General features: G+C 52.1%; 103 protein-coding genes and 1 pseudogene (1 of these 104 cut by a window edge). 58 read left to right on the plus strand and 46 right to left on the minus strand.

Annotated features, from left to right (window positions below):
- Window positions 1-10, plus strand: the end of a protein-coding gene (ampD, locus tag EVX52_RS11710) for a 1,6-anhydro-N-acetylmuramyl-L-alanine amidase AmpD (protein ID WP_129991320.1). The gene continues 563 nt to the left of window position 1, outside the view; only the last 10 of its 573 coding nucleotides appear in the window; its start codon lies beyond the left edge, outside the window; the stop codon is at window positions 8-10.
- A gap of 59 nt (window positions 11-69) precedes the next feature.
- Window positions 70-924, plus strand: a complete 855-nt coding sequence (gene ampE, locus EVX52_RS11715) for a beta-lactamase regulator AmpE (RefSeq protein ID WP_129953182.1) — start codon at window positions 70-72, stop codon at window positions 922-924.
- Between the two features lie 85 nt (window positions 925-1,009).
- On the opposite strand, the gene EVX52_RS11720 is transcribed toward ampE, so the two are convergent.
- From EVX52_RS11720 to aroP, 3 genes are all read right to left on the minus strand, one after another.
- A complete protein-coding gene (locus tag EVX52_RS11720) occupies window positions 1,010-1,984 on the minus strand; it encodes a family 43 glycosylhydrolase (protein ID WP_129953181.1) in 975 nt (324 codons plus the stop codon).
- Window positions 1,977-3,419, minus strand: a complete 1,443-nt coding sequence (locus EVX52_RS11725; protein ID WP_129991321.1) for an MFS transporter — start codon at window positions 3,417-3,419, stop codon at window positions 1,977-1,979. Before EVX52_RS11725 ends, EVX52_RS11720 begins: the two co-directional genes overlap by 8 nt.
- A 294-nt stretch (window positions 3,420-3,713) precedes the next feature.
- Window positions 3,714-5,084, minus strand: coding sequence for an aromatic amino acid transporter AroP (gene aroP / locus EVX52_RS11730; protein ID WP_129953179.1), 1,371 nt, complete (start codon window positions 5,082-5,084; stop codon window positions 3,714-3,716).
- A gap of 428 nt (window positions 5,085-5,512) precedes the next feature.
- Between aroP and pdhR the strand changes: the two genes are divergently transcribed.
- The 11 genes from pdhR (at window position 5,513) to yacL (ending at window position 22,365) form a co-directional block, all read left to right on the plus strand.
- Window positions 5,513-6,283 carry a pyruvate dehydrogenase complex transcriptional repressor PdhR gene (gene pdhR / locus EVX52_RS11735; RefSeq protein ID WP_013576986.1) on the plus strand — a complete coding sequence of 257 codons (771 nt, stop codon included), beginning with the start codon at window positions 5,513-5,515 and terminating at the stop codon, window positions 6,281-6,283.
- A gap of 163 nt (window positions 6,284-6,446) precedes the next feature.
- Window positions 6,447-9,110 (plus strand): pyruvate dehydrogenase (acetyl-transferring), homodimeric type, encoded by a 2,664-nt coding sequence (aceE, locus tag EVX52_RS11740; protein WP_129953178.1) that lies wholly within the window; start codon window positions 6,447-6,449, stop codon window positions 9,108-9,110.
- 13 nt (window positions 9,111-9,123) lie between these two features.
- On the plus strand, window positions 9,124-11,019 hold the full coding sequence (gene aceF / locus EVX52_RS11745) for a pyruvate dehydrogenase complex dihydrolipoyllysine-residue acetyltransferase (RefSeq protein WP_129991322.1): 1,896 nt from the start codon (window positions 9,124-9,126) through the stop codon (window positions 11,017-11,019).
- 213 nt (window positions 11,020-11,232) lie between these two features.
- A complete protein-coding gene (gene lpdA / locus EVX52_RS11755) occupies window positions 11,233-12,657 on the plus strand; it encodes a dihydrolipoyl dehydrogenase (protein WP_013576983.1) in 1,425 nt (474 codons plus the stop codon).
- Between the two features lie 573 nt (window positions 12,658-13,230).
- Window positions 13,231-13,827, plus strand: a complete 597-nt coding sequence (locus EVX52_RS11760) for a fimbrial protein (RefSeq protein WP_165385179.1) — start codon at window positions 13,231-13,233, stop codon at window positions 13,825-13,827.
- Between the two features lie 68 nt (window positions 13,828-13,895).
- Window positions 13,896-14,594: a molecular chaperone gene (locus EVX52_RS11765; RefSeq protein WP_129991324.1), complete on the plus strand. Its 699-nt coding sequence runs from the start codon at window positions 13,896-13,898 to the stop codon at window positions 14,592-14,594.
- 49 nt (window positions 14,595-14,643) lie between these two features.
- Window positions 14,644-17,100 carry a fimbria/pilus outer membrane usher protein gene (locus tag EVX52_RS11770; protein ID WP_129991325.1) on the plus strand — a complete coding sequence of 819 codons (2,457 nt, stop codon included), beginning with the start codon at window positions 14,644-14,646 and terminating at the stop codon, window positions 17,098-17,100.
- Window positions 17,091-18,053: a fimbrial protein gene (locus EVX52_RS11775; RefSeq protein WP_129991326.1), complete on the plus strand. Its 963-nt coding sequence runs from the start codon at window positions 17,091-17,093 to the stop codon at window positions 18,051-18,053. Before EVX52_RS11770 ends, EVX52_RS11775 begins: the two co-directional genes overlap by 10 nt.
- Window positions 18,053-18,268 (plus strand): hypothetical protein, encoded by a 216-nt coding sequence (locus EVX52_RS11780; protein WP_129991327.1) that lies wholly within the window; start codon window positions 18,053-18,055, stop codon window positions 18,266-18,268. Before EVX52_RS11775 ends, EVX52_RS11780 begins: the two co-directional genes overlap by 1 nt.
- Window positions 18,269-19,325: 1,057 nt before the next feature.
- Window positions 19,326-21,923 carry a bifunctional aconitate hydratase 2/2-methylisocitrate dehydratase gene (gene acnB, locus EVX52_RS11785; RefSeq protein ID WP_129953173.1) on the plus strand — a complete coding sequence of 866 codons (2,598 nt, stop codon included), beginning with the start codon at window positions 19,326-19,328 and terminating at the stop codon, window positions 21,921-21,923.
- 76 nt (window positions 21,924-21,999) lie between these two features.
- Complete coding sequence (gene yacL, locus EVX52_RS11790) at window positions 22,000-22,365, plus strand: protein YacL (protein WP_129953172.1); 366 nt, start codon at window positions 22,000-22,002, stop codon at window positions 22,363-22,365.
- A 1-nt stretch (window position 22,366) separates the two neighbouring features.
- On the opposite strand, the gene yddG is transcribed toward yacL, so the two are convergent.
- The 7 genes from yddG to EVX52_RS11825 form a co-directional block, all read right to left on the minus strand.
- Window positions 22,367-23,245, minus strand: coding sequence for an aromatic amino acid DMT transporter YddG (gene yddG / locus EVX52_RS11795; protein ID WP_129991328.1), 879 nt, complete (start codon window positions 23,243-23,245; stop codon window positions 22,367-22,369).
- A gap of 103 nt (window positions 23,246-23,348) precedes the next feature.
- Complete coding sequence (locus EVX52_RS11800) at window positions 23,349-24,224, minus strand: hypothetical protein (RefSeq protein ID WP_129991329.1); 876 nt, start codon at window positions 24,222-24,224, stop codon at window positions 23,349-23,351.
- Between the two features lie 333 nt (window positions 24,225-24,557).
- Window positions 24,558-25,247: an SDR family NAD(P)-dependent oxidoreductase gene (locus tag EVX52_RS11805; RefSeq protein WP_129991330.1), complete on the minus strand. Its 690-nt coding sequence runs from the start codon at window positions 25,245-25,247 to the stop codon at window positions 24,558-24,560.
- A gap of 32 nt (window positions 25,248-25,279) precedes the next feature.
- On the minus strand, window positions 25,280-26,458 hold the full coding sequence (locus tag EVX52_RS11810; RefSeq protein WP_129991331.1) for an exo-alpha-sialidase: 1,179 nt from the start codon (window positions 26,456-26,458) through the stop codon (window positions 25,280-25,282).
- The gene (locus EVX52_RS11815) at window positions 26,455-27,876 is read right to left on the minus strand and encodes a sodium:solute symporter family protein (protein ID WP_129991332.1); all 1,422 of its coding nucleotides are present in this window, start codon (window positions 27,874-27,876) and stop codon (window positions 26,455-26,457) included. The genes EVX52_RS11810 and EVX52_RS11815 overlap by 4 nt, the downstream gene beginning before the upstream one ends.
- Window positions 27,877-27,960: 84 nt before the next feature.
- A complete protein-coding gene (locus EVX52_RS11820) occupies window positions 27,961-28,848 on the minus strand; it encodes a dihydrodipicolinate synthase family protein (protein ID WP_129953166.1) in 888 nt (295 codons plus the stop codon).
- Window positions 28,849-28,891: 43 nt separating this feature from the next.
- Window positions 28,892-30,028 (minus strand): iron-containing alcohol dehydrogenase, encoded by a 1,137-nt coding sequence (locus tag EVX52_RS11825; RefSeq protein WP_129991333.1) that lies wholly within the window; start codon window positions 30,026-30,028, stop codon window positions 28,892-28,894.
- A gap of 191 nt (window positions 30,029-30,219) precedes the next feature.
- Here EVX52_RS11825 and EVX52_RS11830 point away from each other — a divergent pair, with 191 nt between their 5' ends.
- The 3 genes from EVX52_RS11830 to EVX52_RS11840 are packed head-to-tail and all read left to right on the plus strand — an operon-like array spanning window position 30,220 to window position 33,328.
- The gene (locus EVX52_RS11830) at window positions 30,220-31,560 is read left to right on the plus strand and encodes a four-carbon acid sugar kinase family protein (protein ID WP_240783464.1); all 1,341 of its coding nucleotides are present in this window, start codon (window positions 30,220-30,222) and stop codon (window positions 31,558-31,560) included.
- A complete protein-coding gene (locus tag EVX52_RS11835) occupies window positions 31,553-32,533 on the plus strand; it encodes a D-threonate 4-phosphate dehydrogenase (RefSeq protein ID WP_129953164.1) in 981 nt (326 codons plus the stop codon). The genes EVX52_RS11830 and EVX52_RS11835 overlap by 8 nt, the downstream gene beginning before the upstream one ends.
- A gap of 36 nt (window positions 32,534-32,569) precedes the next feature.
- The gene (locus tag EVX52_RS11840) at window positions 32,570-33,328 is read left to right on the plus strand and encodes a DeoR/GlpR family DNA-binding transcription regulator (protein WP_129953163.1); all 759 of its coding nucleotides are present in this window, start codon (window positions 32,570-32,572) and stop codon (window positions 33,326-33,328) included.
- Between the two features lie 73 nt (window positions 33,329-33,401).
- Here EVX52_RS11840 and speD read toward each other — a convergent pair whose 3' ends face one another.
- From speD to EVX52_RS11855, 3 genes are all read right to left on the minus strand, one after another.
- Entirely contained in the window at window positions 33,402-34,196 is a 795-nt protein-coding gene (gene speD / locus EVX52_RS11845; RefSeq protein WP_129953162.1) for an adenosylmethionine decarboxylase, read from the minus strand.
- 28 nt (window positions 34,197-34,224) lie between these two features.
- A complete protein-coding gene (speE, locus tag EVX52_RS11850; protein WP_129991334.1) occupies window positions 34,225-35,100 on the minus strand; it encodes a polyamine aminopropyltransferase in 876 nt (291 codons plus the stop codon).
- 214 nt (window positions 35,101-35,314) lie between these two features.
- Window positions 35,315-35,662, minus strand: a complete 348-nt coding sequence (locus EVX52_RS11855) for a YacC family pilotin-like protein (protein ID WP_013576967.1) — start codon at window positions 35,660-35,662, stop codon at window positions 35,315-35,317.
- A gap of 208 nt (window positions 35,663-35,870) precedes the next feature.
- Here EVX52_RS11855 and cueO point away from each other — a divergent pair, with 208 nt between their 5' ends.
- From cueO to EVX52_RS11915, 11 genes are all read left to right on the plus strand, one after another.
- Window positions 35,871-37,475 (plus strand): multicopper oxidase CueO, encoded by a 1,605-nt coding sequence (gene cueO, locus EVX52_RS11860; protein ID WP_129991335.1) that lies wholly within the window; start codon window positions 35,871-35,873, stop codon window positions 37,473-37,475.
- A 259-nt stretch (window positions 37,476-37,734) separates the two neighbouring features.
- Complete coding sequence (locus EVX52_RS11865) at window positions 37,735-38,283, plus strand: PTS glucitol/sorbitol transporter subunit IIC (protein WP_129953159.1); 549 nt, start codon at window positions 37,735-37,737, stop codon at window positions 38,281-38,283.
- 49 nt (window positions 38,284-38,332) lie between these two features.
- A complete protein-coding gene (locus EVX52_RS11870) occupies window positions 38,333-39,322 on the plus strand; it encodes a PTS glucitol/sorbitol transporter subunit IIB (protein ID WP_129991336.1) in 990 nt (329 codons plus the stop codon).
- Between the two features lie 9 nt (window positions 39,323-39,331).
- Window positions 39,332-39,694, plus strand: a complete 363-nt coding sequence (gene srlB / locus EVX52_RS11875; RefSeq protein WP_129953157.1) for a PTS glucitol/sorbitol transporter subunit IIA — start codon at window positions 39,332-39,334, stop codon at window positions 39,692-39,694.
- Window positions 39,695-39,716: 22 nt separating this feature from the next.
- Window positions 39,717-40,496, plus strand: a complete 780-nt coding sequence (gene srlD, locus EVX52_RS11880; protein ID WP_129953156.1) for a sorbitol-6-phosphate dehydrogenase — start codon at window positions 39,717-39,719, stop codon at window positions 40,494-40,496.
- A 52-nt stretch (window positions 40,497-40,548) separates the two neighbouring features.
- On the plus strand, window positions 40,549-40,911 hold the full coding sequence (gene gutM / locus EVX52_RS11885; protein WP_129991337.1) for a transcriptional regulator GutM: 363 nt from the start codon (window positions 40,549-40,551) through the stop codon (window positions 40,909-40,911).
- Window positions 40,912-40,990: 79 nt separating this feature from the next.
- On the plus strand, window positions 40,991-41,764 hold the full coding sequence (locus tag EVX52_RS11890) for a DNA-binding transcriptional repressor (RefSeq protein WP_129953154.1): 774 nt from the start codon (window positions 40,991-40,993) through the stop codon (window positions 41,762-41,764).
- On the plus strand, window positions 41,757-42,722 hold the full coding sequence (gutQ, locus tag EVX52_RS11895) for an arabinose-5-phosphate isomerase GutQ (protein WP_129991338.1): 966 nt from the start codon (window positions 41,757-41,759) through the stop codon (window positions 42,720-42,722). The genes EVX52_RS11890 and gutQ overlap by 8 nt, the downstream gene beginning before the upstream one ends.
- Window positions 42,723-42,833: 111 nt before the next feature.
- Window positions 42,834-43,370: a hypoxanthine phosphoribosyltransferase gene (gene hpt, locus EVX52_RS11900; RefSeq protein ID WP_129953152.1), complete on the plus strand. Its 537-nt coding sequence runs from the start codon at window positions 42,834-42,836 to the stop codon at window positions 43,368-43,370.
- 429 nt (window positions 43,371-43,799) lie between these two features.
- Complete coding sequence (locus EVX52_RS11905; protein WP_129991339.1) at window positions 43,800-44,159, plus strand: tlde1 domain-containing protein; 360 nt, start codon at window positions 43,800-43,802, stop codon at window positions 44,157-44,159.
- Between the two features lie 307 nt (window positions 44,160-44,466).
- Window positions 44,467-44,958, plus strand: a complete 492-nt coding sequence (locus EVX52_RS11915; protein WP_129991439.1) for a type VI secretion system tube protein TssD — start codon at window positions 44,467-44,469, stop codon at window positions 44,956-44,958.
- Between the two features lie 987 nt (window positions 44,959-45,945).
- Here EVX52_RS11915 and EVX52_RS11925 read toward each other — a convergent pair.
- Window positions 45,946-46,228, minus strand: a pseudogene (locus tag EVX52_RS11925) (transposase); the annotation flags it as partial.
- Between the two features lie 609 nt (window positions 46,229-46,837).
- On the minus strand, window positions 46,838-47,293 hold the full coding sequence (locus EVX52_RS11930; RefSeq protein ID WP_129991340.1) for a DUF5680 domain-containing protein: 456 nt from the start codon (window positions 47,291-47,293) through the stop codon (window positions 46,838-46,840).
- Window positions 47,294-47,887: 594 nt separating this feature from the next.
- Between EVX52_RS11930 and EVX52_RS11935 the strand changes: the two genes are divergently transcribed.
- Complete coding sequence (locus tag EVX52_RS11935; protein ID WP_047607110.1) at window positions 47,888-48,379, plus strand: Hcp family type VI secretion system effector; 492 nt, start codon at window positions 47,888-47,890, stop codon at window positions 48,377-48,379.
- A 33-nt stretch (window positions 48,380-48,412) separates the two neighbouring features.
- A complete protein-coding gene (locus EVX52_RS11940; protein ID WP_370278336.1) occupies window positions 48,413-48,868 on the plus strand; it encodes a DUF2778 domain-containing protein in 456 nt (151 codons plus the stop codon).
- 303 nt (window positions 48,869-49,171) lie between these two features.
- On the opposite strand, the gene EVX52_RS11945 is transcribed toward EVX52_RS11940, so the two are convergent.
- The 3 genes from EVX52_RS11945 to can all read right to left on the minus strand — a co-directional run bounded on the left by EVX52_RS11945 (window position 49,172) and on the right by can (window position 50,490).
- On the minus strand, window positions 49,172-49,405 hold the full coding sequence (locus tag EVX52_RS11945; protein WP_235173336.1) for a hypothetical protein: 234 nt from the start codon (window positions 49,403-49,405) through the stop codon (window positions 49,172-49,174).
- A 38-nt stretch (window positions 49,406-49,443) separates the two neighbouring features.
- Window positions 49,444-49,578: a hypothetical protein gene (locus tag EVX52_RS25700; protein ID WP_255466716.1), complete on the minus strand. Its 135-nt coding sequence runs from the start codon at window positions 49,576-49,578 to the stop codon at window positions 49,444-49,446.
- Between the two features lie 255 nt (window positions 49,579-49,833).
- Complete coding sequence (can, locus tag EVX52_RS11955; protein ID WP_129953147.1) at window positions 49,834-50,490, minus strand: carbonate dehydratase; 657 nt, start codon at window positions 50,488-50,490, stop codon at window positions 49,834-49,836.
- 133 nt (window positions 50,491-50,623) lie between these two features.
- Here can and EVX52_RS11960 point away from each other — a divergent pair, with 133 nt between their 5' ends.
- Window positions 50,624-51,547 carry an ABC transporter ATP-binding protein gene (locus EVX52_RS11960; RefSeq protein ID WP_129953146.1) on the plus strand — a complete coding sequence of 308 codons (924 nt, stop codon included), beginning with the start codon at window positions 50,624-50,626 and terminating at the stop codon, window positions 51,545-51,547.
- Complete coding sequence (locus EVX52_RS11965) at window positions 51,547-52,317, plus strand: ABC transporter permease (RefSeq protein ID WP_129953145.1); 771 nt, start codon at window positions 51,547-51,549, stop codon at window positions 52,315-52,317. The genes EVX52_RS11960 and EVX52_RS11965 overlap by 1 nt, the downstream gene beginning before the upstream one ends.
- 125 nt (window positions 52,318-52,442) lie before the next feature.
- Here EVX52_RS11965 and panD read toward each other — a convergent pair whose 3' ends face one another.
- From panD to panB, 3 genes are all read right to left on the minus strand, one after another.
- Window positions 52,443-52,823: an aspartate 1-decarboxylase gene (gene panD, locus EVX52_RS11970; RefSeq protein WP_129953144.1), complete on the minus strand. Its 381-nt coding sequence runs from the start codon at window positions 52,821-52,823 to the stop codon at window positions 52,443-52,445.
- Between the two features lie 107 nt (window positions 52,824-52,930).
- A complete protein-coding gene (gene panC / locus EVX52_RS11975) occupies window positions 52,931-53,785 on the minus strand; it encodes a pantoate--beta-alanine ligase (protein ID WP_129953143.1) in 855 nt (284 codons plus the stop codon).
- A 14-nt stretch (window positions 53,786-53,799) separates the two neighbouring features.
- Window positions 53,800-54,594: a 3-methyl-2-oxobutanoate hydroxymethyltransferase gene (gene panB, locus EVX52_RS11980; RefSeq protein WP_129953142.1), complete on the minus strand. Its 795-nt coding sequence runs from the start codon at window positions 54,592-54,594 to the stop codon at window positions 53,800-53,802.
- A 158-nt stretch (window positions 54,595-54,752) separates the two neighbouring features.
- Here panB and qseB point away from each other — a divergent pair, with 158 nt between their 5' ends.
- Both qseB and qseC read left to right on the plus strand, forming a co-directional pair.
- Window positions 54,753-55,439 carry a quorum sensing response regulator transcription factor QseB gene (qseB, locus tag EVX52_RS11985; RefSeq protein WP_129953141.1) on the plus strand — a complete coding sequence of 229 codons (687 nt, stop codon included), beginning with the start codon at window positions 54,753-54,755 and terminating at the stop codon, window positions 55,437-55,439.
- Between the two features lie 23 nt (window positions 55,440-55,462).
- Complete coding sequence (qseC, locus tag EVX52_RS11990) at window positions 55,463-56,821, plus strand: quorum sensing histidine kinase QseC (protein ID WP_205952657.1); 1,359 nt, start codon at window positions 55,463-55,465, stop codon at window positions 56,819-56,821.
- 5 nt (window positions 56,822-56,826) lie between these two features.
- Here the strand turns inward: qseC and folK are convergent, their stop codons facing one another.
- The 6 genes from folK to thpR form a co-directional block, all read right to left on the minus strand.
- Window positions 56,827-57,306 (minus strand): 2-amino-4-hydroxy-6-hydroxymethyldihydropteridine diphosphokinase, encoded by a 480-nt coding sequence (folK, locus tag EVX52_RS11995; protein WP_129953139.1) that lies wholly within the window; start codon window positions 57,304-57,306, stop codon window positions 56,827-56,829.
- Window positions 57,303-58,628, minus strand: a complete 1,326-nt coding sequence (pcnB, locus tag EVX52_RS12000; RefSeq protein ID WP_205951588.1) for a polynucleotide adenylyltransferase PcnB — start codon at window positions 58,626-58,628, stop codon at window positions 57,303-57,305. The genes folK and pcnB overlap by 4 nt, the downstream gene beginning before the upstream one ends.
- A gap of 523 nt (window positions 58,629-59,151) precedes the next feature.
- The gene (gene gluQRS, locus EVX52_RS12005) at window positions 59,152-60,033 is read right to left on the minus strand and encodes a tRNA glutamyl-Q(34) synthetase GluQRS (RefSeq protein ID WP_129991343.1); all 882 of its coding nucleotides are present in this window, start codon (window positions 60,031-60,033) and stop codon (window positions 59,152-59,154) included.
- A gap of 61 nt (window positions 60,034-60,094) precedes the next feature.
- The gene (gene dksA, locus EVX52_RS12010; protein WP_013576943.1) at window positions 60,095-60,550 is read right to left on the minus strand and encodes an RNA polymerase-binding protein DksA; all 456 of its coding nucleotides are present in this window, start codon (window positions 60,548-60,550) and stop codon (window positions 60,095-60,097) included.
- A 230-nt stretch (window positions 60,551-60,780) separates the two neighbouring features.
- On the minus strand, window positions 60,781-61,515 hold the full coding sequence (sfsA, locus tag EVX52_RS12020; protein WP_129953136.1) for a DNA/RNA nuclease SfsA: 735 nt from the start codon (window positions 61,513-61,515) through the stop codon (window positions 60,781-60,783).
- A 48-nt stretch (window positions 61,516-61,563) separates the two neighbouring features.
- Entirely contained in the window at window positions 61,564-62,106 is a 543-nt protein-coding gene (gene thpR, locus EVX52_RS12025; protein WP_129991344.1) for an RNA 2',3'-cyclic phosphodiesterase, read from the minus strand.
- A 96-nt stretch (window positions 62,107-62,202) separates the two neighbouring features.
- Here thpR and hrpB point away from each other — a divergent pair, with 96 nt between their 5' ends.
- The 6 genes from hrpB to fhuB all read left to right on the plus strand — a co-directional run bounded on the left by hrpB (window position 62,203) and on the right by fhuB (window position 73,808).
- Complete coding sequence (gene hrpB / locus EVX52_RS12030; RefSeq protein WP_129991345.1) at window positions 62,203-64,647, plus strand: ATP-dependent helicase HrpB; 2,445 nt, start codon at window positions 62,203-62,205, stop codon at window positions 64,645-64,647.
- Window positions 64,648-64,853: 206 nt separating this feature from the next.
- Window positions 64,854-67,472 (plus strand): bifunctional glycosyl transferase/transpeptidase, encoded by a 2,619-nt coding sequence (mrcB, locus tag EVX52_RS12035; RefSeq protein ID WP_129953134.1) that lies wholly within the window; start codon window positions 64,854-64,856, stop codon window positions 67,470-67,472.
- 281 nt (window positions 67,473-67,753) lie between these two features.
- Window positions 67,754-69,982: a ferrichrome porin FhuA gene (fhuA, locus tag EVX52_RS12040; RefSeq protein WP_129991346.1), complete on the plus strand. Its 2,229-nt coding sequence runs from the start codon at window positions 67,754-67,756 to the stop codon at window positions 69,980-69,982.
- A 124-nt stretch (window positions 69,983-70,106) separates the two neighbouring features.
- Window positions 70,107-70,919: a Fe3+-hydroxamate ABC transporter ATP-binding protein FhuC gene (gene fhuC, locus EVX52_RS12045; protein WP_129991347.1), complete on the plus strand. Its 813-nt coding sequence runs from the start codon at window positions 70,107-70,109 to the stop codon at window positions 70,917-70,919.
- Window position 70,920: 1 nt separating this feature from the next.
- Window positions 70,921-71,823 carry a Fe(3+)-hydroxamate ABC transporter substrate-binding protein FhuD gene (gene fhuD / locus EVX52_RS12050; RefSeq protein ID WP_129953132.1) on the plus strand — a complete coding sequence of 301 codons (903 nt, stop codon included), beginning with the start codon at window positions 70,921-70,923 and terminating at the stop codon, window positions 71,821-71,823.
- Window positions 71,820-73,808, plus strand: a complete 1,989-nt coding sequence (gene fhuB, locus EVX52_RS12055; protein WP_129991348.1) for a Fe(3+)-hydroxamate ABC transporter permease FhuB — start codon at window positions 71,820-71,822, stop codon at window positions 73,806-73,808. Before fhuD ends, fhuB begins: the two co-directional genes overlap by 4 nt.
- Window positions 73,809-73,855: 47 nt before the next feature.
- Here fhuB and EVX52_RS12060 read toward each other — a convergent pair whose 3' ends face one another.
- Window positions 73,856-76,516, minus strand: a complete 2,661-nt coding sequence (locus EVX52_RS12060) for an autotransporter outer membrane beta-barrel domain-containing protein (RefSeq protein ID WP_165385180.1) — start codon at window positions 76,514-76,516, stop codon at window positions 73,856-73,858.
- Window positions 76,517-76,792: 276 nt separating this feature from the next.
- Window positions 76,793-78,073 carry a glutamate-1-semialdehyde 2,1-aminomutase gene (gene hemL, locus EVX52_RS12065; RefSeq protein WP_129991350.1) on the minus strand — a complete coding sequence of 427 codons (1,281 nt, stop codon included), beginning with the start codon at window positions 78,071-78,073 and terminating at the stop codon, window positions 76,793-76,795.
- Between the two features lie 186 nt (window positions 78,074-78,259).
- Between hemL and clcA the strand changes: the two genes are divergently transcribed.
- Both clcA and erpA read left to right on the plus strand, forming a co-directional pair.
- On the plus strand, window positions 78,260-79,723 hold the full coding sequence (gene clcA / locus EVX52_RS12070; protein ID WP_129953128.1) for a H(+)/Cl(-) exchange transporter ClcA: 1,464 nt from the start codon (window positions 78,260-78,262) through the stop codon (window positions 79,721-79,723).
- A gap of 88 nt (window positions 79,724-79,811) precedes the next feature.
- Complete coding sequence (erpA, locus tag EVX52_RS12075) at window positions 79,812-80,171, plus strand: iron-sulfur cluster insertion protein ErpA (protein ID WP_370278338.1); 360 nt, start codon at window positions 79,812-79,814, stop codon at window positions 80,169-80,171.
- 106 nt (window positions 80,172-80,277) lie between these two features.
- Here erpA and EVX52_RS12080 read toward each other — a convergent pair whose 3' ends face one another.
- The 3 genes from EVX52_RS12080 to mtnN all read right to left on the minus strand — a co-directional run bounded on the left by EVX52_RS12080 (window position 80,278) and on the right by mtnN (window position 82,361).
- Window positions 80,278-80,523: a hypothetical protein gene (locus tag EVX52_RS12080; RefSeq protein WP_129953127.1), complete on the minus strand. Its 246-nt coding sequence runs from the start codon at window positions 80,521-80,523 to the stop codon at window positions 80,278-80,280.
- Between the two features lie 321 nt (window positions 80,524-80,844).
- Window positions 80,845-81,657, minus strand: a complete 813-nt coding sequence (gene btuF / locus EVX52_RS12085) for a vitamin B12 ABC transporter substrate-binding protein BtuF (RefSeq protein ID WP_129991351.1) — start codon at window positions 81,655-81,657, stop codon at window positions 80,845-80,847.
- Window positions 81,657-82,361, minus strand: coding sequence for a 5'-methylthioadenosine/S-adenosylhomocysteine nucleosidase (gene mtnN / locus EVX52_RS12090; protein ID WP_129953125.1), 705 nt, complete (start codon window positions 82,359-82,361; stop codon window positions 81,657-81,659). The genes btuF and mtnN overlap by 1 nt, the downstream gene beginning before the upstream one ends.
- Before the next feature lie 183 nt (window positions 82,362-82,544).
- On the opposite strand from mtnN, the gene dgt reads away from it, so the two are divergent.
- From dgt to gudD, 6 genes are all read left to right on the plus strand, one after another.
- Window positions 82,545-84,059 carry a dGTPase gene (dgt, locus tag EVX52_RS12095; RefSeq protein WP_129953124.1) on the plus strand — a complete coding sequence of 505 codons (1,515 nt, stop codon included), beginning with the start codon at window positions 82,545-82,547 and terminating at the stop codon, window positions 84,057-84,059.
- A 330-nt stretch (window positions 84,060-84,389) separates the two neighbouring features.
- The gene (degP, locus tag EVX52_RS12100; protein WP_129953123.1) at window positions 84,390-85,841 is read left to right on the plus strand and encodes a serine endoprotease DegP; all 1,452 of its coding nucleotides are present in this window, start codon (window positions 84,390-84,392) and stop codon (window positions 85,839-85,841) included.
- A gap of 238 nt (window positions 85,842-86,079) precedes the next feature.
- Window positions 86,080-87,240 (plus strand): CdaR family transcriptional regulator, encoded by a 1,161-nt coding sequence (locus EVX52_RS12105; protein ID WP_129991352.1) that lies wholly within the window; start codon window positions 86,080-86,082, stop codon window positions 87,238-87,240.
- Window positions 87,241-87,466: 226 nt separating this feature from the next.
- Window positions 87,467-88,840, plus strand: a complete 1,374-nt coding sequence (locus EVX52_RS12110; RefSeq protein WP_129991353.1) for an MFS transporter — start codon at window positions 87,467-87,469, stop codon at window positions 88,838-88,840.
- Window positions 88,840-90,180, plus strand: coding sequence for an enolase C-terminal domain-like protein (locus EVX52_RS12115; protein WP_129953120.1), 1,341 nt, complete (start codon window positions 88,840-88,842; stop codon window positions 90,178-90,180). The genes EVX52_RS12110 and EVX52_RS12115 overlap by 1 nt, the downstream gene beginning before the upstream one ends.
- A gap of 28 nt (window positions 90,181-90,208) precedes the next feature.
- Window positions 90,209-91,546, plus strand: a complete 1,338-nt coding sequence (gudD, locus tag EVX52_RS12120; RefSeq protein WP_129953119.1) for a glucarate dehydratase — start codon at window positions 90,209-90,211, stop codon at window positions 91,544-91,546.
- A gap of 69 nt (window positions 91,547-91,615) precedes the next feature.
- On the opposite strand, the gene EVX52_RS12125 is transcribed toward gudD, so the two are convergent.
- On the minus strand, window positions 91,616-92,437 hold the full coding sequence (locus EVX52_RS12125) for a shikimate 5-dehydrogenase (RefSeq protein WP_129953118.1): 822 nt from the start codon (window positions 92,435-92,437) through the stop codon (window positions 91,616-91,618).
- A gap of 137 nt (window positions 92,438-92,574) precedes the next feature.
- Here EVX52_RS12125 and alkB point away from each other — a divergent pair, with 137 nt between their 5' ends.
- Both alkB and EVX52_RS12135 read left to right on the plus strand, forming a co-directional pair.
- Window positions 92,575-93,228 (plus strand): DNA oxidative demethylase AlkB, encoded by a 654-nt coding sequence (alkB, locus tag EVX52_RS12130; RefSeq protein WP_129991354.1) that lies wholly within the window; start codon window positions 92,575-92,577, stop codon window positions 93,226-93,228.
- Between the two features lie 108 nt (window positions 93,229-93,336).
- Window positions 93,337-93,816, plus strand: a complete 480-nt coding sequence (locus EVX52_RS12135) for a cold-shock protein (protein ID WP_129953116.1) — start codon at window positions 93,337-93,339, stop codon at window positions 93,814-93,816.
- A 55-nt stretch (window positions 93,817-93,871) separates the two neighbouring features.
- Here the strand turns inward: EVX52_RS12135 and EVX52_RS12140 are convergent, their stop codons facing one another.
- From EVX52_RS12140 to EVX52_RS12175, 7 genes are all read right to left on the minus strand, one after another.
- Window positions 93,872-94,840: a spore coat protein U domain-containing protein gene (locus EVX52_RS12140; protein WP_129991355.1), complete on the minus strand. Its 969-nt coding sequence runs from the start codon at window positions 94,838-94,840 to the stop codon at window positions 93,872-93,874.
- Window positions 94,837-97,374: a fimbria/pilus outer membrane usher protein gene (locus EVX52_RS25560; RefSeq protein WP_240783465.1), complete on the minus strand. Its 2,538-nt coding sequence runs from the start codon at window positions 97,372-97,374 to the stop codon at window positions 94,837-94,839. The genes EVX52_RS12140 and EVX52_RS25560 overlap by 4 nt, the downstream gene beginning before the upstream one ends.
- Window positions 97,375-97,392: 18 nt before the next feature.
- The gene (locus tag EVX52_RS12155) at window positions 97,393-98,190 is read right to left on the minus strand and encodes a molecular chaperone (RefSeq protein ID WP_129991356.1); all 798 of its coding nucleotides are present in this window, start codon (window positions 98,188-98,190) and stop codon (window positions 97,393-97,395) included.
- A 19-nt stretch (window positions 98,191-98,209) separates the two neighbouring features.
- Window positions 98,210-98,698, minus strand: a complete 489-nt coding sequence (locus EVX52_RS12160; protein WP_240783469.1) for a spore coat U domain-containing protein — start codon at window positions 98,696-98,698, stop codon at window positions 98,210-98,212.
- A 98-nt stretch (window positions 98,699-98,796) separates the two neighbouring features.
- Window positions 98,797-99,315, minus strand: a complete 519-nt coding sequence (locus EVX52_RS12165; protein ID WP_129953112.1) for a spore coat U domain-containing protein — start codon at window positions 99,313-99,315, stop codon at window positions 98,797-98,799.
- Window positions 99,316-99,377: 62 nt separating this feature from the next.
- On the minus strand, window positions 99,378-99,923 hold the full coding sequence (locus EVX52_RS12170; protein ID WP_129953324.1) for a spore coat protein U domain-containing protein: 546 nt from the start codon (window positions 99,921-99,923) through the stop codon (window positions 99,378-99,380).
- Window positions 99,924-100,363: 440 nt separating this feature from the next.
- Window positions 100,364-101,917 carry an MFS transporter gene (locus tag EVX52_RS12175; RefSeq protein WP_129991357.1) on the minus strand — a complete coding sequence of 518 codons (1,554 nt, stop codon included), beginning with the start codon at window positions 101,915-101,917 and terminating at the stop codon, window positions 100,364-100,366.
- A 115-nt stretch (window positions 101,918-102,032) separates the two neighbouring features.
- Between EVX52_RS12175 and EVX52_RS12180 the strand changes: the two genes are divergently transcribed.
- Window positions 102,033-102,914 carry a LysR substrate-binding domain-containing protein gene (locus EVX52_RS12180; RefSeq protein ID WP_129953110.1) on the plus strand — a complete coding sequence of 294 codons (882 nt, stop codon included), beginning with the start codon at window positions 102,033-102,035 and terminating at the stop codon, window positions 102,912-102,914.
- Window positions 102,915-102,926: 12 nt separating this feature from the next.
- Here the strand turns inward: EVX52_RS12180 and EVX52_RS12185 are convergent, their stop codons facing one another.
- The 3 genes from EVX52_RS12185 to EVX52_RS12195 are packed head-to-tail and all read right to left on the minus strand — an operon-like array spanning window position 102,927 to window position 105,752.
- On the minus strand, window positions 102,927-104,057 hold the full coding sequence (locus tag EVX52_RS12185; protein ID WP_129953109.1) for an aminotransferase class I/II-fold pyridoxal phosphate-dependent enzyme: 1,131 nt from the start codon (window positions 104,055-104,057) through the stop codon (window positions 102,927-102,929).
- A 52-nt stretch (window positions 104,058-104,109) separates the two neighbouring features.
- Entirely contained in the window at window positions 104,110-104,934 is an 825-nt protein-coding gene (locus EVX52_RS12190) for an amino acid ABC transporter permease (RefSeq protein WP_129953108.1), read from the minus strand.
- Entirely contained in the window at window positions 104,934-105,752 is an 819-nt protein-coding gene (locus EVX52_RS12195) for a transporter substrate-binding domain-containing protein (RefSeq protein WP_129953107.1), read from the minus strand. Before EVX52_RS12195 ends, EVX52_RS12190 begins: the two co-directional genes overlap by 1 nt.
- Window positions 105,753-106,176: 424 nt before the next feature.
- Here EVX52_RS12195 and EVX52_RS12200 point away from each other — a divergent pair, with 424 nt between their 5' ends.
- Window positions 106,177-106,815 carry a LysE family translocator gene (locus EVX52_RS12200; RefSeq protein ID WP_129991358.1) on the plus strand — a complete coding sequence of 213 codons (639 nt, stop codon included), beginning with the start codon at window positions 106,177-106,179 and terminating at the stop codon, window positions 106,813-106,815.
- Here the strand turns inward: EVX52_RS12200 and EVX52_RS12205 are convergent.
- Entirely contained in the window at window positions 106,802-107,608 is an 807-nt protein-coding gene (locus EVX52_RS12205) for an AraC family transcriptional regulator (protein WP_129991359.1), read from the minus strand. The two genes, EVX52_RS12200 and EVX52_RS12205, sit on opposite strands and share 14 nt — an antisense overlap.
- Window positions 107,609-108,190: 582 nt before the next feature.
- Between EVX52_RS12205 and EVX52_RS12210 the strand changes: the two genes are divergently transcribed.
- Complete coding sequence (locus EVX52_RS12210) at window positions 108,191-109,552, plus strand: APC family permease (RefSeq protein ID WP_129953323.1); 1,362 nt, start codon at window positions 108,191-108,193, stop codon at window positions 109,550-109,552.
- A 50-nt stretch (window positions 109,553-109,602) separates the two neighbouring features.
- Here EVX52_RS12210 and EVX52_RS12215 read toward each other — a convergent pair whose 3' ends face one another.
- Together EVX52_RS12215 and EVX52_RS12220 are read right to left on the minus strand one after the other, a co-directional pair.
- Complete coding sequence (locus tag EVX52_RS12215) at window positions 109,603-109,926, minus strand: AzlD domain-containing protein (RefSeq protein WP_129991360.1); 324 nt, start codon at window positions 109,924-109,926, stop codon at window positions 109,603-109,605.
- Entirely contained in the window at window positions 109,923-110,591 is a 669-nt protein-coding gene (locus EVX52_RS12220) for an AzlC family ABC transporter permease (protein ID WP_129953103.1), read from the minus strand. Before EVX52_RS12220 ends, EVX52_RS12215 begins: the two co-directional genes overlap by 4 nt.
- A gap of 98 nt (window positions 110,592-110,689) precedes the next feature.
- On the opposite strand from EVX52_RS12220, the gene EVX52_RS12225 reads away from it, so the two are divergent.
- From EVX52_RS12225 to EVX52_RS12250, 6 genes are all read left to right on the plus strand, one after another.
- Window positions 110,690-111,238 carry a helix-turn-helix domain-containing protein gene (locus tag EVX52_RS12225; RefSeq protein ID WP_129991361.1) on the plus strand — a complete coding sequence of 183 codons (549 nt, stop codon included), beginning with the start codon at window positions 110,690-110,692 and terminating at the stop codon, window positions 111,236-111,238.
- Window positions 111,239-111,368: 130 nt separating this feature from the next.
- Complete coding sequence (locus tag EVX52_RS25300) at window positions 111,369-111,506, plus strand: hypothetical protein (protein ID WP_165385178.1); 138 nt, start codon at window positions 111,369-111,371, stop codon at window positions 111,504-111,506.
- A gap of 614 nt (window positions 111,507-112,120) precedes the next feature.
- On the plus strand, window positions 112,121-112,570 hold the full coding sequence (locus EVX52_RS12235) for a hypothetical protein (protein WP_129953100.1): 450 nt from the start codon (window positions 112,121-112,123) through the stop codon (window positions 112,568-112,570).
- Complete coding sequence (locus EVX52_RS12240; protein ID WP_129953099.1) at window positions 112,567-112,836, plus strand: helix-turn-helix transcriptional regulator; 270 nt, start codon at window positions 112,567-112,569, stop codon at window positions 112,834-112,836. The genes EVX52_RS12235 and EVX52_RS12240 overlap by 4 nt, the downstream gene beginning before the upstream one ends.
- 1,045 nt (window positions 112,837-113,881) lie before the next feature.
- On the plus strand, window positions 113,882-114,478 hold the full coding sequence (locus EVX52_RS12245) for a helix-turn-helix transcriptional regulator (protein ID WP_129953098.1): 597 nt from the start codon (window positions 113,882-113,884) through the stop codon (window positions 114,476-114,478).
- 75 nt (window positions 114,479-114,553) lie between these two features.
- A complete protein-coding gene (locus EVX52_RS12250) occupies window positions 114,554-115,240 on the plus strand; it encodes an EAL domain-containing protein (protein WP_129953097.1) in 687 nt (228 codons plus the stop codon).
- The last annotated feature ends 103 nt before the right edge of the window (window positions 115,241-115,343 follow it).

The raw sequence follows: 115,343 nt of genomic DNA on the forward strand, positions 1-115,343 counted from the left end.
TGACCGGTAATTAACCGGGCTTCGGTATCTGTTTTACATGGGTAATGTATTAAGAGAGAGTGACAATCGATGACGTTATTTACTTTGCTTCTGGTGCTGGCTTGGGAACGCTTATTCAAACTGGGTGAACACTGGCAGTTGGATCATCGGTTTGAGGTGATTTTTCGCCGCGGCCGGCAGGCTTCTCTGGCTAAAACCCTGGCCATCATGATTATCTGGATGGTGATAATCGGGGGAGTATTGCGTGCTGTGCAGGGGCTCTTCTTCGGTGTGCCAACGCTGATCTTATGGGTGATTTTATGCCTGCTGTGCATTGGCGCGGGCATCAAGCGCAAGCATTACCGTGCCTACCTTAAGTCAGCCCGCCAGGGTGATGTCGATGCCTGTAAGGAAATGGCAGAAGAGCTGGCCTTGATCCATGGGCTGCCAACAGATTGCAGTGAAGAAGCCCGTCTGAGAGAGCTGCAAAATGCACTTCTCTGGATCAACTACCGCTACTATCTCGGGCCGTTGTTCTGGTTCGTGGTCTGCGGGCCTTACGGACCGATAGCGTTGGGCGGTTATGCCGTATTGCGGGGTTATCAGACCTGGCTGGCGCGTCACATGCCACCACTGAAACGTTCCCAGTCCGGGGTGGATGCACTGCTGCATATTCTCGACTGGATCCCGGTTCGTCTGGCTGGCGTTGCTTATGCATTGCTTGGTCACGGGGAAAAAGCCTTACCGGCCTGGTTTGCTTCGTTAGGCGATATTCACTCCTCACAATATCAGGTCTTAACACGGCTGGCGCAGTTCTCTCTGGCGCGCGATCCGCATACCGATCCGGTACAGACACCTCGCGCTGCTGTGAGCCTCGCGCGTAAAGTGACGATGATAATCCTGGTGGTTGTGGCACTGCTGACGATTTATGGCACCCTGATTTAGCGCATTTTGCCATCCACTATTTTGTGACGCTTAGCGCATTAAAAAAGCCCGGTACATTTTCATGGTCCGGGCTTTTTGCTTTTTGTCAGTGCTGTTTTTGTAACGTCAGCGGACGGTTATCGGCGGCGGGTTCTCCGAAATCGGGCATGCCATTCTCATCCCAGCGGAAGGTTTTAATGCGCGTATGTCGGTTCGGGTCGTACAGCGGATCACCCTCAATTTCGGTGTAATTGCGGGCGTGATACACCAGCACATCTTCGCCCTGTTCATTACGGGTGAAGCTGTTATGACCAGGGCCGAACTGCCGGTTCTGCGCCTGAGTACTGAATACCGGACGCTGGGATTTATGCCAGCTCGCCGGATCCATCAGGTTGCTGTTGATATCTGCGGTAAGAAGGCCGATACAGTAATTTTCGTCGGTAGCGCTGGCGGAATAGGTGATGAAAATTTTATCACCATGTTTGATCACGGCCGGCCCTTCGTTAACCCAAAAACCGATAGTTTCCCAGTCCAGTTCAGGCTTACTGAGCATGACGGGCGGTGATTTCAGCGTCCACGGGTTTTCCATTTCAGCCAGATACAAATTGGAGTTTCCGCGAATTGTTGGGTCTTTTTGAGCCCACAGATAATAGCTTTTGCCCTGATGCTCAAAATGAGTGGCATCGAGCGAAAAACTGTCAATCGGGGTCTGGATCTGACCTTTCTCCTGCCAGGTTCCGCTGAGCGGATCAGCATCCTCACAAACCAGCGCATACATTCTGTGCTGGAATAAGCCATCGACAATTTCTTGTGACGGGGCGGCCGCATAGTAAATGACCCATTGTCCGTCGATGAAATGCAACTCCGGTGCCCAGATCAGCGCACTCATCGGGCCGGTATCTGGCTTGTGCCAGACGAGGGTAGCCGGAGCTTGAGCAAGCCCTGTCAGCGTTGACGAGCGGCGGATCTCCAGCCGGTCATATTCAGGTACTGATGCGATAAAGTAATAGTTTCCGTCGCTGTGCAGCCAGATATGTGGATCGGCACGTTGCTCAATCAGCGGGTTGGGGTAATTACTCATGTTTCAGCTCCTTGCTGGTCAGGGGGACGCTGATTATTTCTGCGTCTTGTGTATTTTTCGCGTCATGATATTCATTCAGTTCGCGGTAATTACGGCGGCGAATCTCCAGATCTGCCTGAATGGTACGCATGGTTTCGCGGTCAACTTTCAGCAGACGTACAACACCGGCGGTAATGAAATAACCCACGCCCGGAATGACAGTGAATAACAACATAATGCCGTTAATGGCATGGTCGCTTTGCTGTGTTGCGCTGGCATTGTAGCCGTACGCAGAGAGCAGGAAGCCGACCATCGCGCCTGCTACCGCCAGTCCGCATTTCAGGAAGAACAGGTTACCGGAGAAGCTGATGCCGGTGACGCGCTTGCCAGTTTTCCATTCGCCGTAATCGTCAACGTCAGCCATCAGCGACCAGTGTAGCGGGGAAGGGAGTTGGTGCATGATGTTGAGGATAAAGTACGCCACCAGAATAAGTGTCGTGGCGTGCGGGTCGAGGAAATAGAATCCGCAGGAGAAAATGGTCAGGATGATGTTGGCCCAGAAGAACACTTTCAGTTTGCAGTATTTATCTGTCAGTGGTTTTGCCAGCGCGCTGCCGATCATCATGCCCACTACGCCGAGGCTGATAAACATACTGGCAAATGAAGTGGATTTTTCCATCACCCAGGTAACGTAATACATGGTGGCGGCCATACGGATGAAGCCCGGGCACACGTTGCAGAATGTCAGCAGCAGGATGCGTACCCACTGATCGTTTTTCCATACATCCTTAAGGTCAGATTTTAAGGCGTGTTTTGACGGTACTGCGGGCTGGATCCGTTCTTTTACCGAGCTGAAGCAGAACAGGAACATGAACAGCGCGATGATCGCCATCACGCCCATCGACATCTGGTAGCCCTTGGCTTTGTCTGCGCCACCGAAAAAATCGGCCATCGGCAGCAAGGTGGAAGAGAGGATCAGTGTCGCGATCCCTACCATAAAGAAGCGGTAAGACTGACAGGCAACACGCTCATGCGGGTCGGCAGTAATGACGCCACCGAGCGAGCAATAAGGAATGTTGATGGCCGTGTAAGTCAGTGACATCAGGAAGTAAGTGACAAAGGCATAGATAACTTTGCTGTTGTAACTCCATTCCGGTGTGGTGAACATCAGCACGCTGAACAGTACATACGGCACTGAAACCCACAACAAATACGGGCGGAAACGTCCCCAGCGGGTGGTGGTACGGTCGGCGATCGCCCCCATTATCGGGTCGGTTACCGCGTCGATAACACGCACCGACAACAGCAATATCCCCACCAGCGCGGGGGCTAAACCGAAAACATCGGTGTAAAAATAATTAAGAAACAGCATGATGGCGCCGCCAATCATATTGCAGCCCGCATCCCCCATTCCGTACGCTACTTTCTCTTTAAACGACAGTGCGCCTTCCTTCATGGATGTTCACTCCGGCTATTGGATAAAAGGATTTTGTTAAAAAACTGTTTGATAGCTCAGAGTATTGGTCGGAGTGAGACAGAGTGGTCAGGAGGTAAGAGTCATGAAGATGGACATTTTAGTCATACGGGAGGAAATGTGAGCCAGATAACAAATACCCATCATACTTCGAGCTGCAGGTGCGTTGGCTACCATCTTTCACCCGAATTACTTACCAGAGTAAGCTCATCGGGTTCTCTTGCCTGCCGCCTTCCTGCAACTCGAATTATTTTGGGTATCTCTTAACTATTTAACTTAAGCGTTAACGGATTTCCCGCTTTGCTGATTTTTGATCCAGTAACCGATGCCCAGCACCACCAGCCACACAGGGATCAGCCACACGGAGATCGCCATGCCTGGCGTGATAGCCATGATCACCAGAATTGCTGCCATAAACAGCAGGCAGATATAGTTACCCAGCGGATACAGCAGCGCTTTGAACTTAGGTTCCACGCCTTCACGACGTTTCGCCTGACGGAATTTCATGTGCGCAAGGCTGATCATTGCCCAGTTGATCACCAGTGCAGACACCACCAGGGCCATCAGCAAGCCAAACGCCTCACCCGGCATCAGATAGTTGATCAGAACACACAGCGCTGTGGTGGCAGCAGAAACGAGGATGGAAGCCACCGGAACGCCGCGTTTATCGACATTGAGCAATGCCTTAGGCGCGTTGCCTTGCTGAGCCAGGCCAAACAGCATGCGGCTGTTACAGTAAACACAGCTGTTATAAACCGACAGCGCGGCTGTCAGGATCACCACGTTCAGGGCGTTGGCCACCAGTGCATCCCCCAGGTCATGGAAGATCAGCACAAACGGGCTGGTATCCGGTCCGACACGGGTCCATGGCATCAGCGAAAGCAGTACAGCCAGTGAGCCTACATAGAAAATCAGGATGCGGTAGATAACCTGATTGGTCGCTTTAGGGATGCTGACTTCCGGATTATCCGCTTCAGCAGCAGTAATCCCGACCAGTTCCAGGCCACCAAAGGAAAACATGATGATCGCCATCATCATCACAAGCCCGGTCATGCCGTGAGGCAGGAAACCGCCTTGCTCCCAAAGGTTACGTACTGTTGCCTGCGGGCCTGCCGTATCGCTGAACAGCAACCAGCCACCGAACAGAATCATCGCCACCACGGCAACCACTTTAATGATCGCAAACCAGAACTCCATCTCACCAAAAACTTTAACGTTGGTAAGATTGATCGCGTTGATCAGCACGAAGAATACTGCGGCAGAAACCCATGTCGGGATTTCCGGCCACCAGAATTGGATATATTTACCGACGGCAGTGAGTTCGGCCATCGCAACCAGAACATACAGAACCCAGTAGTTCCAGCCAGAAGCAAACCCGGCAAATCCGCCCCAGTATTTGTAAGCAAAGTGGCTGAATGAGCCTGCAACCGGCTCCTCAACAACCATTTCCCCTAACTGACGCATAATTAAGAATGCGATAAAACCCGCAATGGCGTAGCCAAGAATAATCCCCGGCCCCGCGGACTGAATGACGGAAGCGCTGCCCAGAAACAGCCCTGTACCGACGGCCCCGCCTAATGCAATCAACTGAATATGACGGTTTTTGAGGCCGCGCTTCAGCTCATCGCCTTGTTGTTGATCAACCATTTACCTGTCCTCTGTCATAGGGGCAAAACCCATAACATTCTGTGTGTTAGAGAGAATGTAAGGCGATAATTACACTTTTTGTATCTAATTATTTACGGCTGGATTGAGCCTAAAAATCAGGATCATCTACCGTTCGGGCAAGAATAATGTTATGCGGAAAAGTTTGCACGGGGTTTATGCGCCATCCGCATAACAAATAATCAAATTGACCGGAAATTTGTTCTGGATCTCTAAAATGAGATCTCACGCAGCGTAAAAACGATAAATGATAAAAATTTGTTAAAATGTGCGGGGTCGACGCATTTACTGGGTAGCCATATGGACACAAGGTGAATACTTTGTTACTTTACGGCCACGTTTTTTAAATTGGTATTACCAATTGACTCCGGCAACTTACAGAGTCGCTACTCGCAGAGAACCGCACATATATGGCTTACAGCAAAATCCGACAGCCTAAGTTATCCGATGTGATCGAGCAGCAACTTGAGTTTCTGATCCTCGAAGGTACCTTGAGGCCTGGGGAAAAGCTTCCGCCAGAGCGCGAACTGGCCAAACAGTTTGATGTATCGCGACCTTCTCTCAGAGAGGCAATCCAAAGCCTGGAAGGGAAGGGGCTACTCCTGCGCCGTCAGGGTGGTGGCACTTTCGTACAAAGTAACCTGTGGCAAAGCGTGAGTGATCCGCTGGCCGAGTTACTGGCCGACCATCCTGAATCACAATTCGATCTCCTTGAAACACGACATGCCCTTGAAGGGATCGCTGCGTATTACGCGGCGCTTCGTGGCACAGAGGAAGATCTGCAGCGCATTCGCGATTGTCATGTGGTTATTCAGACCGCACAAGACAGCGGAGATCTGGATGCAGAAGCCGATGCGGTTATGCAGTATCAGGTCGCTGTAACAGAAGCAGCCCATAATGTGGTGCTGCTGCACCTGGTCCGCTGTATGGGGCCAATGCTCGAGAAGAATGTTCGACAGAACTTTGAATTGCTTTACTCACGCCGGGAAATGCTGGCGACAGTAAGCAACCACCGCGCCAGTATTTTCGAGGCGATTGTTGCACGGGAACCAGAAATAGCGCGTGCCGCATCTCACCGTCACCTGGCGTTCATTGAAGAAGTTTTGCTGGATCTCAGCAGGGAACACACCCGGCGGGATCGGTCTTTACGACGACTCCAGCAACGAAAAGATGAAAGTTAACCATCAGGGTTAATTTTTAGAGCCCTCATTTGAGGGCTCACGGCAACTACATGACGGGCCTGTCTTCGTGCGCTCTCTTAGCGGCGAAGCGCGTTTTTGAAAGAGTGCAGGAAGACAGGCTCCAGATAAACCAACGTATTAGAGACAGATAAGGAAAAGCACCATGTCAGAACGTGTAAATAATGACGTGGATCCGATCGAAACTCGCGACTGGCTACAAGCGATCGAATCGGTCATCCGTGAAGAAGGTGTTGAGCGTGCACAGTTCCTGATCGATCAGGTTCTCAGTGAAGCGCGTAAGGGCGGCGTAAGCGTCGCTGCTGGCGCAGCCAGCCGTAACTACGTCAATACCATCGCTGTTGAAGACGAACCTGAATACCCGGGTAACCTGGAGCTGGAACGTAATATTCGTACCGCTATCCGCTGGAACGCCATCATGACCGTTCTGCGTGCCTCCAAGAAAGATCTGGAACTCGGTGGTCACATGGCTTCCTTCCAGTCTTCTGCGACTGTTTATGAAGTGTGTTTCAACCACTTCTTCCGCGCGCGCAACGAAAAAGACGGCGGCGATCTGGTGTACTTCCAGGGCCACATTTCTCCGGGCGTATATGCACGTGCTTTCCTTGAAGGCCGTCTGACTGAAGAGCAGATGAACAATTTCCGTCAGGAAGTTCACGGTAAAGGTCTGTCTTCTTATCCGCACCCTAAACTGATGCCTGAATTCTGGCAGTTCCCGACGGTATCGATGGGGTTGGGCCCGATTGGTGCCATCTACCAGGCTAAGTTCCTGAAATATCTGGAACACCGTGGCCTGAAAGATACCTCCGCACAGCGCGTTTACGCATTCCTGGGCGACGGTGAAATGGACGAACCAGAATCCAAAGGTGCGATCACCATCGCGACCCGTGAGAAACTGGATAACCTGTGCTTCATCATCAACTGTAACTTACAGCGTCTTGATGGCCCGGTAACCGGCAACGGTAAAATCATCAACGAACTTGACGGCATCTTCTCAGGCGCTGGCTGGAACGTGATTAAAGTGATCTGGGGCAACCGTTGGGATGAACTGCTGCGTAAAGACACCAGCGGTAAACTGATCCAGCTGATGAACGAAACCGTTGATGGCGACTATCAGACCTTCAAGTCCCGCGACGGTAAATACGTTCGTGACCATTTCTTCGGTAAATACCCTGAAACTGCGGCGCTGGTCAAAGATATGACCGACGACGAAATCTGGGCACTGAACCGTGGTGGTCATGATCCGAAGAAAGTTTTCGCTGCACTGAACAAAGCACAGAATACCAAAGGCCAGCCGACCGTTATCCTTGCGCATACCATTAAAGGTTATGGCATGGGCGACGCTGCCGAAGGTAAAAACATTGCTCACCAGGTGAAGAAAATGAACATGGATGGCGTGCGCTATATCCGTGATCGTTTCAGTGTGCCAGTCACCGATGAAAATCTGGAAAAACTGCCGTACATCACGCTGGAAAAAGACTCTGCAGAATACAAATATCTGCATGAGCGTCGTGCTGCGCTGAAAGGCTACCTGCCGACTCGTCTGCCAAACTTCACGCAGAAGCTGGAAATGCCGAAACTGGAAGATTTCTCACCACTGCTGGAAGAGCAGAAGAAAGAGATCTCTACCACTATCGCTTTCGTCCGTGCTCTGAACGTGATGCTGAAAAACGACTCCATTAAAGACCGTCTGGTCCCGATCATCGCCGATGAAGCGCGTACTTTCGGTATGGAAGGTCTGTTCCGTCAGATTGGTATTTACAGCCCGAACGGTCAGCAATACACCCCGCAGGACCGTGAGCAGGTTGCTTACTATAAAGAAGACGAGAAAGGTCAGATCCTGCAGGAAGGTATCAACGAACTGGGCGCCGCATCTTCATGGCTGGCCGCAGCGACGTCTTACAGCACCAACGATCTGCCAATGATCCCGTTCTACATCTACTACTCTATGTTTGGTTTCCAGCGTATCGGCGACCTGTGCTGGGCAGCGGGTGACCAGCAGGCGCGTGGCTTCCTGATCGGCGGTACTTCAGGTCGTACTACCCTCAACGGTGAAGGTCTGCAGCATGAAGATGGCCACAGCCATATTCAGTCTCTGACTATCCCTAACTGTATTTCTTACGACCCGTCTTACGCTTACGAAGTGGCTGTCATCATGCATGATGGTCTGGTACGTATGTACGGTGAAGCGCAGGAAAACATTTATTATTACATCACCACGCTGAACGAAAACTACCACATGCCAGCCATGCCTGAAGGCGCGGAAGAAGGCATCCGTAAGGGTATCTACAAGTTAGATACGCTGGAAGGTAGCAAAGGTAAAGTGCAGCTGCTGGGCTCAGGTTCTATCCTGCGTCACGTACGTGAAGCCGCTGAGATCCTGTCCAAAGATTACGGCGTAGGTTCTGACGTTTACAGCGTGACCTCCTTCACTGAACTGGCCCGCGACGGTCAGGATTGTGAGCGCTGGAATATGCTGCATCCAACCGAAACACCACGCGTTCCGTACATCGCCCAGGTAATGAGCGATGCGCCAGCGGTAGCGTCAACTGACTACATGAAACTGTTTGCTGAACAGGTTCGTACATACGTTCCGGCCAGTGATTATCGCGTTCTGGGTACGGATGGCTTCGGTCGTTCAGACAGCCGCGAAAACCTGCGTCACCACTTCGAAGTGGATGCATCGTACGTTGTGGTTGCTGCGCTGGGTGAATTGGCTAAACGCGGCGAAATCGAAACGTCTGTAGTGGCTGAAGCCATTAAGAAATTCGATATCAATCCAGAAAAAGTTAACCCGCGTCTGGCATAAGAGGTAAAGACAGATGGCTATTGAAATTAACGTACCGGATATCGGTGCAGATGCAGTGGAAGTCACCGAAATCATGGTGAAGGTGGGCGATAAAGTTGAAGCTGAACAATCGCTGATCACCGTTGAGGGCGATAAAGCTTCTATGGAAGTGCCTTCTCCACAGGCTGGCGTGGTCAAAGAAATTAAAGTTGCGGTTGGCGATACCGTTGAAACCGGCAAACTGATCATGATCTTCGACGCCGCTGATGGTGCTGCTGATGCGGCACCTGCGAAACAGGAAGCCAAAGCAGAAGAGAAAGCGCCTGCCGCCGCACCTGCTTCCAGCGAAAGCAAAGAAGTGAACGTGCCTGATATCGGTGGCGATGAAGTAGAAGTCACTGAAATCATGGTGAAAGTGGGTGACACAGTCGAAGCGGAACAATCGCTGATCACCGTAGAAGGCGATAAAGCTTCTATGGAAGTCCCTGCACCGTTCGCGGGTAAAGTAAAAGAGATCAAAATCGCTGCGGGCGATAAAGTCAGCACCGGCTCTCTGATCATGGTCTTCGACGTGGCAGGCTCGGGTGCAGCCGCACCTGCCGCTGCTGCAGAAACCAAATCAGACGCGGCACCTGCGGCTCCGGCTCAGTCCGGCAGCAAAGAAGTGAACGTACCTGATATCGGTGGCGACGAAGTGGAAGTCACTGAAATCATGGTGAAAGTCGGCGACAAAATCAGTGCTGAACAGTCACTGATCACCGTTGAGGGCGACAAAGCCTCAATGGAAGTCCCGGCACCGTTCGCGGGCACGGTGAAAGAAATCAAAATCGCGGCGGGCGATAAAGTCAGCACCGGTTCTCTGATCATGGTCTTTGAAGTAGAAGGCGCTGCGCCTGCTGCTCCGGCGGCTAAGAAAGAAGAAGCGGCTGCCCCGGCGAAACAGGAACAAAAAGCCGCTGCACCTGCTGTTAAAGCAGAGAGCAAAGGCGAGTTCGCAGAGAACGATGCTTACGTTCACGCCACGCCGGTTATCCGTCGTCTGGCCCGTGAGTTCGGCGTTAACCTGGCGAAAGTCAAAGGGACCGGCCGTAAGGGCCGTATCCTGCGCGAAGACGTGCAGACTTACGTGAAAGATGCGGTCAAACGTGCGGAAGCCGCGCCGGCAGCCGCAACGGGTGGCGGTCTTCCTGGCATGTTGCCTTGGCCGAAAGTGGACTTCAGCAAATTCGGTGAAATTGAAGAAGTCGAACTGGGCCGTATCCAGAAAATCTCTGGTGCGAACCTGAGCCGTAACTGGGTGATGATCCCGCATGTTACGCATTTCGACAAAACCGATATCACTGAGCTGGAAGCGTTCCGTAAACAGCAGAACGATGAAGCCGCTAAACGCAAACTGGACGTGAAATTCACGCCGGTGGTCTTCATCATGAAAGCCGTTGCGGCTGCGCTTGAGCAGATGCCACGCTTCAACAGTTCTCTGTCCGAAGATGGTCAGAAACTGACGCTGAAAAAATACATCAACATCGGTGTGGCGGTCGATACGCCAAACGGTCTGGTTGTTCCGGTCTTCAAAGACGTGAACAAAAAAGGCATCGCCGAGTTGTCCCGTGAGCTGATGGCGATCTCCAAGAAAGCCCGTGACGGTAAGCTGACTGCCGGTGAAATGCAGGGCGGTTGCTTCACCATCTCCAGCCTCGGCGGTATCGGGACGACCCATTTCGCGCCAATCGTTAATGCGCCGGAAGTGGCTATCCTGGGTGTCTCCAAGTCTGCCATTGAGCCAGTCTGGAACGGTAAAGAGTTCACACCGCGTCTGATGATGCCAATGTCGCTCTCCTTCGACCACCGTGTGATTGACGGGGCTGATGGTGCGCGCTTCATTACCATCATCAACAACGTGTTGTCTGACATTCGCCGTCTGGTGATGTAAGCGAAAAAGCCGGCCAGACGGCCGGCTTTTTTCTGATAATCTCTTCATGCTGTTTGGGATTTTCAGGCACTAAGCACAAATCGTATGCCGTTTGTTGTTTCAAATTTGTTAACAATTTTGTAAACTGCGGGCGGATAGAACGACCCGGTGGATGATGGGCGTTGCAACACAAAAATGACGTCAGACCCGCCGGACATAAATTAAGAGGTCATGATGAGTACTGAAATTAAAACTCAGGTCGTGGTACTTGGGGCTGGCCCTGCGGGCTATTCTGCTGCTTTCCGTTGCGCTGATTTAGGTCTTGAAACCGTTCTGGTTGAGCGTTATTCCACGCTCGGTGGCGTGTGCCTGAACGTAGGTTGTATCCCTTCTAAAGCTCTGCTGCATGTCGCGAAAGTGATCTCTGAAGCAAAAGCACTGGCTGAACATGGCATTGTTTTCGGCGAGCCGAAAACGGACATCGATAAAGTCCGCGTCTGGAAAGAAAAAGTTATCAACCAGCTGACCGGCGGTCTGTCCGGTATGGCGAAAGGCCGTAAAGTCAAAGTCGTGAACGGGCTGGGCAAATTTACTGGCGCGAATACTCTGGTTGTTGAAGGCGAAAATGGTCCGACGACCATCACTTTCGACAATGCCATCATTGCGGCGGGTTCCCGTCCAATCAAACTGCCATTCATTCCACATGATGATCCACGTGTCTGGGATTCCACTGATGCCCTGGAGCTGAAAAGCGTCCCTGAGCGTTTGCTGGTGATGGGCGGCGGTATCATCGGTCTGGAAATGGGCACCGTTTACCACGCACTGGGTTCTCAGATTGATGTGGTAGAAATGTTCGATCAGGTGATCCCTGCGGCTGATAAAGACGTCGTGAAAGTCTTCACTAAGAAAATCAGCAAGCAATTCAACCTGATGCTGGAAACCAAAGTGACCGCAGTAGAAGCCAAAGAAGATGGTATCTACGTCACGATGGAAGGTAAAAAAGCCCCGGCAGAACCACAGCGTTACGACGCCGTGCTGGTGGCTATCGGCCGCGTACCTAACGGCAAACTGCTGGAAGCAGGCGCTGCAGGTATCGAAGTGGACGACCGTGGTTTCATCCACGTCGACAAACAAATGCGCACCAATGTGCCACACATCTTTGCTATCGGCGATATCGTCGGTCAGCCAATGCTGGCACACAAAGGTGTTCACGAAGGTCATGTGGCTGCTGAGGTCATTTCCGGCAAGAAACACTACTTCGATCCGAAAGTCATTCCATCCATCGCCTACACTGAGCCGGAAGTTGCCTGGGTTGGCCTGACGGAGAAAGAAGCGAAAGAAAAAGGCATCAGCTACGAAACCGCCACCTTCCCGTGGGCAGCTTCAGGCCGTGCTATCGCGTCCGACTGTGCAGACGGTATGACCAAACTGATCTTCGACAAAGAATCTCACCGTGTTATCGGTGGTGCAATTGTCGGTACCAACGGCGGCGAGCTGCTGGGCGAGATCGGCCTGGCTATCGAAATGGGTTGTGATGCGGAAGATATCGCGCTGACCATCCATGCTCACCCGACGCTGCATGAGTCTGTGGGTCTGGCAGCAGAAATCTACGAAGGCAGCATTACTGACCTGCCAAACCCGAAAGCCAAGAAAAAGTAATCTTTGGCTTTTGCTGATGAACGCCTCTCCGGAGGCGTTTTTTTTTGCTGACGCAGCGCAGCCCGGTAATTATCTTCTCTGTGAATCTATCTTCTCATACCCCAATGTCCCCTTCTATTGAGTGATACGAGTAGGTTGCCAATATTAAGCATCACTGCCAGCATTATTTTTTTGTTATTCTTCATGCGTTATTTTCAGACAGAGTGAATGAAAATGATCACTCCGATCAATGTATTTAATCTCTTACCAAATAATTTAATATAATCACAGAATTAATGTTTTTTTCATTTTGCATGTGAATTTTTATTGATAATGGATATGGCGGTATTGATGTATAAAATATATATCTTTAACCGATGTTTGTGGTTGCGATTGATAATTAATATTAATTATATAAACAGCAAATTAATAGCTTCTAAGAGATTAATTAACATATGACTAAAAAGTAATTTTAAATCAAGGTTAATTTAACTTAAAGACTGAATGCAGTGGTGAGTGAATTCAAAATATCATATAGTTAGCATGCTTTACGTTACAAAATAATGAAAAACCTTAATGCGTGAGAAACCAGGAATGGATCCTGGTGATTTCTTATGTTTAAAACATGGAGAATACAAAATGAAATCTATGATTAAATTTGCCCTGCTGCCATCGGTTCTGCTGATGTCTGCCGGCGCTTTTGCCACCTCCACCTTAGATCAGGCCCAAATAAACCTTACTGGATCGGTTACGAATAATGCATCCACCTTTTGCAATATGAGTGTACCGAAATCCATTGATTTGGGTCAGGTCGATTTAAATGACATCATTTTAGCGCCCGCCGGGAAGGATATTCATCCGGTTGATTTCCAGGTAAAAATCCGCAACTGTGTGGCAAATAAGCCTGTCCATATTCGCTTCATGGCAGTGTCAACGACAGAAAATTCATATATAGCTCAGAACGCGCAGGGAGTAGATGGTGCGCAATACGTAGGGGTTGCTTTCAGGGAGGTAATCGGTGGTCAATCAACACCGCTTGATCCTATGGGGACTTCAACACCAGACCAAACAGACAGCGATGGCATGGCGACGCACGATTTCACTGCAAGCATAGTAAGGACGACGAGCGCAAACGAACCTACTTCGGGCCCTGTTTATGTTTCGGCGACGTTGACCTTAGAAGCTATTTAACTTAAGGGCAGTAAATAATCTCCGTCGGTAATACATCATTACCGACGCTTTGGTATGAAAATTATATCATGAAAATATCAGTTAAATATTTCATAACATGTTTATTGCTAGGCTATGCCTCTTACGGCCAGTCTGCGGTTGACCTTGATTCCAGCCGCGTCATTTATCATGCGGAAAATGATGGTGAAGATTCAAGGGTAAAGAATAACGGCGATATCACCTATCTGGTACAAAGCTGGGTGGACAAGGGGTGGAACATAAAAGGGGCACCTTTTACCGTGACGCCGCCCATTTTTAAACTCGAGAAAGGTAACGAAAGTAAAATTAGTGTTATTTATACGGGGAAAGGTGAAGCAAGTGATCGGGAAAGTTTATATTGGCTGAATGTTAAATCAATACCGGCTTTAGATAAAAAAGCGCTGAAAAATAAGGTCGTCATTGCGGTCAGCCATCGGGTGAAACTTATTTACCGACCAGAGGGCTTGCCCGGGGACCCGGCCGCAGCCATCGGCACTCTGGAATGGACAAAAAAATCACCTGATACTGTCCATGTAAAAAATAATAGTCCTTACTATGTCACGCTGAGTCAGGTAATCCTGAATGGCAAAAAAATTCCCATTAGCCTGGAACCTGACAATTCTACGTTAGCGCCCAATAGTGCAGCAGATTATTCAGCACATACTGCTTTGGGCGAAAAAGTAAAAATAAGCTGGTGGGCAATAGGCGATACAGGTACTCAGAGTAAAGAGTTTGTCAAAAATTTGTGATTGTCATTATTGATATTGACTATTTTCTTGCATCAGCGGCGCGATATGTATGTTCCATCCGTTAAAAATGGGTATTGTTTTTTTATTGGCAGTAATTTCAGTTTCATCTCACGCTGATGAATATTTTGAACCTACATTACTTGAGACATTCGATGAGAATACCCCGCCACCAGACCTGACACATTTTTCAACTAAGCAACTCGCTCCGGGGAAATATCGCGTCAAAATCAGTATAAATTCGGATTTTTATGACCGACGCATGGTGGATTTTATCATGGATGACCATGAGCGGCTGACGCCTTGTTTTAGCGAGGACGAATATACGGAGATGGGGATAGATAAACATTCATCATTGGTGACAATGAACAAAACGCCTGCGCCTTGCCGCCCTGTTTATAGCGTCATTGAAGGCGCTACAGTGCACACTGATTTATCGCAGTTACAGCTCGATTTATCTATACCTCAGTTAGCATTGCGGTCACAGGTCGCAGATGATGTGCCTGAAACGCTGTGGGATGAAGGGATTACGGCCTTTATTTCCAATTATCGTCTGGACGGTTCTTCCACCCGGAATAACGGGGAAAGCGCCTTATCTTCCCGGGAGAACGATAATTTCCTCAACTGGAATAACGGGCTGAATGTGGGGCCCTGGCGTCTGCGAGATTCATCGTCATGGTCAAATTCCAACGGATGGAACAACCTGTCGATGTATGTCAAACGCTCGATCCGCCCGCTTAAAAGCAAACTGACCATGGGAGATTTCTCCACACAGCAGGATATCTTTGACCCTCTGGCTTTGTTAGGCGTTCAGTTATCTTCTGATAGTGCAATGCTTCCTAACAGCATCAACGGCTTTTCGCCTATCGTGCGCGGCATTGCAAAAAGCTATGCTCAGGTCACAGTGAGAAACGCCGGAGATATCATATACCAGACTAACGTACCACCGGGGCCTTTTGCTTTAAAAGATATTGTCCCTGTTTCTGATGGTGGAGAACTCGATGTTACGATTAAGGAGTCCAATGGTGCGGAAAATCACTACATTATTCCTTACGCATCGATACCTGAACTCCAGCGTGAAGGGCAGTTGAAATACAGTTTGTTAGCGGGCCAATATAAGGATGAGACAGTAGGAAATAAGCCGAATGTTATTCAGGCCAGTACCGCCTGGGGGTTGCCTTATAACCTGACATTACTCAACGGATTGCAATGGAGCCAGCACTACCAGGCCGCCAGTCTTGGTATCGGTGTTGATGCCGGCCATTTGGGTGCATTGTCACTCACTGCTGTTCATCAAAAAACGCAACCGGAGTATGAGAATCAAAAAAAGTCGGGTACTGCCGCACGTTTATCCTATGCAAAAGTTATTTCAACAAGCGATACCACTGTTCATGTTGAAAACTGGTTATATAGTAATAATTATTTATCTTTTCAGGATGCTTATAACCCTAATCAATATGAGAGTAAAATACGCAACCGGCAGTCAGTGAATATAAATCAACCCGTGAGTGATGAAGGAGAAAGTATATACTTCACACTTAGCCGGACGGGATATGAAGAATCCTCTGATATCATATATCAGACCGGTGTCAATGGCTCCATAAACGGAATATCTTACTCAGTTGCCGTCAGTAAAAGTAAAATGAGTAATAACAATGAATGGGATAAGCAGCTGGCGCTGACAGTTTCTGTTCCGTTTTCAGTGTTCTCATCTGATGCCAGTTACGGTTCAATATCATATTTAATGACGCAAAGTGGCGGTAAAGATAACTCCCAGCTAGTGACTGCTTCCGATGCGCTAAATGATAAACAAACACTTATTTATACCGCCAGCACGTCATACGAAAATGATAATAGTGGTGCAAAAGGCGCTGTCAGTCTGGATTATAAAAACAGTTCAGGCCAAGAAAAAATTGGTTATAACTATGACGAAATGCAGAAACAGTTAACATACGGCATGTCCGGAGGCGTATTATTGCATCAGGGGGGGGGTACTTTTTCTCAGTATATGGATAATGCTTCAGCATTAATCAGCATCCCTAATGTCAGTGATATTAGCATTGAGGGATATGATGGAATTAAAACAGACAGTAACGGGTATGCTGTCTTACCTAATATTATACCTTACCGTAAAAATGACGTTAAGGTTGAACCTCCGGCAGCGCGGGACAGTGAAGTCGAAATTACGGCTCTCGTTAATACCGTTGTTCCGACAAAAGATGCTATTGTTTTGGCAGAATTCGCAGCCCGGGTTGGACGAAAAGCCATTGTGATTCTGAATTACCATTCATTACCGTTGCCCTTTGGCACGGAAGTTAAACTAGTGCCTGGCGACCAGGAATTTTATGTTGCTGATAATGGCCTTGCTTATATCACCGGGATGCCTGAAGAGGGTACTCTCAGTGCAGATTTTGGTAATGGTCAACATTGTCAAACTGACTATAAATTGCCTCAAAAGAAAAAGGCTGGCAAATCCTCAATGGTAAAAATGGTGCTGGAATGCAACTAACTAAGATCCCTTTAATGTCAGTACTATTTTATGCGCTTATTTTTTTATCAAGTGCTCATGCTTGTAAAGGGCATTTAAACATTAATATTTTACCAAAAATCAATACATCCTTCAGCAGCGCCGTTATCGGCGATGTGCTTTACAAAAAAGAAGGCACGCTTTCTACGCTGGCCGGTAAAGATATAAAATTTATTTGTAATGAAGGGAACGGATTGCAGCAAATAACAGCCATTGGAAAATTACACAGTTTATCCCTTGCGAAAAATACCTATGCGACTAATCTTAGCGGCGTGGGTATTAGAATCACGATGGCCTTGCAACAAAAAGAGGGGTTCAAATGGAAAAAGCTCCCTTTTTATTTCTCAGAGAAAGTTACTTCTACTTTCGGTGCGGATGATATCTATATGCGTATTGAGTTGATTAAGACCGCAGATGAGGTTGCACCAGGTCAGTTAAACTATGATGAAAATAATGCGTTGCTGATAAGTGTCAATAATCAGCAATCCGTTTATAGTGTTGGCATACATCTTTCCGGCCTCATGACTTCAGGCACTTGCGATATCTTAACTGATTTAATAAATGTCGATATGGGGGTGCTAACCGTAGATAAGTCGAAAGGATATAACGGAGATACAGGACGTACAGATTTTGCTGTGCCTGTAAGTTGTGAAAATGTTCATGGCGTATTCATGACGATTAAAGGTAATCTTTATAAAGGGTTAAAGGATACCATTGCATTGATGGATATGCCCGGCAGCGCCAAAGGTGTCGGCATAAGACTAACTTATAAGGATATTCCGGTGGTTCTCGATAAGCCCGTTGATATTTCTGATCTCTTTCAACAAACGACGAAAAATAATATTCTTCTTTCAGCTAACTATTTTGTTTCGGATAATGAAATCGAGCCCGGGCTTGTCACGGCTATGGCCACATTAAGGATCGACTATTTATAATGAGCGAAACGTCGGAGCAGGGTTCCGGCTGTCTTTGGATAATATATGAAGAGGCAATTTTTAGAAGTGCTGACCCGACAAATTTGACGCCTGTAACCGTCAAACCTGATAGCGCTGCTGATGCAGCAGATAACCCGCTACGGCGAAGCGCACAGCACCGGGAAATTTACAATGATTTATTCGTTAAAAAGGTTGCTCTTACCGGCAACCTTTAGCGCATCTTGTTCCGGGGGAGTACACGTTGATGTGAATATTAGCGCTGGCGACTGATCACACGTCGGATGCAGTTTGTTATCTTATCTATCATCAAAACCATACTGGGGCTGCTTTGGAATGAGGGGGTAGGATCTGAGGTTTTTATTTTTTAAGCGTGTTTCAAGCTCCGTTCTGGTTTTTAAAGGAAAGCTTTCATATTCTCTTTCTAACCTTATATTTCCGGCAGGTAAAAGGGCAAAAATGTCATGATGTCTTCATTGATATGCGCAAAAGAAGGGGATGCCATCGTGAGCATCAACATCAGGAGGATTTTTTTCATACTGAACGTTCCTTGTTATTTAAACGCTTTTTCCATGCATCCCCAAAACTTACCCTGACTTTGATATGAAATATCAATGATTAAAGTTCTCTCATAGATTTCATGTATTAAGCAAACCTGTAATTACCTGTTGAGGCATCAATAAAGAATAAATATAGGGAAGTTGTTTTTCTGAGCAAGAACTATTTCCATTTCCTATGAATAGGGTGTTTTGCGATCCGAAGATCAATTCGGCGATTATAAGTTTGCGTTTTACGCCATTCCTGGTCGCTATTCCATTCATCTGATGATGCTTTGAGAGTATTCAGACGTTAACGTTTTTCCCTGACTGCTGGCACGTCGAAGAGACAAATCTGACGTATTTTTGAACGATTTTTTTGCCCCTTTTTTCTGCATTTACTGCCATTTATTCCCTTGTATGATCAGGGTTGTTGTGATGATCTGGAGGGCGAATCGGGATGAACAGCCGATCCGTCTGTGCTCAACGATTCAGCAAAGATTTAATGTTGCTTTTATGTGAACGAATTAACAAGCGGGCAAAATCCTGCTATGCTGCCCAGGCGCTAAAGGGCACTGTGCTCAGGTTCAGGACGTATAGTTTCAGAACAAGAAACCCTCTTACCCGCAGTGTCCCCGATTCATCAGACCGCTTGAATTCCCCTGTCCCTACAGGCATGACGCGATGCTGATGATGGAAGCCAGGCATAATAAATGACAATGAGAGCGAGGAGAAAGTCGTGCTAGAAGAATACCGTAAGCACGTAGCCGAGCGTGCTGCAGAGGGCATCGTCCCTAAGCCACTTGATGCTTCACAGATGGCAGCGTTGGTTGAGTCCCTGAAGAATCCGCCGCAAGGCGAAGAAGACACTCTGTTAGACCTGCTGATTAACCGTGTTCCACCGGGCGTCGACGAAGCCGCCTATGTTAAAGCCGGGTTCCTGGCCGCCGTCGCCAAAGGCGAAACTACCTCTCCGTTGGTCACTCCTGAAAAAGCTGTTGAACTGCTGGGCACCATGCAGGGCGGTTACAACATTCACCCGCTGATCGACGCACTGGATAACGACACGCTGGCACCTATTGCCGCGAAAGCGCTGTCCCACACGTTGCTGATGTTTGATAACTTCTACGATGTGGAAGAAAAAGCACACGCTGGCAACGAACACGCGAAAAAAATCCTTCAGTCGTGGGCGGATGCCGAATGGTATCTGTCGCGCCCGCAACTGGCCGAAAAAATCACCGTCACCGTGTTTAAAGTGACCGGCGAAACCAATACCGATGATTTGTCACCTGCTCCGGATGCCTGGTCCCGTCCAGATATTCCTCTGCATGCGCTGGCAATGCTGAAAAATGAACGCGAAGGCATTCATCCGGATCAACCGGGCAGTGTCGGTCCGATCAAACAAATCGAAGAACTGAACAAAAAAGGTTTCCCGCTGGCTTATGTGGGTGACGTTGTCGGTACCGGTTCTTCGCGTAAATCAGCCACTAACTCCGTGCTGTGGTTCATGGGTGATGATATCCCTCATGTGCCAAACAAACGCGGCGGCGGTGTGGTGCTCGGCGGCAAAATCGCGCCAATTTTCTTCAATACCATGGAAGATGCCGGTGCCTTACCGATCGAAGTGGACGTGTCTAACCTGAACATGGGCGATGTTATCGACATCTATCCGTATAAAGGTGAAGTGCGTCATCACGAAACCGACGAAGTGCTCGCCACTTTCGAACTGAAAACCGACGTACTGCTCGACGAAGTGCGTGCAGGTGGTCGTATTCCATTGATCATCGGCCGTGGTTTAACCACCAAAGCCCGTGAATCGCTGAAATTACCGCAGAGCGAAGTGTTCCGCATTGCGAAACCCGTCGCTGCAAGCAATAAAGGTTTCTCGCTGGCGCAGAAAATGGTGGGCCGCGCCTGTGGCGTTGCCGGTGTTCGTCCGAACGAATATTGCGAACCCAAAATGACGTCCGTGGGTTCTCAGGACACCACCGGTCCGATGACCCGTGATGAACTGAAAGACCTGGCGTGTCTGGGCTTCTCCGCCGATCTGGTGATGCAGTCATTCTGTCATACCGCGGCGTATCCTAAGCCGGTTGACGTGACCACCCATCACACGCTGCCTGATTTCATCATGAACCGTGGCGGTGTTTCACTGCGCCCGGGCGATGGCATTATTCACTCCTGGCTGAACCGCATGCTGCTGCCTGATACAGTTGGCACCGGCGGTGACTCCCATACCCGTTTCCCGATTGGGATTTCTTTCCCGGCGGGTTCCGGTCTGGTGGCCTTTGCGGCAGCGACCGGCGTGATGCCTCTTGATATGCCGGAATCCGTTCTGGTGCGTTTCAAGGGCAAAATGCAACCGGGCATCACCCTGCGTGATCTGGTGCATGCGATCCCTTACTACGCGATTAAAGAAGGCCATCTGACCGTTGAGAAGAAAGGTAAGAAAAACCTCTTCTCTGGCCGTATTCTGGAAATCGAAGGCTTGCCGGAACTGAAAGTAGAACAGGCATTTGAACTGGCGGATGCGTCTGCAGAGCGTTCAGCGGCAGGTTGTACGATCAAACTGGATCAGGCACCGATCAAAGAATACCTCAGTTCCAACATTGTATTGCTGAAGTGGATGATCTCTGAAGGTTACGGCGATCGTCGTACCATCGAGCGTCGTATCAAAGGCATGGAAGAGTGGCTGGCGAATCCTACCCTGCTCGAAGCGGATGCGGATGCCGAATACGCGGCTGTGATCGAAATCGATCTGGCGGACATCAAAGAGCCAATCCTTTGTGCGCCGAACGATCCGGATGATGCGCGTCTGCTGTCTTCCGTACAGAACAGCAAAATCGATGAAGTCTTTATCGGTTCGTGCATGACTAACATTGGTCACTTCCGTGCGGCCGGTAAACTGCTCGACAGCCATAAAGGCGCGTTACCAACCCGTCTGTGGGTTGCACCACCGACTAAAATGGATGCGGCACAGCTGACTGAAGAGGGCTATTACAGCGTCTTTGGTAAGAGCGGGGCGCGTGTAGAAATACCGGGCTGTTCACTGTGCATGGGTAACCAGGCGCGTGTGGCCGACGGTTCTACCGTGGTTTCCACGTCAACGCGTAACTTCCCGAACCGTCTGGGCAATGGCGCTAACGTCTATCTGGCCTCAGCGGAACTGGCCGCGGTGGCGTCCCTGCTGGGTCGCCTGCCAACACCGGAAGAATATCTCGGTTATATGGCAGAAGTGGATAAGACTGCGGTGGATACCTACCGTTATCTGAACTTCGACAAACTGAGCGAATATACGGATAAAGCTGACGGTGTGATCTTCCAAACCGCAGTCTAAATCGCTATATTTGCGCCAGTGTTGAAAGGGAGCTTCGGCTCCCTTTTTTATTGTGATTTTTCCAGAGGACTGCGCCATGGATTACGATTTTTTACGCGACATCACCGGTGAGGTCAAAGTGCGTTTTTCAATGGGCCACGAAGTGCTGGGCCACTGGCTGAATGAAGAAGTGAAGGGCGACCTGAGCGTGCTCGATCACGTTGAAGCCGCGCTGAGTGAGCTGAAAGGCAGCGAACGCCAGACGCAAATGGTTGGTCATGAATACACGCTGTTGTTAGCCGACGATGAGGTGATGATCCGCGCCAATCAGCTGGATTTCGACGGTGATGAGATTGAAGAAGGGATGAGCTATTACGACGAAGAAAGTCTGGCATTTTGCGGTGTCGAGGACTTCCTGCAAGTCCTCGCTAAATACCGTTCTTTTGTGACAACCTACCGCTGAGTTACTTGCCCCGCGAGGCGGTCCAGCAGAGCAGCGAACCGCCGACTACCATTAGCACCCCCGGCCAGAAACTTGCGCCCGGCAGTGTGTGCAGCCATAATCCGGCCATCAGAATCGATGACAGCGGCGTGAAGTACGACAACGCGGCCACCAGCGTCGCATTGCCTTTTTTCATCGCGATATCCCAGCACTGATACGAAATGGCCGTCACCGCGCCCATTGCCAGCAGTTCAAGAATCGCCGGTAATCTCAGGCTGATGCGGTTCGATGAATAGGTAAAGTACAGCACCCACAGCACGGCACCGGTCGCCAGCAGAAACAACGGCAGCACGCCTTTGCCTTTACACAATACGCGCACCAGATTGGAATACAGCGCCCATGAAACGGCAGCACCCAATGCCAGACCATAAGCCACCGGGTTGCCGTGCACATTACGCATTAGCTGACGAATATCCAGCCCGTGACCGCCGCTGATCGCCCATAACACGCCTGCAAACGCCAGTACTGCCCCCGGCCAGATCCACCAGCGTACGCGTAATTTCAGCAACGGAACCGCAAACAGCAGCGTCAGACTTGGCCACAAATAATTGATCAACCCGAGTTCCAGCGTTTGTTGCCGGGTATGCGCCAGACCAATCGCCAGCGAAAACGCCACCATATAAAAGATAAATAACAGACCGCAGATGATCAGATAGGCCGCAGATTCGCCGCGCAACGTTGGCTTGCCGCCGACCATCCAGACTAAAATCCCACTGACAGTATAAATTGACGCGGCCGCGCCAAAGGGCCCCAGAGATTCGGACAAACTGCGGGTGAGCGCCACGCTCATACTCCACAATAAAATGGCGAGAACGCCACACAGCGTTGCAAAACGATCCATAAGAAAGGTAAGCCTCTGGAAAAGGAGGCTTTTAAGATAAGCGATTGTCCCGGTTATTTACACCGGAACAATCCGCTTGAGGGGCGCTGAGTTGCTGAAATCATCAGAAGTAGAAACCGACTTCCAGACCCACGGTGGAAGTGGTGGTCGCGGGCTGATAATAACCGACGGTACGTCCGTTCAGATCACCTTGTTTCTCGTCAGACTTACCGTATTTCTGATGCACATAACTGGCTTTCACAAAAACATCTTTGTTGATATTCCAGGTCAGGCTGGTAAATGGCGAAAGCCTGGATTTCGGCTCCAGCCAGACCGAGCCCTGATTGCTGTGCGTCCAGGTTTTAATCGGATACAGCGCACCGCCTTCCAGACTCAGGCGTGAATCTGTGGTCATTTGCCAGTTCGCACCCAATGACGCTTTAGCGTAAGGTTGCACAGTCACTTCCACGGCGGTGTACTGCCGCGTGGCATTTTCTGAGGCGATATAAACATCATCAGAGCGGATATTTCTCAGCCATGCCTGGCCGCCAAGCGCACCTTTCATATCGAAAGAAACACTGTCGGATGCCCGGTAACGGTAGCCGCGGGTCATGTCCGCACTGTAGCCGGTGTAATAGGTTTTGCCCTTGAGCGATCCGTTTTGCACGTTGGCCTGATCGTCAAGCGTACTGCCTTTATAACGGACGATCCCGAACATGACGCTCATGTCCCAGGCTTTTAATAAGCCGCTTTGCGTATCAAGATAATTATTGGATCCGAAATTAACGCGCAGGCGCGGGCCATGTTCAGCAACATATTTACCGTCCATATTATCGACGGATTCGTCCCACTTATAATATTCAGCACCGTAACTCACATAGTGCCGCATCCCTTCAGTATTGCTGCTTAACAAATTTTCCCCGGCCCGGGAAACCCCGGAAACCAATAAAGAACTCGCGACCAGCAGGCTGGGTACGGTCTTTAATTTAATCATTTTCATGTTTTATTTCTGCTTGCGGTGGATGGAGCTGTTTGCTTAGTAAGCAATGACGCGATGCTAATGGGCGGGCGGGGATAATTAAAGCAATTTATCTGTTTTTAATAAAAAAGCGATCTTTTGATCTGTCATAAGCTAAATTATTAGTTATAGATAAATTATATTTGATTTAGGGTTTGTGTATTGTTTTTTAAATTTGGCTTAATAGCTAGATCGATTGACGATAAATTTGACTTAAATAAAAATTTAATCACTCTTTAACTATTAATTTGCCTTAAGAAGTATAGCCGGTTTTTATACCGGCCAGGATATTTTACTTAAGGATTGCTTATTGAGTTACAGCGATGCGCCGCCGCAAATGATTAATTGCTGACCGGTAATCGCAGCCGCAGAAGGAGAAAGTAAATAACAGACTAAATCGGCAACTTCCTGAGGCTGAATAAACCGGCCAATCGGTGGCAATTTAGGCGGAGAACTTTGCCGTTGCGGATTATCCAGCATCGGGGTTTGCGTCGCGCCGGGAGCCACAATATTGACGGTAATGCCGCGCGGCGCCAGCTCTGCTGCCCAGCTGCGCGCCATGCCGGTCATGGCGGATTTTGTGGCGACGTACTGGCTGCGACCGGCGGCACCCGATGACGTCCGGCTGCCCAGCAATACGATGCGCCCGCCGTCGGGCATTTTATCTACCAGCCGGTCAGCCAGCACTTCTGCCACGCCAATATGCAGTTTCCACAATGCTTCGCTGGCCTGCAGATCCAGTTGCCCCAGCGGTGCTGCTTGCATCAGGCCTGCGGCGTGAACCACGGCATCCACCTGAGGCAGTGTTTCCAGAAATGCCGTCAGTTGTGTCGTGCCGGTGATATCCAGCAGAATACCGGTAAAGTGAGGATGAGAAAAACTCACTTCACGGCGCGCCAGTCCGGTCACTCTCCAGCCCTGCGCCAGCAGTGTCAGGCACACCGTTTCGCCAATGCCTGAGCTGCATCCTGTCACCAGCGCGTGTTTACTCGGTGTTGGGTTCATGGCTTACTCCTGACAATGAGGCCGGGCCGGTATCAGCCTTTTACCCAGGATTCTTCAACGCAGACGTATTTGATCGCCTGCCTGTAGTAGGTGAAGGCGATATGCAGTTCGCCGTTCAGCCCCTGCCTGATGCTGGGATAAGAAAATTCGCGGTTCAGTTTTTGCTGTGAGTTATTGGTCATGCAATAGCCATCGCCGGTTTCCAGATCGCGCAGGTATGGCCACGAGCGGCCACCGTCTTCCGAAATCGCCAGTGTCATCGGTGCGCGCGGAGCGCCCCAGAAGGCTGTGCGGCCACCGGTTTCCCCCGGCGTTTCGGTGCGTACGTCGTCGTCTTCATCTTCAATCTCGTCATACAGCGAGGCCCGGCGTTCACTGGCATCGGCGGCGCTGAGATTATTGAAGACCAGCGCCAGATGCCCGTTGGCGAGCGTTGTCACCTGAATCGATGAGTTATTGTTAGGCAGTGCGGTCGGTTGCGGCGCGCTCCAGCTATTGCCGCTATCCACGGAACGGCTCTGGTAGATGAAATCTGCCCAGCGGCTGCGGTACAACGCCAGCAGGCTGCCGTCGTGCAGCGGCGTGATGTTCATATGCACGCAGCCGGTGCTTTCTGGCACTGCCACGTCACGCCAGGTTTTGCCCTTATCACTGGAAATTTTGACGGCGCTGTCGTCATTGTTGCCGACCCATTTTTCACCGGGCTGTGTGCGGCAATAAAATACCGGCAGCAGCCAGTCACCGTTGGCCAGCACGGTGACCGGCTGACGGATAAAAGTGCCGGGCTCACCGAGTAATGTACCGATTTCTCCCCAGCTTTTTCCCATGTCGTGGGACTGACGAAAACGCACAATCGCGGTGTCCTGATTGCCGGATTTCTGCGCGGTGTACATCAGCCAGAGCACATTATCCGGGTCAAGAAACAGCACCGGATTTTGCTCGGAACGGCTGGCATCCTCTGAAAGTTTCACCGGCCGGCTCCAGACCTGCGCACCTTTTTCCAGGCGCGACAGGTAAATGGAAATATCAGCGATACCTTCCTGGGTACCGGCAAACCATGTGCATAACAGGCTGCCGTCGGGTAAAGGCAGCAGATTGGCGGCATGATTTTGCGGACAATCCGACGGCAACATAGCCTCACGGCGCGCGGCGTCATGTTCAGCATTATGAACTTTGCCGCTGCGTTCGACGGTTAGCGTTTCAGTGGTCATCTTAAGGCTCCAGACTTTTGAATAATGTGTGCATTTTTGTTTTTATTGGTGCGCTGTGGGATCAGACGGTCAACCAACATAATGATGGCCGGTGTGACCAGCGCGATATACATGTTGTTGATACCAAATGGATCGCCGAGCAGGTACCAGACGGAGGTCACTACGCAGGCACCAATCAGGCCGGCATTTGCACCGCGCGCACTTTTAAAGAACGGCAGATAAAAGGCCATCACCGCGACCACGGAAATCGACAGACGGATAGCGCGGGTGAAGAACGACAGCTTCAGCACTTCCGGCACCAGTAACACGAAAATCAGCGGCAGGAAGCCAATCAGCAGCGACAGCCAGCGGGTCATTTTGAACTCGCGCTCCGGCGTCGGGTTGCGGTAAGGCACGTAGAAATCTTTCACAATCAGCGAGGCAATGGCCAGCGCGACGGTACTCACGCTGACGAAAATCGACGCCACCAGCGAGGTAGTGACCAGACCGGCAAGCCACGGATTCATGTCCTGAATGAAGATTGGCAGGGCATACAGGCTGTTCATTTCAGGATGCAGGAACTTCGCCGCGACACCGATCATGCCAATCGCCAGCGCAATCGGAATGCAGAAGAAGAAAGCAACCCAGGTTGCGCGTTTGGCAGACTCGGCGCTTTTGGTCGATGAAATCGCCTGAATGACGAATTGCGTACAGAAGATGGAGCCGATGGTGCCGATCAGCCACGCGAAGATGGTGCTGGCACCGATGCTGCCGTCCCACGTCCAGTAGAAATCAGGCATCTCTTTGACCATCGGCATCACGCCGCCGGTCATGTGCAGTGCGATGCCCAGAATGATCAGTACGCCGATGTACTTGAGGGCGCTGTGCAACATGGTGACCCACGCCATGCCTTTCATGCCGCCGAAGGCGAAGTAGAACGTACTGACCACGGCGGTGATAAACGCCGCGACCGGCAGGTTCACTTTCAGCACGGTGGAAATTGCCGCCGCACCGCTGACGTAGTTACCGACGTTCACCAGCAGCAGGGCGTAAATCATGATGAGCGAAATAATGTTCTTGGTGGTATTGCCGTACTTCTCGGCAATCGCCCCGGAAATGGTGATTTTTCCGGTGTTATAAATGCGTTTTACCAGCAGTAAACCGAATATCGGGAAGCCGATGGCCGCACCCAGGATCGACCAGGACGCGGCGAAACCGCCTTCAAACGCCGCCTGTGCGGTACCGATGGTGGATTTTGCGCCGATGTATTCCGACATCAGCAACACGCCGACGATAAAGGCCGGCATTGCACGCGAGCCTTCCATGAAATCGCCGTTGGTTTTACTGCGTAACCGGTAGGTCAGCCAGGTGGTAAACACGATGTAGGCCAGAACTATACCGATGATAATTAACGTATCTGATGAGCTAAATTCTTTCATTTTTTCCTCACACAGCGCGTAGGGGACCCTGCCTGCGGATTTTCATGCGCAGGTGTCGGTGGATTCAGAAGGTGTAAGGCGCGTTTAATCGCGCAAATTAAAGGTCTTAATAACGGTCAGGATCTTTTGTGTATCGTCCTGCGTGAATTCGACCGGATACCGGCTTTCACCCACGTTAAAACCGAGCAGATTCACGGCTTTTTTAACCACAGCCGGGGAAAATGCGATGCTGTAAAGATCGGTTCGGATCTGATTGATATCGGCCTGAACGATTTCGGCCGCTGGCGCATTGTTTTCCTGCCAATGGCGGTAAACGGCATTCACCTGAGCAGGAATAATATTGGCGATACCGGAAATACATCCGGCACTGCCTTCGGTGAAACCTTTGTAAATCAGTGAGTCCGGCCCGGTCAGCACATCAAAATCCGCAAACTGACGACTGACCTCATGGAAGCCGTGCAGGCTTTCCCACGAACCGGCGCTGTCTTTAATGCCTTTGATGTTCGGATGGTCGGCCAGCACGCGCACGACCTCTGGCGTCAGCGTATTGCCGGTGCGGGCGGGAATATTGTAGAGATACACCGGCACGGTCAGCGCATCGGCCACCGCGCGAAAATGCGCGATCAGTTCCTGCGGACGCAATGCCGCAAACCACGGTGTAATCACTGACACGGCGCGCACGCCGAGTTTTTCAATCTGTTTGCCCAGCCTGAGTGTGTCACGGGTAGAAATCTCGCCGACATGCGACATCACGCCCGTGTCATCCCCTGCGGCTTCAAGACAGATTTCTGTTACCTGAATTTTTTCCTGCTCGCTGAGCATAAAAAATTCCCCGTTGGTGCCGTTGCAGAAAATATTATTACCTGCCTGTTTCTGGCGTTTTACCTGCTGGCGCAATGCGTCGCTATCGAGTTTTCCGTCAGCGGAAAAGGGCGTCACAATCGCGGTATAAACTCCGGTAATGTTATTCATCTTATTCTCTTCACGTCGTTGTCGTCGGATACGAAATAAGGGGTTATCTGATGCTGCGGTAAATTTCTTCTATTTGATTTTTCTCTACCGGCATGGGCACATTTTTAATCAAACGTTGTACCTCTATTGCCCCCTGCGACAAATAGGGAATGTCGTCAGGTGTGATATTCAGCTGGCTTAATTTGACCGGTAAATCCAGGCGATGTACCAGTGCGTCAAAATATTCCACCAGCGCATAGGATTTTTCTTCCTCACTTAATTTCAGGTCAGCGTCCGGAATTAAATCCCAGGCGCGGGCGAATTTACTGACCGCCGACGGTCGTACAAACGCCATGCACGGTGCCAGCAGAATGGCATTCGCAATCCCATGAGGAATGTGATATTTCCCGCCGAGCGGATAGGACATCGCATGCACCATATGCGTACCGGCATGGGCAATCGACGCGCCGCCGTAATAAGACGCCCACAGCATATCCAGCCGTGCTGCCAGATTTCCCGGCTCAGCGACGGCCGTTTCGATACTGGCGAACAGTTTCTTCATGCCGACCAGGGCAAAGTTGTCACTGACCGGACTGGCGATCACTGACGTAAAGCATTCGAACAGATGGCACAGCGCATCAATGCCGGTGGAGGCCGCGATGTGCGCAGGCATACTGGTGGTCAGTTCCGGCACCAGCGCCACATAATCAGGCAGCATCACTGGCGTAATAATGCCGACTTTGGTTTCCTTTTCCGGGATAGCCAGAATCGCGTTTGGCGTGGATTCTGACCCGGTGCCGGCAGTGGTCGGGATCAGCAAAGACGGGGTGCGGCGCTGCGGCTTTTCACCGGCCAGCAGGCTTTCCAGCGTGACGTTTTCATCGCCCGCACAAAGCAGGGAAAGCAGTTTTGCCACATCCAGCACGCTGCCGCCGCCTGCGCCAATCACCAGATCTACGACAGGCTTTTTCAGCGCGCTTAGGATCGCCGTAACGTCATGCTGGCTTGGCTCCGGCGGCACGTTATCAATTACCGTCACCTGACAGCCTGCTTTCTGCATCTGTGTTATCAGCGATTGCACCGGCGGCAGGCCGATAATGTTCTTATCGCTGACCAGCAGCACCTGTCGTTTTCCGGTCAGAAGGTAGCCAATGTCCTGTAATGACTGATAACCGCTGATGATCGTACTGTCTATATTCATGCCTGATTCCTGCCGTCTGAGTCTTTTGTAAGAGTGAGTTCAATCACCAAAGGTCGATATGCCTCACATCGTCAGGGCAATTTATAGGCGAAATTGAAGTTGAATAATTTGATGTTGCTCACATATAATCAATCATGATTGAATATAATCATATCCAGCAAGATTAACCCAACCCGATCCTTTACGGAGCCATGATGGCTGAAACACTGACAATCCCGGCGTATTGCACGCCTGCCGCGCTTCTGGTTATCGCTGACGATTTTACCGGCGCGAATGACACCGGCGTGGCGCTTGTCCGCCAGGGGCTGACCGCGCATGTGCAGTTTGATATTCAGACGGAAGTGCAGAGGGGCAGCAGCGCAAGCGCGGTGATTTACAGCAGTGACAGCCGGGCGCTGAGCGCGGCACAGGCGGCACAGAAAGTGACTCTGGCTGTGCAGGCGGGAATGACAGCCATCTCTGGTCAGCATTGGGTGTTTAAAAAAATTGATTCCACTCTGCGCGGCAATTTAGGGGCAGAAACCGAAGCGGCGCTGACGGCACTCAATTGCCCGCTGGCGATTGTCGCTCCCGCTGTGCCTGCACTTGGTCGTGTGGTGGCGGATGGTAAATGTTACGTCAACGGCCAATTGCTGACTGAAACCGAATTTGCAAGCGATCCGAAAACGCCGGTGCATACCGCCAGCATAGCAGAGCGACTGGCTGAACAGACGTCGCTGAAACAGCACCACGTCAGCCTTGAAGCGTTACGAAGCGGTGATTTGCACAACGTGATATTTGCTCTGGTGGCGTCCGGCGTCCGCATTCTGATAGCGGACAGCGAGACGCCAGAAGATCTGAAGCTGATTGTTCAGACCGCTGAAAGCCTGCCATTCAGACCGCTGATGGTGGGGGCTTCGGGTCTTATCCATGCGCTGACCGATGCCGCGTTGCATGACAATGAACATCCTCCGGTGATATCCGGTAAGAAATTGCCGTTGCTGGCAGTGGTCGGTTCGATGAGTGAAATCGCCTTGCAACAGGTGGCCTGCGTAATGCAGCACAGGGCGATTTCGCTGCTGGATATCGATGTTATGCCTTTGTTTTCAGATGAATTTATCGATATACAGCAAACGCTGGTCGCGCAGATTTCTCAAGCGCTGGCGCAGGGCAAACACTGTGTGATCCGCACGTCGCAGGGCGCAGAACAGCGGCACCGGATTGCGCAATTTTGCCAGCAACATGACATCAGCCGCTCGCAGATGGGCGAGCGGATTGCCGCCTTTCTCGGGCAACTGATCCGGCACCTCTTACAGCAGACGCATCCGGGCGGCATTTACCTTACCGGCGGTGATATCGCGCTGGCGGTGGTTCGTGCGCTCGGGGCTAAAGGTTTTGAAATTAAAGGACAAATTGCAGGCTGCGTTCCCTGGGGATATCTGCAAGGCAGTCAGATTCACCGGCTGCCGGTCATGACCAAGGCCGGAGGGTTCGGTACCGAAAGTACGCTACTTGAAGTTTTACGCTTTATTGAGGAGAAGTTGAGTGACTAAAATTATCGCAGTAACGATGGGTGACCCTGCCGGTATCGGCCCTGAAATTATCATTAAAGCGTTGGCTGAAGGTGAGCTTTCCGGCACGAAAGCGGTGGTGGTCGGTTGCGCCGCCACATTCCGCCGTATCCTTGGCTTAGGTATCACGCCTGCAGCGGAACTGCGTATTATCGATGACGTCTCGCAGGCGAATTTCGCGCCCGGTGTGATTAACGTTATTGACGAACCGCTGGCAAATCCTGATGCACTGGTGCCGGGCAAAGTGCAAAAAGAGGCCGGGGATCTGGCTTATCGCTGTGTAAAACGCGCGACAGAACTGGCCATGGCCGGACAGGTGCACGCCATTGCTACCGCACCGCTGAATAAAGAAGCGCTGCATTCTGCCGGGCATATTTATCCGGGACATACCGAACTGCTGGCGAAACTCACTGACAGCCGCGACTACGCGATGGTGCTTTACACCGACAAACTCAAGGTTATCCACGTCAGCACGCATATCGCGCTGCGTAAATTCCTCGATACGCTCAGTCACGAGCGGGTAGAAACAGTGATTCAGATGGCGGATACCTTCCTGCGTCGCGTCGGTTATGAAAATCCACGTATCGCTGTCGCCGGTGTGAATCCGCATGCGGGTGAAAACGGGCTGTTCGGTGATGAAGAAATTAAGATTGTCGGGCCGTCGGTAGAGAAAATGAAAGCCAAAGGAATTAACGTCTACGGTCCATGCCCGCCGGATACGGTTTTCCTGCAAACTTATGAAGGGATGTACGATATGGTGGTCGCGATGTATCACGATCAGGGCCATATCCCGCTGAAACTGATGGGATTCTATGACGGGGTGAACATCACCGCCGGTCTGCCGTTCATCCGCACGTCGGCTGACCATGGCACCGCGTTTGATATTGCGTGGACAGGAAAAGCCAAGTCTGAGAGCATGGCGATCTCTATTCAGTTAGCCGTACAACTGGCGTAATTTCGCGCCAGTGGCGCAGAGCAAAAAGGAATCACGTTGACCGGACAAAGCCGCCTCGATCAGATTATGGATTATCTGAAAAGCCATAATCTGGTCACCGTAGAACAACTGGTTGCCGCCATTGCGGCATCTCCGGCGACTATTCGCCGCGACCTGATAAAACTGGATGAACAGGGCGTGATCAGCCGCAGTCATGGCGGTGTGACGCTCAACCGGTTTATTCCCAGCCAGCCGACCACCAATGAAAAACTGCAGCGCAGTTTGCAGGAAAAGCAGGCCATAGCAGAAGTCGCCGCTGCGATGGTGAAACCGGGGGACGCTGTGGTGCTGGATGCGGGTACCACGATGCTGGAACTGGCGCGTAACCTGACGCATTTGCCACTGCGGGTGATCACCGCCGATCTGCGTATCGCGCTGTTTTTATCAGAGTTTAAGCAAATTGAAGTCACGATTATCGGCGGACGTATCGACGACAGCAGTCAGTCTTGTGTTGGCGAACATGGCCGTCGTTTGTTGCGCAGCGTTTACCCTGACATTGCTTTTGTCAGTTGCAACTCGTGGAGTCTGGATAAGGGCATCACCACGCCGACGGAAGAAAAAGCCGGGCTGAAGCAGGATCTGGCGGTGAATGCACGTCGCCGGGTGTTGCTGGCCGACAGCAGTAAATACGGTGCGTACTCGCTGTTTTGCGTCACGCCGCTGGCTGAGATGACGGATATTATTACCGATAAAGGGCTGAACCGGGATATTCAGCAGGCACTGGGCGAACAGCCCTTTACGCTGACACTGGCCTGATTTATTACCCCCGCCAAAACCAAAAAGGCCGGACATTGTAAACATGCCCGGCCTTTTCTTTATTCGGCCCTGATCAGACTGACGGAAGATTGCGACCGTAATAAATTTCCTGCATTTCTTTGTACAACAAATCGGTGATTTCCTTGCGTTCTGCGGCACTCAGTTCTTCCGGTTTGGCATTAAACAAATAATGCTTCAGATCGAATTCTTTCAATAACATCTTGGTATGAAAGATATTTTCCTGATACACGTTGACGTCCATCATGTCGTACAGCGCTTTTATATCCTGCGACATGAAGTTCTGAATCGAATTAATGGAATGGTCGATGTAATGCTTAACGCCGTTCACGTCACGGGTGAAACCACGCACACGGTAGTCGATAGTGACGATATCCGATTCAAGCTGATGAATCAGGTAGTTCAGCGCTTTCAGTGGTGAAATCACCCCACAGGTCGAGACTTCGATGTCGGCGCGGAAGGTGCACAGGCCCGCTTCAGGATGGCTTTCCGGATAGGTATGCACGCAGATATGGCTCTTATCCAGATGCGCGACCACCGAATTCGGCAACGGGCCCGGATGCTCAGTGTTATCCACATCACGGGGATCCACTGGCTCTTCGCTCACCAAAATCGTGACGCTGGCACCCTGTGGTTCGTAATCCTGTCGCGCTACGTTGAGAATATTGGCACCGATAATGGAGCAGGTTTCGGTGAGAATTTCCGTCAGACGGTTGGCGTTATATTCTTTGTCAATGTAGGCAATATAGCCGTCACGATCATCTGCGGTTTTGGCGTAGCAGATATCGTAGATACAAAAACTCAGGCTTTTGGTCAGGTTGTTGAAACCGTGCAGTTTCAGCTTTTGCAATTTAGTTCACCCCCTTATGGATGCGGTATCAGCGCGCGGCTGACAGGGCATTCAGTAAATATTGCGGCAGGGCAAAGCTGCCATGATGAATCGCCGGATTGTAATAACGACAGGTGATGTCTGCGGCGTCAAAACGTGCCTGCAAGGTGTGGTTATCCATCTGGCGATATTCCGGGCTGTTAGTTGCCCAGGCGAAGGTCATGATGCCGCCGTAATAGGTCGGGATCGCAGCCTGATAGAAACTGACATCACTGAAGTAATGACTCAGTTTGGTGTGGCTGTTCACCGCTTCATCCTGCTGGAGGAAACATACGCCATTTTGTGCCACAAAAATGCCGCCCGGATTAAGACAGCGGGCACAACCTTCGTAGAACGCCGACGTAAACAGGCTTTCGCCGGGACCGATAGGATCGGTGCAGTCGGAGATGATCACATCGAAGGTTTCAGCACTCTGATTAACGAAGTTCACACCGTCGTCGATCACCAGTTTGAAACGCGGATCATCATACGCACCGGCATTATGGTTGGGCAGATACTGGCGGCAAAACTCCACCACACCGGCATCAATTTCCACCATCGTGATCGCTTCCACGCCTTTATGGCGGCACACTTCGCGCAGCATGGCGCCGTCACCGCCGCCAATGATCAACACCTTTTTAGCGTGGCCGTGAGCGAACAAAGGCACATGGGTCAGCATTTCATGGTAAATGAATTCATCACGCTCAGTGGTTTGCACCACGCCGTCGAGTGCCATGACGCGACCCAGCGCCGCATTTTCGAAAATGACCAGATCCTGGTGATCGGTTTTTTCACGGTATAACTCTTTATCGACGCTAAAGTACTGACCAAAATGATCGTGCAGCGTCTCATGCCATATTTCTTTGGATGACGAGTTCCGGGACATGTCGTTGTTTCTCCTGATCAATCGCAGCCATAAAAATGGGCGCACATGATAGCTAACTCTGCCTGTCCATGCACGGTTGAATTTCAGACAGGTGAATGTAGGTTAAGTGTAGACGAGGCTGTCGTGGCGCGAAAAGTTGGGGAAAGCGGGGGAAGGGAACAGGCTCCGGCATCACAATGACGGAGCACACGGCTGAAAAACTGGCTGACGGAATTCAGTTGGTATAGGCCAGTAAACTCAGCGAGTCACGGGCCAGAGACTTACATTTTGTCGGTTTAGGCACGGCGATCCCGCTCAGATCACGGTAACTTTCTTCGCCCATCGACTGCATGTTAAAGCTGTTGTAATTGCTCAGATCCCAGCGGTTTTGCTGTGCGAAAAATACGATAGCCCGTTTGATTTGGGTATTCGGCAGTTGTTCGTAACCGCAGTTATTTTTCAGATAAACGAAGACGGCCGTCAGGTCCGCCAGATCTTCCGCTTCGGATTCACTCAGCGCCTGACTGGCGGAGGAGAAACCGAGCAGCGACAGTAATAACAAACACAGTGTTGTTTTTTTCATGGGTGTGTTCTTGTTCTTGTAGATTGAAAGTCAGGAAGACTTGGCTCACAGGCAGTTAAAAGGACGTTACCATATTTGCGCTGAGCGGCACCAAATTTCTTTTGCCGCGAAGGCGCTTGACCTTCCCCTTAGGGGAAGGGGTAGGCTGTTGTACTATTATGGCACGTTTGCGCCATCCGTCTGGTCACCCCCTCATAAGGACTGAAAAATGAACCGTCGCGATTTCGTGAAGTGGACGACCCTGATGGGCGCTGCCACTACGCTGCCTGGCTGGAGCCGCTTCGCGCTCGCTGCAGACCGCCCGGCATTGCCTGTTCCTGCATTACTTGAACCGGATATCCACAGCGCCATTACGCTCACATTACAACGCGGCCAGAGCCAGTTTCTGCCCGGTGTGAACACCGAAACCTGGGGCATAAACGGTAATCTGCTCGGCCCCGCGTTGCGTATCCGTCGCGGTAAACCGGTCAGTGTCACCATCAATAACCGGCTGGATGTGGCCAGCACCGTTCACTGGCACGGGCTGGAAATTCCCGGTGATGTGGATGGTGGTCCGCAAGGTCTGATCGGACCCGGTGAGAATCGCAAAGTCAGCTTGCAACTCGATCAGCCCGCGTCGACCTGCTGGTTTCACCCGCATCCGCATCAGACCAGCGGTTATCAGGTGGCGATGGGGCTCGCCGGGCTGGTGCTGATTGAAGATGAAAGCAGTGATCTGTTACAAATCCCGAAACGTTGGGGCGTGGATGATATTCCGGTCATTTTGCAGGATAAGCGCTTAAACGATGCCGGTAAAATCGATTATCAGATGGACGTCATGACTGCCGCCGTCGGCTGGTTTGGGCAGCACATGCTAACTAACGGCGCGGTGTATCCGCAGCACGGGATCTCCCGTGGCTGGGTACGTTTTCGTTTACTCAACGGTTGTAATGCCCGCTCACTGCATATCGCCACCAGCGATCAACGGCCGATGTATGTCATCGCCAGTGACGGCGGTTTCCTGCCTGAGCCGGTGAAAGTCAGTGATCTGCCGTTACTGACGGGCGAGCGTTTTGAAGTGCTGATTGATTGCAGCGACGGCAAAGCGTTTGATCTGGTCACGTTGCCGGTGAAGCAGATGGGCATGACGCTGGCACCGTTCGATAAACCATTGCCGGTGTTGCGTATTCAGCCGACTTTGACTCAAAGCGGCAGTGCATTGCCGGACACGCTGGTGCCGCTGCCCGCGCTGGTGTCAGTCGATAATCTGCCGACCCGCTGGCTGCAACTGATGATGGATCCGCAGCTCGATCAGCAGGGTATGGCGGCGCTGATGAAACGGTACGGGCACAATGCGATGACCGGAATGCGCATGGATCATGGCGGGGACGAGATGGCAGCCATGCCGGGAATGTCTGATTCTGCCCACGACGGGCAGGGTGGCATGGCCGGTATGGACATGGGTAAATCATCCGCGGGTTACGATTTCATGCAGGGCAATAAAATTAACGGTAAAGCCTACGACATGAACGTTCCTGCTTTCGATGTGAAACAAGGCCGGTATGAGAAATGGACTATCTCGGGCGAGGGCGACATGATGCTGCATCCTTTCCATATCCACGGCACACAGTTCCGTATTCTTTCTGAAAACGGTCAGCCCGTGGCGGCCCATCGTCAGGGCTGGAAGGATATCGTGCGCGTTGAAGGTGCCCGCAGCGAAGTGCTGGTGCGTTTTAACCATCTTGCCGGTAAACAACATGCCTACATGGCGCACTGCCACCTGCTTGAACACGAAGATACCGGCATGATGCTTGGCTTCACAGTATCAGCGTAATCCGTATAACTGCTTTTCTTTCTGTAATTTCTTAAAAATCAGCGGGCCGGAGCCATTATCCGGCCCGCCCCTTTCCGTATCTTCCCTCGTCCCTGTCTTTACCTGTGCGCTCTCATGATTTTCAATCTTTCAAATTGAAAGATTAAACTTTCAAAATGTGATCAATATATAATTAATATAAATTCATAATGATTATATTTCCTGCGTGGAGTGACAAAACATGAAAGCTTAAACCCACGTATCCCTACAGGAGAAGATGATGATTGACGTAATAACGCACGGTGCCGGGTGGTTTATCGGCCTGTTTCAAAAAGGAGGAGAAGTGTTTGTCGGGATGGTCACCGGCATTCTGCCTCTCCTGATTAGTTTGCTGGTGGTCATGAACGCGCTGATCGTTTTTGTCGGACAGCGACGGATCGAACGTCTGGCGCAGCGCTGTGCCGGTGATCCGGTTTCACGGTATTTGCTGTTACCGGTGATTGGCACCTTTGTTTTCTGTAATCCGATGACCCTCAGTCTTGGCCGTTTTATGCCTGAAATCTACAAACCCAGTTATTACGCTGCTGGCTCTTACAGCTGCCATTCCATGAACGGCCTCTTCCCGCACATTAACCCCGGTGAGTTGTTTGTGTATCTCGGCGTTGCCAGCGGGCTGACCACGCTGGGATTACCGCTCGGACCGCTGGCCGTCAGTTATTTCCTGGTCGGCATGGTGACTAACTTCTTCCGCGGCTGGGTCACGGATCTCACCACACGCATCTTTGAACGCAAGATGGGCATTCAGCTTGATCGTGAGGTTCGGCTGTAATCAGCGTCAATTCTAATCAGGTCAAATTCTAAAAAAAGCGGAGCAGAAAATGAGCCTTACGATTCGCATTAACCGGGGTGAAGGTGGCTGGGGTGGGCCGTTGTTGATTGACGCGGTGCCCGGCAAAAAAGTGATGTATATCACGGCGGGCACGCGCCCGGCGATCGTCGACAAGCTGGCAGAACTGACCGGCTGGGAAACGGTAGACGGTTTTAAAGAAGGTGAACCACCGGCAGAAGAAATCGGTGTGGCGGTGATCGACTGCGGCGGCACGTTGCGCTGCGGCATCTACCCAAAACGGCGCATCCCGACCGTTAACATCCATTCGACCGGTAAATCAGGCCCGCTGGCACAGTTTATTACCGAAGACATTTATGTTTCCGGTGTCCGTGAGCATGACATCGTGCTGGCAAATGCAGACGCCGCTGAACCGGCCACGGTGGCGGCTAAACCCGCACCGGCTGGGGCAGGGCGTGATTACGACACCACAAAAAAAATCACCGAACAGAGCGACGGCCTGCTGGCGAAAGTCGGTATGGGCATGGGCTCCGGCGTGGCCGTTTTATTCCAGGCCGGGCGCGACACCATCGATACCGTGCTCAAAACCATCCTGCCGTTTATGGCCTTCGTGGCGGCGCTGATCGGCATCATTATGGCCTCGGGTCTGGGCGATCTGGTGGCGCACGGGCTGACGCCGCTGGCGAAAAGCCCCGTCGGGCTGGTGTTGCTGGCGCTGATCTGTTCCTTCCCGCTGCTTTCTCCTTTCCTCGGCCCCGGCGCGGTGATCGCCCAAGTCATCGGTGTACTGGTCGGGGTGCAGATCGGGCTGGGCAATATCCCGCCACATCTGGCACTGCCTGCACTTTTCGCCATCAACGCTCAGGCGGCGTGCGATTTCATTCCTGTCGGGCTTTCATTGGCTGAAGCCAAACAAGACACCGTGCGCGTCGGTGTGCCTTCGGTGCTGGTCAGCCGTTTTCTGACCGGTGCGCCGACGGTACTTATCGCCTGGGCCGCTTCCGCTTTCATTTATCAGTAAGGAGTCACTGTGCAAACCATTTATCAAACCACGATTACGCAAATCGGCGACTTCGCCCGTGAAGCCTTAACCGACCAGATGCTGATCACCTTCCGTGAAGGTGCGCCGGCGGATATTCAGGATTATTGCTTCATCCACCGGCACGGGGACATGCAAGGGGAACTGCACCGTGGTGCGTACATGGAACTGGCAGATGTGCGTTATCCGGTGACTGCCGTGGGAGAGGTGGCAATGCAAAATTTGCGTGAACTGGGGCATATCACTTTGCGTTTTGACGGCAGTGCCGAAGCGGAATTTCCCGGCAGCGTACATGTAAAAGGCACCGCGCCCGACGATATTCCGCTGGGCAGCGTATTGAAATTTATCGATTAACTAGCAGAGTCAGGAGTCAGTAATGGAACAGGTTGCAGTCGTGATCGGCGGGGGGCAGACGCTGGGCGCATTTCTCTGTCAGGGGCTGGCTGAATCCGGCTATCGCGTGGCGGTGGCGGATCTGAATGAGGAAAATGCTGCCTCCGTGGCAGAGCAGATTAACCGGCAGTTTGGCGGGGAAAGGGCATTCGGGTTTGCTGTTGATGCTACCCGTGAAGCCAGCGTAGTCCGGCTGGCGAAAGCGGTGGATCAGACGTTCGGCAAGGTCAGTTTGCTGGTGTACAGCGCGGGGATGGCGAAGGCATCGCCGATCACGGATTTTGCCCTCAACGATTTTGACCTCTCGTTGCAGGTCAATCTGGTGGGGTACTTCCTCTGTGCCCGGGAGTTTTCCCGTCTGATGATCCGCGACCGTATTCCGGGACGCATCATCCAGATCAATTCTAAATCCGGCAAAGTGGGCAGCAAACATAATGCCGGTTACAGCGCGGCCAAGTTCGGCGGCGTGGGGCTGACGCAGTCTCTGGCGCTGGATCTGGCGGAATATGGCATCACCGTGCATTCACTGATGCTGGGCAATTTACTCAAATCGCCGATGTTTCAGTCATTATTGCCGCAGTACGCCAAAAAACTGGGCATTCAGGCCGACGAAGTCGAGCAGTATTACATTGATAAAGTGCCGCTCAAACGCGGGTGTGACTATCAGGATGTGCTGAATATGCTGCTGTTTTATGCCAGCGATAAAGCCTCTTATTGCACCGGTCAGTCGATCAATATCACCGGCGGTCAGGTGATGTTCTGATGTGTTCCGCCTCTGTTTACAGGGGCGGATTTTTGACATAAAGGAGAAGATAATGACCCCGACTTCGGCATTAATACTCTGTGCGGTACTGGCCTGGGTGGCACAAATCGCACTCGGCTGGTGGCAGTTGCAGCGCTTTAACCGGGCATTTGACAGGTTGTGTATGCAGGGAAAGGTGGGCGTCGGGCGTTCCGGCGGACGTTTCAAGCCGCGAGTGGTACTGGCGCTGGCTTTCGATAAACAGGAAAAAGTCTGTGACGGATTTTTACTGCGCGGCCTGACAATTTTCGCCCGTCCTCAGCCGGTCACGACGCTTAAGGGCATGAGCCGGGAACAATTGATGTCAGGTGTGATCTTCCCGAAAGATCCGAATATTCAAACTGCACTATCATTAGCGATTGAACCGAAATCATGATATTTTCACTTTAAAAGCTATTATCTTTCAAAAAGAATGATGGCTGTGAATTTATCTTAAAATTTGAGCGAAAATCGTGATGAAACCTAAGCAACGGCAGGCGGCGATACTGGCGCATTTGCAGCAATTTGGAAAAACGGCGGTGGACGATCTCGCCGCGCATTTCGCCACAACCGGCACCACTATCCGCAAAGATCTTACCCTGCTGGAAGAAGAGGGCGCAGTGATCCGCACTTATGGCGGTGTGGTGCTCAGTCGTGAAGAAGGCGACCAGCCTATCGACCGTAAAACCCACATCAATACCGGCAAAAAACTGCGTATCGCCCGCGCAGCTATCGGGGAGATCCAGGACGGCGACTCGCTGATTTTTGATGCGGGCAGCACCGTGATGCAGATGGTGCCTTTCCTCAGCCAGTTTAATAACATTACGGTTATGACCAACAGCCTGCATATCGTCAATGCGCTGGTCGAGCTGGATAATGACCAGACCATTTTGATGCCGGGCGGCACCTACCGCAAAAAATCCTCTTCCTTCCACGGCAGTCTGGCCGAAAGCGCGTTTGATAAATTCAATTTCGATAAGCTGTTTATCGGTGCTGATGGTGTCGATCTGGATGGCGGCGTCACGACATTCAACGAAGTTCACGGTGTCAGTCAGGCAATGTGTAAAGCGGCTGAACGTATTTTCCTGCTGGTGGATTCATCAAAATTTGGTCGTAAAAGCCCGAATGTGGTGTGCCATTTAGGTAAGGTCGATACGTTGATCACGGACAGCGGGCTTAGCAGCCAATACCGTGATGCCATCGAAAAATTAGGGATCCGCATTATTCTGGTCGGGGAAGACGATGAGTGACGCATTACTGAATTACGCCCGTGAAACGCTGGAAATTGAAATTGAAGAAGCCCGCCGGTTACTGACGCGTCTGGATGATAATTTCCTCTGCGCCTGTCGCTTGTTGCTCAATTGCACCGGCAAAGCCGTCGTTTCCGGCATGGGAAAATCCGGTCATATCGGCAAAAAAATTGCTGCTTCACTGGCCAGTACCGGCACACCGGCGTTCTTTGTGCATCCTGCCGAAGCATTGCACGGCGATCTGGGCATGATCGGCAGCGAAGATGTGCTGATTTTTATCTCTTATTCCGGCCGGGCAAAAGAGCTGGATCTGATCCTGCCGTTGCTGAAAGAAAACCGAACCCGCCTGGTTGCCATCACCGGCGGCAAAGACTCTCCGCTGGCGCTGGCGGCAGATTGTGTACTGGATATCAGTGTCGAGCGCGAAGCCTGCCCGATGGGGCTGGCACCGACCTCGAGCGCGGTGAATACCTTAATGATGGGGGATGCGCTGGCGATGGCACTGATGCGGCATCGCGGTTTTGGCGCAGAAGACTTTGCCCGTTCCCATCCCGGCGGCAGCCTGGGTGCGCGGTTGCTGAACCGCGTACATCACCTGATGCGCACCGGTGATCGTCTGCCGGTGGTGGACAGCCGGAAAAATGTTATGGATGCGATGCTGGAACTGAGCCGCACCGGTCTGGGTCTGATCGCGGTATGTGACGCCAGCCTGCACGTTGCCGGTGTGTTTACCGATGGTGATTTGCGCCGCTGGCTGGTCAGAGGCAATAGCCTGAACGATCCGCTGGTCAGCGCCATGAGCCGTCCGGGATATCTGCTTCCGGCGCAATGGCGGGCTGGTGAGGCGCTTGAAGCACTGCATCAACAGCATATCAGCGCCGCGCCGGTGGTCGACAGCGAAGGTGTGCTGGTCGGCGCGATCAACCTGCATGACCTGCATCAGGCCGGGATCGGCTGACACCAGCGTTACCCATCAACCGGTTCTTTGATATAATCCTTTCCACTATATGGTCGCTGTTTTTCTGAAAAGCAGCGATAAATATTCTTAAATCAGGTGGCTAGTCTTTATATGAAACATCGTGTTGACGTCATGATTTCCGAGCAGGAAGTCAAAACCCGAATTGCCGAATTGGGCCGTGAAATCACCGACCACTACCGCGACAGCGGCAGCGAAATGGTGCTGGTGGGATTGCTGCGCGGTTCCTTCATGTTTATGGCTGACCTGTGTCGCGCCGTAGATGTGCCGCATGAAGTGGACTTCATGACCGCCTCCAGCTACGGCAACGGCATGTCCACCACCCGCGACGTTAAGATCCTTAAAGATCTCGATGAAGATATTCGCGGTAAAGATGTGCTGATTGTTGAAGACATCATCGATTCCGGCAACACGCTGAGTAAAGTACGTGAAATCCTGCAACTGCGCGGTCCGAAATCCCTGGCCATCTGTACCCTGCTGGATAAACCTGAACGCCGTGAAGTGGACGTAAAAGTGGAATACGTGGGTTTCCCGATCCCCGATGAATTCGTTGTCGGCTATGGCATCGATTACGCCCAGCGTTACCGCCATCTGCCGTATGTCGGCAAGGTTGTGATGCTCGACGAGTAGTGATTAGCTACCCGATTTAGCTATTTCCGGCGCGGGTAACAGTGAATTTAAATGAAAACGGCCTTCAGATTTGGAGGCCGTTTTTTTAATTGCTTAAAAAACAAATAATACATTTAGCTAATCTATTTTCATTCCATAAAATAAAATTTAAATCCATAGGGTTTAAGTATAAGTTATTTTTAATGATCACATACATCATTATAGTTTTGTATAAGCTCTGGTTTTTAATGGAACGAATAATGAAAAGATGTTTGTCAGAGATGAAATTATAAATAAATGATAATCTTCTGGAAGATTAACGACGTCAATATGAATGATGCATGAGACGATTTTATGGGTCATGCCGATAGTTTATATTCATGATATCTATGATTGTTTCATAAAGTCTCAAACAAAATCGCCATGATTAACCAAACAAGGATGGATATCATGACATGGGAATATAATCAACGTACCGGGGAGTTGAGCCATAACGGACAACTTTTTAGGCAGGGCTATAGCGGACATGGTGCAGGGATAAATAATCCAGCTATGGAGTCTGTGAGCAGTCAGGGTCCAATCCCAAAAGGTTATTATCGTATAACTGGAGCACATAATACCGTTACGCCTGTCACCATCATATTGGAACCTATTTTGGGGACTAATACATATGGGCGAGACCTGTTCAGAATCCATGGCGGTTCAAGGGGAGGCGGACGCAATGCATCGAATGGTTGCATGATCATTGATGGCGTAAGTAATCGTGAACAAATCATGAATAGCGGTGACACGATTCTGGTGGTCAGATGATGAAAATTTTACTGTCTTTTTTATTAATGTTTTCATTTTCGGTAGCCGCCACGATGTAAAAAACTTCCATGCAGTTAACTCATCAGATAAAAAATCAGGGTGCTCTCCCTTCTTAAAGGTGGGGCTTTACCCTTCAGTACCGATAATGTATGTGCTTTACCCTTTTATAGCATCAAAGAACCGGAATTTAACCAATATGTCGTTGATGCAATTCAGGCTCTTTATAAGGTTCCGAACAGCAAAGCGTGTATCGATACTATTGTAAATACTATCGGACAATCAAATGGATTTATAGATGACAATTAATATGGGCATTCCTGTTTATATGTTTTTGTATGATGATGGCGGCAATATTATTAAGGGTGGCGTTGACATTCGAGGCCGTGAATACAGTGTGGAAGTGTTAGGACTGCATCACAGTGTACATATACCAACCGATAACCATAACGGTAAGTTCACCGGAACCTGCCAGCACCTTCCATTCCTGATAGAAAAAGAAATCGATTCATCTTCCCCCTATCTCTACAAAGCGCTTTCTACGGGGCAAACGCTGACGCGTGTGGAACTGAAATATTATCGAATCAATGATGCAGAGCAAGAGGTGGTATATTTTACTATTCTGCTGGAAAACGTGAGAGTCGTTAACCTGATGCCCGTGATGTTTGATATCAAAGATCCCGCGAAAGAAAGATTTAATCATATGGAAATCGCAGAATTCCGTTATGAGAAAATCACCAGGAAGTATGTGGATGGTAATATCCAATACGCAGATGCCTGGAATGAAAGGGCGACGGCATAGTTAGTGTGCAGATAATGGCATAAAAACTACGCAAAAAACCTCCTATTCTTGGACTTAGGTAACGATATTAATCAATTAAATTATATGGTTTTTATTTCAGTAACCATGCATTGACCACATCGACATGCTTCTTCAATGTAAAACATCCTTGCGGGTACTGCATGCAGTACCCTCCATAAACCCAGGGTTGGAATTCACTTACATTACAAAAAATATTTTAAACTAAATCAGAGGGTTCTTTTTCCTCCAAATGAAATTATCCCTATTTTTTATCCTGAAAAATAACCATGGTATAACCCAGGCGAGTAAAAATAAAGGTATCGCTAAAATGACAGAAAGATTAACAAGATTATAGATTTGGTAGAGTAACAGAACTAAAAGAGCGGAAAGAGAAATCAGGATGATTCGCAAATATAGAATTAATTTCCTCGTAGGTCTGTCAATATAGGCCATGATTATTTCAGCACCACAATAAGGACATAGGGTACTGTTTTTCTCTAATTTACTCTCACAAAACCCGCATATGGCATGCTCATCAATAGGATTGCTTTTCACGTAAACCTCTCGAACTAACTTTTGCTGTGTATGAATTATTGCTAAATATTATTTTATTTTAATTATTCTAATTGCTACTCTTTAATTCAATTGTACTTTACATAACTTCTTTTGAAATTTGCAAGGGGATTTTTTACCAACCTTAAGTGAATATGTAAGGGTTTTGTTCGTTTTTGGTGATGACTTTTCTGGCCAAGATTTTTCTTATTTTAAAATTTTAGATATAACCCTTGTTCTAACATGATAAAGAGTTTTTAAATATAAATTGTAACTAAGAGGTTTCCTAGTGAAGGCGCTTTATGAAATTTTTGTTTTGTAATAATTACTCAGGGTTTTATTTATGATGAGTTTTTCTGACAGATACAAGTGGTGCAAATGCGGGGCGTAGAGTCAGACATCTACAGGTTTGTACAGTACCGGAGAGACGCGCATCAGTTTCAGCAGACAGTAAATCCGGTGTATGCGTTTGTATTTCCAGACATGCCCCTGCCTGTGAAGCACCTGGCAAAGCTTCTTAAAGCCGTAGCGCGGATAACGTTCGGCCATCTCTGTCAGCACCTGGATCACCGATGCATCCCGCCATATTTCGCCTTCCGGCTGTAATAACGTGAAGGCGAAATATGGCCTTGCTGCAGATGTCTTTGACGGTGCGCCCGGCTTTTACAGATTTCAGAATGGAGATGGTCTGATACCCGGTGAAGCGAATTTTACGTATGGTGGCCTCTTCAGGGAACATAATCAGTATGCCGGAACATCTCTAAAAGAGAATGGCGCGGATTGCAGGGATACTTACACATGACCTTCTCAGCGCCTACCTCCATGATCCTGTATTGAACAAAAGTGACGCGTGTGGGTATGCCAGAAAGTGTACCGATTATTTTAGGAAGTGGCTGACAGGGGATTTGTTATCTAAATCTGATTTATTCAACAAAGCCGCTCACTTTTTCTCTTAGGATACTTTTGCCTCATATGAAGGTTTTAAAAAAGGGCGGGTAGTCTGCTTTTTCACACAGGAACGAGCCGAGCAACAGAGTGGAACTTCATCAAAGTAAAAAATAGAATTCATCCATTTCTGAAGTCAACACAGAATCAGAAAAAATACTCGTTTAAATATGGGTGTGGTGGCTGTAGCAAGCGAGGAAAAATATTGTATTCGAGCCGGTGAAGATATGCTAAAAGCTCGGACATTGGCTCATCCAGTGAGCCTCGATTAGGCAGTTACGCTATGGCATATCCAGTAACTGTTCCTTTGAATATTTATTTCCCCCGTAAGACGCCAGATTGTTGTCAGAAGTAATATAGCCTAACCTTATTGAAGGGGCGATTATACTAACATTCCTCCTGATAAAATTAAATTGTAATATGTTTCATCATTAAATTGTATTGTTTCTTGCCCCTGGAATTTTTGGATAGAACCAAAAAGAGTATTGGAATAAACGAAACCCGAAGATTCATTTTCTCGGGGCCCTCTGATAGGATAGAGTTCATCTGCAAGCCCTTGATTTTTCATTGATAAGTCTTTCATTTTGCGAATGGTTCTTTCATCAATTCTATCATTGGTTGCACCGCCTTGATACTGCATAACCCATATGGGGAATTTTTTAAATGAAATGATTACTTGCCCGTAAATACTCCTCCCCTCCGTAAAGTAATTTCTATAGGTATAGCCACCATCATTATACTCAATGATTTTCATATCACCCCCTGTTAATGAATTTATAATTACATTTTCAGGGTTTCTATAAAGAAAACGATTTGCTTTTATTAAAAACTCTTCCATTTACACTCTCGAAATTTTAATCTCATGCAGATAATAAGTCCTTAGAATTGTCAATGTATTAAAAAGATATGAGATTTAAAAATACTTAGCATTCATAAAGGTTTTTTATAAATATGTCGGAATTTTAGCTTCCCATGAAATTTTAACGTCAATTATGAGAGTCCGTATTACTCATGATGCTAACTGTGCATGAATAACCTTAGAAAAACCTTAAGAACAGAATTTATTTGAATCTTTTTTTACGAAATTAATCTAAATAATACATCTCATTACTAATAATTCCTTATGTATTCAATTTTTTCAATTATTTCTATGGCTGGATACAAGCTTTTAGCACCATTCCTGGCTTTGTTGAATAAATTGGACTTTTGGCCGCAATCAGGATCAGATCATTCATGATGACCTGCTCCCTGTTGATTAAGTTTTTTCTGATACGATTTCCATATATTTCTGAATGTTATGTATGGCAATTATCTGCCATCTGAATACTTCGCCTGCAAAATGGAAAAACCCTGCCTTGCGGTAAAAGTCCATATTGTTCAAGTGGTTTTTTGGGTATATGTTTTCCGTACAAAACATAAGGAGTTATTAACAATAGCTATACCAGCGTATTTATGGTTGAAGGATGACGGCGGGGCAGATATCAAAGGTTCTGTCGATGTGAATGGGCGTGAAGGTTCAATTGAGATTCAAGGTTTTGGACACTCTCTGCATCTTCCAACTGACGGGGCTACAGGCAAGATCACCGGCACGCGTATACATGCGGCATTAGGTTTTGAGAAAGAATTCGACAGCTCTAGCCCTTATCTCTACAAAGCAACCGCCACCGGCCAAACCCTCCAATCAGCCGAGTTTAAATGGTACAAAATCAACGATGCAGGACAGGAAGTTGAGTACTTCAACATGTATCTCGAAGGCGTTAAAATTGTATCAATCTGCCCAACAATGCACCACATCAAAAACCCAGCCTTCGAGAAACATAATCACAACGAAAGTGTTGAGCTTCGCTATGAAAAAATCACATGGAAATATTGTGACGGCAACGTAATTTTTGCCGACGCCTGGAATGAGAGAGTGACCGCTTAAATGGCTGTCACCTGTAGCTATGTATTAAATGGGATGGAAACATCAATTCTGAGTTGTGCTGGTGTCGGCAATTTCCCTGCCTTCTCAGGCCAGTTAGTGGGTCGAAATAACCCGACATTAACTAATATCGCTGATCTGGGACCACTTCCTACAGGGCGTTACTTTATTGTCAGTCGCGTATCTGGGGGGCGCTTAGGCGGCATACGAAATGCTGTCCTTAAATATGGTTACGGCACTGACAGAGAAACATGGTTTGGGCTCTATCGCGATGACGGAAAGATAAACGATGAAACTTTTATGGAGGGAGTTAAACGTGGAAGTTTCCGGCTTCATCCAATCGGACCACAGGGACTCAGTGAGGGCTGTATTACCATGACATCACAATCCGATTTTGATTATCTTCGGACTGCATTGCTGGGTACCTCAATGATCGGTGTACCTGGGTCTTCGCTCAAGGCACACGGTACGATCAGGGTTACACTCGGATGAAGTGGATTAAGTATTTTTTTGCCGCATTGGGCTACCTTGTGGCGTTCTGCATACTTATGATCATCTTTACCCAAGTGATTGACAGCTATGTTACAGGTGAACAGATAGAAGGTTTCGCTCAATTTTGGGGAGTACATGACATAGAGGGAACGCTAGACCTTTATGTCGATGCCTCACTAATTATCTCAGGCTTAGTATCTATTCTGGTAATTCTGCTTTGTCGCATTTATATCCGGCGTCATTTAAGATCATCAGACTAAGATACTCAGCAATTAGAATACAACGCCCACCAGGGCGTTTCTTTTAGCTAAACTCCGGCCAATCCTCAACCATTCCGAAATGTAATTCTGTATCACCTATTTTCAACGTAGCCCCGCGGCTTAATGCCTCCAACTCCCAGCGCGCAGCAGCGATTTTGCATTTCATCAATTCTCGCTCAATTTCAGGCAATCGCGCCCGTTCCTCAGCAGTCAGTCTTGCCGATGGAGCAACATCCCGGGCTTTTGTTGGGTCAAAACTTCGCTGTAACTTACTCACCTTCGGTGTTTCTTCCCGTATACGCGCCACAATCGCCCTCACGGCGGCAGTGCCTGTCCGAGCTGATAGAACTGTGGTGGCTCTGTCACGGGCAGAACGTGAAACACGGCAAGCTCGACAAAGCCAAACTGGAATTCATCTGCAACCTGATGGATGACCCGTGTTCTTTCCAAATTGATAGCCTGGCTATTACAAAATTTAAGTCTTTGAGATTGGCGAAGGGCGTTAAGGCAACAACGGTAAAGCGGGGCTGGAGTGTTCACATAGTGTCCACACCTGAGCATCTTTATAGGGTTTGTAGCTGCTTACACCGCATATAACTCATTGATTTATCGTGATCGCATTGAAAGTACAGGAAAAATAAATGATAAAAAAGGCACATTTTTGTGCCTTTTGTTTTTTGAATTTCTGTAGAGTAGGGCGGCTTGTTATTGCGGGTCGCCGTTGAGCAGGGCGGAGACGCCCTGACGGTAGCGCTGTTCCAGCGTTTCGCGGCTGGTGGCGTCTACCTGGAGGTTGCGCAGACGTCCGTCCTGAATGCCGTAAACCCAGCCGTGCAGCGTGACTTTCTGGCCACGTTTCCAGGCTGATTGCATTACGGTGGAGTGGCCGAGGTTGTAAACCTGCTCAACCACGTTCAGCTCGCATAACTTATCGAGTCGCTTTTCCGGCGACAGTTCGCCCAGCAGTGAGCTATGTTTGTACCAGATGTCCCGGATATGCAACAGCCAGTTATTAATCAAACCCAGTTCAGGGTTTTCAACCGCCGCCTGTACACCGCCACAGCCGTAGTGACCGCAGATAATCACGTGTTCAACTTCCAGCACGTCGATAGCATATTGCACAACGGACAGGCAGTTAAGGTCAGTATGTATGACCAGATTGGCGACGTTGCGGTGAACGAACAGTTCACCCGGTTCAAGGCCGGTCAGGCGCTCGGCGGGGACGCGGCTGTCAGAACAGCCAATCCACAGAAAACGGGGTTTTTGCGATTCGGAGAGCCGCTCAAAGAAACCAGGATCTTCGTCGATCATGGTTTTGGACCAGGCTGCGTTATTAGCGATAAGTCTTTCTATGTCGTTCATGGAGGTTAATAGCCTGTAGCGAGCTAACTGCGATGGGGTAATATAGGGCAATGCCCCGACTTTTCAAGCTGATTCGGCATCTCCATTTACTCATTCTTACAACAGGGTTTTCACAAGAAGGTACGCTCCCTTTATGAATTATGCATTGGAACTGGAAAAGTTAACCAAAACTTACGCCGGTGGTGTACAGGCTTTGCGTGGAATCGATCTGCGCGTCGAAGCTGGCGATTTTTATGCCCTGCTTGGGCCGAACGGTGCGGGTAAATCCACCACCATTGGTATCATCAGTTCACTGGTCAACAAGACTGCCGGCAAAGTGCAGGTGTTTGGCTATGACATCGATAAAGATATCGTTAACGCCAAGCGTCAGCTCGGGCTGGTGCCGCAGGAATTTAACTTCAACCCGTTTGAAACGGTCATGCAGGTGGTGGTCAATCAGGCCGGTTATTACGGCGTGCCGCGTCCGCTGGCGCTTGAGCGTGCAGAAAAATACCTGACGCAGCTGGATCTCTGGGGCAAACGCAATGAGCGTTCGCGCATGTTGTCCGGCGGGATGAAACGCCGTCTGATGATCGCCCGTGCGCTGATGCACGAGCCTAAACTTTTGATCCTCGATGAGCCAACGGCGGGTGTGGATATTGAGTTGCGTCGCTCAATGTGGGGCTTCCTGAAAGAGCTGAACGCACAGGGCACGACCATTATTCTGACCACGCACTATCTGGAAGAAGCGGAAATGTTGTGCCGTAATATCGGCATAATTCAGGGCGGTCAGCTGGTGGAAAACACCAGCATGAAGGAACTGCTCTCGAAGCTGAAATCCGAAACCTTCATTCTGGATTTAGGGTCGAAAAGCCCGCTGCCGGTGCTGGAAGGGTATCGCAGTAAACTGACAGACACGTCAACACTGGAAGTGGAAGTCATGCGTGAGCAGGGACTGAACGCCCTGTTCAGCCAGCTAAGCAAGCAGGGCGTGCAGGTATTGAGTATGCGTAACAAGGCGAACCGTCTGGAAGAGCTGTTTGTCACGCTGGTGAACGGCAGCGAGGAAAAGAAATAATGTCGCAATTGTATTGGGTGGCACTGAAAAGTATCTGGATGAAAGAGATCAACCGCTTTGGTCGTATCTGGATCCAAACGCTGGTTCCACCGGTCATCACGATGACCTTATATTTCATCATCTTTGGTAATCTGATCGGCTCACAGATTGGCAACATGCATGGTTTCACCTACATGCAGTTTATCGTGCCGGGGCTTATCATGATGGCGGTGATCACTAACTCCTATGCCAACGTAGCCTCGTCATTCTTCAGCGCCAAATTCCAGCGCAATATTGAAGAATTGCTGGTGGCACCGGTGCCAACGCACGTGGTGATTGCCGGTTATGTGGGCGGCGGCGTGGCGCGTGGGATCTGCGTGGGGATCCTGGTGACGGCGATCTCGCTGTTCTTCGTCCCGCTGGTGATCCACTCCTGGTGGATCATCGCACTGACATTATTGCTGACTGCAATCCTGTTCTCACTGGGCGGTTTGCTGAACGCCGTGTTTGCGACAACGTTTGACGATATCAGCCTGATCCCGACCTTTGTGTTGACGCCGCTGACCTATCTGGGGGGCGTGTTCTACTCGCTTTCCCTGCTGCCACCCATCTGGCAGGCGATTTCCAAGCTGAACCCGATCGTTTATATGATCAGCGGATTCCGCTACGGTTTCCTGGGGATTTCTGATGTGCCACTGGTGTTTACCATGAGCGTGCTGGTGGCATTTATTGCGGTGTTTTACTTGCTGGCGTGGTACTTGATCGAACGCGGCAGAGGTTTACGTAGTTGATTTTTCTGTGCTCCCTCCCCGGTGAAGGGGAGGGTTGGGGTGGGGTATTATGACCATATCTGAATCTGAAGTTGTCTGCTAAACCCCCTCCCGTCCTTCCCCTCTTTCAAGGGAAAGGCGTTTTATCAGGCCAGCTGAACCGGCACGGCTTTGGCGGTGCGTTTCAGCTGGTTTTCACCTTCGAAATAGGCCACTTTCGGCTGGTGCTGGCGGGCCTGTTCATCTGACATCTGCACGTAAGAACAGATGATCAGCAGATCGCCGACACAGGCACAACGCGCTGCCGCGCCGTTGACCGAAATAATCCGTGAGCCGCGCTCTGCCGCGATGGCGTATGTCGAGAAACGCTGACCGTTATCAACGTTATAAATATCAATCGCTTCATATTCCAGAATGCCTGAGGCATCGAGAAAATCCTGATCGATGGCGCAGGAACCTTCGTAATGCAAATCAGCCTGGGTTACGTGAACCCGGTGCAGTTTGCCTTGCAGCATTGTACGTACCATTGCGTGTGTACCTTCGTGCGTAAAGAGTCTGGGGATCCGCCGTGCGGACGGACTCACAGTCCGGGACATCCGGCGGCCAACATAGTTGCCGATTTGACCTGCGCTGTCTACTGCGTCAGATCAACCTCCTGGTTATCAATCAGTCGCGCTTTACCGAGCCAGGCCGCCATCAGGATCACGGCAGAGGTGCTGTCGACAGATAACTCCTGCAAGGTTTTCGCATCACGGATAAACAGTTCATCCGGCGTGAAACCCGCTTCGCGAAGCTGCTGCGCGGTTTCCTGTAACATTTCATCAGTATGGCGTTCACCCTGGCTCAGCCGTTCCGCCAGCATGTTCATAATTTTAAACAGCTGGGGCGCGATTTTACGTTCCTCATTGGTCAGGTAGCCATTGCGTGAACTCAGAGCCAGACCGTCTTTAGCGCGCACAATCGGCACGCCCACTATCTCAATATCGTAGCCCATGTCTTCCGCCATGGTGCGCAGCAGCGCCAGTTGCTGGAAGTCTTTCTGTCCGAAACAAGCCACCTGCGGCTGCACCAGATTAAACAGTTTGCTGACGATGGTTGAAACGCCACGGAAATGCCCCGGACGGCTCGCGCCTTCCAGAATGGTGGAGATCACCGGCACGTCGACCTGGGTCTGCCTTGCCAGCCCTTTCGGATACACTTCCGCCGGTGACGGTGCAAATACCAGATCCACGCCGCGTTTATTGAGCTTTTCGCAGTCTTCCTGCAAGGTTCGCGGATAACGTTCAAGGTCATCCGGACGCTCAAACTGCATCGGGTTGACGAAAATACTGACCACGACCACATCACCACGGGCTTTGGCTTCTTCCACCAGCGTCATGTGACCTTCGTGCAGATTGCCCATAGTCGGCACCAGCGCGATACGTTTATTATTCTTGCGGAACTCGCGGATTTCGCGACGCAGCAGCGCCACGCTGTCAATTATCAACACCAGCCTTCTCCCGATTATTTAAAGGAATGTTCTTCACCCGGATACACGCCCTGCGTGACCTGGTCGACATACAAACGTACCGCGCCACGAATATCGCCCGCTTCGCTGAGGAAATCTTTGGCGAATTTCGGTGTGTGACCACCGGTGATACCGAAGGCGTCATGCATCACCAGAATCTGTCCGTCGGTCACATTACCCGCACCAATGCCGATCACCGGGATGCTCAGTTCTTCGGTGACGCGCCGCGCCAGGTCAACCGGCACACATTCGAGTACCAGCAACTGCGCACCGGCTTCTTCCAGCATCATCGCATCTTTGATCAGCTGGTTCGCAGCCACTTCATCGCGCCCCTGTACTTTATAGCCGCCAAAAATATTGACCGATTGTGGCGTCAGCCCCAGATGCCCACAGACAGGCACGGCGCGTTCAGTCAGCATTCTGACCGTATCACACAGCCAGCTGCCACCTTCCAGTTTAACCATGTTACCGCCCGCGCGCATCAGCACTGCTGCGCTCTCAAAGGCCTGTTCCGGCGTGGCATAACTCATGAATGGCAGGTCAGCCAGTAATAACGCATGAGGTGCACCACGACGTACGCAGCGGGTGTGATAAGCAATGTCTTCTACGGTGACCGGCAGCGTGGAATCCTGGCCCTGAACGACCATACCCAGCGAGTCGCCGATCAGCATGACAGAGATGCCCTGTTCAGCAAACAGCTGTGCGAAACTGGCGTCATACGCAGTAATGGTCGCAAATTTATGTTTTTCCTGCTTCCATTGGCGAAGCTGGCTCAGCGTGGTTGGTTTCATGAACACGTTCCTTTGAATAATTCATCGGATAAATATGATGCCGGTATTCTACTGTATGAGCCGAAAGTCAGACAGCAAGTTCGGCAGATAGCCGGTTGACCGGTGCCTTAAGAAGTGATTAAGAAGCACCGGCTATAATGGCAAAAACGGAGGGAACCATGCGAATTCTGTTAGTTGAAGACGACAAAATGATCGGCGACGGCATCAAAGCCGGGCTGGCGAAACTGGGTTTTACGCTCGACTGGTTTACCGACGGGCTGACCGGCAGGGCTGCGCTCGACAGTGCGCCTTACGATGCCGTGATCCTCGATTTAAGCCTGCCGGGTATGGACGGTATGCAGCTTTTGCGCGAGTGGCGAAAGGCTGGCCGGGATACGCCAGTGCTGATCCTCACTGCGCGTGATGCGCTGGAAGAGCGCGTCAGCGGATTGCAGGCCGGTGCTGATGATTATCTGTGTAAGCCATTTGCGCTGGTGGAGGTCGCAGCCCGGTTACAGGCGCTGATCCGCCGTCGCCACGGCGTAATAACGCCGAAGGTCACCCATGGCGCGGTGGAATTTGATCCCGCAGCTCGCAGTGTGAAGCTCAACGGAGAAACCGTGACGCTGACGCCGCGTGAGGTGGCCGTGCTGGAATTGTTCCTTAACAACAAAGGCCGGGTATTGGCACGTACACTTATCCAGGAAAAGCTTTACAACTGGGATGACGAGGTCAGCAGCAACGCAGTGGAAGTGCATATTCACCATCTGCGCAGCAAACTCGGCAAAGGTTTTATTCGCACCGTGCATGGTGTGGGATACACGCTCGGCGATGAGGTAAAACCGGGTGAGGGAGGGGAGGCGTGAGGCGGCTGGATAAACTGAAAAAGTTGCAGAATCTCAGTCTGCGACTGCGCCTTATTCTGCTTTTTTCCATGCTGGCACTGCTGACCTGGCTGATTGCCAGCGGCGTGGCGTGGCATCAGACCCGCAAACATATCAATGAAGTTTTCGATACCCAGCAGATGCTGTTTGCCAAACGTCTGGCAGCCACCGGCTTAGGCGACCGCCTTAATCGGCAAAAAGACACTGAGCTGCCGGACACCAAAAAAATGGTACGCAAAGGCTCACGGGGCCATACCGATGATGACGCGCTGACATTTGCTATCTTCAATCGTCACGGGCAAATGTTGCTCAATGATGGTGAGAATGGCAAACACATCCGTTTTGACGGTGACACGCAGGGGTTTAATGATGTTGAACTCAGAGGGAACAGCGATGCCTGGCGTATGGTCTGGCTGACCTCGCCGGACGGGCAATATCGCGTGGCTGTCGGGCAGGAGCAGGATTATCGCAATGATATGGCGTGGAGCCTGGTGAGCGGCCAGCTGACGCCCTGGCTGGCCTCTTTACCTGTGTTATTGCTGGCGCTGATAATTATGGTGACGCTGGAGCTGCGGCCGCTGCGACGGGTCGCGGAAGGTCTGCGGCAGCGCTCACCGGAAGATGCCACACCTATCGGGACGCATCAGTTACCCGGTGAGGTTCTGCCGCTGGCAAATGCGCTCAATTCCCTGTTTGACCGCACCCGTCAAATGCTGGTGCGCGAACGGCGGTTTACGTCTGATGCCGCTCATGAGCTGCGCAGTCCGCTGGCGGCCTTACGTGTGCAAACGGAAGTTGTACAGCTTTCCGGCGATGATGCCCGGATGCGTGAACATGCGCTGGAAAACCTGATTACCAGTATCGATCGCGCCACGCGGCTGGTGGATCAGTTGCTGACGCTTTCCCGGCTGGAAAGCTTTTCCGCACCTGAAGAGCTGGAGCCCATCGACTGGCCGATGCTGATCGCACAAAGTCTGGCAGAGCAGGATTACCGCGCGCACAGTAAAGGCATTGAATTACGGTTTGAGGAGCAGGGGACGGCACCCGTTATGCGTGGTCAGTCACTGCTGCTTTCGCTGATGGTGCGTAATCTGCTGGATAATGCCATTCGTTATTCTGCCGCCGGGACCTGCGTCACGGTGCGGCTCGATGCGCGGGGATTCACGGTAGAGGATCAGGGGCCGGGTATCAGTACCGAACACCTGTCGCGGCTGGGGGAACGTTTTTACCGGCCACCGGGACAGGAACAGACTGGCAGCGGATTGGGAATTTCGATCATACAAAGGATCGCGCAGTTACATCATCTGAACGTTGTATATCACAATAAAGCAGAAGGCGGACTGGAAGTGCGGGTCAGTCACTGAAGGAATTACCACCGCGTCAGGCCGTTAAGCGGCACGCGTGCGAGCAGACTGTGCAAGGTTTCGCCGTCAGGGAATACCAGTTCCGGTGCCAGATCGGCCAGCGGGTACAGCATGAATTCGCGGTTTTTCATGTCGTAATGCGGCACCGTTAATCGTTCTGTGTTGATCACCTGATCGCCATACAACAGCATATCAAGATCTAACGTACGTGGCCCCCAGCGTTCAGCTTTGCGAACGCGTCCCTGATTTTGCTCGATCCCTTGTGTGCAATCGAGCAACTGTTCCGGCGGCAGCAGCGTGTCAAGCGCCACCACAGCATTCAGATAATCAGGCTGATCTTGCGGCCCCAGTGGTTTACTGCGGTAAAACGGGGATGCAGCCACAAAGCGGGTGCGCGGCAGATGTGCCAGCGCCTCCAGCGCGCAGTTTACCTGGTCAAGCGGACGGGCAAGATTACTGCCCAGAGCCAGGTAAACGCGGATCACTGACCGCCATCCTTGCGCGGAACCCGTTTACGCGGACGGCGCGGACGTGCACGGCGGGCCGGTGCCGCGTCGTCACCCAGCGTACCGAGCATGCTCTTCTGGGAGGCCGGAGTGGCTTCCTGGAACTCACCCCACCATTGCGCCAGACTCTGCAATTCGCGGTGCTGTTCCACTTCCGCACGCAGTACCAGTAAATCATACGCCGCGCGGAATTTAGGATGTTCCATCAGCTTGTGCGCACGTTTACCCTGACGGCGTGACAGGCGCAGTTGCAGCGCCCAGATATCACGCACCAGTGTGGTAATACGTTTCGGAATGGCCAGCGTACGGCATTGCTCATCAAGCACATCGTTCATGGCCAGTGCGAAGGCGTCGTAGTAGGTCAGCCCGCCTTCCTGCGCCAGCTTCTGCGCATGTTCAATCACCGGATACCACAGCATTGCGGCAAACAGGAACGCCGGATTGACGCGCTGATCGTTATGCAGACGGTGGTCGGTATTTTTCAGCACCTGGAGCAGAATATGTTCCATCGGGCTGTCACCCTGCTCAGTAAACTGGCGGGCAATCAGCGGGAACAAGGGCTGGAAGAGCTGGTATTCGCAAAGCTTTTTATACGTCTCTAAGCCGTAACCGGCCTGCAACAGCTTTAGCGATTCTTCAAACAGACGTGCGGGCGGAATTTCCTGTAGCAGCGTCGCCAGACGGGGGATCGGTCCGGCCGTTTCCGGGCTGATTTTCATGTCCAGTTTGGCCGCGAAACGTACCGCACGCAGCATCCGCACCGGATCTTCGCGATAACGGGTTTCAGGATCACCGATCAGACGGATGATACCATTTTCCAGGTCGCGCAGGCCGCCGGTGTAATCGCGGACCGTGAAGTCTGCGACACCGTAATACAGGCTGTTAATGGTGAAGTCACGGCGCTGGGCGTCATCTTCAATGGTGCCAAAAATATTGTCGCGCAGCAGCATGCCATTAACGGCCTGCTGGGAGACGTTTTTATCGTCAGTCTCTTCATACTGTTCGTGGTGACCACGGAAGGTCGCCACTTCGATGATTTCCGGGCCAAACATGACATGAGCCAGACGGAAACGACGCCCCACCAGACGGCAGTTGCGGAACAGCTTGCGTACCTGATCCGGCGTAGCGTTGGTGGTGATGTCGAAATCTTTAGGTTTTTTATCCAGCAATAAATCACGCACACCGCCGCCAACCAGGAAGGCTTCAAAGCCAGACTTGTTCAGACGGTATAAAACTTTCAGGGCGTTTTCGCTGATATCACGACGAGAAATGTTGTGCTCATCGCGGGGAATAATCGTCATCGCACGGGTTTCGCCCGCGTAATCGAATGAGGGGCGCGGTTTCTGTACGTGTTCGGCAGAAGGACGCGGGGCTCGCTGTTCATTGCGGTCGCTGCGCGGGTCGTTATGACGATCACCACGGGTATCGCTGCGTTCGCCACGAGGCGGATAAGATGACGAAGAACGCCGGTTGTTGTTATTGCGGCGTTCGCCTCTGTTCGCGTTGTCTTCCCGGCGGCCGCGATTTTCACGGCGTTGCTCGTTGTCACGGCGTTCGGGGTTTTTTGCCTTCACATTGCCTTCAGCCACAGGAGACGGATCACGACGGGAAGTCTCCTCGCGATGAGGTTCTGCATGAAGCGCGGCTTCGTCATGAACAGCCTTTTCTTCACGAACGACTTTATCTTCACGAACTAGCACCTTACGGCAAAAATTGGCTACTCGGGTAAAAATGGTACACCTCGATAGTGACTGAAAAAAATGGGCGTGACGCAAAAACAGCGGCTAATCATAGCTCACGACAGGCGCTTTGAGAATGCCGAAGTCACATCTGCTGCGCATTAGCGTTCCGGCGCGGTATCGCTGATGGCGTCCAGTGTGTTGTCGCCCAGCGTAATAATAAAGGCAAAGGATAATCCTGCCAGTTTTCCGGCAGCGTTTGTCCTAAAAATTTCAGCGCTTTAATGATAACCGGTCGCGGATCGCCCGCAGGCAGCGCCGGAGCGTGATTCTGCTTGGAAAGCTTATCGCCATCTTCATTCACCGCCAGCGGCAAATGCAGATATCCCGGTTGCGGATAACCCAGATGCCGGTACAGCGAAATCTGGCGCACGGTCGGTTCAATCAGATCCGCACCGCGTACAATGTGATTCACGCCCTGAAAATGGTCATCGACCACTACCGCAAGATTATAGGCAAACAGCCCGTCGCGGCGGCGGATAATAAAATCTTCTTCGGCCAGTTGATGGCTGGCCTGCAAATGCCCCTGAAGGTCATCGTCGAAACCGTACACCGGCAATGTCTGATGCAGGCGGATGGCAGCATTTTCCGGGCTGAGTTTCAGGTCACGGCAGTGGCCGTCATAGGTGCCACCGATCTGCGCAATACGCTGGCGGGTGCAGCTACAGTAATAACTTTTTTGCTGATGGTACAGCCCGTCCAGTACTTCGCGGTAAGCGCTGTGACGTTTTGACTGCCAGACCACTTCACCCTCCCATTCCAGCCCGTAACGTTCCAGCGTTCTCAGGATACGGTCAGCAGAGCCGGGAATCTCACGCGGCGGATCGATATCGTCGATGCGCACTAACCAGGTGCCATTTTGCGAGCGGGCATGCAGATAGCTGCCAAGAGCGGCGATCAGGGAACCAAAATGGAGGTCACCGGAAGGTGAAGGGGCGAAACGGCCTGTGTATTTTTTTCGCGGCATAAGAATGGGGGACAGCGTTAAAAGGGAACGCGGTGCATGACGCACCGCGTGGAACCCGGACTTAGCCAGCCATCTGCTTTTCGCGGATTTCTGCCAGAGTCTTACAGTCGATACACAAATCAGCGGTAGGACGGGCTTCAAGACGGCGGATGCCAATCTCAACGCCACAGGAATCGCAATAACCGAAATCCTCGTCTTCCACTTTTTTCAGTGTTTTTTCAATCTTTTTGATCAGCTTACGTTCACGGTCACGGTTGCGCAGTTCGAGGCTGAATTCTTCTTCCTGAGCGGCACGGTCAACCGGATCAGGGAAGTTTGCGGCTTCGTCCTGCATGTGTGAAACGGTACGATCGACTTCATCCCTGAGCTGATTGCGCCATGCTTCAAGAATCTTTTTGAAGTGAGCCAGCTGAGCGTCGTTCATATACTCTTCGCCCGGCTTCTCTTGATACGGCTGCACCCCAGCGATAGCGAGAATGCTCAAGGACGACGTCTTACGGGTTTGGCCTTCTTGCATGATGCTTCTCCTACATAACACGCACTATGTTCATCCACTTTTCACATTCCGGCATGGCCGCAATGTGCAGGCTTCGAACATTTCGATCCCCAACGGGGGAAAAAATCAGGCCGCTATAAATAACAGAAGGCAACGAGGTTGGCAATTATTCCTCGCAGGTGCTTGACAAGCCTGTGAGGAAAAGCGTATTCGCGACCGGTTTTTTATGCCGCCGACAGGGTATTACAGGGTTATCCGAACGTTTTATGTTCACTGATTGACAGTGTCAGCAGCGGTACTCTTTTTGTGAGGCGGATACCCTCAGCAGAAAGTTCAGCACCGTAGCACATCACTTCAACACCCTTGTTTTGTACATACTTCAGTAAATCGGTATAACGCGGATCAATATGGTGTGCAGCGGATACGCTTTCAATACCTGAATGTAAAACAGCGAAGAAAAGTACTGCCCGCTGCCCTTGCTCTGCCATTGACTGTAACTCGCGTAAATGCTTCTGACCGCGCAGTGTGACTGCATCGGGGAAGAATCCCAGCCCCTCCTGCAACAACGTGACAGATTTCACTTCAATATAGCAGTCAGGTTGATTTTCTGCCTGTAACATCAAGTCTATACGGCTGTTTTCGGCGCCGTATTTTACTTCGGTCATTAATTTACTGTAACCGGATAATTCCGGTATTCGCTGTTCATTGATCGCTTCGCGTACCAGCTGATTGGCCCGCAGCGTATTCACGCAAATCCAGTGTTTTTGTTGGGTTTCGGTCAGTTCCCAGCTGTGCGGATATTTGCGTTTGAGATTGTCCGAAGTGGAATACCAGACGGTGTCGCCGGGTGTTGCACAACCGGTCATCGCGCCGGTGTTGGCGCAATGTAAGGTCAGTTCCGTGCCGTCTGGCGTAATCACGTCGGCGAGAAACCGTTTGTAACGTTTGATCAGCGTGGCAGATTGAAGCGCAGGCTCGAAGTCCATGAAAGTTTCCGTGTGAATGGCTCTTGTGAAAGAGAGTGCTAAAAAAGATCAGCTTTCCTGCGTATCGCACAGCGGCCAGGTTTGCAGGCTGTGGTAACGGGTGCGTCCCCGTTCAAACAGGGATTCGTACAAACTGAATCCGGTAGCGTCCAGTTGCCAGCCGGGCGTGGCCGGAGGAATAGCGACCGGACGGGTCGCGCTGCGATACAGCGACACATGGGGATGAAACGGCAGTGTACTCTGGTGACACCCGTTGCGTGCTGCGTGTGATCGCAATACGGAGGCCAGTTGCAACAGCGCATTCGGTGCGCGCTTTGTGCCGATCCACACCACGCCGGACCCCGGCCAGTGGCCGATATCATCCAGTTGCAGGCTGAATTTTTGCGCCTGAATACGCCCGGCAACACTGGTCAGCGCCCGGGCTTTCAGATCACTGATTTCGCCTAAAAATGCCAGCGTAATGTGCAGGCTGGCGGCAGCGACGGGGCGGCCGGTTTCTGGCGGGAAGTTGTCCGCACGCCACGCAATTACCTGCTTTTGCATTTTTGCGGGCAATGATAAGGCGAAAAACAGGCGGCGTCCGGCAGACATAGTGTTTCCTGTGAAGACAAATCACGGCAACATGCCGGATGTGGGGCTAAATGCTACAATGCCCGCCGTTTAAAGTTAACTCTCCTGGAGAATTCATTGACTTCTTTGCCGGTCAGCGCCGTACTCGAACCGCTTTTAGCCGCATTGCAACAGGCGCCGCAAATCCTGCTGCTGGCTCCGACCGGCGCCGGTAAATCGACCTGGCTGCCGTTGCAGTTGCTGAAACAGGCTAACCTGCCGGGCAAGATCCTGTTGCTTGAACCGCGCCGTCTGGCAGCGAAAAACGTCGCCTTTCGCCTGGCACAGCAACTGGGCGAAACGCCGGGGCAGACGGTGGGATATAGCATGCGTGCTGAAAGCAAAACCAGCGCGGCGACCCGCCTTGAAGTGGTGACCGAAGGTATTCTCACCCGCAGGGTACAGGCTGATCCCGAACTGACCGGTGTGTCGATGGTGATCCTCGATGAATTTCATGAGCGCAGTTTGCAGGCCGACCTGGCGCTGGCATTGTTACTCGATGTGCAAAATGCCCTGCGCGACGATTTAAAGATCCTGATAATGTCGGCTACGCTCGATAACCTGCGTTTATCGGATTTGCTGCCGGATGCGCCGGTGATTGAATCCGCAGGCCGCAGTTTCCCGGTGGATCGCCAGTATCTTCCCCTGGCTTCGCATGAACGGCTGGACGAGGGTGTGGCACGTGTTGCCAGCCGTCTGATGGGCGAAAATCATGGCTCCATGCTGCTGTTTTTGCCGGGCGTAGCGGAAATCACCCGTGTACAAAACCTGCTGACGGGCAGACTGGCGCAGGATGTCGATCTCTGTCCGCTGTACGGCGCGCTGTCATTAGAACAGCAGCAAAAAGCCATCCAGCCTTCGCCTGCCGGACGCCGTAAAGTGGTGCTGGCGACGAACATTGCCGAAACCAGTCTGACCATCGAAGGGATCCGTCTGGTGGTCGACAGCGGCCTGGAGCGCAGCGCGCAATTTGACCCGCGTAGCGGTCTGACACGGCTGGTGACGCAACGTGTCAGCCAGGCCTCGATGACCCAACGTGCGGGTCGTGCAGGGCGTCTGGCGCCGGGCCTGTGCTGGCATTTATTCAGCAAAGATCAGGCTGAACGCGCCAGTCAGCAGGCGGAAGCCGAAATGCTGCAAAGCGACCTGAGCAGCTTCTGGCTGGAGTTATTGCAGTGGGGCTGTCAGGATCCGGCACAGCTACAGTGGCTGGATACGCCGCCCGCTGCCGCGCTGTCTGCCGCAAAAAATCTGTTACAGCAGCTCGGCGCGACCGATGCACAAGGCAAGCTCACCGCTGCCGGGCAACGTATGGCTCAACTCGGCTGCGAGCCGCGACTGGCCGCGATGCTGATTTCTGCCGCCGCACAAAGTCCTGAAGCGCTGGCCACGGCGGCGCTGCTGGCAGCGATGCTCGAAGAACCGCCACGCGGCGGATTGCCGGATATGGATTACTGGTTCAGCCGCCCGCAAGGCAACTGGCAGCGGCGGGCAAAGCAACTGTCGCAGCGCACCGGCGCGAAAAGTGGTGAACCGGATATCGCACTCGCGCCGTGGTTACTGGCGCAGGCGTTCAGTGACCGTATCGCACAGCGGCGCGGCGACGATGGCCGCTATTTACTGGCGAACGGGCTGGGCGCGTCTTTGCCGCAGGATGACGGACTGACCCGTTCGCCGTGGTTAGTTGCCCCGCAGTTATTGCAGGGTAACAACAGCCCGGATGCCCGCATTTTGCTGGCAATGGCTCTGGATATCACGCAGCTGCCGTCGCACCTGCCCGCAATTGTGAAAGAGCAGACAGCGGTGGAATGGGATGAAGAAAAAGGCACACTGCGCGCCTGGCGACGCTGGCAGATCGGGCGTCTGGTGCTGAAAGCCAATCCGCTGGCAAAGCCGGACGATGAAGAGCTGCAACAGGCGCTGATCGGCTGGATCCGCACACAAGGTTTGCAGGCGCTGAACTGGTCTGTGGCCGCGGAGCAATTGCGCCTGCGTCTGATCTGCGCCGCAAAATGGCTGCCGGAAGCAGGCTGGCCGGCGGTTGACGAGCAGGCATTGCTCGACAATTTAGAACGCTGGTTACAGCCGTCTTTACAGGGCGTTCGCTCATTAAAATCATTGCAACAGGTTGATTTACATGAGGCTTTGTTAAGATTGCTTGACTGGCAACAACGTCAGCGTCTGGACAGCGCGTTGCCGACACATTACACCGTACCGACTGGCAGTCGTCTGCCAATCCGTTATCATGCAGACCAGCCCCCGGCACTCTCGGTGAGAATGCAGGAGATGTTCGGCGAACAGCGCAGCCCGCAACTGGCGGAAGGGCGTATTGCGGTGGTGCTGGAACTGCTGTCACCGGCGCAGCGGCCGTTGCAAATCACCGCCGATCTGGCGGCATTCTGGCAGGGTTCGTACCGTGAGGTGCAGAAAGAAATGAAAGGGCGTTATCCGAAACATCCGTGGCCGGACAATCCGGCGGAGGCGCTGCCGACGCGGCGCACCAAAAAGGCTTCTGCGCCATGAAGAAATGTACAGAGAACCCCTTTTTTTCAGACATTTCTTCTGGGCGAAATGTAAAGCGGGGCACAGAGTAAGCGCCTTGCTGCCTGAACTTCAGGCACGATAATCTATCCTTTTGAAATAACGTGTTTTTTGAAATCAAAAATGAAAATGACTCAGCTAAGCAGAATCATTATGACGAACACAGCAGCGCGTTGGGAGAATGACTAATGTCTGGCGATGATCGCGAGCCGATTGGCCGTAAAGGTAAACCTGCCGGGCGCAAGCCTGCGCGGGCTCGTCCCGTTCGCCGTAGCCGCCGGGATGACGACTACGAAGAATACGAAGAGGAAATCGATGACGAGTATGAGGATGATGATGACGAAGCAGAACGGGGGTCGCGCATGAGCCGTAAAGCCCCGCCACGTAAAGCCAACAAAGGCGGGAAGAAAAGCAAGAAGCGCTGGCTGTTCTGGTTGTTAGTCAAACTGTTTGTCGTCTTCCTGATTTTGCTGGGGATTTACGCGGTTTATCTCAACAAGCAAATTCATGACCGTATTGATGGCGGCAAAGTCTGGCAGTTACCTGCGGCGGTGTATGGCCGTCAGGTCAATCTTGAGCCGGACATGCAAATCAGCAAAGCTGAAATGGTCGGATTGCTGGAAGGCACGCAATATCGCGAAGTCACGCGCATCACCCGCCCGGGCGAGTTTACGGTTCACGCGAATTACATTGATTTGCTGCGCCGCCCGTTTGATTTCCCGGAAGGGAAAGAAGGGCAGGTCAACGCCCGCCTGATGTTTGACGGCAGCAGCCTTTCAGAGATTAAAAACCTGGATAACCAGCGTGATTTCGGGCTGTTTCGCCTTGATCCGCGTCTGATCACCATGTTGCAGGCGTCGAATGCCAACGGGGAACAGCGTCTGTTCGTGCCGCGTTCCGGCTTCCCGGATTTGCTGGTCGATACGCTGCTGGCCACGGAAGACCGCCATTTCTACGAGCATGATGGTATCAACTTCTATTCCATTGGTCGTGCCGTGGTGGCTAACCTGACCGCGGGTCACGCGGTGCAGGGCGGTTCAACACTGACACAACAGCTGGTGAAGAACCTGTTCCTGACCAACGAACGTTCGCTGAGTCGTAAAGCGCGTGAAGCGGTGATGGCCATCCTGCTTGATGCGGATTACAGCAAGGATCGCATTCTCGAGCTGTATCTGAACGAAGTGTATCTCGGTCAGAGCGGGTCCGATCAGATCCGCGGTTTCCCGCTGGCGAGCCTGTATTACTTTGGCCGTCCGGTGAATGAACTGAGCCTCGATCAGCAGGCCTTGCTGGTGGGTATGGTAAAAGGTGCCTCGCTGTATAACCCGTGGCGTAACCCGCAGATGGCGTTGCAACGCCGTAATCTGGTGCTGCGTTTACTGGTTGAGCAGAAAGTTATCGATCAGGAACTGTATGACATGCTGAGCGCCCGCCCGCTGGGTGTGCAGCCGAAAGGCGGGGTGATTTCGCCGCAGCCAGCATTTATGCAGATGGTGCGTCAGGAACTGCAGGCCAAACTGGGCGATAAAGTTCAGGACATGTCCGGGGTGAAAATCTTCACCACGCTGGATCCGATTTCTCAGGATGCGGCGGAAAAAGCGGTCGAGGAAGGCATTCCGTTACTGCGTAAGAAAAGCGGTCTGAATGATATCGAGACGGCGATGGTGGTGGTTGACCGCTATACCGGTGAGGTGCGGGCGATGGTCGGCGGCGCGGAAACGCAGTTCGCGGGTTTTAACCGTGCCATGCAGGCGCGACGTCAGGTCGGCTCGCTGGCTAAACCGGCGACCTACCTGACCGCGTTGTCTCAGCCGGATAAATACCGTCTGAACACCATTCTGGCTGACCAGCCGCTGACGTTGAAACTGGCGAACGGCCAGACATGGTCGCCGAAAAACGATGACCATCAGTTCCGGGGCCAGGTTCTGCTGGTGGATGCCCTGGCGCGTTCAATGAACGTCCCGACAGTTAATCTGGGGATGGCCGTTGGCCTCGACAACATCACCAAAACGCTGATTGATTTGGGGATACCGAAAGAATCGCTGAACCAGACGCCATCCATGCTGCTGGGTGCGATTGCCCTGACGCCGATGGAAGTCGCGCAGGAATACCAGACCATAGCCAGCGGCGGCAATAAAGCGCCACTGTCTGCGGTGCGCTCGGTGATTGCTGAAGACGGCACGGTGCTCTATCAGAGCTTCCCGCAGGCGGTACGGGTGATCCCGCCGCAGGCTGCATATCTGACGTTGTATGCCATGCAACAGGTGGTGCAGGAAGGGACCTCACGCGCCCTGGCGAATAAATTCCCGAAACTGCATCTGGCAGCGAAAACCGGTACCTCGAACGAACTGCGTGACAGCTGGTTTGCCGGCATCGATGGTAACCAGGTGGCGATCACCTGGGTAGGTCGTGATAACAATGGTCCGTCCAAACTGTGGGGGTCCACCGGTGCGCTGGTGCTTTACGGACGCTATCTGGAAAACGGCACACCTCAGCCACTGGATCTGCAAATGCCGGAAGGCATCAGTACGATGAATATTGATGGCAGCGGTAACTTTGTCTGTGGCAACAGCGGTGGCCTGTTGGGCGGAAGTGGTGCAGTGCGTTCAATCCCGGTCTGGACCGATTCGCCTGACGCCATGTGCCAGGCGTCTGTGACTGCTGTTCAGCAACAACAGCAACAGATCCAGCAACAGCAACAAATCCAGCAGCAACAACAATCCGGGCAGCAACAGCCGCAGGATGAGAAGAAAGACAGTAACGGTGTTGCGGGTTGGATCAAGGATATGTTCGGCTCAGGGAATTAATTCCATAAACCTCAAAGGCGCAATGAAAGTTGCGCCTTTTTTATTTGTTATTCTCACTCAAATTAACCCGCCGCGTTTTACATCTTCTGCAAATACGCCACATTCATTCCCGTTTAATTTATAAGAGTTTTTACCCCTGTTTAACATGGGGAGATTTTTTATTCGTTCGGACAATCTATACATTAAATAGGCTTGCAGCCGCGCAAGCATTGAGCATAATATGCGACGGTTATAATAATAATTATCGTTTACATTCCCATTACTCCTCCAGAGATTATGCAATGGTTTCTCAACGTTCGCTTTCAACCTCAGTCCGACAAGGCGCATTCAGGCGCCGGACGTTAGCTTTAACTATCGCCGCTGCGCTCGGCTCTGCCGCGTTTTATGCCGGTGCAGCCACCACCGCGCCTGCGAAAGAAGACACCATCAACGTGACCAGCCAGGCAACGGCTGAAGCGGCGCCAGAATCAGCATGGGGGCCGGCGGCCACTATCGCTGCGAAACACAGCGCAACCGGCACGAAAACCGACACGCCGCTGGTGAAGACACCACAATCTGTTTCCGTGGTCACCCGCGAAGAAATGGACATGAAGCAGCCAGGGACCGTGAAAGAGGCGCTGGGCTATACGCCGGGCGTCTTTGCCAGTCGTGGCAGCTCTAACACTATTGACGCCATGGCCATCCGTGGCTTCACCTCGGTCAACACTAACCAGTATCTCGATGGCATCAAACTTCAGGGGGATAACTATTCCGAAGTGTCGATGGATCCGTACATGCTGGAGCGCGTTGAAGTGCTGCGCGGGCCGTCTTCCGTTTTGTACGGTAAGAGCAACCCTGGCGGTGTCGTCAGCATGGTCAGCAAACGCCCGACGACTGAACCGCTGAAAGAAGTGCAGTTCAAAATGGGTACCGATAACCTGTTCCAGACCGGTTTTGATTTCAGCGATGCTATCGATGATGCAGGCGTCTATTCTTACCGTCTGACCGGCGTGGCGCGCAGTCAGGATGCGCAGCAGGAAATGGCAAAAGAGAAACGCTATTCAATCGCGCCGTCTTTCTCATGGCGTCCTGATGATAAAACTGACTTTACCTTCCTGAGCAATTTCCAGAACGATCCGGATGCCGGATTCTACGGATGGTTACCTCGTGAAGGGACTGTGGTGCCGTATTACGACGCCAATGGAAAAGCGCATAAATTACCGACAGACTTCAACGAAGGTGAAGCGGGTAACCGCATGTCCCGTAACCAGAAAATGGTCGGTTACAGCTTCGCCCATCAGTTTGATGATACCTGGACGGTTCGCCAGAACCTGCGTTACACCAAACTCGATACGGAATATAAATCGGTTTACGGCTTCGGCTACCTCGGTAACGGTAACATTACCCGCAGCTATGTTCAGTCCAAAGAGAAGCTGGCGAACTTTGATGTCGATACACAGGCTCAGGCTAAATTCGGCACCGGCGATGTCGGTCACACCGTGCTGGTGGGTGTCGATTACATGCGTATGCGTAATGACATTAATGCCGATTACGGCAGCGCAAGTAATCTGAACCTGGCCAATCCGCAATACGGTAACGGCAATGTTTCGCTCTATTTCCCGTATAAGCTCCTCAACCGTCAGGAACAAACCGGCCTGTACGCGCAGGATCAGGCGGAATGGAACAAGTGGATCCTGACCGTCGGTGGCCGTTACGATTTTGCGAAAAGCTCAACCTACACCCGCACTACCAACAGCGCATCGCAGATTAACGACCAGCAGTTTACCTGGCGTGGTGGTCTGAACTACCTGTTCGACAATGGTATTTCTCCATACTTCAGCTACAGCGAGTCGTTTGAGCCAACGGCAGGCGCGACCAAGCAAGGTCAGCCTTTCGATCCTTCAATGGGTAAGCAGTACGAAGCCGGGATCAAATACATCCCGAACGATCGTCCGGTCAGCCTGACGGCCGCGGTATACCAGCTCACGAAAGACAAAAACCTGACAGCCAATCCGTCTGATGCCGCCTTTAGCGTTCAGTCCGGTGAGATCCGTTCGCGCGGTGTGGAACTGGAAGCCAAAGCCGCGGTGAATGCCAACATCAACGTCACGGCGTCTTACACTTACACCGATGCAAAATACACGCATGACACCAATTTCGAAGGCAAGCGTCCTGTTGAAGTGCCGGCAAATATGGCGTCTTTGTGGGCGGATTACACCTTCCACGAAACCGCGCTCAGTGGTCTGACAGTGGGCTCCGGCGTGCGCTATGTCGGTGCCAGCTCCAGCTTCTACACCGCAAACGGCGTGAATGCATCCAGAGAGAATGAGGCATTCAACGTCTCGTCCTATACGCTGGTCGATGCCACGGTGAAATACGATCTGGGTCGTTTCGGTATGCCGGGTTCTTCTGTTGGTCTGAACATCAACAACCTGCTGGATCGTGAATATGTCGCCAGTTGCTACCGCGATTATGCCTGTTACTGGGGCTCGGATCGTCAGGTGGTCGCAACGGCTACATTCCGCTTCTGATACCCGTCAACGCATCTGCAACCAGAATTATTTAGGGTATCGGTAGCAGTGACGTAGTCAAATCCGGGCACGCTGATCGTGCCCGTTTCCCTTTCCACTAACAGATGTCGACGTAGAAAATCTTATGCCTGATAACAACGTACATCCTTCTTCCCCGCTGCCAGACAGCGTATTTCGCCTGCAAGATGTCAGCTTTACCGTGCCGGGGAGAACGCTGCTGGCGCCACTGTCGCTGAGCTTTCCACAGGGAAAAGTGTGCGGACTGATTGGTCATAACGGGTCGGGAAAGTCGACGTTACTTAAAATGCTCGGGCGGCATCAGTCTGCGACATCCGGAACGATTTATCTCAATGAAACGCCACTGGCACAGTGGGACAGTAAAGCCTTTGCGCGTCAGGTTGCCTACCTGCCGCAGCAGCTTCCTGCCGCAGAAGGTATGACCGTACAGGAACTGGTGGCGATTGGCCGCTATCCCTGGCACGGCGCACTGGGGCGTTTCAAGCCTCAGGACAAAGAAAAGGTTGAAGAAGCTATTGCTCTGGTCGGCCTCAAACCGTTTGCCCGGCGTCTGGTAGACAGCCTCTCCGGCGGCGAACGTCAGCGCGCCTGGCTGGCAATGATGGTGGCGCAGGACAGCCGTTGCCTGCTGCTCGATGAACCGACTTCTGCGCTGGATATTGCCCATCAGAAAGACGTGCTGGCGTTGATCCAGCGTCTGAGCCGTGAAAAAGGCTTAACGGTGATCGCGGTGCTGCATGACCTGAACATGGCCGCACGTTATTGCGATCAGCTGATGGCTTTGCGCGGTGGCGAAATGATTGCACAGGGCGCGCCGCAAGAGATGATGCGCGGCGATGTGCTTGAACAAATTTATGGTATTCCGATGGGTATCCTGCCGCATCCTGCGGGTGGCGCGCCGGTGAGCTTCGTATACTAATATGTCTGATATTTCAAACTTTTCCGGATTAACCCGTCGCCGTCTGTTGCAGATGATGGCGCTTTCCCCGTTGCTGACGTCGCTGCCGGCACTGTCGGCATCGCGTCCTGATCTCAGCCGGATTATTGCCCTTGAATGGTTGCCTGCCGAGTTGCTGATCGCACTCGGCGTGATGCCGCTGGCGATTGCAGATATTCGTAATTACAACACCTGGGTTGTTGAACCGACGCTGGCTCCGGGCGTGATTGATGTCGGTCAGCGTACCGAACCTAATATGGAACTTATTCAGCAACTGAAACCCTCGCTGTTGCTGATCACTTCCGGTTATGGCCCGACCACCCGTCAGCTCGAAACGATTGCGCCGGTGCTGGGCGTTAAAGCCAATGACGGTTCGGCGAAACCGCTAAATCTGGCCATCAGTTCTCTGCATAAACTGGCCGATACCCTCGGGTTACAGGATCGCGCCGAAACGCATTTGCAGTTGTACCGCAACACGCTGACGCAAACCCGCGAGCAACTGAAGCCGGTCGCGCATCAGCCGCTGCTGTTAATCACCTTCATTGATACGCGCCACGTTCTGGTGTTTGGCGTAGGCAGCATGTTCCATGAAGTGATGGGCGAACTCGGGCTGACTAACGCCTGGGCGGGGGAAGGCAGCTTCTGGGGCAGCGTATCGGTGGGCGTTGAGCGCCTGGCCAGCATTAAAAATGCCCGCGTATTGTGTTTCGAACATGACAACACCGACATGATGGATGCCGTGGCGAAAACGCCGCTGTGGAAATCCATGCCGTTCGTACGTGCGGATCAGTTCAGCATCGTGCCCGCCGTGTGGTATTACGGCGCAACCTTCAGCGCGATGCACTTCTGCAAGACGTTAACCCGAACCCTGAGGAAACCGGTATGAATCGCCGTGCGCTCAGCGTTTCGCTGCTCCTGCTGATTCTCCTGACGCTGGCCGCCGGTGCGCTCAGTATCTACAACCTGCATCAGCAACTGCCTTATGCGCAGTGGCGCGGCGCGCTATGGCATCCTGATATCGACAATGTTCAGCAGATGCTTTTTCATTACAGTTTGCTGCCGCGTGTCGTCGTGGCCTTGCTGGCGGGAGCCGGGCTGGGACTGGTCGGTTTGCTGTTCCAGCAGGTGTTGCGCAATCCGCTGGCGGAACCCGCAACACTCGGTGTCTCGGCGGGCGCACAGCTCGGTCTGACGGTGGCCACTTTGTGGGCGCTGCCGGGCGGAATGATCACCCAGCAGTTTGCCGCCATGACGGGCGCGGTGGTTATCGGTGCACTGGTGTTCGGTATTGCCTGGGGCAAACGCATGTCACCGGTCACGCTGATCCTCGCCGGTCTGGTGCTCGGCTTATATTGCAGTGCGGTGAACGGCCTGATCGGCATTTTCAACTATCAGAATCTGCAAAGTTTGTACATGTGGAGCAGTGGTGCGCTGAACCAGCAGGACTGGGATGTGGCGAGTTTCCTGCTGCCACGTGTGATTATCGTCTGGCTGCTGGCATTTTTGTTGCAGCGTCCGATGACGTTGCTGGGGCTGGATGACGGTGTTGCCAAAAATCTCGGCCTCGGGCTGTCAGCGGCGCGTCTTGCTGTGCTGACGCTGGCGATTCTGATGAGTGCGCAACTGGTTAATGCGGTGGGGATTATCGGCTTTATTGGCCTGTTTGCACCGCTTCTGGCAAAAATGTTGGGCGCACGTCGACTGGCTGTACGGCTGGTCATGGCACCGGTGATCGGTGCGTTGCTGCTCTGGTTTACCGATCAGGTGATGCAAACCATCACCACCTTCTGGATGGAAATTCCGACCGGTGCCGCGACGGCGCTGGTGGGTGCGCCGCTTCTGTTATGGCTGCTGCCGCGTCTGCGTAATAACATGGCACCGCCGCCGATGAATCAGGGCGACCATGTGCCCGATGAACGTCAGCATCTGGTGCGCTGGGTGTCACTGGCACTGACCGTGTTGTTCTTCGGCCTGATGGTTGCGCTGATGGCCGGACGTAACGCCACCGGCTGGAGCTGGTCAACCGGTGCCGATTTACAGGCGCTGTTGCCGTGGCGGTTACCGCGCGTGCTGGCAGCGCTGGCGGCAGGCGTGATGCTGGCGTCATCCGGTGTGCTGATTCAAAAACTGACCGGTAATGCGATGGCCAGCCCGGAAGTGCTGGGGATCAGCTCCGGTGCGGCGACGGGTGTGGTGGTGATGATGTTTATCGTGCCGGGCGATGCCTTTGTATGGCTGTTGCCGGCGGGCACGGCCGGTGCGGCGCTGACGCTGCTGGTGATTATGGTCGCCTCGGGGCTGCGAAGTTTTTCGGCCGAACGTATGTTACTGACCGGTATCGCGCTGAGTACCGCATTCACCACGCTGATGACATTGCTGCTGGCGAGCGGCGATCCGCGCATGGGCGGCTTGCTGACCTGGCTTTCCGGTTCAACCTATTCCGTTTCTGCACAAGCGGCGTGGCGCACGCTGATCCTGGCCGGGGTGCTGATGGTTCTTGTGCCATTCTGCCGCCGCTGGATCAATATTCTGCCACTGGGTAGCGTGACGGCGAAATCGGTCGGAGTGGCGCTGACGCCCACCCGCGTGGCGATCTTACTGCTGGCGGCGGTGATGACGGCAGCGGCGACGCTGACGGTCGGACCGCTGAGTTTTGTCGGGCTGATGGCACCGCATATGGCGCGTATGATGGGATTTCGCAGGGCGATCCCGCAGTGGATGGTCGCCAGCGTGCTGGGCGGTTTGCTGATGATCTTTGCTGACTGGTGCGGACGTATGATCATCTTCCCGGATCAGATCCCCGCCGGTTTGCTCGCCACCTTTATCGGCGCACCGTACTTTATTTATCTGCTGAGAAAGCAGGCACAATAATAAAAAAGGGCACTCCGGTGAGTGCCCTGAAATCAGCTGATATCGTCTTAAAAATTCACTTTTAAACCGACAGCGGCCTGATAGTTGCTGTAATCATTTTCACCGGCAGAGGCACCCGCCTGACCCCAGACCTGTATGTTTTCTGACGCTTTTCCGCTGAGACCCATCCGCAATCCATAGCGGTTTTCCGGGACATCGCTGCTGAGGGTATCGCCGTTAAAGGTCAGAGAATCTGCATACTGGCCATTTTCCCAATTCACTTCTACATAAGGAACCAGTGCGCTGCTGTCATTGCTGCTACGGTTAGATAAGCGAATAGCCGCGCGACTTTGCAATGCATCATCACTGCCGCCGGTGATACGGCTACCGTTGGTTTCGGTGTGGTTTTCACTGTCATAGCGGTTATAGATAACCTGCGCCTGAGGCTCAACCGTCCATTCACGGGTTGCTGACTGGCCGAAAGCCAGCAGATACCCTGTTTCCAGTGAAGTCTGGATCCCCTGGCTGCGGTAGTTTTCTTTGTCCAGCTGGTCGCCCTGTACGCTGTTGTCATACCAGGCATAGTGTGCCCAGCTGTCTACATACCAGCCTTTTTGGTGCTGCGCATCCTGATACCAGGTCGCATAGGTCCCCACGCTATAACCGCTTACTTTACCCGTTGCGCCGTAGTGGTTGCCCTCTGCTTGCGATTGAGTCCTGCTTTCGCCAACACCTGCCATGATGCCTAACTGATACTGGCCACCACTGGCCGTATCGCCGGTAAGAAGCTCAGTTCCCAGTTGCAGTGCGGTACTGTTGATATCCAGGGATAAATCGCCGCCCGCCGCATTAAGCTCAGTCGCATCGCTGTGAATGAACAGCCAGGCCCGCCCGTCCTCACTTTTTTGTGCAGTACCGCGATCATGCTGCTGCAACGTGAACATACGCTGCGCAGCCAGCTGGTTACCGAGATAAGCACCGGTTTCAGGGCGATAGAGCGAAGGTGCCGGTGTCGGGTCCGGCGTCGGCTCAGGCGTGGGGTCAGGAATGGGATCCGGGGTGGGATCAGGAATTGGATCAGGCTCAGGCGTAGGGTCGGGCTCCGGGGTGGGATCCGGTTCCGGCGCGGTTGCCGAACTCAGATACCAGTCGCCATTCTGGGTATTCTGGAACAGGTTATATTCATATGCCCCGGCAACCGCGCGGTTCGCCAGCGAGAACTGCCCGTCAGAAGTGCCTTCTACACTGATGACTTCCATGCCTTGCAGGCTTTCAGCGCCCATTCCACCGATATTATTGACGGTCAGGGAAGATTGTCCGTAGCTGTTACCTCCGATCACCAGTGTGTCAGTCAGTGATGCATCATCGCCCAGTTCGCTGTTCATCACTACGGTTCCGTTATCGCCCGTATAATCGCCGGTAATGACATAGCGATTACCTACCTGGCCGCCGCCCAGCAACAGTGTGCCGGCATTGTTCATGTTTCCCTGCAACGTTGTTGTGCCAGCGGTGACTGATGCTTTACCGGGCAGGGCGTTATAGGCCATCACCGTTCCGCTGTTATTAATGTCACCCGTAACATTCCCTTGTGAAGCAAACCAGGCACCTTGCGCGACATTTACTTCAGGTGCGGTCAGGGAGCCGGTAGCCTCAACCAGTAATCCCCCGCCGCTATTGATGAGGGCATTTCCCGCCGAGGTGACATTGCCACTCAGGGTCAGTTGTCCCTGGTTAACCAACAATGTTGATTCATCGCTGCCGGTAAGGTTGATATCACCGGACAATACCCAGTCATTACCGTTCATCGTCAGCGTTTTAAAGCCAGTGCCGGCCGACGTGCCGGTAAAATTGGCATCCTCAGATCCGGTTTCATAAAGCACCAGGGTATTGGTGTCTGCTGTGCTGCTGATAACGTCGCCGTTGAGCACGGATCCGGTGCTAAGTGTCAGGGAATTGCTGCCAGTGCCTGAGAAATTAACCGCTGCTTCTTTCCCTGAGAGGGTGCCGTAATTGGTGATATCGAAACTGGCAGTGTCAGAAATCAGGATGCCTGAATCCAGTTCAGAAGATATCGTGCCTCCGGCCTGGTTGATTATCACCCCATTGGCATTTCCCCTGCCTACCACACCGCCGGTTTTACCTGAGATGAGTCCGGAATTGAGTATCTGGCTTTGCGGATCGCCGTCTGCTGCTGAGTTGAATATCACACCGTAGCCGGTGCTGTTCACCACGCTACCTTCGGTACTGTTATAGTGGCCGCCGTTATAAAAATAAACCGCTGTGCGTGGTTTGTCAGGATTGGACGCTTTTATTGTGCCGCTGTTATTTACGGTTGAAAATTCCTTGAGATAGATAGCATCGGACTGAGATTCAATATAACCAGACTCACTATTATTGACCGTTCCGCTACCGTTCATTCGTACAGCATAATCATCACCGGCAAATTCTGTTCCGGTTGTAGTAATACTTACAGTGTTATTAAGTGTTGAATTATTCCCCTCAAATAAAATACCATTTTTTCCGGTTATTTCAGGCACAATGCTTTCGCTGTCTGACGGTGAAGGCCGTACCATTTCGAAAGTATTCCCGTCACCCGTAACAATGACGGCAGTACCTGTGGGATCGGTAAGGCTTTCTGCAGGCTGGAATAATGTGTCGGTGCCATCGAAAGACGTGGTTGTGAGCAGGGTCGCTCCGCTGTTTGCTTTTACCGGCGCAGAGGCCGCCATTGCCAGAGGAATTCCCTGTGCCAGAAAAAGAGGGAGTGCGGTATAAAGGGCAATTCTGAGTACAGAGATCCGGGATTTAACAGGTATATTCCCTGTCGTCCTGGAAGTTAAATAATTTTTATATACCATGCTGAATACAATTCCTTTGCATCATTCATTTGAAGTGATATTTGAAAAGCCGGAATTGTATCTTTTGGCGGTGGTTAAATAAAATACAGATATTATATATATCACGGGAAGGTATTCCTCCCGTGAATAATAAATTAATTTACATTATTAAAGCTTAGCGAAACAACGACGTGCTGCATCGATGGTGCGCTGAATATCTTCCTGCGTATGGGCGATAGACATAAAACCTGCTTCGAACGCGGAGGGGGCGAGGTAAACACCTTCATCCAACATCAGGTGGAAGAATTTTTTGAAACGTTCAACGTCACATTTCATCACATCCTGATAGCAGGTGACGGTTTCAGCATCGGTAAAGAACAACCCGAACATGCCGCCGACGTGATTCACCGCAAACGGAATATTTTCTTTGCGTGCCGCGTCCAGCAAGCCTTCGGCCAGTTGGGTGGTGCGTTCGGTCAGGGTCTGATGAACGCCCGGCTGTGCGACTTGTGTCAGGCAGGCAATACCGGCAGCCATGGCAATCGGGTTACCGGAAAGCGTACCCGCCTGATACACCGGACCGGTCGGTGCCAGCGCGTCCATCACATCGCGGCGCCCGCCGAATGCGCCCACCGGCATTCCGCCGCCGATGATTTTACCCAGGCATGTGAGGTCAGGCATCACATCATAATAATCCTGCGCACCACCCAGTGCGACACGGAAACCGGTCATGACTTCATCGATGATCAACAGTGCGCCAAATTCATCACAAATTGCCCGCAGACCGGGCAAAAACTCAGGCAATGGCGGTACACAGTTCATATTGCCAGCGACCGGCTCAACAATGATACAGGCGATATCGTCAGGAAATTGTTCGAACGCGGCGCGGACAGAATCCAGATCATTATAGGTACAGGTCAGCGTGTGTTTGGCAAAATCAGCCGGTACGCCTGGTGAGTTTGGCTGGCCGAGGGTCAGCGCGCCGGAACCGGCTTTCACCAACAGGCAGTCGGCATGGCCATGGTAACAGCCTTCGAATTTGACGATTTTATCGCGATGCGTGAAACCACGCGCCAGACGGATGGCACTCATCGTCGCTTCGGTGCCGGAGTTCACCATGCGCACCATGTCCATGCTGGGCACCAGACCGGTCACCAGTTCGGCCATTTTGACTTCCATCTCGGTCGGTGCCCCAAAGCTCAGACCGCGCTCTGCCGCTTCAATCACCGCATTGCGGATTTCAGCATTGTTATGGCCAAGCACCATCGGTCCCCATGAACCCACGTAGTCGATATAGGCTTTACCATCGGCATCAAACAGGAAAGCGCCGTCAGCACGCGCGATGAATAAGGGGGTGCCGCCGACGCCGGAGAAGGCACGTACCGGCGAGTTAACACCGCCCGGGATCAGCGCTTGCGCCTGCGTGAACAGACTTTCTGACTTACTCATTATTCGGCTCCTGAATTGCTGGGTTCAATATGTGATGAAAAGATTAACGCGCCCATTCTAGTGAACTGAGCGGCGTTATCAAACCGTAAACCGTGCGGCATTTTGTTGCAGATCCTGTCAGGACGGCAATTTGTATGATTAAATCCATTTACCTTCCATAACCTTTTTTGTATTTCGCCTTCCGTGATGAATGAATCAGACACTGAAATTTTAGCGGATTCGCCCGCGCGCGGTCCGCGCAAACGCAGCGAAATCCTGCGCCTTGTATTGCGTCGCGATAAAACGCCGGTCACCATTTTGCTTGTCGCCGCTGTGGTCGGCACGGCCGCCGGTTTACTCGGCGTAGCATTCGAAAAAGCGGTGAACTGGGTGATGGCGGTCCGGCTTTCCGGGCTGGATGTCTTCAGTGATTACTGGATCCTGCTGTGGCCACTGACGTTTGTGTTTTCCGCCGCACTGGCGATGGTCGGGTACTATCTGGTTCGGTGTTATGCGCCCGAGGCGGGCGGTTCAGGGATTCCGGAAATTGAAGGCGCGCTGGAGGAATTAAGGCCGGTACGCTGGTGGCGTGTGATCCCGGTGAAATTTTTCGGCGGCATGGGCACGCTGGGCGCGGGTATGGTGCTGGGAAGGGAAGGGCCAACTGTTCAGATGGGCGCGAATGTCGGGAAAATGATGGTCGATATTTTCCGGCTGCGCAGTGCGGAGGCGCGGCATTCGTTGCTGGCAACCGGTGCGGCGGCCGGTCTTTCGGCCGCATTTAATGCGCCGCTTGCCGGTATTCTGTTTATTCTCGAAGAGATGCGGCTGCAGTTCCGTTACAGCCTGATCTCGATAAAAGCGGTGTTTATCGGCGTGATCATGTCGAGTATCGTTTTCCGTATTTTTAACGGTGACGGCGCGGTGATTGAAGTCGGCAAACTGGCAAGTGCGCCGCTCAACACACTGTGGTTGTATCTGGTGTTAGGCATGGTATTTGGTGTGGTCGGCGTCTGCTTTAACGCCCTTATTTTCCGTACGCAGGATATGTTTGCCCGCGTGCATGGTGGAAATCTGCGTAAAATCCTGCTGATCGGCGGCATGTTGGGAGGATTCTGCGGCCTGCTCGGGCTGGTGCATCAGGAAGCCACCGGGGGCGGATTCGCATTGATCCCGCTGGCGGCGGCAGGAAAATACAGCCTGATGATGTTGCTGGCGATCTTCGTTGTCCGGGTGGTCACGACGCTGTTGTGCTTTGCGTCCGGTGCACCGGGGGGGATTTTTGCCCCGATGCTGGCGCTGGGCACGTTGCTCGGCACCGCATTCGGTACGGCGGCACTGGCGTGGTTCCCGCAATACGGCATTCAGCCTGCCACTTTTGCCATTGCCGGAATGGGCGCGCTATTTGCCGCCAGTGTGCGTGCACCGCTGACCGGTATCGTGCTGGTGCTGGAGATGACCGATAATTATCAGCTGATTTTACCGATGATTATTACCTGCCTGGGGGCGACCCTGCTGGCGCAGTTTTTGGGCGGTAAGCCCTTGTATTCCGCCATCCTGACCCGCACCTTACAGAGGCAGGAACGTGAGAATGCCGAAAAAACGCAGGCCGGGGTTACCACTGAAAGCACCAATGAGCAGGACAACGCAGCCAAAAATGCCCATACTTGAAGCATTAACTCAGGTATAAGATAATGAGTATATTATTCAGACAGTCAATCCGGCGGCCTGAACAAATGCGGATTGGGAGTGAGAAATTATGAGTGAAGCATTGTTGAATGAAACAGCCGCGTTGCCGTTACAGTTTACTGAGGCCGCGGCACGTAAGGTGAAAAACCTGATTTCCGATGAGGAAAACCCTAACCTGAAACTGCGTGTGTATATCACCGGGGGCGGTTGTAGCGGTTTCCAGTACGGTTTCACCTTTGACGACAAAATTAATGATGGTGACATGACCATCGAAAAAGCCGGTGTGGCGCTGGTGGTGGATCCGATGAGCCTGCAATATCTGGTCGGTGGTTCGGTGGATTATACCGAAGGGCTGGAAGGTTCACGTTTTGTGGTGACCAATCCGAATGCAAAAACCACCTGTGGTTGTGGTTCCTCTTTCAGCATTTAATTACCCGTTTCAAAGAAAAAGCCCGTTTGCGCATGCAGACGGGCTTTTTTATGCTTAAAACCCCCGTTCAAAAGGGCGCTCAGGTAAGTGAGTATTCACAAGGGGGTTACCATTCAACCGTCACCAGCTTCGAACCGGGGCTAATCCCCGGCACGGCGGTAAGCATTTTTTCGCTGATGTGCGGTTGCATCATCGTCCGGCTGGCGCAGATGACTGAAGTGTGAGTGCGCGCAGCATTAATCTTGCAACCTGGCATGATCGTCAGGCTGACGCCAATCTGGCCGCCCGTCATGCCCGCGACAGCAAACAGCGGGCTCAGTGCGAGCAGCACACTGAGTAAAAGAGCTTTCATTATTGTTATTCCTGCTGGTGTAGATCAACAAAATCAGCCTGGCTGAAAAGGTTATCGGTCTAATTTTCGCGGTCTTTAATCCGAAGTTGTTACGATTTGGAGATAAACCGCTTTTTTGTCGTTGTTCATACCGTTATTTATATTAATTTGCTTGTTTAACAAACAGATAATCGTAAGGCGGGGGTGGCAACGTACGAAGGATGTTACGCCGGATAGAGTAACAGAAGGCGACGAAAAATTATTGATTTCGGTTAATAATACAACAATCCGGGAAGGCGCCTGCGGGTCTGCCCGTTGATACACTTTCATGTTGGTGAGCATTCACCCTTCAGGGATAGCAGCAAGCTGCGGGCAAAGTTGTTGTGCAGCCAGAAGGATACGCGGTCCGGCGCGGCTGAACCAGTCGGGATCCAGGGCGATAACCTGCGCACTGAGCATCGGGCCCCAGTAATCTTCTATCACCTGTTTCTGCGGTTTTCCGCCTGATATAACAATAACCTGAGGATGACGGCTTAAAACCTGTTCCCGGCTGACCTGAGGCCAGGGTACGCGGCTGTCAGCGAAAATATTTTTTGCGCCGCACACGTTAAGCACTTCGCTTTGCATTGTGGTGGCGGCAGCCGTAAACAGCGGCTGGGTGCCGAACTGAATAAAGGCAGAAACCGATTTTTCGCGGCGATATTTCAGCTTCAGCGCCTGCCATTGCTGACGGAAATCCGCCGCGGCTTGTTTTGCTTTTTCCGGCGAAGGGCTGTACACCGCCAGCTGTTCCAGTGCCTGTGCTACCTGTTGAGCATTTTGCGGATCAAGATAGATAACCTGTATCCCCAGCGAAATCAGCTGATCCAGCGGGCGTTGTGGGTTACCGCCCCGCCAGGCGAGGACCAAATCAGGTTTCAGCGTCACAATGCGTTCAACGTTGATTCCCTGCCAGTTAGCCACCTGCTCAAGCTTTCTGGCCTGGGGTGGATAATCGGAGTAAGCACTAACTCCGATTATCCGGTCGCCCAGACCGGCGGCAAACGCCAGTTCTGTCAGACTGGGTGCCAGCGTGATCACCCGTTGTGCAGGTGCGGCATTGGCCACCACAGGCAACAGCAGGCCGCTCAGAATGAGGCAGAACCGGCTTATCATTATTCTTCGGAAGCTGCCAGCGCTGTCAGCATCGCATCCACCATCAGAGTGGATTGCTGTGCGGCGACAACCAGGAATTCTTCAAAGCTCAGGTGAGATTCACCATCGGCAACGTCAGAAATCGCGCGAACGACCACGAACGGCGTATCGAAAAGGTGGCAAACGTGACCGATAGCGGCAGCTTCCATTTCGACAGCCGCAACCTGCGGGAAGGTCGCGCGGATACGTGCCAGAGGCGCGGCACCATTGATGAAGGCGTCACCGCTGCAAACCAGGCCGCGGACGGCGTTCAGGTTCAGTTCACGGATGCAGTTCTCTGCCAGTTCAATCAGTGCCGGATCAGCGGTGAACGCAGGCGGACAACCGGCCATCTGGCCCGGTTCGTAACCAAACGCGGTGACATCAGCATCGTGATACCGCACTTCATCAGAGACGACGATATCGCCGACTTTCAGCGTTTTCGCCAGACCGCCGGCGGAACCGGTGTTAATCACCACATCAGGACGGCAATGTTCCAGCAGCAGCGTGGTGCCCATCGCCGCAGACACTTTACCAATGCCGGATTTCAGCAGCGCCACGTCTACGCCGTTTAACTGGCCTGTATAGATTTCGCAGCCCGCACGTTCGATAGTCTGACGGTTGATGATCTTGTCGCGCAGCAGAGTCACTTCCTGCTCCATTGCACCGATAATGCCTACTTTCATATGAATACTCGCAGATGTGTATGGAATGAGCCGCAGCATGTGCGGAATTGTCGGTTTAATCACGAAAACAATGCGCGATAGTCTATCATGGCTAAAGATAAGAAATAATCCGTTTGGGATGCAGGTTGTTAATGCAAAAAGTGCGTCGGTTTGATGTGTGAGTGGCTGAAAAGGTGGGAAAACATGTCCGGGATCGATTTTAAAGCGAAATTCAATTTTCAGCGCCCTTTCAGCGCACCGATCGAGGCACGCGATGCCTATGACGTCGTCCGTCAGTTCGAAAGCGATCGCGGACGCATTATCAACTCGGCAGCCATCCGTCGCCTGCAACAAAAGACGCAGGTTTTTCCGCTGGAGAAAAATGCCGCCGTTCGTAGCCGCCTGACCCATTCCCTTGAAGTTCAACAGGTCGGGCGTCACATTGCCAAAGAAATTTTGCATCGTCTGGGCCGGCAGGGAAAACTGGAATATTACGGGCTGGACGAGGTGACGGATCCGTTTGAAAGTGTGGTCGAAATGGCATGCCTGATGCATGACATCGGCAATCCACCGTTCGGTCATTTTGGTGAATCCGCCATCAATAACTGGTTTGCCAGGCGGATGGATACTTCCGGTTGCGGCGAAACGCCGCAGGAAATCGATTCCTGTCTGGTCGCGTGTTTACGCCTGACGTCAGGCGATACTGAACTGAATCAGCTGCGCAGTAAAATCCGCTACGATCTGTCTAATTTTGAAGGCAATGCGCAGGCCATCCGGCTGGTCTTCACTTTGCTGAAACTCAATCTGACCTACAGCCAGACCGCGTGCATTCTGAAATATACCCGCCCTGCGTACTCAATGACCAAACTGGCCTCGCATGATTACCTGATGAAAAAACCGGGTTTTTATCTGGCGGAAGAGCCGTTCATCAATAAACTGCGCAGCGAACTCGGGATGGGTGAATTTAACCGTTTTCCGCTCACCTACATTATGGAAGCGGCCGATGATATTTCTTACTGCATTGCGGATCTGGAAGATGCAGTTGAAAAAAGTATTTTCAGCGTTGAACAGCTTTATCAATATCTGTGTCGCGAGTGGGGCACAATAGAGAAAAATGACTTCTTCGATAAAGTGGTTCGCACCGCTTACGAAAAAATGGATAAAGCGAAAACGTTCCGTAATCCAGTAGATTACTTCTTTATGGAACTGCGTGTTCAGACGGTGAAACAACTGGTGCCCCATGCTGCCCGCAGATTCATTGATCATATAGAAGATATTTATCAGGGCACTTTTAATCATGCATTACTCGAAGATGACAGCCAGGCCAACCGGTTGTTAGAGATTTATAAAGCGGTCGCCTTCAAACAGGTATTCAATCATCACGAAGTGGAGGAGCTGGAATTACAAGGCTATCGGGTGATCAGCGGATTACTGGATATTTACAGCCCGCTGCTGGATATGCCGCTGACCGATTTTACCCGTCTGGTTCAGGAAGACACGCACAAGCAATATCCTATAGAAACCCGTCTGTTGCATAAGGTTTCTGCTAAACATCGTCTGGCTTACAACAATGCTGTGGCGGCTCTGGAAGGGTTACCGGTCGCGGAACATGCCGCGCAGGAGTTTTATTACCGGGCGCGAATGATCCAGGATTATATCAGCGGTATGACTGACCTTTATGCATACGATGAATACAGAAGACTAATGGCGGCTGAGTAATTTTCCCGTCATATTTCGTATGACAGAGGCATTGGCTGTTTTCAGTTATCCGGATCCCTGACTCATGTCAGCTCACCGGGATTTCTGCCCTTGCCGTCTTGCGGTAATACGAATTATTTAGGGTGATAGTTAAGGATTAAATTTAAATGTCTTTAAGTTTCTTTACTGAACTGTCTGAAAGTTCGCCATTTGTAAGCACTGACAATAATTTTTTACCATTGTCCGTTCGACCCTGATGAACTTCACGTTATTAATACTCTCTCAGTATCACGACTACCAAGCAATGCGACTATTTTTGGTTGCCACAATAATTTTAAGAGATCCTGAAAAATGAAAAAATCGAGTTTATTCCTCAGCGCATTAGCGTTAAGCATCGGCATGGCAATGGCCCCGGTTTCTTCTGCACTGGCTGCTGAAACAGCGTCTTCCAGCACCAGTACCACTCAGCTTCCTAGCCTGGCACCTATGCTTGAAAAAGTGATGCCATCCGTGGTGAGCGTTAACGTTGAAGGCAGCGCGCCGGTAAAAACACCGCGTATGGGCCAGCAGTTCCAGCAATTCTTTGGTCAAAATTCACCGCTGTGCCAGGACGGCTCGCCGTTCCAGGGTTCTCCGGTTTGCCAGGGCGGTGGCCAGGGGCCGGACGGTCAGCCAGTGCCTGAACAGAAAGAAGATTTCCGCGCGCTGGGCTCCGGTGTCATCATTGATGCCGACAAAGGGTATGTTGTCACCAACAACCATGTGGTGGATAACGCCACTAAAATCACTGTGCAGCTCAACGATGGCCGCAAGTTCGACGCGAAAGTCATCGGTAAGGATCCGCGTTCTGACATCGCCGTTATTCAGTTAGAAAATGCGAAAAACCTGACGGCGATTAAGATGGCTGATTCCGAACAACTGCGTGTGGGTGATTACACCGTGGCAATCGGTAACCCGTATGGTCTGGGCGAAACCGTGACTTCCGGTATTGTTTCCGCACTGGGTCGTTCCGGCCTGAATATTGAGAACTACGAAAACTTCATCCAGACTGATGCGGCAATTAACCGGGGTAACTCCGGCGGTGCGCTGGTGAACCTCAACGGTGAACTGATTGGCCTTAACACGGCGATCCTGGCCCCGGACGGCGGCAACATCGGTATCGGTTTTGCGATCCCAAGTAACATGGTGAAAAACCTGTCTAAACAAATGATCGAATTCGGTCAGGTGAAACGCGGTGAACTGGGCATCATGGGGACTGAGCTGAACTCCGAACTGGCGAAAGCCATGAAAGTTGACGCACAGCGCGGTGCGTTCATCAGCCAGGTCATGCCGAAATCCGCCGCTGAGAAAGCGGGCATCAAAGCCGGTGACGTGATACTGAGCATGAACGGTAAACCGATCAGCAGCTTCGCCTCGTTCCGTGCTGATATCGGCACCTTGCCAATCGGTACTAAAGTGACGCTCGGCCTGCTGCGTGAAGGCAAACCGATGAACGTTGACGTCACTATCGAGCAAAGCACTCAGACACCGAAAGTGGAATCCGGCAATATTTATACCGGCATCGAAGGGGCTGAACTGAGCAACGGTGCGGCAGGCGATCAGAAAGGTGTGAAAGTCGATGAAGTGAAACCGGGTTCAACGGCGGCGCGCATCGGCCTGAAAAAAGGCGACGTGATCCTGGGTGTGAATCAGCAGAAAGTAACCAATCTGGGTGAGCTGCGTAAAATTCTCGACACCAAGCCAAACGTTCTGGCGCTGGATATTCAGCGTGGCGATACCTCCATTTATCTGCTGGCGCAGTAATTTACGCCTGCAAGACCGCATACAAAGCACGCTCCGGCGTGCTTTTTTTTGCCTGTTTTCCAGTAACACACATAAATTATGCGGATTTTGCCGGGCAGGTTGGGCATTTGCTTAAAACTGTGACGTTACCCGCAACTTCAATAGGCGCTTTCGCTCTTTGGGCATTTGCATAATGTGTGGGCATCACGGCCTGAGTATGCTGTTTTAACAACGATAAAACAGGCAAGGCAGGGGCTCCATGTCGGCGTATCATCTCGATGCAAAGCTGGCGCAACAAATTGTTGCCCGCACAATGCAAATTATTGATAGTAATGTGAATGTCATGGATGGCCGCGGACGGATTATTGGCAGCGGCGACGATCAGCGTCTTGGTGAATTGCACGAAGGCGCTTTGCTGGCGATTTCGCAGGAGCGTATTGTCGATATCGACGAAGGCGTTGCACGGCATTTGCACGGTGTACGTCCGGGTATCAATTTGCCGCTGCGTATCGACGGTCAGATCGTGGGCGTTATCGGTCTGACGGGCAATCCGTCCCAGTTGCGTCAGTATGGCGAGCTGGTATGTATGACGGCGGAAATGATGCTCGAACAGGCGCGCCTGTTGCATATGCTGGCGCAGGACAGCCGTCTGCGTGAAGAACTGGTGCTTAACCTGATCCGTGTGGATGAGCTTTCGCCGGCGCTGATGGAGTGGGCGCAGCGTCTGGGCATCGACCTGAACCGGCCACGCGTTGCGGCAGTGGTAGAAGTAGACAGCGGACAGCTTGGTGTGGATTCCGCCATGGCCGAACTGCAGCAGTTGCAAACCTTGCTGACTACGCCGGAGCGCGACAACCTGATCGCTATCGTTTCCCTCACTGAAATGGTGGTGCTGAAACCGGCGCTGAACAGCTACGATCGCTGGGATCCGGACAGCCACCGTCAGCGCATTGATCATCTGCTGTCGCGCATGACCGAAACCGGACGCCTGCGCGTGCGCATTTCCCTGGGTAACTTCTTTACCGGCCCCGGCAGTATCGCCCGTTCTTACCGCACCGCACGCACCACCATGACGGTAGGCAAGCAGCGGATGCCGGAACAGCGCTGTTATTTCTATCAGGATCTGATCTTACCCGTGCTGCTCGACAGCCTGCGTGGCGGCTGGCAGGCCGACGAACTGGTGCGTCCCCTGGCGCGTCTGAAAGCGACGGATAGCAATGGATTACTGCGGCGCACATTGGTGTCGTGGTTCCAGAATAACGTTCAGCCGACTGCGACCTCTAAAGCATTGTATATTCATCGTAATACACTGGAATATCGCCTTAACCGTATCTCGGAATTAACCGGTCTGGATCTGGGTAATTTCGACGATCGTTTATTGCTCTACGTCGCTCTGCAATTAGATAATAACCATCTGTGACAGCCATCACAGCTGTTTCATTTTTTGTGAAACAACTCCCATGTGGCTGGGCATTTGCCTCAGGATAAATGCAACGGGCTGTTTATGCTTGGAAGATTGCCCAATGAGTAAAAGGAACGTTGTTCATATACTGGCTGCGTTCCTTCCTCTCTGAACCCTACAGTTCTGTGAATGGAATGACTTTTATCTCTGTTTAGAGGCGTTGTCATTAATTCCGGAGAACACCATGGAAACTACCGTTTCAGCAGCCAGTGCTGTCAAAAAAAGAACTAACGCGCGGTACTGGATAGTGGTGATGTTATTTATTGTCACCTCATTTAATTACGGCGATCGTGCCACGTTATCCATTGCCGGTTCGGCAATGGCCAAAGATATCGGGCTGGATTCCGTCGGGATGGGTTATATCTTCTCGGCATTTTCCTGGGCTTATGTCATCGGTCAAATACCCGGTGGCTGGCTGCTCGATAAATTCGGTTCGAAAAAAGTCTATTTCTACAGCATTTTCATCTGGTCTTTATTCACCCTGTTGCAGGGCTTTGTTGATGTCTTCAGCGGCTTCGGCATTGTTGTTTCATTGTTTGCCTTACGTTTTCTGGTCGGTCTGGCCGAAGCGCCGTCCTTCCCCGGCAACAGCCGTATCGTCGCCGCCTGGTTCCCGGCTCAGGAACGCGGCACTGCGGTCTCTATTTTTAACTCCGCACAGTACTTCGCCACGGTTATTTTCGCCCCGATCATGGGCTGGCTGACGCATGAGGTGGGCTGGTCACATGTCTTCTTCTTTATGGGCGGCCTCGGCATCATCCTGAGTTTCATCTGGCTGAAAGTGATCCACGATCCGAAAAATCATCCGGGCGTCAATCAGGCCGAACTTGATTACATGGAAGCCGGGGGAGCGCTGATCAATATGGATCAGAAGATCGCCCAAAAAGTCGTCGTCAAAGGCGAAAAAACCTTCCAGCTGAAGCAGTTACTGAAATCCCGCATGATGATTGGCATTTATATTGGCCAGTACTGCATCAACGCGCTGACCTATTTCTTCATTACCTGGTTTCCGGTGTATCTGGTTCAGGCGCGGGGTATGTCGATACTGAAAGCGGGTATGGTGGCTTCGGTACCGGCGATTTGCGGATTTCTCGGCGGTGTGCTGGGCGGGATCATTTCCGACTGGCTGATGCGCAGAACCGGCAACCTGACACTGTCGCGCAAGGCTCCGATTGTGATTGGCATGCTGCTGTCGATGTCGATGATTTTCTGCAACTACGTCGATACCGAATGGATGGTGGTCGGCATTATGGCATTCGCTTTCTTCGGTAAAGGTCTGGGGGCGCTGGGCTGGGCGGTGATGGCCGATACCGCACCGAAAGAAATCAGCGGGCTGAGCGGCGGGTTGTTCAACATGTTCGGTAACGTCTCCGGCATCATCACGCCGATCGCTATCGGCTACATTATCGGGACGACCGGCTCCTTCAACGGTGCACTGATTTATGTCGGCGTCCACGCGCTGCTCGCTGTGGTGAGTTATGTATTTATTGTGGGAAAAATCGAACGTATCCAGCTTCGTCCGTACGCCAGTACAGGCAGCATAAAAGGAGAACTGTGATGAGTACGCAATCCTCACCCGTCATTACTGATATGCAGGTCATTCCGGTGGCCGGGCATGACAGTATGCTGATGAATATCGGTGGCGCACATGGCGCTTACTTCACCCGCAATATCGTTATCCTCACAGACAGCGCCGGGAATACCGGTGTGGGCGAAGCGCCGGGGGGTGAGGTGATTTACCACACGCTGACGGAAGCTATTGCTCAGGTGAAAGGCCAGGAAGTCGCGCGCATGAACCGGCTGGTGCACCAGATCCACATGGGCAATCAGTCGTCTGATTTTGACTCTTTCGGCAAAGGCGCATGGACTTTCGAGCTGCGTGTTAACGCCGTCGCCGCACTCGAAGCCGCACTGCTGGATCTGATGGGCAAATTCCTCGGTGTGCCGGTATGTGAACTCCTCGGGCCGGGCAAACAGCGGGATGAAGTCACGGTGCTCGGTTATCTGTTCTATATCGGTGACCGGCAGAAAACCGATTTGCCTTATCAGACTGGGGAGCGCGTTAACCATGACTGGTATCACCTGCGTCATCAGGAGGCCATGAACAGCGAGGCGGTAGTGCGGCTGGCCGAAGCGGCGCAGGATCGTTATGGCTTCAGGGATTTCAAACTTAAAGGTGGCGTATTGCCGGGCGAGCAGGAGATCGAGGCGGTTAAAGCACTGGCAAAACGGTTCCCGGATGCGCGGATCACCGTCGATCCGAACGGCGCATGGCTGCTGGATGAAGCGATCGGTCTGTGCAAAAACCTGCACGGTATCCTCAGTTATGCCGAAGATCCGTGCGGCGCGGAGCAGGGTTTTTCCGGTCGTGAAGTGATGGCGGAATTCCGCCGCGCCACCGGTTTGCCGGTCGCCACTAACATGATCGCTACCAACTGGCGTGAGATGCAGCACGCGGTCATGTTGCAGTCGGTGGACATTCCGCTGGCGGACCCACACTTCTGGACGATGCACGGTGCAGTGCGTGTCGCTCAACTTTGCGATGAATGGGGCCTGACGTGGGGTTGTCATTCGAATAACCATTTCGATATTTCGCTGGCGATGTTTACTCATGTCGGCGCGTCCGTACCGGGTAAGCCGACGGCAATAGATACGCACTGGATCTGGCAGGAAGGCAGCCAACGCCTGACCAAAGAGCCGCTGCAAATTGTGAACGGGAAAATCAAAGTGCCTGAAAAACCGGGGCTGGGTGTGGAGATCGACATGGATCAAATCCATCGTGCCCACGCGCTGCACCGGACACTGCCGACCGGTGCGCGCAACGATGCCGCCGCGATGCAGTATCTGATCCCCGGCTGGACATTCGATCGTAAGCGCCCGGCACTCGGGCGCGGTTAACGGAATCTGAATTGACTAAGGAGTCAGCATGACCTCTTCATCTACACCTAAAATTGTCTCCATGCAGGTGATCCCGGTCGCCGGGCACGACAGCATGTTGCTTAATCTCAGCGGCGCACATGCCCCTTTCTTCACCCGCAACATCCTGATCCTCAAGGACAGCAGTGGTCACACCGGCGTCGGCGAAGTGCCGGGCGGCGAGAAAATTCGTCAGACGCTGGAGGATTCTGCGTTGCTGGTGATCGGCAAAACTCTGGGCGAATACAAAAATGTGATGACTGCCGTGCGGGAGAAATTTGCCGACCGTGATGCGTCAGGCCGGGGTTTGCAGACCTTTGATTTACGCACCACCATTCACGTCGTGACGGCGATCGAAGCTGCCATGCTTGACCTGCTCGGCCAGCATCTGGGCGTCACCGTGGCTTCATTGCTGGGCGACGGACAACAGCGTGATGAAGTCGAAATGCTTGGTTATCTGTTCTACGTCGGCGACCGTAATAAAACGTCGCTGGGCTATCAGAGCCAGCCGGGCGACAGCTGCGACTGGTATCGCCTGCGCCACGAGGAAGCGCTGACACCGGCGGCGGTAGTGCGTCTGGCGGAAGCCGCGTATGAGAAATACGGTTTTAATGATTTCAAATTAAAAGGCGGCGTGCTGGCCGGGAGCGAAGAGGCCGAAGCCGTGACGGCGCTGGCGCAGCGTTTCCCACAGGCGCGGATCACGCTCGATCCTAACGGTGCCTGGTCGCTGAATGAAGCGATCGCGCTGGGCAAACAACTGCGCGGTGTGCTGGCGTATGCGGAAGATCCGTGTGGCGCAGAGCAGGGCTTCTCCGGGCGTGAGGTGATGGCCGAGTTCCGCCAGGCGACCGGTCTGCCGACGGCCACTAACATGATCGCCACTGACTGGCGTCAGATGGGACATACCATCCAGTTGAAATCCGTCGATATTCCGCTGGCGGATCCGCACTTCTGGACGATGCAGGGGTCGGTTCGCGTGGCGCAGATGTGCCACGAGTGGGGGCTGACCTGGGGTTCGCATTCTAATAATCACTTTGATATCTCGCTGGCAATGTTCACCCAGGTAGCTGCCGCCGCGCCGGGTAAAATTACCGCCATCGACACCCACTGGATCTGGCAGGAAGGCAATCAGCGCCTGACCAAAGAACCGTTGCAGATCAAAGGCGGTAAAGTGCGCGTACCGGAACAACCGGGACTGGGCGTTGAACTGGATATGGATCAGGTGATGAAAGCCCACGAGCTGTACAAAGGCATGGGACTGGGCGCCCGTGACGATGCACAGGGCATGCAGTTCCTGATACCGGACTGGAAGTTCGATCCGAAAAAACCGTGTCTGGTGCGGTGATCGCCGGCCAGATCCCGGCCATTAAAAAAGCCTCTCCCGTGAGAGGCTTTTTGCATTCAGCGCTGCGGATCAGCGACGTGCGTGTGCCGCTGCGGCTTCGATCTGTTCATCGGATGGACGTATACCGGTATACAGCACGAACTGTTCCACGGCCTGTAACGCGGCCACTTCTTCACCGGTAATGATTTTCTTGCCGTGTTCACGGCCATAGCGGATCAGCGGCGTTTCGGTGGCTTGTGCGACGACGACGTCAAAGACGATACTGGCACGATCAATCACGGCCGGTTCAAACGCCAGAGAGTCCGCTTCCGGTGTCCCCGGCATGCCGATGGGTGTGACGTTAACCACCATATCAACGGCCAGATCGCCGACTTCTGCTTTCCATTCGTAACCGTATTCTTCTGCCAGTGCACGGCCGTTGGCTTCGTTACGGGCGATGATATAGCCGGTTTTGAAACCTGCGTCACGAATAGCTGCCACCACGGCTTTACCCATGCCGCCGCTGCCGCGCAGGGCGAAAACGGCGTCGCGCGGCACCTGATGGCTGTCGAGCAGCTTGGCGACTGCGATGTAATCGGTGTTGTAAGCGCGCAGGAATCCATCGTCATTGACAATCGTATTCACTGACTGAATGGCAGTTGCGGAAGGATCCAACTCATCAAGGAAAGGAATGCAGGCTTCCTTGAACGGCATCGAGACTGCGCAGCCGCGAATGCCCAGTGCGCGTACGCCTTTCACTGCGGCTTCGATGTCCTGAGTGGAAAACGCTTTGTAGACGTAATTCAGGTCTAATGCCTGATAAAGGCTGTTATGAAAACGGGTTCCGAAATTGCCCGGACGACCGGAAAGGGACATACACAACTGGGTGTCTTTGTTAATTTCCCGACTCATTTCATTCTCCTTTTAAGATATTCTTAATGACCTTACGGCCTATTAAGCAACCTTAGCTGAAACGATCAGCCCCGACAATCTGCCTCTGTCTCAAATCGGCTGTTATACTTAACGGATGCGTGAACACGGAGGCTGACATGAATTTAGATCTATTTGATCACCCCGATTTTCACCCCAACTGGCGCGAAGAACTGTGTCCGGGTGCAGTGGTATTGCGCGGTGCGGCGCTGGCAGATGATGCGGCGTTGCTGGCGGAGATCGACCGGATCGCCGGGCTGGTGCCTTTTCAGTATCGCGCCACGCCGGGCGGCTATGCGATGTCGGTGGCAATGACCAATTGCGGTGATGTCGGCTGGGTGACGGACAGGGCAGGTTATCGCTATCAGTCCACCTCGCCGGAAAGTCATCAGCACTGGCCGCCGATGCCGGAATTATATCGCCGGCTTGCCGTCAGCGCGGCAGAACAGGCGGGTTTTGCGGGCTTTACGCCGGATGCCTGTCTGATCAACCGTTATCAGCCGGGCGCAAAAATGAGCCTGCATCAGGATAAAGACGAGCACGATTTCGGCCAGCCGATCGTGTCTGTCTCGCTGGGTTTACCGGCTGTTTTCCAGTTTGGTGGCATGCAACGCAGTGATAAAACGCAGCGTGTGCCGCTGTTACATGGTGATATTGTGGTGTGGGGCGGCCCGTCGCGGTTGCGTTATCACGGCGTATTGCCGCTCAAAGCAGGCGAGCATCCGCTGACCGGTCAGTACCGGTTTAACCTGACTTTCAGAAAAGCGACGTAATTCCGTGGGGATCAGGCCGTAAAGCACAGGACTTTGTCCGCATTCTGCTTTACACTGCCGCCCTGCAAAAATGACATGTTGAATAAATAATTACTTAGGCGGTAAGCGATGAACGGCGTAATCACAACCTGGTTTGAAGATAAAGGTTTCGGTTTTATCAAAGATGAAAACGGCGATAACCGTTATTTCCACGTGATTAAAGTTGCCAACCCTGAGCTGATTAAAAAAGATGCGGCAGTCACCTTTGAACCGACCACTAACAACAAAGGGCTTTCCGCCTTTGCGGTGAAAGTTGAGCCGGAGAGCAAATACATCTTTATCGCCGGTGAGCGTATCAAAATCACCAGCATTAAATCATTCCTGGCGTTTAACGAAGAAGTCCCGGCAGAGACGAAAATCGATAAAGAAAACGCCGTGCTGTCCGTCGGATTGCTGATGAACCGTATCCGCCCGCAGGAAGAAGAGAAAAAAGCGGAAACGCGCACCATGAAAAAGCTGCTGATCACCACCTTCCAGAACAGCACCTATGTGTTCACCGAAGATGAAATTGACGTGGATGCCACGGTCAAAACGCTGAAAGCGCTGTAATACCCTTCTCAAACCGGTGCACATCCGTGGCACCGGTTCTGTTATCCCCCCTTTTTTAATACGTCACTGTCACTGTCACCGTATCGCTGTAGTTACCTGCAGGCTGGTTGCTTTGCGCCAGATTCACCGACGCGGTGTACGGAAACGATTGTGATGTACCGGTGCCGGTCGCGCTGCTGTTGGTGGAAGCCGTCCATACCGTACTGTCACCTTTAAATATCTGATATTGCAGATAAGAGGTGGTGCCGCCGACGGTTGAGGCCATCTGCCGGTATTGCCCGGACACCGGCACGCTGCTGGTCAGATTGACGGAATAGCTGGCGTTCAGGGTACAGCGTACGCTGATAGTATTTGCCACGACCGTGGTCAGTCCGGAAGGCAGGGCTGCACTGCCGAAACCGACGTTGGGTGCACTGTCGATATAACAGAAATTGGTGACGTTGAGGGTCAGGTTGATATTCCCTGTCGTGGAGCCGGAGTCTGCCAGACACAGTAAGGTACCAATAGCCACTGAACACATATTCCATGTCCAGGAGAGGGGAACGACATCCGTATAGGTGCCGGCGGCCAGATTGGAAATGGCGGCCGGACGGATGTAGAGAGGTAACGTACTGTTGGGGCCGGAAAATAAGCCTAGCAATCCCAGTGCCGTGGTGCTGCTCCAGGTGATGGTATCGTTCTGATTATAAACGGCACTGCAGCTGGCATCTTTGCACAGGCTGTAGGGCAAGTACTGACCCGTTGTCCCGCTGTAAAGTCTTGGCTGTGAGTTGCTGGGATGCTGAGTCACGCCGATCAGGGCGGTGATGGTATTGGTGCCTGCAATGTTGAGCAGTCCGCCGGTACAGCTTAATCCGCTGCCGCCTGATGTGATCAAGGGTGAGGAACTGACGGCAAAGGAGTTCTGTGTGCCCAGCGTGATGGTGCCTGGTGTGGTAGTACAACCCGCTCTTACCAGCGACGACGCGCCCAGCAATAACATCAGTAGCAATCCGCGATGCATCCTCTGCCTGAACATTCTCATGATTTATCTCCTGCTGTGACTTTCGCTGAGCCACCGGGGCATGCCAGCGGGCCGATCTGCTCAATGCTGTGGTAGTCAGGGTTGAGTGTGAAACTGATCCGGCAGACCGAATGATCTTCCGTCCGGATATTCAGTACGTTGTTTTCCTGTAAGTGCGAGAAATAGGCCAGCCCGTCGTAACCCGTGACGGTGGTTTGTTGCGTATTTTGCTCCGTGACCAGCGTGCCGGGCTTCAGGGGCTGTCCGGCAGCGTCATGCAGGGTGATATTGGCGGACAGCACTTTCTCGACGTTGAATTTCACCACCACGCCGCTGCCCTGTTTCACCGCAATACGATCGTTGACGTTATTGGCGACCACGTCGGCGGGCAGCGGCAGGGTGTCGATTTCTACTTTGGCCGGATAATACGAACTGACGGTCGGGATCAGCAGGTGGCCGTTTCTATCCGTTTTGCCCATTTTCTGATTCTCGTACAGCACCGGAACATCGGCATAATGGTCGGTATCCACCACGATAAAGGCGTCATTGATCTTGTCTGAAAGGAACCAGTCATTGGCCATAAACACCACCGATCCGCTCAGATCCGCCCACCGGGTGTAATCGCCCTGATTGCCGTAGAATCCGCCCTGGATGGTCGCGTAACGGGATTTCCAGGTGGCGTCGGCTTGCCGATACGGATTGTTGCCGCCGCTGTAGGCCAGATTCCAGCCCAGACCGCCGTCGGTTGGCGTGGCTTTACTGGCGCCGGTTTGCTCCTGATAATGACCCGCACTGTCCCGTTGCACACCGGCGTTCAGGTTAATATCGGGGCCAAGCGGAATGATAAATTGCAGCTGTGCGCTGTAGCCGTTATCACCCAGCGTTTTATTGAGCGATAAAAACAGGCTGCTTTGCCCCCACAGCGAGCGGCTGTAGGAAAAATTCACCAGACGGGTATGCGAATTGTCATAGGCTTCGACATCGTAATACCCGATACCCATCGTGCCGTTAGCATGCCCGAACGGCGACGTGCTGAACGTCACCTGATCCGACTGACGGCTTAACCGTGTGTCGCTGGTGTAAGACGTGATGTCCTGATAACCCGCCGTACGTTTTGAGCGCAGTGCTGACAGACTGAATACCGTCGAATAGTAGGAATAGCCCAGCGTGAACTGGTTGCCGTCTTTTTTATCCGTCACGCTTTCGTCGGGCGGAGGGAGCATTTTACCTCCGGCATCGGGCATGCCTGCCGTCGGGTTATCATTAAGCTGTGTCGTTATCTGATTATCACCGCTGACCGGCGGATGATCGGCTTTACTCTGGCTGGCTGAAACACTCAGTGTGCCCCAGGTACCGACCGCGATATCCGCGCCAGCGCCGCCCAGCGCCAGACCCTGTACGGCTTCGGTATGACCGGAAAGCGTCAGATAATTGTTCAGCCCGTAACGGTAAATCCCGCTGAATGCGGCATCCGAATAATCGCCGTTGGTGATGCCATAATTTTTGCGAACGGCCCCGAGTGAGAAATCGAAATCGCTGAGGTTTTTGCGCAGTAAGGTGTTGGAAACATAAAACGGCACGCTGGTCGAAACCTGACGTCCGACCGCATCGGTGGTGACAACCGTCGCTTCACCGGCGCCATTAATATACGGCACGTTGGTCAGGGTAAACGGCCCTGAATTCAGGTTATTACTGCTGGCTTTGTAGCCATTGAGGAACAAATCCACCGTGGTTGGTACCGCCGCCGTACCGCTGTATTGCAGCAACGGATAAGTCACCAGATCCGGCCGGACACCAAAGTTACGGCTGATACGTAAACCGCCCATACGTGCTGAATTACTCCACGTCAGTGAATCGCTGACGAAATCCCCGGCCTGGTAGCTGATCAGGTTTTTCTCGTCTGTGAAACGCCAGAAGGTGTCGTAACGCAGATAGCCATCCTGTGTGGTCTGGCCGCCGTTGCTGCTGTCGATGTTATCAACGTTATAGCGGTAAGTGCCGGTATTGGTGACCAGCCCGAGGCCGCTGAATAAACGTTGCTCCATCCAGGTGGCGATAGTTTTCGCTCCGCCGGGGGAATCGGTGTAGTAGGAATCATAGTTAAACAGCAGGCCGGTGCTGCTTTGCGACGGCGTGTAGTTCATCAGGGGATCACCACTGATATTCTGGTTCGGCAGCCAGGCGTCCGGCACGCTGAGTATCAGCTGCTGGGTGGCCGAATCGTATTTCGCTTTCACGTCCGGCAGTTCACCGACATTAATCAACCCCTGCCGGCCGTTAATATGAATATTATTTTTCGCCAGCACACCCGCTTCCACGAAATACGCGTTATTGCGCCAGGTGACCGGTACGACCTGATTGTCGGTCTGGCCGTTGACCACAATCGACAGATAAAACAGGGCGTCTGTGACCACCGGTGCCGCACGCGGGGCATCGGGCAGTGAAGAATATTCCTGCGCCTGTGCGCTGAAGGTACTCAGGCATAACAGGCACAGGCTTCCCCGAAAATACAGTGGTCGCTGATGACCTTTCCGGAGAAGACGTCTGATTGGCATCCTTTGCAGCTCCTGCTGTTACTGGCCGCGCGCGATGACAATCGGTTGGGTGTTATCCGCTATCTGCGCATTGAGCTGCGCACCCGGCGTCACCCCCGCCGGCACCGGCCAGCGCATTTGCTGCCCCGGCAATACATAACCCATAAAACCGCCGACCAGGGTTTTCACCCCCTGTTTCTGATTGCCGGTGGCGGACCAGAACACGTTGCTCAGCCGCGCATGCACGATGCCGGTATTGCGCACCTGCAAATACGTTTTCCCGTTTTCGGATACCGTACGCCAGCTGAGGATCGGGCGCGTTGCCGTGGAAGGATCACGCTTCACGTCGCTACGATCATGGGTCCACAAACTGCCGCCATCCATAAATAGCGGAAGCAGATAACGCATCTGCAATTGCAGGCCGACCACCGCTTTGTCCTTCCCCTGCGAGGAATCATTCAGCGGGGAAGGGATCTCATCAATAATGATGCGGTACGCCTGCTCGGTATTGGCCGCAACCGGGGTATTGCGGATCAGCCGGATCAACTGACGCTGACCCGGCGGCACGGTAGCGAAAGGCGGGCTGGCGACTACGTTGCTTTGATCGGCGTATTTCTCGTTAAAATTCTCCTGCTTCCAGGCGAGTACGCGCACCTGCAAGGACACCGGTTCCGCGCCACGGTTTTCCAGCCACAGGGCGGATCCGTTCTGATCGGATTCAATAATCTGATAGACCGGCCAGACCAGCACCGAACTGGCAGCCTGTGCGGTCAGGCAAGACAGAAAAGCCCAGGTCAGTGCGGCGGTGGCGAACAGGCGTAAAAGCAATGTCTTCATATTTCTATATCCTGATAATTCAATAGGTTAATGTCACGGTGACCGTGTCGGTATACGTCCCGGCGGAAGGCAGGGGGCTCACAGCGTATAAGCGTGCATAAACCGGATAGGTTTGGGTGGTAGCCGGAAAGCTGGGGATGGACATCACCAGCGCGCCATCGCCCCATACCTGACTGCGGGCGGCGTCGCGAAAAAGCTGGTAGCCGAGCTGATCGGGATTACTGGTGTTTTGCATAAAGCGCCGGGTGGCGGTGCCCCCGTGGATACCGTAATCCATGGCAATACTGACGGAGGCACCCGGCGTACAGGTCACTACCACGGAACCGGCGCCCGTGCTGCTGACCGTATCGACGTTACTGGTGAGGGACGACATAGAACCGAAGTTGATGGTGCCGAGATTGGTGGTCGGGCTGGAAAGTGAGCTGCCAAATACGCAGCCATTGGTGAGAGTGGCTGAAACGGTAAATGTGCTGGTAGCTGTGGCGGCACGCGCTGAACTGCATAACATCAGCGACAATAAAACCAGCGACAATAAAACCAGCGGCAATAATACCCTCACCGGTAATAACGCGGTCGGAACCCGCTGGCGGCCAGGCATCATCACCTCTACCAGGATACGGTGACATTCACCGTATCCTGATAAACACCGGCAGCGGGCGTGGTTTGTGCCGGAACGCGGCCATAGACCGTGCTCCATTGATCCGCGCCGTTACCGGTGCCGCTGACGCCGGTGGTGTTGTCCCACACCGTGGTGCGGGCGGCCGTGGTATAAAGATTGTAAAGCAGGGTGGAAGCGCTGTTGGTGGTGTTCACCATTCGCCGCGCCGTGACCACGCCACTGCTGCCGCCATCCATGACAATTTTGTACGTCACCCCGCTCACGCATTTCACGCGGATCGATCCCGCCAGTTGTGCGCTGGTCGCATTCACCGCGCTGGTGAGCGATGCATAATTGCCAAAATTCAGCGTACCGAAACTGGTGCTGCCGGACGTCGTGGTTCCCGCTTCACAGGCGGGCAGCAACGTGGCACTGATGCCTATTGTTGCCGCCTGACTCAGTGAAATATACCCTTGCATTGACACCAGCAGTGCGGCTGGCAGTAGCAGCAGTACCTTGATGTCCATGATCTTTCCTTCCTTGAACCGAAAGCCAGTCAGAGGCGGAACCGACTCTGATGGAAAAACTCTTACCAGGAAAGAGTGGCAACAACGGTATCGTTATAGGTGCCCGCAGCCGGTGTGGTACTGGTCTGATCGGCAGGCAGCACACGACCGTAAATCGGAATATTTTGCGCCGTGGTGCCTGTCGTGAGCGTAATCGGCGTATTAATCGCGATTTCGGTAGTCCGTGCGGTATCGGAATAGAGGCGGTAAGGAATACTGTTACCGCTGGATGTCATGGTACGCAGCCCGCCGGTTGCCGCCAGTCCGCCGTTCAGTGACAGCGTCGGGGTCAGTCCGGTGCTACAGGTGATCGTGACTGCACCGGTGCCGTTGGCCCCGAATACCGTCCCGTTAATGACGCTGGTCAGATCGGCGTAGTTACCAAAGTTCAGTGTACCCCACTGGTTGGTCCCCCCCGTTGATGTGCCGTTACCGACCGTACAACCGGTGCTGATGGTCAGCTGAACGCCTACCTGTCCTGTTAAAGTACCGGCTGCCTGTGCGCCAGCGGCTAATGTCAGCGTTGCAGCGGCAAGAACGGCCAGCAATAATGATTTTTTTTCGCCCATGATGACTCCCAAAAACAGCTTACACCGTTGTGTATTCATGCAACGTCGTTGCATGTGGAAATCCTCTGGTGATGAATAATTAACGCTAAAAACTGCAAAAAAGCCGGTAAGAAACAGCGTGCAGGCCGGGTGTTATGTTTTCCCTTCACAACGGAGCGGAACCCTGACCTTATGTGCATGATGAAAAACGCCATCATGGTTAAATATAAGTTAATAAATTTACCTTAAGGTAATCTTTTCATTATTCAGGCCAATAAGGATAAAAACTCCATAAATTACAAATTATCGAATTTTTATCCTGTTTATTATTGATTTATGTTGATAATGATTGCCTTGTCTAAACCAAAAAACGCAGCTGTTTAACCTTTCTGGTTGTGGTGTTACCTGCTTGCTGCCCGTCATTGTTTAACAGCGCTACTGATGTTTTATGATGATGTGCTTCAGGAGGGGAAACCGCCGGCGCGTTTTCTGCTTTTTGAACAGGCTGACGCTCGGGGTTTCCCGCGTAGTGCCAGCAACACCACCAGCGCACAGAACAGCGTAATCGCCATCAGACACAACAGTAAGGGATGCAGTGAGGCGGCATAAAGCTGCTGTAGCTGCGGCGTACTGGCCTGCGGGATAAGCTGCTGTGTCACGGAAAGATTACCGGTCGCCAGACGTTGCGCCGCCTGGCTGATAGTTTCTGAGCTGATCGCATCACTGCTGAAATGCGCTGCCAGTGCGTTGCGGGTTAACGCCGACACAATAGCACTGACAATCGCCAGTGAGATGCCTTCTCCCGCCACGCGTGTGGTGCTGAAAATACCGGTTGCCATGCCCGCACGTTCCGTTGGCACGACGCTCACCGACAAGCCATCCATCAGCCCCCACGGCAAACCGGTACCGATGCCGATAACCACCATTGGCGCAATCATGCCTGTCAGATTCTGTGCCAGCACAGCCTGACTGAGCCAGCCCAAACCGGCGGCGGCAATCACTAACCCTGATGTGCATAATACCCCCGCAGAAATCCAGCGCGTCAGCCATGCCGCCAGCATCGGTACAATCAGCATCGGCAGTGAAAGCGCCATCATCATCAGCCCGGCGCGTTCTTCACTCAGACCCGTAACGCCGATAAATAGCATCGGCAAGACCACCAGCAGCACCACAAAACAAAAACCGGTCGCCAGCGGCAATGCCTGTACACCGATAAAACGGATGTAGCGGAAAAGCGATAAATCCAGCATCGGTTTTTTCACCCGTAATTCAATGACCACAAATACTGCGAGTAGCAGTGCCGCGCCACCCAGTTGAGAAAGTACTCGCGTGCTGTGCAGTCCGGATTGGGGAATATCCATCAGCGCCCAGGTCAGTAACGCCAGCATGGCGGTGAAGGAAAGGGTGCCCGGCCAGTCAATGCCGGATGCCTGCGGATTACGCGTTTCGCGCATTTTGGCTGCGCCGGTGATGAGAGAAAGAGCCGCAATGACTGTCGCGGAGAGAAACACCGAACGCCAGCCGAAATGCGCGATCAGCACGCCCGCAAGGAACGGGCCGAAAGCCAGCCCGACGCCAAAACTGCTGCCCATCAGGCTGAAGGCCCGGGTACGTGCTGCGCCATCGAATTCCTGCGCCAGTGCTGCACCCCCCCCTGCCAGCGCACCGGCAGCCGCAATACCCTGCGCGGCGCGCAGTAAATCAATCGCCAGCACACTGCTGCTGAAAGCCTGCAATAAGGATAAAAGTGCAAACAGCGAGACGCCGCTGACGAACACTTTTTTGCGCCCCAGTTCATCGGCCAGCGCCCCGGCGGCCATCAGAAAACAGCCGAAAGTAAGCATAAACGCATTGGTTATCCAGCTCAGCGCCTGCGCGCTGCCGCCGAGTTCACGGGCGATCGCGGGCGTTGCCACCGCGCCGCTGACAAAGTTGAGGGGTAAAATCACTGCCGCCAGACATACGGTAAACAGAACGCGCAGGCTGCCCGCCGGGGGGGTTGTTGAGGGATGCATGGGTTTCTCCAACGAATTAGGGTTAGCGATGATGATAAAATGTCGGTAATGTGACGGAAACAGGCCGTCAGTCCGATGATTGCGGACTAAAACGCTCGTATAAACGGGAGTCAATATGGAAAACCTCAACGGCCTGCTGGCGTTTGTCCGCGCGGCGCAAAGTCAGAGTTTCGCCGCAGCGGCAGAGCGGATGGGCATTTCGGCCTCGGCGGTCGGGAAAAGTGTGGCACGGCTTGAGGAAAAACTCAGCGTACGGCTGTTCAACCGCAGTACGCGGCGCATCAGCCTGACCGATGAAGGTCAGTTGTTTTTTGAGCGCTGTCAGAATATCGTCACGCAACTGGAAGACGCCGAGCAGGAACTGGTACGGATTTCCGCCGTGCCACGCGGTAAATTACGTATCACCGCGCCTGCTATTGGTTACCGCATGTTGTTGCCGCATTTGCCGGAATTTCGCCAGCGTTATCCCGACGTTGAGCTGGATCTGGATTTCAGTGACCGTATGGTGGACGTTATTGATGAAGGATTTGATATCGCCATCCGCAGCGGGGAACTGAACAGTTCGCAGATGATGTCGCGCCGTCTCGGGCCATTCCGTTTTGCCATTGTCGGTGCTCCGCAATATTTTGCCGCGCATCCTGCGCCGCTTACACCTGACGACCTTTATCAACATGCTTGCCTTCGCTACCGGTTTCCGGGCAACGGACAATGGCAGGAATGGGAAATGACCAGCCCGACGCCGCCGGAACTGCCGCTGGCGCTAAGCAGCAATAATCTGGAGTCGATACTGCAGGCGACGGTGCAGGGATTAGGGCTGGCGTATGTACCGGAATTTATCGTGCGGCCGTATCTGGCATCCGGTGAACTGATTTCGGTACTGCCCGCCTATCTGAAAGAAGGTGGGAAGTTTTCGGTAGTCTGGCCAAGCAGCCGCCATATGCTACCGAAAGTACGGGTTTTTATCGATTTCCTGACCGAAAAGCAGGTGCTGGGCTGATCAGTTTCTCTCTCATTGTTTATCCAGCCATTTGCCCATTTCGCCCAGGGCTTCATCAAGGTTTTCACGCCCGAAACCGATACGCAGGAAATCTTCAGATACGGCATTGAGTGCTGAGCCGTAGACCACCGAAGGAATGACCATCACTCCCGCCTGTTGCACCAGTTGCGTAGCAAAAGCTTCTGCGCCTTCCGCGCCGGTATAGCGCACAAACGTCAGCACCCCGGCTTTCGGCAATGATAACTGAAACAAGTGCGGATACCGCGCCAGAAACGCGGTCAGTGAGGCGAGGCGGCGGCGCGAACGTTCCATCACCCGTTCGAGGATCGGAATACGGGCATTGAGTGCTATCGTCGTGAGCACTTCGCCAGGCATGGAATTACAGATCGACAGATACTGCTTCATACGTTCCAGTTCCAGCATCCACGTTTTATCCTGACAGGCTACCCAGCCGATGCGCAGCCCCGGCAAACCGTACGCTTTTGAGGTCACGTTCAGCGAAATACCCCGTTCATAAATATCGGCGAGTTGCGGCAGGCGGTCAGCCGGATCAAACTCTGTCAGCCGGTACACTTCATCCGAAAAAATCCAGATCCCGCGTTCGCGGCACAGGTCGATCAGTTCATCAAGCTGCGCACGGCTTATCAGCGCGCCGGTCGGGTTATGCGGAAAGTTAATGACCAGCACTTTGGTATTAGGGCGCAATGCATCACGGATTTTGCCGGTATCCAGCGCCCAGTCATTATCTGCATCCAGCGCCACGCCGCTGACATCGCACAGCGATAACGGCACACTTTCCAGCGACTGATAATTCGGGGTAATCACCACGGCGTGATCGCCGGATTTGAGCAGCATCTGGAAACTGGCGTAAATCGCTTCGTCTGCACCGGCAAAACTGATGATGTCCTGCGCGGTAATTTTTTGATAGGTCGAGGCGATAGCATCAAGCAGTGCCGGTGTCCCGCGTAACGGCGGATAATCCAGCATCGTCTGCATGAACGGGGCGCGGTGTTCTTTCCCTGCCAGTTCAAAGAGCGTATCGAGGTCCATTGATTCAGGATAGGAAGAGGACAGCGGAAAACGCACCGCATGTTCGAGGCGCGAGAGGTAACTGATCAGACGAAAATCTTCAGGAAAAGACATGGCGTACCTGCTAATGAAAAATCAAAGCGTTCGTTAATGAAAAATCAAAACATCAGCGGCGCTGGCCTTGCGCAAAACGGCGCTCAAGGCGGCTTTGCAGCAGTTCTAACACAATCGACATAATCCAGTATATCGCGGCTGCGGTCGCCAGCATTTCCATATACCGGTAGGTGCTGCGCCCGTAAGATTGTGCCAGAAAGTTCAGTTCCCACAGCCCCATCAGCGAGACCAGCGAGGAATCTTTCAGCATCGAAATAAATATCGAACCGGCGGGCGGGATAATGATGCGCAGCGCCTGAGGAGCGGTGACGTGCACCGCAACCGTCCAGCGTGATACGCCGAGCGCCAGCGCGGCTTCCTGCTGACCGCGCGGGACCGAAAGTACGCCGCTGCGGATGGTTTCCGCCAGGTAGGCACCGTAGTTCATCGACAAAGCGATAATGCCTGAGCTGAGCGCGCCGAGCACAATGCCCGCCTGCGGCAGCGCCAGATAGATAATCAGCACCTGCACCAGCAGCGGCGTACCGCGAAACAGCGAGGCATAAAACGTCGCGCAACCAAACGCCAGCGCATTTTCAGACATCCGTCCGAGCGCGGTAACCAGCCCGATCAACAGACAGAAAAACATTGAGCAGGCAGTGATCATAATGGTCAGCGCTGCCCCCTGAATGAAGCCGTCCGGTGACAGGCGCAGGCCAAGCAGGAACGGCAGTTTCTGGCTAATCAGGCTCCAGTCGAGCCCCATTTTGCTGAACGTGCCGAGCAGCAGGCTGAGCAAAATCAGCCACGTCAGCCCGGTTTTAAATTTAAACGCGTGTGCGTGGTGCCAGCGTTCCGGCGTTTCCACTTTCGGCTGGCTGTCCGGGATTTGTGGCATTACGGTACCTCGTGGGTAATATCTTCACCCAGCCAGTGCTGAGAGATTTTAGCCAGTGTGCCATCGTCGCGCAGCGATTTGATGGTATCGGCCACTTTCTTATCCCATTCCGGATCGCCTTTGTCGGTGGCTACCCAGTTCGGTTCCGCATAAAGCTCGGTGACAATTTTAAACACCGGCGCGCGTTTGATACGGGCATTCGCGGTGGCTAAATCGGATACCACGCCGTCAAGACGCACACCGGGCCCGAGCGCCAGATTCTGGAACGCCACTTCTTCGTCGCTTGGGATCACCTGTACGTTATCGAACGGGAATGCGAGGGGTTTGCTGCCTGGGATCACCAGCGTTTTTTGCAGATACGTTTCGTAAGTCGAACCGATGCCGACGCCAATCTTTTTATTGCTCAGATCAGCCGCCGATTTGATGCGGTCATCTTTCTTATTGACCACTAAGACAGCCGGGGAGTTGTAATACGGTGTCGGGAAATCCAGCACCCTGGCACGTTCGGTGTTTGGCGTCATTGAGCAGATACAGGTATCCCAGCGACCCTGCCATTTTCCGCCGACAATGGTTTCCCAGCCCGGTGCAATGATCTCAAGTTTTACGCCCATCCGCTGCGCCACGGCTTTGGCCACATCAACGTCAAAACCGGCCAGCTGGTTATTATCATCAATAAAACCAAACGGCGGGTAATCGTTAACGATGGCATTACGCAACACACCGGTTTTGGTCACGCGATCCAGCGTCGCACCGGCAAATGAGGCAGCTGAAAACAGGGAGGCGGCAAGCAGAGTCACCACGACAAACGGAGTACGCATAAACAGAGTTTCCTTAAACGTAACCAAATTGAGAGATTATTGTGAAAACCTACACTAAGTTTTAGACGTATAGAAGTCTAAATTAAGCCTTTTCAGACTTACAGTGAACTCTGCGGAAAATCCCCCCAATCACAGTGCATTACTTCAATGCGGAGGTAACTCAGTAATCCCGCCCCGACGTGAGGTTAACTGTAGATGCTGCGGGCACTATCCGGTATGCAGATTTACGCGCAATTTCTTCCAATACCCGGCCGCAGGAGCGTGTTTAAATCGTGTCTCTCCATTGTGCTCAGGGGGCTGACACTAGGTTGACGACATTATTTGGGTCAGCCGCTGCGGCCTGTCAGGTATCCATGGCGGAAAGACCTGGTTTATCCGCAAATGACATAATTGAATACAACCCGTTAACTAAGAGAGTCCCGTAATGATGCCGTTTTCAAATGGATTTTTACTCAGCCTGTCGCTGTGTCTGGACATCGGAATGGCTAATATCGCCATGATGACGCTGGCGATGCAGCGGGGTTATTTTCATGGATTCTGGCTGGGCATCGGCACCTGCATCGGCGACTTAATTTACGCCGTACTGGCGCTGGCCGGGATGACGATGTTGCTGCAATACCAGAGCGTGCGCTGGATGTTATGGGTCGGCGGCTCGCTGATGCTGATGTGGTTTACCTACAAAATGATCCGCGCTGCACTGGCGCCTGCCGGGGACCTGGGCAGCGGTGACAGCACGCAGTCACGTTCTGTTATCCGTAATTTTGGCCGCGGCATTGTACTGGCGATGTCTTCACCGACCGCTATTTTATGGTTTGCCGCTGTCGGTGGTGCGCTGATTTCCCGCATGGGGCAGGGAAGCACGGCGAATGCTTCGTGGTTTCTGGGAGGGTTCTTTATTGCGGGTGTGTGCTGGACGATGGTGATTTGTTTCGTCGGCAGCCTGGGCGGAAAAATGCTCGGCACCAAAATGCTGAAATACTCCTATGTCGCTTCAGCAGTGATCTTCTCTTATTTCGCGCTGTATGTGGTCATCACCGGTTATCGGGAATTCATTTTGGTATAAGCGCCGGCGACGCATGAAGTGACAGTGAATAAAGGTGGGGGGGGATCCCCATCATTTTGCGGAATGTATTAATGAAATGGCTTTGATCATAAAAGCCCAACCGTATCGCCACATCCAGCGCATTATTATTTTTACGCAGCTGATTCCGGGCCTCAAGTAAACGCAACTGCATATGGTATTGCAGTGGTGGCATGCCAATGTGCTGGCGGAACAGGCGGACAAAGTGAAACTTACTCAGTCCGCTGATTTGCGCCAGCGTATCGAGATGGATTTTCCGGGTCAGATGGTCACGCATAAAATCCAGCGCCAGCATAACCGGCCGCAAAGATTGTTCCTGCTCTCTGGCGGGTTCTTCCAGCAACGCCCCCAGCAGCCATAACAAATTCTGTTCCTGATCGTCGTCGTTCAGTGTGCGCCGGTAATGGCACAGCGCGGAAAACAGCGCAGGATTGCTGAGCACGCCTTCGGTTAACACCGGCGCACAGTGATCAGAACGCAGATTGTGATCGACCGATACCTGACGCAGTAAAGATTGCGGAATATGTACGCTGAGGAATTCGACTTTGTCGTTGCCAAACAGCGAAGACTGGACGGTGGCCGGATTATAAATCGTAATATCGCCGCCGCGCACCAGTTCGGTTTTCCCGTGCAACCTGATTTCTTCCGTACCGGTCAGATTGGCACTGATGACATATTCATCATGCGTATGGCGGGGGAATGATGAATTGCTCGCTGTCAGATGCGAGTACTCAATGTCGTTAGCCATCGTCCATTCAGAAATAGAAAGAGACACGTTACACTCCGAAAATCTTTGCTGTGCTGAAAAAGGGGCAGCATCGGTTTTTCTTATAACGAACTTATAACACAAGTTGTTAACCACAAAAGCGGGGAAAATTCATCTTTTGCCGGCAAGGTAAACCGGACAGCAGGCATGCACGGAATGTAATCCAAATGTTAATTAAGAGCCGCAGTCGTTATTTTTCCGGACATGCTACCGATATTTTATAACGGCAATAACGGGGAGTTGTTTTTTGTTTTACAGAATAAAAACAATTAACAAAATCACTGTCAGACGACTTTTGGCAATACGTGCTCGTTTTGGCTGACGGTTTTATTTATTGGCGGTGTTTATTCTTATGCGGCTTGTAAATTCAATACTTAATAAGGCAAAATATGCGCCCCGCAAAACGGGGATGATCCGTTACTGGCTCATTGATACACGCATTCTTCATACCAGAAAACATTCAAATACCAGAGGCCGGGCTAAGTACCGGATAGATATTTACTTTCAGATACCGACAGTCTTGTCGCAAGGAAACATCAATGGTGCAGCACTCTCAATATGCCGCGTTCTCCGTCATGGGAAATCAACATCATGTCGGATAATGCCGTGACAGGTACCACTTCCCGCGTGGAATTACGTAAAACGCTTACGCTGATTCCGGTTGTTATGATAGGCCTGGCCTATATGCAGCCCATGACATTGTTCGATACGTTCGGTATTGTCTCCGGCCTGACGGACGGCCATGTGCCAACGGCGTATGCTTTTGCGCTGATCGCTGTGCTGTTCACCGCGCTCAGTTACGGCAAGCTGGTGCGCCGCTATCCTTCCGCCGGTTCTGCGTATACTTACGCGCAAAAAGCCATCCATCCGGTGGTCGGTTTTATGGTCGGCTGGTCGTCGCTGCTCGATTACTTATTCGCACCAATGATCAATATCCTGCTGGCGAAAATCTATTTTGAAGCGCTGGTCCCGTCAGTGCCGTCGTGGATATTTGTCGTTGTGCTGGTCGGTTTTATGACGCTGTCGAATTTACGCAGCATTAAAACGGTCGCCAATATTAATACGCTGGTGGTTGTCTTGCAGATAGTGCTGATCACGGTGATCACCGGCATGGTGATTTATGGCGTGGGTCACGGCACCGGCTATGGCACGCTGGCCAGTACCCAACCCTTCTGGGGCGAAAATGCGCATACCGTGCCGATGATTACCGGTGCCACCATTTTGTGTTTCTCCTTCACCGGTTTTGATGGCATCAGTAACTTATCGGAAGAAACTAAAGATGCCGAGCGCGTGATCCCGCGGGCGATATTCCTGACGGCATTAATCGGCGGCGTAATCTTTATTGCGGCGACCTATTTTCTGCAACTCTATTTCCCGGATATCTCCAGCTTCAAAGATCCGGACGCTTCACAGCCGGAAATCATGTTGCAGGTGGCGGGCAGGGCGTTCCAGTTTGGTGCGCTGATTTTCTCCAGCATCACCGTGCTGGCCTCCGGTATGGCGGCACACGCGGGCGTTTCGCGCCTGATGTATGTAATGGGCCGCGACGGCGTGTTTCCGAAACGATTTTTCGGCTATATCCATCCGACATGGCGCACCCCGTCTTTCAACGTGTTGCTGGTTGGTGCCATTGCTTTGATGGCGATTAATTTCGATCTGGTCACGGCGACAGCGCTGATTAACTTCGGTGCGCTGGTGGCTTTTACCTTCGTCAACCTGTCGGTCATTTCGCAGTTCTGGATCCGCGAGAAGCGCAACAAAAGCGTTATGGATCATATCCAGTATCTGCTTCTGCCGTTGTGTGGTGCGCTGACTGTCGGCGCCTTGTGGGTGAATCTTGAAGAAGGATCGATGGTGCTGGGGCTTATCTGGGGGGCAATCGGCTTTATCTATCTGGCCTGTATGACCAAAAGTTTCCGCAATCCGGTACCGCAATACGAAGACGTGGCGTAACTCATCACCGATGTGAAAAATGGCTTCTGCGGAAGCCATTTTTGTTTCTGCTACGCCATACCGAGCCCGCGCATCAGCGCCGTGACGGCGGCTGCCGCGACAATAATCACCATCAGCGGCGCTTTTCTCCAGGCTAAAAACAGCGCCACACCGACGCCAATAATCCGCGCGTATCCGGCAAAATGCTGGCCTTCAAACAGGGCTGACGTGGCCGCGACCGCCAGCAGTAAGGTGGTCGCCGCATCCGATAACATTGTCTGCGTGGCGGGGGACAAATTAAGGCGCGAACCCAGCCGGTAACCGGCCACGCGCATCAGAAATGTTCCGGCGGCGAGCACCGCAATTCCCGCCACCATCAGGCTGTGTGAGGTCATTTTCGGTTCCTCCACGCCAGCAATCCGAGCAATGAAAACAGCACCGGCATACCGGCCGGAACAAAAGGCACCGCAGCTACCGCAATGATGGCACCGCCAGTGGCAGGAGTACGCGTTCTCCGGCTGCGCAGCGACGGGAAAATCAACCCCAGTAAAATGGCCGGGAATACGGCATCAAGGCCGATGGCTTTGATATCCGGAATAAACTGCCCAATATAAGCCCCGGCTATCACGCTGACCGGCCAGAACAAGGCGATGCCTGCGCCGCATAACCAGTAAGCCGTTTTACGCTTTTCAGGGGTAGATTGTGAGATGCCAAATACCACACTTTCATCGTTCATGATGTGACAACCCAGCCAGCTCATGGCTTTGCTGCCCACCAGATCTTTCACCGCAATCCCGAACGGTAAATGGCGTGCATTGACCAGTAATCCGGCCGCCGCTGCCGCAAACGGGCTGCCACCCCCGCCGACAATGGCGATAAACAGAAACTCTGATGCCCCCGCCAGCACCAGCAGTGAAAGCATCAGCGGTACCCACAGCGGGAAACCGCCTGCGACCGCCAGCGACCCATAAGAAATCCCCACCAGGCCATCGGCCAGGCACACCAGAAAGATGGCTTTAATCACATCATTTCCCAGCGGTGAAAAGAAACGCGTACGCATAATTCAATCCCATAACGAACAAGTCTCTATTATAATGAACGCATCTGCATCGTTCTTCAAGTCGAACGATCGTTCGTTATACTGATCAGGGTAAGTTTATGCCACAACCTATTAGCGTTATTTCGAAGGGACTGGTTCGCGAGCGCCAGCGGGCCGGGCTGTCACTGGCGGAAGTTGCCCGCCGTGCGGGTATCGCCAAATCGACACTTTCCCAGCTTGAAGCGGGCAACGGTAATCCGAGCCTGGAAACGTTGTGGGCGCTGTGTGTGGCGCTGAATATTCCTTTTGCGCGCCTGATGGAGCCGGAAGTGAATAAAATGCAGGTGATCCGTCGGGGTGAAGGTCCGGCGGTGGTGGCCGAACTGGCGGATTATAAAGCAGTATTACTCGCGACCTGTCCGCCCGCTGCGCGCCGGGATATTTATCTGCTGACCACCCAGCCGGGAGCCGACCGTATTTCCAGCCCGCATCCGCAGGGTTCGGTGGAACACATTATTATCACCCAGGGGCGCGCCCTGGTCGGGCTGGTGGATTCACCGGTAGAACTGAATGCCGGAGATTACATTTCCTATCCTGCCGACGTTGAACATATCTTTCGCGCGCTGGAGCCTGACACCATGGCGGTGCTGGTATCAGAGCAGAGTTGAGGTTTTGTGTTCATGATGGCGTTGTGATCCCGGAAAGGTTATGCGACAGACAGGCGCAATGAAGAGTCTGGTTGCTGAGTGATGAATGTCCTGCAATTTACAGGGAAATTATTTATCGCGAAGGGATTACATGGCTGACATAGCTGATATTGCAACGCGCATTGCCGGGGTTATTCTTTCCCCTGATGCTGTATATGGCCTTATAAAAGATGGCCACAAATTCATAAAAATTATGGTTCGCATGAGAAATAAACTCAATGCAGCATAATAATTGTGTTATCCGCTTTATCCGGTCATTGCGCTGCATTGCTACTAAGATCATCCCCTTCATTATTTTTCACATTTTCGAAGCACTTATTGGCCCGCTGAGCGTTATTGGCTCAATACTCTGCATTATGTTTTTTGAGCCCTGGCCGATGAAGTATGTCTGCATGGGTGTATGGCCGGTGTTCCTCTATTTACTGTCTAAAGCAACAGATAAGCTTACCGGCAGAGATAAGCAGAATAATTAACGCGCTTCTTCGTCACATTGTTTTTTAGCAGCGGTCCGGGTAAAGAAGGTGCGTTAATAATTTTTGCGAGACGTCCTGGAAAACCAGCCGGTGTTTCTTGTCGTGGTTTCGTCACCGTTGTATCTTCTCCCCGCACCTGAAAATCAGGTGCCGGGATTGACCTCCTGCCTGACTTTACTGGTGACACATGACGCGTTAGCGTTTATTGTGTCGCGCGTTTTGCTACACCTTTCAATGGTGGGCTGAGCGAGGGCATCGAAAGATGCGCCGGTGTCCAGTAAGGCCGGTAAGGTCAACCTTGTTCAGCTCACCACCAATGAGATTGACCTCTCGGGTAGTGAGTAAAATTTACTTACCGGAGGCTGCCACGATGGCTACGACCCCAACCCAAGTTCATTCTTTAAAAGCCTTTCCTTTTAATGCCGCCACTGATTTCACTGTGCTGGCTGCGCATTGCGAACAATATGCTGAAGCGCTGTTAGAAAGCGACAATCCGCGGCAACGTCGCAATATTTCTGATGCTCTGGCCACGGCATTGAACAGACTGCAATCCGGCTTGCTCAATCCTGTTCCACCTCATCTGATTAACAGCCTGACGGTAGATGCCCTTCCTGCCTCCGCACCCCGTTTTGAGCCTGATTCTGAACAGCTGGCCGAATACTGTCTCACCCTGACGCAGATATTGATAAACCGTGAGGTCACCGATCAGTCCGAAAAATCCCTGACCGGGCTTCTTTATGATCTGGTCAGTTACTTCGCTGCGGATTTACAGGCACCCCGGTACCTGAGAACGGCGCAGGGTCCGGAGGAACTGGCATGAAAAATCAAGACTGGCACCAGGCCGACATTATTGCTTCGCTTAGAAAACGAAAGACAACGCTTGCCGCCGTTTCGCGTGCCGCCGGACTTGCCTCATCAACGCTGACGAATGCCCTGACGCGTCCGTGGCCGAAAGGGGAAAAGCTGATCGCAGAGGCAATGGGTATTCCGCCAGAAAAAATCTGGCCGAGCCGGTATTTTGATGCAGCCGGTCGTCCGGTAGAAAGGAAAATTCGACAAGTAAAAGGAGAAATGCCGGATGGTTAATCCCGATATCAAAAACGTCATTGGCTTCTTCGGCACGCTATTATCCGTCAGTCGCATTTGCCGTCGGTGCGGGAAATGTGACCCGAAAAATTTTAGCGGTATGGTTGGAAAGGTGTAAACAAGCCGTCCTTTTATCGATCCTTTGTATGCCCAAAAACATCAACCAGCCGGAAGGCTGGTTTTTTATTGGTCATTCGCATCCTTTAATTGCCTGTAAATTCATCATGTTGAAAAGCTTGATTTTTTAATATTTATCCGAGTTATCTGATAGTCACTGGCATTCAAATGTTATGCACCTCAGGCTCCTGCCCGATATTTAGGCCAAAAAAACCATTTATATAAGAATACTCCAAATTTATTTTTACCGTAAAAACATAAAAAAAGTGATTATTTGCCTGAAAATAAAGAGGTAATATGATTAATCCTATGTATTAGGAATTATCTTGGATAAATTGCAGTTTGCCGGGCTGATTAATCGCTATGCACAACTGTGTATAAAAGAGCAATAGGTTAGTTCTTCTGAGTGGTTTTTCAGATAATGACTCAAAAATGAAATATAGATGTTTGGTTTTCGTAAAAAGGTAAATCTGAAATCACACTTAAAAAAGTGAAAAATCCTGTTTTAAATCAAAAATGCAGATAGTTAGGTGAAATAACGGAGTTGTTTAATCGAGAGAGATTCTGTCTGAGAATGTTCTTAGATCTGCGAAGTCATTAACACCAAAAGCGTCGTATACGTCACATTTTGGTTTCTGATTAGGAATAAGCATAAGAATCCGCCTAGAAAACAGGCATGCATTTAACGATAAGAAAGTGTAAATCGATCGGTCAAACCTATTGTTAGGTCTTATTATGAGCGAGAAAAACGATTTGAAGAGTTTCGGCTGCGTATTACTCTACGTACAGATACTGAAAAGTTTTAAATATGTTTTAGAGCGGATCTAAACATTCTTTTTTCTTATCTCTTTCTGAGAGTGCTTTATTCTTCCCCGGATTGACGAGGCAGAATTTGAGCGTTTTTAAAACCACATAATTAGGCGGCCCAATGCCTCGGGTAATAATCTGGAGTGAGTGCCAATTTACCAAGTTGGCGTTAAAAGAAATAATCTCCAAGAAGCTGCCTTACGTTGACCATGTCATCTCTTTTGACCAGAGCAATGGGATGAACTTGTTGGCGAGAGATTACTTAATCATCGATCCGTCAGGCGGTGGCTTCCACAGGTGTTATGAGTTTTTAAGAGAAAATCTGAATATATTGGACCCGGAGAGAATTCTGGTTGTGTCTTCAGCCGTGGATATGTTAATGCTCGAACTTTTACTGAAAAAGGAGTTTAAATTCCTCAAGAAGAAGAGTGAATTGTCAGACGTGGAGACATCGGTCGAGCAATTCATCCGGCTTCAGGGCAGTGCGATTAACAAGCAAGAATTCAATTATAATATTACCAAGATGGAAGAAAAAGTTTTGGTGATGATGATGTCTGGTCTGTCTGTCACCAGCATTTCAAATATTCTAAAGCTCAGTGTTAAAACGATAAGTGTGCATAAATGCAACTCACTAAGAAAAATAGGTGTTGATGCCAGCAGCAGTTCAGCTTTGTTCTTTTTGCACAAACATGCAGTGGGAAACAGAATTGTCCGATAAGAAGAAAACATTTTAAGCCAGCCTTGCACAGTGCAGGTAAGCGCGCCAGACGTTGCTATTTTTCAGGGGTAAGAAATGCGATCACTCAAAAGAAGCCATCCCGGCTTCATGTATGAACCCATCGTGTCCGTCTCGGGAGTGATGCTTGGTTTTGAGCTGGTTAAGAAAAGGAATGCAAGGGAAAGCAACGAAAATTCAGTGCATTACGATTTGCCTCTCTCTGCAGAAGAGAAGGTGAAGAGCTTCTTTGAGCAGGTCACAACAGCCTGTGTCAATGAAAGTATCTTTATCGCCAACGGCTTTTTATTGTCGATCAATATTGACTATGAGATTGCGGTGCATATTGCCAACAATCAGGCGATACAAAAGGTTTTACAGCAGCACAAATATATAAGACTTGAGGTGAGTGAGGATTTTCACGAATTCAGTGCCGGACAGGAACGCCCTGTACTTCAGTCTTTAGCGGCATGCTGTCCTCTATGGCTGGATAATTTTGGCGCCGGTGACACCAGCCTTACGCTTGTGATGAGCGAAAAGTTTGAATATATAAAAATCAGTAAGGTCTTTTTTTGGCAACACCAGGGAACTCAGTCTCTAAGAAAAGTGATCCGCCATCTCCGCCCGTATTGCGGGGGCGTTATTATCAATGGTGTCGAGAATTCGCAGCATATTGAGTACTTAAGCGGCAGTGATATTCTTGCTATGCAAGGTACATTATGGTTGCCATATAGTCAGGATGAATTAGTACAGTCATTTTTTTGAAAAGATTAACTGTTTATAATAACCCCATAATAAGCACGAATAGCTAATTTATGCGGTTATTTTAAAGTTGCGGGGACTTATCGCCTGAAATATTTTGGCGAGG

Source organism: Rahnella sp. CFA14(1/10) (genome assembly GCF_004195095.1).
Classification (GTDB): Bacteria; Pseudomonadota; Gammaproteobacteria; order Enterobacterales; family Enterobacteriaceae; genus Rahnella; species Rahnella perminowiae.

What these genes read in the sequence shown, in the direction of transcription:
- ampE (WP_129953182.1), top strand. Translation starts at nt 70, where the DNA reads ATGACGTTATTTACTTTGCTTCTGGTGCTGGCTTGGGAACGCTTATTC.
- EVX52_RS11720 (WP_129953181.1), bottom strand. Translation starts at nt 1,984, where the DNA reads ATGAGTAATTACCCCAACCCGCTGATTGAGCAACGTGCCGATCCACAT.
- EVX52_RS11725 (WP_129991321.1), bottom strand. Translation starts at nt 3,419, where the DNA reads ATGAAGGAAGGCGCACTGTCGTTTAAAGAGAAAGTAGCGTACGGAATG.
- aroP (WP_129953179.1), bottom strand. Translation starts at nt 5,084, where the DNA reads ATGGTTGATCAACAACAAGGCGATGAGCTGAAGCGCGGCCTCAAAAAC.
- pdhR (WP_013576986.1), top strand. Translation starts at nt 5,513, where the DNA reads ATGGCTTACAGCAAAATCCGACAGCCTAAGTTATCCGATGTGATCGAG.
- aceE (WP_129953178.1), top strand. Translation starts at nt 6,447, where the DNA reads ATGTCAGAACGTGTAAATAATGACGTGGATCCGATCGAAACTCGCGAC.
- aceF (WP_129991322.1), top strand. Translation starts at nt 9,124, where the DNA reads ATGGCTATTGAAATTAACGTACCGGATATCGGTGCAGATGCAGTGGAA.
- lpdA (WP_013576983.1), top strand. Translation starts at nt 11,233, where the DNA reads ATGAGTACTGAAATTAAAACTCAGGTCGTGGTACTTGGGGCTGGCCCT.
- EVX52_RS11760 (WP_165385179.1), top strand. Translation starts at nt 13,231, where the DNA reads ATGGATCCTGGTGATTTCTTATGTTTAAAACATGGAGAATACAAAATG.
- EVX52_RS11765 (WP_129991324.1), top strand. Translation starts at nt 13,896, where the DNA reads ATGAAAATATCAGTTAAATATTTCATAACATGTTTATTGCTAGGCTAT.
- EVX52_RS11770 (WP_129991325.1), top strand. Translation starts at nt 14,644, where the DNA reads ATGTTCCATCCGTTAAAAATGGGTATTGTTTTTTTATTGGCAGTAATT.
- EVX52_RS11775 (WP_129991326.1), top strand. Translation starts at nt 17,091, where the DNA reads ATGCAACTAACTAAGATCCCTTTAATGTCAGTACTATTTTATGCGCTT.
- EVX52_RS11780 (WP_129991327.1), top strand. Translation starts at nt 18,053, where the DNA reads ATGAGCGAAACGTCGGAGCAGGGTTCCGGCTGTCTTTGGATAATATAT.
- yacL (WP_129953172.1), top strand. Translation starts at nt 22,000, where the DNA reads ATGGATTACGATTTTTTACGCGACATCACCGGTGAGGTCAAAGTGCGT.
- yddG (WP_129991328.1), bottom strand. Translation starts at nt 23,245, where the DNA reads ATGGATCGTTTTGCAACGCTGTGTGGCGTTCTCGCCATTTTATTGTGG.
- EVX52_RS11800 (WP_129991329.1), bottom strand. Translation starts at nt 24,224, where the DNA reads ATGAAAATGATTAAATTAAAGACCGTACCCAGCCTGCTGGTCGCGAGT.
- EVX52_RS11805 (WP_129991330.1), bottom strand. Translation starts at nt 25,247, where the DNA reads ATGAACCCAACACCGAGTAAACACGCGCTGGTGACAGGATGCAGCTCA.
- EVX52_RS11810 (WP_129991331.1), bottom strand. Translation starts at nt 26,458, where the DNA reads ATGACCACTGAAACGCTAACCGTCGAACGCAGCGGCAAAGTTCATAAT.
- EVX52_RS11815 (WP_129991332.1), bottom strand. Translation starts at nt 27,876, where the DNA reads ATGAAAGAATTTAGCTCATCAGATACGTTAATTATCATCGGTATAGTT.
- EVX52_RS11820 (WP_129953166.1), bottom strand. Translation starts at nt 28,848, where the DNA reads ATGAATAACATTACCGGAGTTTATACCGCGATTGTGACGCCCTTTTCC.
- EVX52_RS11825 (WP_129991333.1), bottom strand. Translation starts at nt 30,028, where the DNA reads ATGAATATAGACAGTACGATCATCAGCGGTTATCAGTCATTACAGGAC.
- EVX52_RS11830 (WP_240783464.1), top strand. Translation starts at nt 30,220, where the DNA reads ATGATGGCTGAAACACTGACAATCCCGGCGTATTGCACGCCTGCCGCG.
- speE (WP_129991334.1), bottom strand. Translation starts at nt 35,100, where the DNA reads ATGTCCCGGAACTCGTCATCCAAAGAAATATGGCATGAGACGCTGCAC.
- EVX52_RS11855 (WP_013576967.1), bottom strand. Translation starts at nt 35,662, where the DNA reads ATGAAAAAAACAACACTGTGTTTGTTATTACTGTCGCTGCTCGGTTTC.
- cueO (WP_129991335.1), top strand. Translation starts at nt 35,871, where the DNA reads ATGAACCGTCGCGATTTCGTGAAGTGGACGACCCTGATGGGCGCTGCC.
- EVX52_RS11865 (WP_129953159.1), top strand. Translation starts at nt 37,735, where the DNA reads ATGATTGACGTAATAACGCACGGTGCCGGGTGGTTTATCGGCCTGTTT.
- EVX52_RS11870 (WP_129991336.1), top strand. Translation starts at nt 38,333, where the DNA reads ATGAGCCTTACGATTCGCATTAACCGGGGTGAAGGTGGCTGGGGTGGG.
- srlD (WP_129953156.1), top strand. Translation starts at nt 39,717, where the DNA reads ATGGAACAGGTTGCAGTCGTGATCGGCGGGGGGCAGACGCTGGGCGCA.
- gutM (WP_129991337.1), top strand. Translation starts at nt 40,549, where the DNA reads ATGACCCCGACTTCGGCATTAATACTCTGTGCGGTACTGGCCTGGGTG.
- EVX52_RS11890 (WP_129953154.1), top strand. Translation starts at nt 40,991, where the DNA reads ATGAAACCTAAGCAACGGCAGGCGGCGATACTGGCGCATTTGCAGCAA.
- gutQ (WP_129991338.1), top strand. Translation starts at nt 41,757, where the DNA reads ATGAGTGACGCATTACTGAATTACGCCCGTGAAACGCTGGAAATTGAA.
- hpt (WP_129953152.1), top strand. Translation starts at nt 42,834, where the DNA reads ATGAAACATCGTGTTGACGTCATGATTTCCGAGCAGGAAGTCAAAACC.
- EVX52_RS11905 (WP_129991339.1), top strand. Translation starts at nt 43,800, where the DNA reads ATGACATGGGAATATAATCAACGTACCGGGGAGTTGAGCCATAACGGA.
- EVX52_RS11915 (WP_129991439.1), top strand. Translation starts at nt 44,467, where the DNA reads ATGGGCATTCCTGTTTATATGTTTTTGTATGATGATGGCGGCAATATT.
- EVX52_RS11930 (WP_129991340.1), bottom strand. Translation starts at nt 47,293, where the DNA reads ATGGAAGAGTTTTTAATAAAAGCAAATCGTTTTCTTTATAGAAACCCT.
- EVX52_RS11940 (WP_370278336.1), top strand. Translation starts at nt 48,413, where the DNA reads ATGGAAACATCAATTCTGAGTTGTGCTGGTGTCGGCAATTTCCCTGCC.
- can (WP_129953147.1), bottom strand. Translation starts at nt 50,490, where the DNA reads ATGAACGACATAGAAAGACTTATCGCTAATAACGCAGCCTGGTCCAAA.
- EVX52_RS11960 (WP_129953146.1), top strand. Translation starts at nt 50,624, where the DNA reads ATGAATTATGCATTGGAACTGGAAAAGTTAACCAAAACTTACGCCGGT.
- EVX52_RS11965 (WP_129953145.1), top strand. Translation starts at nt 51,547, where the DNA reads ATGTCGCAATTGTATTGGGTGGCACTGAAAAGTATCTGGATGAAAGAG.
- panD (WP_129953144.1), bottom strand. Translation starts at nt 52,823, where the DNA reads ATGGTACGTACAATGCTGCAAGGCAAACTGCACCGGGTTCACGTAACC.
- panB (WP_129953142.1), bottom strand. Translation starts at nt 54,594, where the DNA reads ATGAAACCAACCACGCTGAGCCAGCTTCGCCAATGGAAGCAGGAAAAA.
- qseB (WP_129953141.1), top strand. Translation starts at nt 54,753, where the DNA reads ATGCGAATTCTGTTAGTTGAAGACGACAAAATGATCGGCGACGGCATC.
- pcnB (WP_205951588.1), bottom strand. Translation starts at nt 58,628, where the DNA reads ATGACGATTATTCCCCGCGATGAGCACAACATTTCTCGTCGTGATATC.
- gluQRS (WP_129991343.1), bottom strand. Translation starts at nt 60,033, where the DNA reads ATGCCGCGAAAAAAATACACAGGCCGTTTCGCCCCTTCACCTTCCGGT.
- dksA (WP_013576943.1), bottom strand. Translation starts at nt 60,550, where the DNA reads ATGCAAGAAGGCCAAACCCGTAAGACGTCGTCCTTGAGCATTCTCGCT.
- sfsA (WP_129953136.1), bottom strand. Translation starts at nt 61,515, where the DNA reads ATGGACTTCGAGCCTGCGCTTCAATCTGCCACGCTGATCAAACGTTAC.
- thpR (WP_129991344.1), bottom strand. Translation starts at nt 62,106, where the DNA reads ATGTCTGCCGGACGCCGCCTGTTTTTCGCCTTATCATTGCCCGCAAAA.
- mrcB (WP_129953134.1), top strand. Translation starts at nt 64,854, where the DNA reads ATGTCTGGCGATGATCGCGAGCCGATTGGCCGTAAAGGTAAACCTGCC.
- fhuA (WP_129991346.1), top strand. Translation starts at nt 67,754, where the DNA reads ATGGTTTCTCAACGTTCGCTTTCAACCTCAGTCCGACAAGGCGCATTC.
- fhuC (WP_129991347.1), top strand. Translation starts at nt 70,107, where the DNA reads ATGCCTGATAACAACGTACATCCTTCTTCCCCGCTGCCAGACAGCGTA.
- fhuD (WP_129953132.1), top strand. Translation starts at nt 70,921, where the DNA reads ATGTCTGATATTTCAAACTTTTCCGGATTAACCCGTCGCCGTCTGTTG.
- fhuB (WP_129991348.1), top strand. Translation starts at nt 71,820, where the DNA reads ATGAATCGCCGTGCGCTCAGCGTTTCGCTGCTCCTGCTGATTCTCCTG.
- EVX52_RS12060 (WP_165385180.1), bottom strand. Translation starts at nt 76,516, where the DNA reads ATGGCGGCCTCTGCGCCGGTAAAAGCAAACAGCGGAGCGACCCTGCTC.
- hemL (WP_129991350.1), bottom strand. Translation starts at nt 78,073, where the DNA reads ATGAGTAAGTCAGAAAGTCTGTTCACGCAGGCGCAAGCGCTGATCCCG.
- clcA (WP_129953128.1), top strand. Translation starts at nt 78,260, where the DNA reads ATGAATGAATCAGACACTGAAATTTTAGCGGATTCGCCCGCGCGCGGT.
- erpA (WP_370278338.1), top strand. Translation starts at nt 79,812, where the DNA reads ATGAGTGAAGCATTGTTGAATGAAACAGCCGCGTTGCCGTTACAGTTT.
- EVX52_RS12080 (WP_129953127.1), bottom strand. Translation starts at nt 80,523, where the DNA reads ATGAAAGCTCTTTTACTCAGTGTGCTGCTCGCACTGAGCCCGCTGTTT.
- btuF (WP_129991351.1), bottom strand. Translation starts at nt 81,657, where the DNA reads ATGATAAGCCGGTTCTGCCTCATTCTGAGCGGCCTGCTGTTGCCTGTG.
- mtnN (WP_129953125.1), bottom strand. Translation starts at nt 82,361, where the DNA reads ATGAAAGTAGGCATTATCGGTGCAATGGAGCAGGAAGTGACTCTGCTG.
- dgt (WP_129953124.1), top strand. Translation starts at nt 82,545, where the DNA reads ATGTCCGGGATCGATTTTAAAGCGAAATTCAATTTTCAGCGCCCTTTC.
- degP (WP_129953123.1), top strand. Translation starts at nt 84,390, where the DNA reads ATGAAAAAATCGAGTTTATTCCTCAGCGCATTAGCGTTAAGCATCGGC.
- EVX52_RS12105 (WP_129991352.1), top strand. Translation starts at nt 86,080, where the DNA reads ATGTCGGCGTATCATCTCGATGCAAAGCTGGCGCAACAAATTGTTGCC.
- EVX52_RS12110 (WP_129991353.1), top strand. Translation starts at nt 87,467, where the DNA reads ATGGAAACTACCGTTTCAGCAGCCAGTGCTGTCAAAAAAAGAACTAAC.
- EVX52_RS12115 (WP_129953120.1), top strand. Translation starts at nt 88,840, where the DNA reads ATGAGTACGCAATCCTCACCCGTCATTACTGATATGCAGGTCATTCCG.
- gudD (WP_129953119.1), top strand. Translation starts at nt 90,209, where the DNA reads ATGACCTCTTCATCTACACCTAAAATTGTCTCCATGCAGGTGATCCCG.
- EVX52_RS12125 (WP_129953118.1), bottom strand. Translation starts at nt 92,437, where the DNA reads ATGAGTCGGGAAATTAACAAAGACACCCAGTTGTGTATGTCCCTTTCC.
- alkB (WP_129991354.1), top strand. Translation starts at nt 92,575, where the DNA reads ATGAATTTAGATCTATTTGATCACCCCGATTTTCACCCCAACTGGCGC.
- EVX52_RS12135 (WP_129953116.1), top strand. Translation starts at nt 93,337, where the DNA reads ATGAACGGCGTAATCACAACCTGGTTTGAAGATAAAGGTTTCGGTTTT.
- EVX52_RS12140 (WP_129991355.1), bottom strand. Translation starts at nt 94,840, where the DNA reads ATGAGAATGTTCAGGCAGAGGATGCATCGCGGATTGCTACTGATGTTA.
- EVX52_RS25560 (WP_240783465.1), bottom strand. Translation starts at nt 97,374, where the DNA reads ATGCCAATCAGACGTCTTCTCCGGAAAGGTCATCAGCGACCACTGTAT.
- EVX52_RS12155 (WP_129991356.1), bottom strand. Translation starts at nt 98,190, where the DNA reads ATGAAGACATTGCTTTTACGCCTGTTCGCCACCGCCGCACTGACCTGG.
- EVX52_RS12160 (WP_240783469.1), bottom strand. Translation starts at nt 98,698, where the DNA reads ATGTTATGCAGTTCAGCGCGTGCCGCCACAGCTACCAGCACATTTACC.
- EVX52_RS12165 (WP_129953112.1), bottom strand. Translation starts at nt 99,315, where the DNA reads ATGGACATCAAGGTACTGCTGCTACTGCCAGCCGCACTGCTGGTGTCA.
- EVX52_RS12170 (WP_129953324.1), bottom strand. Translation starts at nt 99,923, where the DNA reads ATGGGCGAAAAAAAATCATTATTGCTGGCCGTTCTTGCCGCTGCAACG.
- EVX52_RS12175 (WP_129991357.1), bottom strand. Translation starts at nt 101,917, where the DNA reads ATGCATCCCTCAACAACCCCCCCGGCGGGCAGCCTGCGCGTTCTGTTT.
- EVX52_RS12180 (WP_129953110.1), top strand. Translation starts at nt 102,033, where the DNA reads ATGGAAAACCTCAACGGCCTGCTGGCGTTTGTCCGCGCGGCGCAAAGT.
- EVX52_RS12185 (WP_129953109.1), bottom strand. Translation starts at nt 104,057, where the DNA reads ATGTCTTTTCCTGAAGATTTTCGTCTGATCAGTTACCTCTCGCGCCTC.
- EVX52_RS12190 (WP_129953108.1), bottom strand. Translation starts at nt 104,934, where the DNA reads ATGCCACAAATCCCGGACAGCCAGCCGAAAGTGGAAACGCCGGAACGC.
- EVX52_RS12195 (WP_129953107.1), bottom strand. Translation starts at nt 105,752, where the DNA reads ATGCGTACTCCGTTTGTCGTGGTGACTCTGCTTGCCGCCTCCCTGTTT.
- EVX52_RS12200 (WP_129991358.1), top strand. Translation starts at nt 106,177, where the DNA reads ATGATGCCGTTTTCAAATGGATTTTTACTCAGCCTGTCGCTGTGTCTG.
- EVX52_RS12210 (WP_129953323.1), top strand. Translation starts at nt 108,191, where the DNA reads ATGTCGGATAATGCCGTGACAGGTACCACTTCCCGCGTGGAATTACGT.
- EVX52_RS12215 (WP_129991360.1), bottom strand. Translation starts at nt 109,926, where the DNA reads ATGACCTCACACAGCCTGATGGTGGCGGGAATTGCGGTGCTCGCCGCC.
- EVX52_RS12220 (WP_129953103.1), bottom strand. Translation starts at nt 110,591, where the DNA reads ATGCGTACGCGTTTCTTTTCACCGCTGGGAAATGATGTGATTAAAGCC.
- EVX52_RS12225 (WP_129991361.1), top strand. Translation starts at nt 110,690, where the DNA reads ATGCCACAACCTATTAGCGTTATTTCGAAGGGACTGGTTCGCGAGCGC.
- EVX52_RS25300 (WP_165385178.1), top strand. Translation starts at nt 111,369, where the DNA reads ATGGCTGACATAGCTGATATTGCAACGCGCATTGCCGGGGTTATTCTT.
- EVX52_RS12235 (WP_129953100.1), top strand. Translation starts at nt 112,121, where the DNA reads ATGGCTACGACCCCAACCCAAGTTCATTCTTTAAAAGCCTTTCCTTTT.
- EVX52_RS12240 (WP_129953099.1), top strand. Translation starts at nt 112,567, where the DNA reads ATGAAAAATCAAGACTGGCACCAGGCCGACATTATTGCTTCGCTTAGA.
- EVX52_RS12245 (WP_129953098.1), top strand. Translation starts at nt 113,882, where the DNA reads ATGCCTCGGGTAATAATCTGGAGTGAGTGCCAATTTACCAAGTTGGCG.
- EVX52_RS12250 (WP_129953097.1), top strand. Translation starts at nt 114,554, where the DNA reads ATGCGATCACTCAAAAGAAGCCATCCCGGCTTCATGTATGAACCCATC.